This window comes from Pseudomonas sp. No.21 (assembly GCF_054558415.1).
Genome location: NZ_BAAJNO010000018.1, coordinates 1 through 97,001, shown reverse-complemented (window position 1 = coordinate 97,001; position 97,001 = coordinate 1). Strand labels below are relative to the sequence as shown.

Annotated in this window: 95 protein-coding genes; 44 read left to right on the top strand and 51 right to left on the bottom strand. The window is 66.7% G+C overall.

The annotated features are described in order from the left end of the window. Positions 1 to 387: 387 nt before the first annotated feature. The 5 genes from ACYJSS_RS27935 to ACYJSS_RS27915 all read right to left on the bottom strand — a co-directional run bounded on the left by ACYJSS_RS27935 (position 388) and on the right by ACYJSS_RS27915 (position 4,916). Positions 388 to 810, bottom strand: coding sequence for a hypothetical protein (locus ACYJSS_RS27935; protein WP_236206124.1), 423 nt, complete (start codon positions 808 to 810; stop codon positions 388 to 390). A gap of 137 nt (positions 811 to 947) precedes the next feature. After that, positions 948 to 1,325: a response regulator gene (locus ACYJSS_RS27930; RefSeq protein WP_236206083.1), complete on the bottom strand. Its 378-nt coding sequence runs from the start codon at positions 1,323 to 1,325 to the stop codon at positions 948 to 950. Between the two features lie 24 nt (positions 1,326 to 1,349). Next, positions 1,350 to 2,792, bottom strand: a complete 1,443-nt coding sequence (locus ACYJSS_RS27925; RefSeq protein WP_111264367.1) for an ATPase domain-containing protein — start codon at positions 2,790 to 2,792, stop codon at positions 1,350 to 1,352. A 193-nt stretch (positions 2,793 to 2,985) separates the two neighbouring features. Next, positions 2,986 to 4,128: a two-component system sensor histidine kinase NtrB gene (locus ACYJSS_RS27920; protein ID WP_459481014.1), complete on the bottom strand. Its 1,143-nt coding sequence runs from the start codon at positions 4,126 to 4,128 to the stop codon at positions 2,986 to 2,988. Between the two features lie 92 nt (positions 4,129 to 4,220). After that, a complete protein-coding gene (locus tag ACYJSS_RS27915) occupies positions 4,221 to 4,916 on the bottom strand; it encodes a glutathione S-transferase N-terminal domain-containing protein (RefSeq protein ID WP_236206084.1) in 696 nt (231 codons plus the stop codon). Positions 4,917 to 5,450: 534 nt separating this feature from the next. Between ACYJSS_RS27915 and ACYJSS_RS27910 the strand changes: the two genes are divergently transcribed. The 9 genes from ACYJSS_RS27910 (at position 5,451) to ACYJSS_RS27870 (ending at position 15,097) form a co-directional block, all read left to right on the top strand. Next, on the top strand, positions 5,451 to 5,969 hold the full coding sequence (locus ACYJSS_RS27910; protein WP_111264361.1) for a MarR family winged helix-turn-helix transcriptional regulator: 519 nt from the start codon (positions 5,451 to 5,453) through the stop codon (positions 5,967 to 5,969). A gap of 115 nt (positions 5,970 to 6,084) precedes the next feature. Continuing rightward, positions 6,085 to 7,272, top strand: a complete 1,188-nt coding sequence (locus ACYJSS_RS27905) for an MFS transporter (RefSeq protein WP_236206085.1) — start codon at positions 6,085 to 6,087, stop codon at positions 7,270 to 7,272. A 30-nt stretch (positions 7,273 to 7,302) separates the two neighbouring features. Next, complete coding sequence (locus ACYJSS_RS27900) at positions 7,303 to 8,145, top strand: AfsA-related hotdog domain-containing protein (protein ID WP_236206086.1); 843 nt, start codon at positions 7,303 to 7,305, stop codon at positions 8,143 to 8,145. Positions 8,146 to 8,216: 71 nt separating this feature from the next. Then, positions 8,217 to 8,909: an HAD family hydrolase gene (locus ACYJSS_RS27895; protein ID WP_111264358.1), complete on the top strand. Its 693-nt coding sequence runs from the start codon at positions 8,217 to 8,219 to the stop codon at positions 8,907 to 8,909. After that, the gene (locus ACYJSS_RS27890; RefSeq protein ID WP_236206087.1) at positions 8,881 to 9,453 is read left to right on the top strand and encodes a DUF2165 family protein; all 573 of its coding nucleotides are present in this window, start codon (positions 8,881 to 8,883) and stop codon (positions 9,451 to 9,453) included. Before ACYJSS_RS27895 ends, ACYJSS_RS27890 begins: the two co-directional genes overlap by 29 nt. 17 nt (positions 9,454 to 9,470) lie before the next feature. Further along, a complete protein-coding gene (locus ACYJSS_RS27885) occupies positions 9,471 to 10,130 on the top strand; it encodes a hypothetical protein (RefSeq protein ID WP_236206088.1) in 660 nt (219 codons plus the stop codon). Positions 10,131 to 10,186: 56 nt separating this feature from the next. Next, positions 10,187 to 11,425 carry an efflux RND transporter periplasmic adaptor subunit gene (locus ACYJSS_RS27880; protein ID WP_236206089.1) on the top strand — a complete coding sequence of 413 codons (1,239 nt, stop codon included), beginning with the start codon at positions 10,187 to 10,189 and terminating at the stop codon, positions 11,423 to 11,425. Between the two features lie 4 nt (positions 11,426 to 11,429). Then, positions 11,430 to 14,624: an efflux RND transporter permease subunit gene (locus ACYJSS_RS27875; protein WP_459481009.1), complete on the top strand. Its 3,195-nt coding sequence runs from the start codon at positions 11,430 to 11,432 to the stop codon at positions 14,622 to 14,624. Further along, positions 14,621 to 15,097, top strand: coding sequence for a RidA family protein (locus ACYJSS_RS27870; RefSeq protein WP_111264355.1), 477 nt, complete (start codon positions 14,621 to 14,623; stop codon positions 15,095 to 15,097). The genes ACYJSS_RS27875 and ACYJSS_RS27870 overlap by 4 nt, the downstream gene beginning before the upstream one ends. Positions 15,098 to 15,207: 110 nt before the next feature. Here ACYJSS_RS27870 and eutC read toward each other — a convergent pair whose 3' ends face one another. The 4 genes from eutC to exaC form a co-directional block, all read right to left on the bottom strand. Continuing rightward, positions 15,208 to 16,038 (bottom strand): ethanolamine ammonia-lyase subunit EutC, encoded by an 831-nt coding sequence (gene eutC / locus ACYJSS_RS27865; protein ID WP_236206091.1) that lies wholly within the window; start codon positions 16,036 to 16,038, stop codon positions 15,208 to 15,210. A 10-nt stretch (positions 16,039 to 16,048) separates the two neighbouring features. Next, positions 16,049 to 17,443 carry an ethanolamine ammonia-lyase subunit EutB gene (locus ACYJSS_RS27860; protein WP_236206092.1) on the bottom strand — a complete coding sequence of 465 codons (1,395 nt, stop codon included), beginning with the start codon at positions 17,441 to 17,443 and terminating at the stop codon, positions 16,049 to 16,051. Positions 17,444 to 17,499: 56 nt separating this feature from the next. Then, positions 17,500 to 18,870: an ethanolamine permease gene (gene eat, locus ACYJSS_RS27855; protein WP_236206093.1), complete on the bottom strand. Its 1,371-nt coding sequence runs from the start codon at positions 18,868 to 18,870 to the stop codon at positions 17,500 to 17,502. A gap of 263 nt (positions 18,871 to 19,133) precedes the next feature. Then, positions 19,134 to 20,654, bottom strand: a complete 1,521-nt coding sequence (exaC, locus tag ACYJSS_RS27850) for an acetaldehyde dehydrogenase ExaC (protein WP_236206094.1) — start codon at positions 20,652 to 20,654, stop codon at positions 19,134 to 19,136. Positions 20,655 to 20,971: 317 nt separating this feature from the next. On the opposite strand from exaC, the gene ACYJSS_RS27845 reads away from it, so the two are divergent. Then, the gene (locus tag ACYJSS_RS27845) at positions 20,972 to 22,873 is read left to right on the top strand and encodes a sigma-54-dependent Fis family transcriptional regulator (protein WP_236206095.1); all 1,902 of its coding nucleotides are present in this window, start codon (positions 20,972 to 20,974) and stop codon (positions 22,871 to 22,873) included. 434 nt (positions 22,874 to 23,307) lie between these two features. Here the strand turns inward: ACYJSS_RS27845 and phnX are convergent, their stop codons facing one another. From phnX to ACYJSS_RS27830, 3 genes are all read right to left on the bottom strand, one after another. Beyond that, complete coding sequence (gene phnX / locus ACYJSS_RS27840) at positions 23,308 to 24,135, bottom strand: phosphonoacetaldehyde hydrolase (protein ID WP_236206096.1); 828 nt, start codon at positions 24,133 to 24,135, stop codon at positions 23,308 to 23,310. Between the two features lie 22 nt (positions 24,136 to 24,157). After that, on the bottom strand, positions 24,158 to 25,504 hold the full coding sequence (locus ACYJSS_RS27835; RefSeq protein WP_236206097.1) for an MFS transporter: 1,347 nt from the start codon (positions 25,502 to 25,504) through the stop codon (positions 24,158 to 24,160). A 220-nt stretch (positions 25,505 to 25,724) separates the two neighbouring features. After that, a complete protein-coding gene (locus tag ACYJSS_RS27830; RefSeq protein WP_236206098.1) occupies positions 25,725 to 26,894 on the bottom strand; it encodes a 2-aminoethylphosphonate--pyruvate transaminase in 1,170 nt (389 codons plus the stop codon). 120 nt (positions 26,895 to 27,014) lie between these two features. On the opposite strand from ACYJSS_RS27830, the gene ACYJSS_RS27825 reads away from it, so the two are divergent. The 7 genes from ACYJSS_RS27825 (at position 27,015) to ACYJSS_RS27795 (ending at position 33,330) form a co-directional block, all read left to right on the top strand. Next, a complete protein-coding gene (locus tag ACYJSS_RS27825; protein ID WP_236206099.1) occupies positions 27,015 to 27,893 on the top strand; it encodes a LysR substrate-binding domain-containing protein in 879 nt (292 codons plus the stop codon). A 478-nt stretch (positions 27,894 to 28,371) separates the two neighbouring features. Beyond that, positions 28,372 to 28,608: a hypothetical protein gene (locus tag ACYJSS_RS27820; RefSeq protein ID WP_236206100.1), complete on the top strand. Its 237-nt coding sequence runs from the start codon at positions 28,372 to 28,374 to the stop codon at positions 28,606 to 28,608. 100 nt (positions 28,609 to 28,708) lie between these two features. Continuing rightward, the gene (locus ACYJSS_RS27815; RefSeq protein ID WP_236206101.1) at positions 28,709 to 29,170 is read left to right on the top strand and encodes a hypothetical protein; all 462 of its coding nucleotides are present in this window, start codon (positions 28,709 to 28,711) and stop codon (positions 29,168 to 29,170) included. A 482-nt stretch (positions 29,171 to 29,652) separates the two neighbouring features. Beyond that, positions 29,653 to 30,870, top strand: a complete 1,218-nt coding sequence (locus ACYJSS_RS27810) for a glycosyltransferase family 4 protein (RefSeq protein ID WP_236206102.1) — start codon at positions 29,653 to 29,655, stop codon at positions 30,868 to 30,870. A 172-nt stretch (positions 30,871 to 31,042) separates the two neighbouring features. After that, positions 31,043 to 32,395, top strand: a complete 1,353-nt coding sequence (mpl, locus tag ACYJSS_RS27805) for a UDP-N-acetylmuramate:L-alanyl-gamma-D-glutamyl-meso-diaminopimelate ligase (RefSeq protein ID WP_236206103.1) — start codon at positions 31,043 to 31,045, stop codon at positions 32,393 to 32,395. Between the two features lie 10 nt (positions 32,396 to 32,405). Further along, a complete protein-coding gene (gene ubiX, locus ACYJSS_RS27800) occupies positions 32,406 to 33,038 on the top strand; it encodes a flavin prenyltransferase UbiX (RefSeq protein WP_043245935.1) in 633 nt (210 codons plus the stop codon). Further along, complete coding sequence (locus ACYJSS_RS27795; RefSeq protein WP_111261530.1) at positions 33,031 to 33,330, top strand: YceK/YidQ family lipoprotein; 300 nt, start codon at positions 33,031 to 33,033, stop codon at positions 33,328 to 33,330. The genes ubiX and ACYJSS_RS27795 overlap by 8 nt, the downstream gene beginning before the upstream one ends. A gap of 365 nt (positions 33,331 to 33,695) precedes the next feature. Here the strand turns inward: ACYJSS_RS27795 and ACYJSS_RS27790 are convergent, their stop codons facing one another. The 7 genes from ACYJSS_RS27790 to ACYJSS_RS27760 all read right to left on the bottom strand — a co-directional run bounded on the left by ACYJSS_RS27790 (position 33,696) and on the right by ACYJSS_RS27760 (position 39,097). After that, positions 33,696 to 34,163 (bottom strand): YbaK/EbsC family protein, encoded by a 468-nt coding sequence (locus tag ACYJSS_RS27790; RefSeq protein ID WP_111261529.1) that lies wholly within the window; start codon positions 34,161 to 34,163, stop codon positions 33,696 to 33,698. A gap of 25 nt (positions 34,164 to 34,188) precedes the next feature. Then, positions 34,189 to 35,055 (bottom strand): MBL fold metallo-hydrolase, encoded by an 867-nt coding sequence (locus ACYJSS_RS27785; protein ID WP_236206104.1) that lies wholly within the window; start codon positions 35,053 to 35,055, stop codon positions 34,189 to 34,191. A 59-nt stretch (positions 35,056 to 35,114) separates the two neighbouring features. Further along, positions 35,115 to 35,726, bottom strand: coding sequence for a class I SAM-dependent methyltransferase (locus ACYJSS_RS27780; protein WP_236206105.1), 612 nt, complete (start codon positions 35,724 to 35,726; stop codon positions 35,115 to 35,117). A gap of 98 nt (positions 35,727 to 35,824) precedes the next feature. Next, positions 35,825 to 36,466: an oxidoreductase gene (locus tag ACYJSS_RS27775; RefSeq protein ID WP_111261526.1), complete on the bottom strand. Its 642-nt coding sequence runs from the start codon at positions 36,464 to 36,466 to the stop codon at positions 35,825 to 35,827. A gap of 28 nt (positions 36,467 to 36,494) precedes the next feature. Next, positions 36,495 to 38,222, bottom strand: a complete 1,728-nt coding sequence (locus ACYJSS_RS27770; RefSeq protein ID WP_236206106.1) for a C13 family peptidase — start codon at positions 38,220 to 38,222, stop codon at positions 36,495 to 36,497. A 91-nt stretch (positions 38,223 to 38,313) separates the two neighbouring features. After that, positions 38,314 to 38,526 carry a TM2 domain-containing protein gene (locus tag ACYJSS_RS27765; RefSeq protein ID WP_021221502.1) on the bottom strand — a complete coding sequence of 71 codons (213 nt, stop codon included), beginning with the start codon at positions 38,524 to 38,526 and terminating at the stop codon, positions 38,314 to 38,316. A 115-nt stretch (positions 38,527 to 38,641) separates the two neighbouring features. Continuing rightward, positions 38,642 to 39,097 carry a MaoC family dehydratase gene (locus ACYJSS_RS27760; protein WP_236206107.1) on the bottom strand — a complete coding sequence of 152 codons (456 nt, stop codon included), beginning with the start codon at positions 39,095 to 39,097 and terminating at the stop codon, positions 38,642 to 38,644. A gap of 245 nt (positions 39,098 to 39,342) precedes the next feature. On the opposite strand from ACYJSS_RS27760, the gene ACYJSS_RS27755 reads away from it, so the two are divergent. The 3 genes from ACYJSS_RS27755 to ACYJSS_RS27745 are packed head-to-tail and all read left to right on the top strand — an operon-like array spanning position 39,343 to position 41,019. After that, positions 39,343 to 39,705 carry a CidA/LrgA family protein gene (locus ACYJSS_RS27755; RefSeq protein ID WP_111261523.1) on the top strand — a complete coding sequence of 121 codons (363 nt, stop codon included), beginning with the start codon at positions 39,343 to 39,345 and terminating at the stop codon, positions 39,703 to 39,705. Between the two features lie 2 nt (positions 39,706 to 39,707). Beyond that, positions 39,708 to 40,418 (top strand): LrgB family protein, encoded by a 711-nt coding sequence (locus ACYJSS_RS27750; protein WP_236206125.1) that lies wholly within the window; start codon positions 39,708 to 39,710, stop codon positions 40,416 to 40,418. A gap of 10 nt (positions 40,419 to 40,428) precedes the next feature. After that, complete coding sequence (locus tag ACYJSS_RS27745) at positions 40,429 to 41,019, top strand: LON peptidase substrate-binding domain-containing protein (protein ID WP_111261522.1); 591 nt, start codon at positions 40,429 to 40,431, stop codon at positions 41,017 to 41,019. Positions 41,020 to 41,069: 50 nt separating this feature from the next. Here the strand turns inward: ACYJSS_RS27745 and ACYJSS_RS27740 are convergent, their stop codons facing one another. Together ACYJSS_RS27740 and ACYJSS_RS27735 are read right to left on the bottom strand one after the other, a co-directional pair. Further along, positions 41,070 to 42,389: a bifunctional DedA family/phosphatase PAP2 family protein gene (locus tag ACYJSS_RS27740; RefSeq protein ID WP_236206108.1), complete on the bottom strand. Its 1,320-nt coding sequence runs from the start codon at positions 42,387 to 42,389 to the stop codon at positions 41,070 to 41,072. Continuing rightward, on the bottom strand, positions 42,386 to 43,096 hold the full coding sequence (locus ACYJSS_RS27735) for a DNA-3-methyladenine glycosylase (protein WP_236206109.1): 711 nt from the start codon (positions 43,094 to 43,096) through the stop codon (positions 42,386 to 42,388). Before ACYJSS_RS27735 ends, ACYJSS_RS27740 begins: the two co-directional genes overlap by 4 nt. Before the next feature lie 114 nt (positions 43,097 to 43,210). Between ACYJSS_RS27735 and ACYJSS_RS27730 the strand changes: the two genes are divergently transcribed. After that, positions 43,211 to 44,062, top strand: coding sequence for a class I SAM-dependent methyltransferase (locus tag ACYJSS_RS27730; protein ID WP_236206110.1), 852 nt, complete (start codon positions 43,211 to 43,213; stop codon positions 44,060 to 44,062). A 216-nt stretch (positions 44,063 to 44,278) separates the two neighbouring features. On the opposite strand, the gene ACYJSS_RS27725 is transcribed toward ACYJSS_RS27730, so the two are convergent. After that, positions 44,279 to 45,505 carry an alpha/beta fold hydrolase gene (locus ACYJSS_RS27725; RefSeq protein ID WP_236206111.1) on the bottom strand — a complete coding sequence of 409 codons (1,227 nt, stop codon included), beginning with the start codon at positions 45,503 to 45,505 and terminating at the stop codon, positions 44,279 to 44,281. A gap of 299 nt (positions 45,506 to 45,804) precedes the next feature. Here ACYJSS_RS27725 and ACYJSS_RS27720 point away from each other — a divergent pair, with 299 nt between their 5' ends. The 11 genes from ACYJSS_RS27720 (at position 45,805) to lipB (ending at position 55,867) form a co-directional block, all read left to right on the top strand. Further along, positions 45,805 to 47,070: a glutamate-5-semialdehyde dehydrogenase gene (locus ACYJSS_RS27720; protein WP_111261517.1), complete on the top strand. Its 1,266-nt coding sequence runs from the start codon at positions 45,805 to 45,807 to the stop codon at positions 47,068 to 47,070. Next, positions 47,070 to 47,714, top strand: a complete 645-nt coding sequence (gene nadD / locus ACYJSS_RS27715; RefSeq protein WP_111261516.1) for a nicotinate-nucleotide adenylyltransferase — start codon at positions 47,070 to 47,072, stop codon at positions 47,712 to 47,714. The genes ACYJSS_RS27720 and nadD overlap by 1 nt, the downstream gene beginning before the upstream one ends. A gap of 21 nt (positions 47,715 to 47,735) precedes the next feature. Then, on the top strand, positions 47,736 to 48,089 hold the full coding sequence (gene rsfS, locus ACYJSS_RS27710) for a ribosome silencing factor (RefSeq protein ID WP_111261536.1): 354 nt from the start codon (positions 47,736 to 47,738) through the stop codon (positions 48,087 to 48,089). 12 nt (positions 48,090 to 48,101) lie between these two features. Further along, positions 48,102 to 48,569: a 23S rRNA (pseudouridine(1915)-N(3))-methyltransferase RlmH gene (gene rlmH / locus ACYJSS_RS27705; RefSeq protein WP_111261515.1), complete on the top strand. Its 468-nt coding sequence runs from the start codon at positions 48,102 to 48,104 to the stop codon at positions 48,567 to 48,569. A gap of 9 nt (positions 48,570 to 48,578) precedes the next feature. Continuing rightward, the gene (mrdA, locus tag ACYJSS_RS27700) at positions 48,579 to 50,480 is read left to right on the top strand and encodes a penicillin-binding protein 2 (RefSeq protein ID WP_111261514.1); all 1,902 of its coding nucleotides are present in this window, start codon (positions 48,579 to 48,581) and stop codon (positions 50,478 to 50,480) included. 38 nt (positions 50,481 to 50,518) lie between these two features. Further along, on the top strand, positions 50,519 to 51,622 hold the full coding sequence (rodA, locus tag ACYJSS_RS27695; protein ID WP_178082952.1) for a rod shape-determining protein RodA: 1,104 nt from the start codon (positions 50,519 to 50,521) through the stop codon (positions 51,620 to 51,622). Positions 51,623 to 51,636: 14 nt separating this feature from the next. Continuing rightward, a complete protein-coding gene (mltB, locus tag ACYJSS_RS27690) occupies positions 51,637 to 52,641 on the top strand; it encodes a lytic murein transglycosylase B (protein WP_371921690.1) in 1,005 nt (334 codons plus the stop codon). 12 nt (positions 52,642 to 52,653) lie between these two features. Further along, entirely contained in the window at positions 52,654 to 53,649 is a 996-nt protein-coding gene (locus ACYJSS_RS27685) for a septal ring lytic transglycosylase RlpA family protein (protein WP_371921689.1), read from the top strand. Between the two features lie 58 nt (positions 53,650 to 53,707). Further along, positions 53,708 to 54,871 carry a D-alanyl-D-alanine carboxypeptidase family protein gene (locus ACYJSS_RS27680; RefSeq protein ID WP_111261510.1) on the top strand — a complete coding sequence of 388 codons (1,164 nt, stop codon included), beginning with the start codon at positions 53,708 to 53,710 and terminating at the stop codon, positions 54,869 to 54,871. A gap of 94 nt (positions 54,872 to 54,965) precedes the next feature. Then, positions 54,966 to 55,247 carry a DUF493 domain-containing protein gene (locus ACYJSS_RS27675; RefSeq protein WP_111261509.1) on the top strand — a complete coding sequence of 94 codons (282 nt, stop codon included), beginning with the start codon at positions 54,966 to 54,968 and terminating at the stop codon, positions 55,245 to 55,247. After that, complete coding sequence (gene lipB, locus ACYJSS_RS27670; RefSeq protein WP_111261508.1) at positions 55,247 to 55,867, top strand: lipoyl(octanoyl) transferase LipB; 621 nt, start codon at positions 55,247 to 55,249, stop codon at positions 55,865 to 55,867. The genes ACYJSS_RS27675 and lipB overlap by 1 nt, the downstream gene beginning before the upstream one ends. Before the next feature lie 102 nt (positions 55,868 to 55,969). Here lipB and lipA read toward each other — a convergent pair whose 3' ends face one another. The 6 genes from lipA to leuS all read right to left on the bottom strand — a co-directional run bounded on the left by lipA (position 55,970) and on the right by leuS (position 63,161). Continuing rightward, positions 55,970 to 57,022: a lipoyl synthase gene (gene lipA, locus ACYJSS_RS27665; RefSeq protein WP_111261507.1), complete on the bottom strand. Its 1,053-nt coding sequence runs from the start codon at positions 57,020 to 57,022 to the stop codon at positions 55,970 to 55,972. A gap of 183 nt (positions 57,023 to 57,205) precedes the next feature. Continuing rightward, entirely contained in the window at positions 57,206 to 58,507 is a 1,302-nt protein-coding gene (locus tag ACYJSS_RS27660) for a lytic murein transglycosylase (protein ID WP_111261506.1), read from the bottom strand. Positions 58,508 to 58,563: 56 nt separating this feature from the next. Then, the gene (gene arfA / locus ACYJSS_RS27655) at positions 58,564 to 58,716 is read right to left on the bottom strand and encodes an alternative ribosome rescue factor ArfA (protein ID WP_044410741.1); all 153 of its coding nucleotides are present in this window, start codon (positions 58,714 to 58,716) and stop codon (positions 58,564 to 58,566) included. Between the two features lie 75 nt (positions 58,717 to 58,791). After that, entirely contained in the window at positions 58,792 to 59,829 is a 1,038-nt protein-coding gene (holA, locus tag ACYJSS_RS27650; protein WP_111261505.1) for a DNA polymerase III subunit delta, read from the bottom strand. Between the two features lie 44 nt (positions 59,830 to 59,873). Further along, on the bottom strand, positions 59,874 to 60,479 hold the full coding sequence (locus ACYJSS_RS27645; RefSeq protein ID WP_111261504.1) for an LPS-assembly lipoprotein LptE: 606 nt from the start codon (positions 60,477 to 60,479) through the stop codon (positions 59,874 to 59,876). Between the two features lie 60 nt (positions 60,480 to 60,539). Beyond that, positions 60,540 to 63,161 carry a leucine--tRNA ligase gene (gene leuS, locus ACYJSS_RS27640; RefSeq protein ID WP_111261503.1) on the bottom strand — a complete coding sequence of 874 codons (2,622 nt, stop codon included), beginning with the start codon at positions 63,159 to 63,161 and terminating at the stop codon, positions 60,540 to 60,542. Between the two features lie 241 nt (positions 63,162 to 63,402). On the opposite strand from leuS, the gene ACYJSS_RS27635 reads away from it, so the two are divergent. Together ACYJSS_RS27635 and ACYJSS_RS27630 are read left to right on the top strand one after the other, a co-directional pair. After that, a complete protein-coding gene (locus tag ACYJSS_RS27635; RefSeq protein ID WP_111261502.1) occupies positions 63,403 to 63,846 on the top strand; it encodes a hypothetical protein in 444 nt (147 codons plus the stop codon). 25 nt (positions 63,847 to 63,871) lie between these two features. Next, a complete protein-coding gene (locus tag ACYJSS_RS27630; protein ID WP_111261501.1) occupies positions 63,872 to 64,633 on the top strand; it encodes a YdcF family protein in 762 nt (253 codons plus the stop codon). 70 nt (positions 64,634 to 64,703) lie between these two features. On the opposite strand, the gene lnt is transcribed toward ACYJSS_RS27630, so the two are convergent. The 5 genes from lnt to miaB form a co-directional block, all read right to left on the bottom strand. Continuing rightward, complete coding sequence (gene lnt / locus ACYJSS_RS27625; protein ID WP_111261500.1) at positions 64,704 to 66,224, bottom strand: apolipoprotein N-acyltransferase; 1,521 nt, start codon at positions 66,222 to 66,224, stop codon at positions 64,704 to 64,706. Positions 66,225 to 66,326: 102 nt separating this feature from the next. Continuing rightward, positions 66,327 to 67,166 (bottom strand): HlyC/CorC family transporter, encoded by an 840-nt coding sequence (locus ACYJSS_RS27620; protein ID WP_111261499.1) that lies wholly within the window; start codon positions 67,164 to 67,166, stop codon positions 66,327 to 66,329. 22 nt (positions 67,167 to 67,188) lie between these two features. Beyond that, the gene (ybeY, locus tag ACYJSS_RS27615; protein WP_111261498.1) at positions 67,189 to 67,662 is read right to left on the bottom strand and encodes an rRNA maturation RNase YbeY; all 474 of its coding nucleotides are present in this window, start codon (positions 67,660 to 67,662) and stop codon (positions 67,189 to 67,191) included. Further along, positions 67,655 to 68,677, bottom strand: a complete 1,023-nt coding sequence (locus tag ACYJSS_RS27610; RefSeq protein WP_111261497.1) for a PhoH family protein — start codon at positions 68,675 to 68,677, stop codon at positions 67,655 to 67,657. The genes ybeY and ACYJSS_RS27610 overlap by 8 nt, the downstream gene beginning before the upstream one ends. Positions 68,678 to 68,767: 90 nt before the next feature. Continuing rightward, positions 68,768 to 70,108, bottom strand: a complete 1,341-nt coding sequence (gene miaB, locus ACYJSS_RS27605; protein WP_111261496.1) for a tRNA (N6-isopentenyl adenosine(37)-C2)-methylthiotransferase MiaB — start codon at positions 70,106 to 70,108, stop codon at positions 68,768 to 68,770. 128 nt (positions 70,109 to 70,236) lie between these two features. Here miaB and ACYJSS_RS27600 point away from each other — a divergent pair, with 128 nt between their 5' ends. Further along, positions 70,237 to 70,566 carry a DUF1820 family protein gene (locus ACYJSS_RS27600; RefSeq protein WP_111261495.1) on the top strand — a complete coding sequence of 110 codons (330 nt, stop codon included), beginning with the start codon at positions 70,237 to 70,239 and terminating at the stop codon, positions 70,564 to 70,566. Positions 70,567 to 70,850: 284 nt separating this feature from the next. Here ACYJSS_RS27600 and ACYJSS_RS27595 read toward each other — a convergent pair whose 3' ends face one another. The 4 genes from ACYJSS_RS27595 to ACYJSS_RS27580 form a co-directional block, all read right to left on the bottom strand. Continuing rightward, positions 70,851 to 71,399 (bottom strand): tetratricopeptide repeat protein, encoded by a 549-nt coding sequence (locus ACYJSS_RS27595; RefSeq protein WP_111261494.1) that lies wholly within the window; start codon positions 71,397 to 71,399, stop codon positions 70,851 to 70,853. Positions 71,400 to 71,575: 176 nt separating this feature from the next. Continuing rightward, positions 71,576 to 72,865, bottom strand: a complete 1,290-nt coding sequence (gene hemL / locus ACYJSS_RS27590; RefSeq protein WP_111261493.1) for a glutamate-1-semialdehyde 2,1-aminomutase — start codon at positions 72,863 to 72,865, stop codon at positions 71,576 to 71,578. A gap of 37 nt (positions 72,866 to 72,902) precedes the next feature. Then, positions 72,903 to 73,532: a thiamine phosphate synthase gene (thiE, locus tag ACYJSS_RS27585; protein WP_111261492.1), complete on the bottom strand. Its 630-nt coding sequence runs from the start codon at positions 73,530 to 73,532 to the stop codon at positions 72,903 to 72,905. Continuing rightward, positions 73,529 to 74,326 (bottom strand): hydroxymethylpyrimidine/phosphomethylpyrimidine kinase, encoded by a 798-nt coding sequence (locus ACYJSS_RS27580; protein ID WP_111261491.1) that lies wholly within the window; start codon positions 74,324 to 74,326, stop codon positions 73,529 to 73,531. Before ACYJSS_RS27580 ends, thiE begins: the two co-directional genes overlap by 4 nt. A 299-nt stretch (positions 74,327 to 74,625) precedes the next feature. Between ACYJSS_RS27580 and ACYJSS_RS27575 the strand changes: the two genes are divergently transcribed. The 3 genes from ACYJSS_RS27575 to ACYJSS_RS27565 all read left to right on the top strand — a co-directional run bounded on the left by ACYJSS_RS27575 (position 74,626) and on the right by ACYJSS_RS27565 (position 79,421). Beyond that, positions 74,626 to 77,019, top strand: a complete 2,394-nt coding sequence (locus ACYJSS_RS27575; protein ID WP_111261535.1) for a hybrid sensor histidine kinase/response regulator — start codon at positions 74,626 to 74,628, stop codon at positions 77,017 to 77,019. A gap of 106 nt (positions 77,020 to 77,125) precedes the next feature. Further along, positions 77,126 to 77,761, top strand: a complete 636-nt coding sequence (locus tag ACYJSS_RS27570; protein WP_111261490.1) for a TetR/AcrR family transcriptional regulator — start codon at positions 77,126 to 77,128, stop codon at positions 77,759 to 77,761. A gap of 10 nt (positions 77,762 to 77,771) precedes the next feature. Further along, the gene (locus ACYJSS_RS27565; protein ID WP_236206112.1) at positions 77,772 to 79,421 is read left to right on the top strand and encodes an acyl-CoA dehydrogenase family protein; all 1,650 of its coding nucleotides are present in this window, start codon (positions 77,772 to 77,774) and stop codon (positions 79,419 to 79,421) included. A 58-nt stretch (positions 79,422 to 79,479) separates the two neighbouring features. Here the strand turns inward: ACYJSS_RS27565 and ACYJSS_RS27560 are convergent, their stop codons facing one another. Next, positions 79,480 to 80,208 carry a hypothetical protein gene (locus ACYJSS_RS27560; protein WP_236206113.1) on the bottom strand — a complete coding sequence of 243 codons (729 nt, stop codon included), beginning with the start codon at positions 80,206 to 80,208 and terminating at the stop codon, positions 79,480 to 79,482. A gap of 144 nt (positions 80,209 to 80,352) precedes the next feature. On the opposite strand from ACYJSS_RS27560, the gene amn reads away from it, so the two are divergent. Next, entirely contained in the window at positions 80,353 to 81,834 is a 1,482-nt protein-coding gene (gene amn, locus ACYJSS_RS27555) for an AMP nucleosidase (RefSeq protein WP_111261487.1), read from the top strand. Between the two features lie 263 nt (positions 81,835 to 82,097). On the opposite strand, the gene ACYJSS_RS27550 is transcribed toward amn, so the two are convergent. After that, positions 82,098 to 83,153 (bottom strand): MBL fold metallo-hydrolase, encoded by a 1,056-nt coding sequence (locus ACYJSS_RS27550; RefSeq protein ID WP_236206114.1) that lies wholly within the window; start codon positions 83,151 to 83,153, stop codon positions 82,098 to 82,100. Between the two features lie 152 nt (positions 83,154 to 83,305). Between ACYJSS_RS27550 and ACYJSS_RS27545 the strand changes: the two genes are divergently transcribed. Then, positions 83,306 to 83,875, top strand: a complete 570-nt coding sequence (locus ACYJSS_RS27545) for a pseudouridine synthase (protein ID WP_236206126.1) — start codon at positions 83,306 to 83,308, stop codon at positions 83,873 to 83,875. A 26-nt stretch (positions 83,876 to 83,901) separates the two neighbouring features. Here the strand turns inward: ACYJSS_RS27545 and ACYJSS_RS27540 are convergent, their stop codons facing one another. The 7 genes from ACYJSS_RS27540 to ACYJSS_RS27510 all read right to left on the bottom strand — a co-directional run bounded on the left by ACYJSS_RS27540 (position 83,902) and on the right by ACYJSS_RS27510 (position 87,985). Next, positions 83,902 to 84,294 carry a globin gene (locus tag ACYJSS_RS27540; RefSeq protein WP_111261484.1) on the bottom strand — a complete coding sequence of 131 codons (393 nt, stop codon included), beginning with the start codon at positions 84,292 to 84,294 and terminating at the stop codon, positions 83,902 to 83,904. Positions 84,295 to 84,368: 74 nt separating this feature from the next. Continuing rightward, positions 84,369 to 84,572, bottom strand: a complete 204-nt coding sequence (locus tag ACYJSS_RS27535; RefSeq protein WP_021221994.1) for a DUF2788 domain-containing protein — start codon at positions 84,570 to 84,572, stop codon at positions 84,369 to 84,371. Between the two features lie 189 nt (positions 84,573 to 84,761). Beyond that, the gene (locus tag ACYJSS_RS27530) at positions 84,762 to 85,241 is read right to left on the bottom strand and encodes an Lrp/AsnC family transcriptional regulator (protein WP_111261483.1); all 480 of its coding nucleotides are present in this window, start codon (positions 85,239 to 85,241) and stop codon (positions 84,762 to 84,764) included. A gap of 414 nt (positions 85,242 to 85,655) precedes the next feature. Next, on the bottom strand, positions 85,656 to 86,075 hold the full coding sequence (locus tag ACYJSS_RS27525; protein WP_111261482.1) for an MAPEG family protein: 420 nt from the start codon (positions 86,073 to 86,075) through the stop codon (positions 85,656 to 85,658). Positions 86,076 to 86,172: 97 nt separating this feature from the next. Beyond that, positions 86,173 to 87,066: a cation diffusion facilitator family transporter gene (locus ACYJSS_RS27520; RefSeq protein WP_111261481.1), complete on the bottom strand. Its 894-nt coding sequence runs from the start codon at positions 87,064 to 87,066 to the stop codon at positions 86,173 to 86,175. Continuing rightward, the gene (locus ACYJSS_RS27515) at positions 87,063 to 87,566 is read right to left on the bottom strand and encodes a DinB family protein (protein ID WP_236206115.1); all 504 of its coding nucleotides are present in this window, start codon (positions 87,564 to 87,566) and stop codon (positions 87,063 to 87,065) included. Before ACYJSS_RS27515 ends, ACYJSS_RS27520 begins: the two co-directional genes overlap by 4 nt. After that, positions 87,566 to 87,985 (bottom strand): polyribonucleotide nucleotidyltransferase, encoded by a 420-nt coding sequence (locus ACYJSS_RS27510; protein ID WP_111261479.1) that lies wholly within the window; start codon positions 87,983 to 87,985, stop codon positions 87,566 to 87,568. Before ACYJSS_RS27510 ends, ACYJSS_RS27515 begins: the two co-directional genes overlap by 1 nt. A gap of 129 nt (positions 87,986 to 88,114) precedes the next feature. On the opposite strand from ACYJSS_RS27510, the gene hrpB reads away from it, so the two are divergent. Next, positions 88,115 to 90,646, top strand: coding sequence for an ATP-dependent helicase HrpB (gene hrpB / locus ACYJSS_RS27505; protein WP_236206116.1), 2,532 nt, complete (start codon positions 88,115 to 88,117; stop codon positions 90,644 to 90,646). Positions 90,647 to 90,655: 9 nt separating this feature from the next. Here hrpB and ACYJSS_RS27500 read toward each other — a convergent pair whose 3' ends face one another. Then, positions 90,656 to 91,096 carry a CopD family copper resistance protein gene (locus ACYJSS_RS27500; RefSeq protein ID WP_236206117.1) on the bottom strand — a complete coding sequence of 147 codons (441 nt, stop codon included), beginning with the start codon at positions 91,094 to 91,096 and terminating at the stop codon, positions 90,656 to 90,658. 612 nt (positions 91,097 to 91,708) lie between these two features. Continuing rightward, entirely contained in the window at positions 91,709 to 92,791 is a 1,083-nt protein-coding gene (locus tag ACYJSS_RS27495; RefSeq protein WP_236206118.1) for an endonuclease/exonuclease/phosphatase family protein, read from the bottom strand. Between the two features lie 252 nt (positions 92,792 to 93,043). Here ACYJSS_RS27495 and ACYJSS_RS27490 point away from each other — a divergent pair, with 252 nt between their 5' ends. Next, on the top strand, positions 93,044 to 93,847 hold the full coding sequence (locus tag ACYJSS_RS27490; protein WP_111261475.1) for a substrate-binding periplasmic protein: 804 nt from the start codon (positions 93,044 to 93,046) through the stop codon (positions 93,845 to 93,847). Here the strand turns inward: ACYJSS_RS27490 and ACYJSS_RS27485 are convergent. The 3 genes from ACYJSS_RS27485 to ACYJSS_RS27475 all read right to left on the bottom strand — a co-directional run bounded on the left by ACYJSS_RS27485 (position 93,841) and on the right by ACYJSS_RS27475 (position 95,636). Further along, positions 93,841 to 94,272 (bottom strand): VOC family protein, encoded by a 432-nt coding sequence (locus ACYJSS_RS27485; RefSeq protein ID WP_236206120.1) that lies wholly within the window; start codon positions 94,270 to 94,272, stop codon positions 93,841 to 93,843. The two genes, ACYJSS_RS27490 and ACYJSS_RS27485, sit on opposite strands and share 7 nt — an antisense overlap. A gap of 46 nt (positions 94,273 to 94,318) precedes the next feature. Continuing rightward, complete coding sequence (locus tag ACYJSS_RS27480; protein ID WP_111261473.1) at positions 94,319 to 94,981, bottom strand: hypothetical protein; 663 nt, start codon at positions 94,979 to 94,981, stop codon at positions 94,319 to 94,321. Between the two features lie 82 nt (positions 94,982 to 95,063). Then, entirely contained in the window at positions 95,064 to 95,636 is a 573-nt protein-coding gene (locus ACYJSS_RS27475) for a cysteine hydrolase family protein (RefSeq protein ID WP_236206121.1), read from the bottom strand. 219 nt (positions 95,637 to 95,855) lie between these two features. Between ACYJSS_RS27475 and ACYJSS_RS27470 the strand changes: the two genes are divergently transcribed. Together ACYJSS_RS27470 and ACYJSS_RS27465 are read left to right on the top strand one after the other, a co-directional pair. Continuing rightward, a complete protein-coding gene (locus ACYJSS_RS27470; protein ID WP_236206122.1) occupies positions 95,856 to 96,329 on the top strand; it encodes an NYN domain-containing protein in 474 nt (157 codons plus the stop codon). A gap of 34 nt (positions 96,330 to 96,363) precedes the next feature. Further along, on the top strand, positions 96,364 to 96,966 hold the full coding sequence (locus tag ACYJSS_RS27465; protein WP_236206123.1) for a 3'-5' exonuclease: 603 nt from the start codon (positions 96,364 to 96,366) through the stop codon (positions 96,964 to 96,966). The last annotated feature ends 35 nt before the right edge of the window (positions 96,967 to 97,001 follow it).

Sequence of the window (97,001 nt, the reverse complement as noted above, 5' to 3'; positions counted from 1 at the left end):
GGTGGCGGCGATCAGGTTGGTCTGCAGTTTCATGGCGGTGTCCTCGGGATTCTCTGATGGGTGTCGTGTCGGTTCGTTCGGGGGTGTTCGAAAGCACGACGCCATGATTGCCGTGAACCGCGGCCAGCGGAACGGACAGCCCTGCAAGGTCGCTTTGCAGTTCTGCAAGGGGAGCCGAAAATGCTCTGGGGCGGGCGTTTGGGGGGGGGCGGGGCGAGCGCCGCCCGGGCATCAACGGCTGCGAATGGCCTGGAGGCGATGCTCGGCTTCAGCCAGGAGCGAGTGGGGCCTGGCTCCGCCTTCTGGAGGTTACGAGACCTCCATCAGGCGCGTCGTGCCCACATGCTCTTGTGGTGCGCATGCCTTCGCGCAGAGGGGGCGGATGCCTCAGATGAAGGCTTCGGTGTCGCGGATCAGCACGGCGTGGTGGCCGTCTTCGTCTTCGAAGATTTCGTAGAGGTAGTACATCTGGATGGCGCCTTCGGCGGTGCTGACGGCGACCTGGTCACCGGCTTCGGCGCTGAAGTAGGCGCGGCTGGCGGGGGCGGCGATGCATTCGATCAGGGCGCTGAAGAACTCCTCGGGGTCGCTGCCGTCGTAGTAGTCGGCACGCTCCTCGGCGCTCCATTCGGCGGGCGGCTGGAAGGTGCCGGTGATCAGCACGCGGGCATCGCCCAGGTCTTCTTCCTCGGCGTCGGGGTCATCTTCGTCGCCGCGGTAGAGGGTGGCTTCGAGTGCGTCGGGGCTGGCCAGCACGGCCTGGCGGGAAACGAAGCGACGCTGCGGGTCGAGCGCGGCGGCCTGGCAGATCTGGACCCAGGTGGGGTCGCTGGCGAGTTCTTGAGTGGACACGGCGGTCTCCGCAGGGGCTGAAAGGCGGCAGTTTCCGGGAGGCGGGCGAGGCTTGCAATGGGCCGCCGATGAGCGCAGGCCGATGAGGCGGGGAGTCAGTCGGCCTGGCCGTCGCTGGGGCCGATCAGCTGCGCGACCATGGCGATCACGGCGTTGATGTCGAAGGGCTTGTCGAACACGGCGGCGAAGAGATCGCTCCGGTCACGGCCGACGCTGCCCTGGGCGCCGCTCATGAGGATGATCGGCAGGTCGGACGATTGCGCGCGGGCGCGTATCGCCTGGGCGAACTCGAGGCCATCCATGATCGGCATCATGAAGTCGGTGATGACCAGGGCCGGGCGCTCGCGGTCGAGCACTTCCAGGCCACGGCGGCCGTTGCCGGCCTTGACGACCATGTAGCCTTCGTCCTCCAGGGCGAAGGCCAGGATGTCCGCAATCAGATACTCGTCATCGACTACCAGAATCGTTGTCATTAAGCGCTGACCGATGGGCGGGTTTCAGATGCCGGCATTGGGTGTGGCAACCCCGGACATGACGGCGGTCGCGTTCTTGAAGGCCTTGTCGAGTGCGATGCCGTGGTCATGGATGAGGACTTCCAGCAAAGAAGGGTCGTAGCGGCTGTCCCTCATCTTCAGAATCGACAGCAGCCGTTTCAGTTCAGAGTTCATTTCCACGTAGCGCATCAGCACCAGGTTGTCGACGATGCTCGACAGCTCCGGCGCCGGGGCGTTGATGTCGGCGCTGTACAGGTCGCGCATTTCCCAGGTGGCGAAGACGGTGACGTCCAGTGCGCGCAATTCGTTCATCAGCGCGCTGAAGAATTCCACCAGGCGCGCCTGGCTGGTGGCGACGCGCGCCATGCCGCCGAGGCTGTCGATGTGCACACGCTTGATGCCCTTCTCGGTCACCGCCTTGATCAGGCGCGCGCCGAGACCATCGAGCAGGCCTTCGGTGGTGGGTTGCCACATCAGGTGCAGGGCGCCGGACTCTTCCAGGGCCTTGAGGTCGACGCCGATGCTGCGTGCCTTCAGGCGCAGGCGCTCGGGCGACTCGTAGAAGCCGAAGTGCAGGCCCGGCTCCTCCGGGGTGGACTGGGCGAGGAAGCTGATGCCGAGGCTGGTCTTGCCGACGCCGGCGGGGCCCATCACCAGGGTGGCCGAGGAGCGCGGCAGGCCGCCGTCGATCAGCGCGTCGAGGCCGCTGATGCCGCTGGATACACGGTGCAGGTCCGCGTTGTCGGTGCGTGAAGGGCGGCTGTAGAGGGTTTCCAGGCGCGGGTAGACGACCAGGCCGTCGTCGGTGATCTCGCATTCGTGCAGGCCGGACAGTGCGCCGCTGCCACGGGTCTTGCGCAGCTGGATGCGTCGTACCGAGCGGGCGCCGAACAGCTCTTCGCCCAGCTCGATCACGCCGTCGACCATGGTGTGCTCGGGGCTGCCGTCGTCGAGGCGTGCGCTGGTGAGGAACAACACGGTGCAGCCGGCGAACGCGGCGTGGCCCTGCAGCTCTCCGATGAATTTCTTGGTGTCCAGCGGTGTATCCGCCTTGGAGCGGGCATTGAGCAGGCCGTCGACGATCAGCACGGTGGCCTTCTGCCTGCTGATCTCGCGGCGCAGCAGCTTGACCACTTCGTCCAGGCCTTCGTTCTCCAGGGTGTCGAAGGCGCTGACGAACTGGATCTGCGCTCCGATCTGCGAGGCGTCGAAGAAGCTCAGGGTGGAGAGGAACTGGAAGAGCCGTTCATGGGTTTCGGCCAGCAGGGTGGCGACCAGCACCCGCCCGCCGTCGCGCACATGGTTGAAGGCGATCTGGTTGGCGAGGATGGTCTTTCCCGACCCGGGACGGCCCTGGACGATGTAGGACGCACCGGCAACCAAGCCACCCTTCAACAGGGCATCCAGCCCTTCGATGCCGCTCTGAAGGCGTTTTAGCTGTTCCAAGTTCTGGCCTGCCTCATCTGGAAGTTCGCTGGAAAGGGCCGACTGCATCTGCTCGGGAGCCCGGTCCGCCGGCGTTGCGCACTGCGTCCGGGTGTCGGGGTCGGCCTGAATCCCGGCGATTCTACGCTGCCGGGCTCCGGTCAGCGATAGAGTCGTGCGCCCCGAACTAGTTCCTGTGCGCTGCGCCTGCTTTTCAGTGGGCCTCGCGCGGGCGGGCGGGCAGGCACAGGGTCACGCTGGTGCCCGCGCCGGGCGTGCTGTCCACGCGGATGGTGCCGCCCTGCTGGCGGATGAAGCCGTAGGCCTGGCTCAGGCCCAGCCCGGTGCCCTTGCCGAGGCCCTTGGTGGTGAAGAAGGGCTCGAAGATGCGCGGCAGTATCTCGGGCGCGATGCCGACGCCGTCGTCACGCACGGTGAGCAGGACGAAGTCGCCGTGCAGGTTTTCCCACTCGCCCTGCAGGTGGCGGTTTTCGGCGCGCAGCACGATGGTGCCGCTCTCCTGCATGGCATCGCGGGCGTTGAAGATGAGGTTGAGCAGGGCCATTTCCAGCTGGCTCGGGTCCACCAGGATCGGGTGCAGCGGCGGGCATAGCTGCAGCTCCAGGCTCATGCCCTTGGGCAGCGCCTGGGTGAAGAACATCTGTGCCGAATGCAGGGTGTTCTCCAGCTCCACGAGCTGTTGCTGCTGGTCACGCTGACGGGCGAAGGAGAGCAGGTGCTGGGTCAGGTGGCTGCCGCGCAGGCCGGCTTCGTGGATGCTGCCCAGGAGTTCCTTGAGGCGCTTGGGGTCCTGGGTGCGGGCGGCCAGCGCCGAGGCGCCGATGATGACCGTGAGCAGGTTGTTGAAGTCATGGGCCATGCCGCCGGTGAGCTGGCCCAGGGCTTCGAGCTTCTGCGCCTGGAACAGCTGGGCACGCAGCTCCTGCAGCTGCAGTTCGGAGTCGTGGCGCTCGGTCATGTCGCGGGTGATCTTGGCCAGGCCGACCCTGCCCTCTTCGTCGTGCACCAGGTCCATAACCGCCAGGGCCCAGAAGCGCGTGCCGTCGCGGCGTACCCGCCAGCCCTCGTCCTGGGCGCGACCGGTGGCCAGCGCAGTGGCCAGAAGATGCGCCGGGCGGCCGGCGGCGCGGTCCTCTTCGGTGAAGAACATCGACAGGTGCTGGCCGATGGCCTGTTCGGCGCTGTAGCCCTTGATCCGCTCCGCGCCGGCGTTCCAACTGACGATGCGGCCCTCGACCGACACCATATAGATGGCGTAGTCGACCACCGCCTTGACCAGGAGCTCGTAGCCGCGTGCGCTCAGGTCTTCGCTGGGCTTGGGGGGGATGGGGTCCATGTACACCTGCTCGGGCTGGGAACCTGCGGATGCCGGGCCGTGCAAGTCCATCCGGCCATCGTGCGCCGGGCCGTCCGGCTCCTGCCTGGCGCTCATTCCGGAATCTTCAGGCCGCGTGCCACCGCCGGACGTGCGAGGAAGGCTTGCAGCGCGCGATTCACGTTGGAGAAGTCATCGAAGCCGACCAGCCCGCCCGCTTCGTAGAAACCGACCAGGTTGCGTATCCAGGGGAAGGTGGCGATGTCGGCGATGCCGTAGTCGTCCAGGAGCCAGTCGCGCCCCTGCAGCCGTCGGTCGAGCACCGCCAGCAGGCGCCTGGACTCGGCGACGTAACGGTCGCGCGGGCGCTTGTCCTCATAGTCCCTGCCGGCGAATTTGTTGAAGAAGCCGAGCTGGCCGAACATCGGGCCGATGCCGCCCATCTGGAACATCAGCCACTGGATCGCCTCGTAGCGCCCGGCGGCGTCGTCGGGGATCAGGCGGCCGCTCTTCTCCGCCAGGTAGAGCAGGATGGCACCGGACTCGAACAGCGCCAGCGGCCGGCCGCCGGGACCGTCCGGGTCGAGGATCGCGGGGATCTTGTTGTTCGGGTTGAGGGAGAGGAATTCGGGGGACAGCTGGTCATTGGTGTCGAAGCTGACCTTGTGCGCCTCGTAGGGCAGGCCGATTTCCTCGAGCATGATCGACACTTTCACCCCGTTGGGCGTGGGCAGCGAGTAGAGCTGCAGGCGGTCGGGATGCCGGGCGGGCCACTTGTGGGTGATGGGGAAGGCGGAAAGGTCGGTCATGGAGAGTACTGTCGAATGGCTGCGGGACGAGCAGACAGCATGGCTGGGCCGCGGCGCTTGTCCAGTGGCGAACGGTCGGGGCGTGTCCGATGTTCGACTTTCGACCTGTATGGAGGGAAAAAGATCGGCCTGCCCGATCCGCGCCTGCGGGATTGGAGCTTCGGTGCCGCTTCTGGCCCTTGGAAAATGACTTCAGCCCTGTAGGCCAGGGTTCGGTGGTGGGAGAGAAGAGCTGCGTTCTTGGGCCAGGCGGGGGACGAGCCGAGGTAGCCCCGAAGCCATGCCCGGAGTCGAAACACAGCGGGCCCCATGAGCTCTGGAATGTCTGTCCGGGTTTCTAGTCCGGGTCTTTCGACGGCAGGAGCAGGTACTACGCCGCCACGAGCCGGCTGCCTGTCGCTGCGCTGTTCCGGGCACCGGCAGGCGAGGCAACGCGCAGTGGCTGTGCTCGATCCGGCCCCCTGTCGATGGGTTGACGTGGCGGGAGTCGACTCTCAAGGTATGTAGCAAGCTACAAATCAGGACACAGGAAACATGTTCGAACTCAAGGACCTTCCATCCCGGGACACGCTGGCCCGATTTGCTGACGAGTATGGGAATCCGGATGTCGAAGGGCTGCACACCTGGCTCATCTGGGCCTCGGCCACCAACCAGATGCTGTCGGCATTCGATGAGAACCTGGCCAGGCACGGCCTGTCACAGACGAACTTCTTCGTGTTGCTGCTGCTCAAGCGCAACCCGGAAGGGCTGACGGTCGGCGCGCTCGCGGAAGGCGTCTCCGTTGCCTCGCAGACCATGACCCGCGCTGTCGCGAAGATGGAGGCAAATGGGCTGTGCAGCAAACACGAAGACCCCCTGGATGGCCGCTTGTGGATCGTTCGCCTGACGCCCGAGGGTGAAGCCGCCTTGGCGAGGGTCCTCCCCCGACATTACGAGTGGGTGGCCGAGCTGATGAGCACGTTCACCGAGAAGGAGCGTGCCAGCCTGGCCAAGCTCATGGTGAAGGTGGGCCCTGCGTTGGCGTTGCGCACCTCGGGCAACGGAACCGGCTGACCGCGTTTCATTCCTCTAGGCATGTAGCACGCTTCAAAAGTCCGTACGCCTTGCCAGGAGTCCGTGCGGCGAGGCCACCTGTACTGAAACTCCTGGCTCGAAGAGATATGTAGCAATGCACATAAATTCCAGTCATGCGACGGCTCCTGCCACCTTTTTGGTCGTGCAGATGATCCTCTGCGCCGTGGCGGTTGTATCACTGCTTTACGTCCCTGTACCGATCCTCGCGCGGTTGGCCCAGGACTACCAACTTCCGCTCGGAGGGGCTGGCCTCTCTTTGATGGTGTTCAGCGTCTGCTATGCGTGCGGCTTCTTGATCTTTGGGCCACTGTCCGACAGGTTGGGGCGCCGCGCTGTGCTGGTAACCGGCTTGGTGGTTCTGGCTGTCGCTTCTGCAGCCATGGTTTTTGTGTCGTCCTCGAAGGCTTTCCTGGCAATGCGTGCCCTTCAGGGATTCGCCGCCGCTTCATACCCACCTGTCGCCATCGCCTATCTGTCCGAACATGGCAGCCCCCGTCAGCGGGCATGGGGCGTCGCCTGGTTGAGTACGGCGTTCCTTACTGCCGGACTGCTGGGGCAGTTGTACGGAAGTCTCGTTGCTGCGGTCTGGGGGTTCGGCCTGGCAATGGTCCCGCTGGCAGTCGTCTACCTGATCACTGCCATAACGCTCCTGAGTTGTCGCAACGGTCTCCGGAAGGCCGGAGCCTCCGGGCACCTGTTGTCGATCTACCGGCCGCTCTTCCAACTCCTCTCGGACCCCCAGCTGCGCCGTGTATACGTCCCCGCCTTGCTGCTACTCATGGCGTTCGTGGCCTTCTATGTGGATCTGGACCGGCGATTGATCTCGGGCCTGGGGCAGGGAATCGATCCGCTGGTCGCGCGTGCGGTTGCCCTGCCAGGACTCTTTGCGCCCCTCGCTGTTGCGGGGGCTATCCAACGATGGGGCGCGAACCGCGTCGCCAGCTCAGGTCTGGCCGTTTCGGCCCTCGGCTTGTTCCTTGTGGCGGTGGTAGGGGAGCACAGCCTCTTCTGGTTGTTGTCATCCAGCGTGGTATTCGTCGCCGGCATCGGCATCAGCGTGCCCGGGCTAATTGCCTCTACCTCGACACGTGCTCCGGAAGCGGCGAGGGGGCTTGCCGTGGCTCTCTATACCTTTTTTCTGTTCCTGGGCGCGAGCATTGGGCCCTGGGTCGTACGCCTGGGTGAATCCTGGGAGGACTCGAGCCTGTTTCTGATACTGGCGTCATGCATAGCGGCTGCCGCCATGTACAGCGCCACCGAGGGTGGAAGGCGTGCGCGGTAATCGTTCAATGCTGCGCGCAGGTAGTTGCAGATGATCAAGGATGCCGACGGATCTGCAGTGGATAGTCTGACAAGGAGTTTCGATATGGGTGTTTATCTGGTTGTCGCTGATCGATTCGATGTGTTCTCGAAACAGCGCAATGTGCTTACCTGCAGCGCGCTCCGCCAATCGTTGGGTGGCAGGGGTGTTGTCCAGCTGAAAGGCTCGAGGTTTGTTGCTGGGCAAGGTCTTTCCTCCGAGCAGATCGATCAGTTCCATGACATGGCGCTGGAGCTGGGGTACGTAGAAGAATTTCGTCACTGGCGTACATGGGCCGATCAAGAGCCTGCAAGCGTCCGGCTTTCGCATAAGCGCAAAAAGCAGAACGTACTGATTTCGACACCCGAGCGACGTGGAGATGTCTTTGTCGCAGGCCTGCTGCTGGACGCAAACAATGAGCTGATGCTCGACCATCTCACTGGCCAGCACGTTCAGGGGATGGTGTTAACCGAAGCGTGTCGCCAGATGTTCCTGGCGGTAACCGAGAGGTTCCACCTCGCGGACTTCCAATCAGTTGAGCGCTATTTTGTGCTCAACGAAATGGCCATGCGTTTTTTGGCATTCGCCTTTCCCCTCCCGGCGGAAATCCGTTATCGACTTCTGGATATGAAACAGCCTCGACCCGATCGGGTGGACGTGCATGCCGACATGGAGGTCTGGCAAGGAGAACAACCGGTTGCTGGTATGACGGTTAGGTTCAGCGTCATGGATGCCGAGCTCATTGGTGTTCGAGAGTGCAGGCTCGCAGCCAGCGCTCTAGCTGCCCAGCTTCGGCGGCTACGTCGACGGCTGGGCATCGTGCCTGCCGAGAATGCGCTCGGCGTAAACCTTTAGCCAATCCCTTATCAGAGAGAGGGCCTGTTGCCGGCATTGACTAATGCGTCAGTGCCAGCAAGGACGCGACCATGACCTTACCTCGTCTCGCTTTTTTTGATGTAGATGAAACGCTTATCGACATCAAAAGCATGTTCAGCTTTCGAGCTTTCTACCTACTCCGCCAGCTGGGAGCCGCAAACGGCGCACAGGCTGAGCAGCAAGAGGTCGACCGCCTTGGGCAACTGATGAGCCAGGGCGCTGATCGAGCTGCTGTAAACCGTTCCTTCTATGAGGTCTTCCAGGGGCATGAGCGGTCACGGGTCATTGAGGCTGCCGATGCATGGTTCTCGATTGAAAAAGAAAGACCGGGATTCTTTGTCGACACAACGCTGAGGGCATTGAGGCAACACCAAGAAGATGGAGTGGGCATCGTGTTCGTGTCGGGCTCGCTTACGGAGATTCTCCGACCGTTGGCCGAATACCTGGGCGTGAGCGATGTGCTGGCAACCCGCCTTGAACTAGAAGCAGGCCGCTACACGGGGAGGCTGGCAGCTCCACAGACAATCGGTACTGGGAAATGGAAGGCGGCCAATCAGCTGATGCTGGAACGGGGAGCCAAGCCTGGCGATTGCTATGCCTACGGTGACCATCTTTCCGATCTTTCCCTTCTGGAGAGTGTTGGCCATCCACGGGTGGTCGCTGTCGATCCTGCTCTGGTCGAGATAGCCAGACTGCGGGCATGGCCGTTAATGCATGCGGCTTCTGATCGGCAAGGGGGCTGATATGTTCTTCCACTCGTTTATTTTCGGCCGCCTGGCCGTTCTCGTGGGTTTGGCCTCTTGGCTGAGTATCGCTGTGATCAATAACCTGTTCGATCCCGATACCAACATCCTGCACTTGGGCAACACCCTTTCCATGGCCTTGCTCAAGGAAGAGCAGGTGCTCGGCGGCGCTCTTCTATCGAGAGCGTGGCCGATCGAGTGGGCAGAGCCGTTGCTGATGGTCGTCGCGACCAGTCAGATGCTCATCGCGGTTTTTCTATGGGTTGCTGCGCTCGGGTATGTGCGGGCTTGGCGGCGACGTAGCCTTTCGAGTCTCGATCAGGCGCGCAACTTGGCATTGATCGCACTGACTTGCTTTCTCCTGCTTTGGCTTTTCTTCATCTGCGGTGGGCTGTGGTTCGGCTATTGGCTCAAACAAGGGGCCATACAGTCGGTACACATGACACTGATTCTCATAAGTCTCGGTGCCCTCCTGTGGGTGCAGAGCGAGCCTGCTCGCCTCTGCCACGAGCTTTCAAAGAAAGGCAGCCACGAGAACAACTAAATAGAAGGAGCTCCAACATGAACCAATGGAACCGTTGGGTATTCACCGCTTTCCTGACGACCCTGGTGGCGGCCAATTCCTTTGCTTCCGAGTCAGTGTCCAAGGAGATAAACGCAATGAAGTCCGATACGGATTCGATTTCCATCCCCAACTCGCATGCATACGTTTCTGCTCGCGAGGTCACCATGGATGGTGAGCGGGTTGTATTGACTCGTTATCAGCGCATGGATGGACGCAATGCCGAGTTGGGCGGCGAGCATTTCAGCACTGTTGTATCCGCGACCGGTGAGCTTAAGGGCTTCGCCAACATTTCTCTGGATTTGGCAGGAAAGCCCTTGCCCTCTCGTGAACGTTCGGAGCAGGTGGCGCGTGATTTTCTGCAGCGATCCGCCCCTGACTTGCTCGCCCGGATGAAGATCAGTTGGATAGATCCTCACGATGAGGCCATCGAGGTAGTTCGCGACGGCCAAAAGAAGACGGTCACGTTGACCGGAATGAAGGTGAAGGCCCGCAACCTGGCCGATGGTCGCTGGTTCTGGATCATCGTCGGCAGCGACGAGAAGCCGATGATCTTCGAGCGCGACATCGTGTGGATCACTTTTCCTGGAAAAAGGAAGACCGAGAAGTGGCTGCACGATAGCTGGCTGGCAGAGCAAACCGCTGACAGCAAGGGATAAGGCATCGAACGGAGTTCCCCCCTTTTTCGGTGCACCAACAGCTCAAGGAGTAATTCATGCGCTCGATCCGTTCGCACTCCGGGAGGTTCGCGCTCCTGGCGTTCCTGGTCACTCTGGTTGCCTGCGAGGCTAAGCAACAGGATGTGTCGCTTGGGCTCCCGGTGGTCGGTGTTGCTGAGGTAGTCACAAGAAAGGTCGACGACTGGGAGGAGTTTTCGGGGCGCCTCGAAGCCCCGGAGGTGGTTGAGCTGCGTCCACGAGTGTCTGGTCCTGTCGTGGACGTTTTGTTCCGGGATGGCGCTACCGTCAGGAAAGGCGAGGTGCTGTTCCGTATCGACCCTCGCCCGTTCGAAGTCGAGGTCCAGCGTCTCGAGGCGCGTCTCCGTCAAGCCGTTGCCATACGTACGCGTACCGAAAGCGAGGCTCGGCGTGGTGATCGTCTCAAGGCGAGGAGTGCCATGTCGACCGAGCTGGCCGAGGCTCGCCGAGCGGCTGCCGAGGAGGCTGGGGCGGAGGTGGCAGCGATTCAGGCCCAGGTCGAGGCGGCTCGTCTCAACTTGGGGTACACACGCATCACAGCCCCTATCGATGGGCGCCTCAGTACTGCGAACGTGACGGTCGGCAACCTTGTGAGTGCCGACTCCACCCTTCTCACGACGCTACTCGGAACCAGGAATCTTCATGCCTATTTCGATATGGACGAAGGCACCTATCTCAGGCTTTCCAGTGAACTGCTAAATGCAGGGGAGCCCGCTCTTGTACATGTTGAGCTGACTGGAAGAGCGGGAGAAGCGCATAGGGGGCATTTGGACTTTATCGACAATCAGGTGAGCCCTCTGACAGGAACTCTCAGGGCCCGTGCAGTCCTCGACAATGCGGCAGGAACGCTGATTCCGGGACTTTATGTGCGGCTGAAGTTGCAGGGGCTCGCATCCTATGAGGCAGCCATGATCAGGGATGAAGCCATTGGTGTCGATCTGGGCAAGCGCTATGTGCTGGTTCTGGGAGGGGACGGGGTCCTGAGCTACCGAGAGGTCGAACTGGGGCCCAAGCAGGAAGGGCTACGTATCGTACGTAGTGGCCTCAAGGGGGGGGATGTAGTCGTGGTCAGTGGACTGCAGCGTGCCAGACCCGGTGCGAAAGTCTCGCCCCGGACGATGATGATGGTGATCGATGACGTTCCAACGAGTGCCGAGATACGAGAACCGTCCGACTCGACCCGAACTGTTGCACAGGGCGTTGCTCAGGATGAGCGCACTGACAATGTGACGCTCATGTCTGCCTCGGAGAACTAGCAAGATGGCGTTCTCTCGCTTTTTCATTGGTCGGCCCATCTTCGCCGCTGTCTTGTCGATCCTCATGCTGATCGCCGGAGCCCTTTCGCTTTTCCAGTTGCCGGTCAGCGAGTACCCGGAGGTTGTTCCGCCCACTGTCGTGGTGCGCGCACAGTTTCCAGGTGCCAGTCCTGAAACTCTGGGAGCAACGGTGGCGTCACCCTTGGAGCAGGCACTGTCCGGTGTCAGGGGCATGCTGTACATGAGCTCTCAGTCGACAGCAGACGGGGTCATGACCTTGACGCTGACCTTCGCCCTGGGTACGGATCTCGATAGCGCGCTGGTTCAGGTTCAAAGTCGAGTCAGCCGTGCCTCGTCCCAGTTGCCCGTCGATGTCCAACGCCTCGGGATTACGGTCGACAAGACCTCGCCTGCGTTGGCTCAGGTGATTCATCTCTATTCCCCGTCGGGACAGTACGATCCGGTCTACCTCTCCAACTACATGACGATCCACATCATCGATGAGCTGTTCAAGATCGAGGGTGTAAGCGACATACGCCTGTTGGGCATGGGCGATTATTCGCTACGGGTCTGGCTGGACCCGGACAAGGTCGCGTCCTACGGACTCGGTTCGATGGATGTCGTTCAGGCGATACGTGACCAGAACCGGGAAGTTGCCATCGGTGCGCTTGGTGCTCCTCCTGCGGCGGATGGCTCGGCATTCCAACTGCAGATCCGTTCGCAGGGGCGCCTGGTGACAGAGGATGAGTTTGAGCGCATCGTCATCCGTTCCGCCGGCTCTGGGAATGTGGTTCACCTCAGGGATGTCGCTCGCATTGAACTCGGGGCGAACCAGTATTCACTGAGTGCGCATCTGGATGGCCAGCCATCGGCAGCTTTACAAGTTTTCCAGGAGGCCGACGCCAACTCGATCGAACTCTCGGACAAGCTCCGTAACCGCATGGACGAACTGGCCGAAGCGTTCCCTCCGGGCATCAAGCATTCCATTGGGTACGATCCGACCGTTTTCGTTCGAGGCTCGATAAAGGCCGTAGTCCTGACCCTGCTGGAAGCACTGGTACTGGTGGTGCTGGTGGTGGTGCTCTTCCTGCAGAACTGGCGTGCGTCCATCATCCCGCTGGCTGCCGTGCCCGTTTCGCTGATCGGCACCTTCGCCGTGATGCAATTGCTTGGTTTCTCGATAAACGCGCTTTCACTGTTCGGCCTGGTGCTGGCGATTGGCATCGTCGTCGACGATGCGATCGTTGTCGTGGAAAACGTTGAGCGTAACATCGCACTGGGCCTGGAGCCGAAGGCAGCCACCCAACGGGCGATGGAGGAGGTCATTGGCCCCATCATTGCGACCTCCCTGGTGCTGTGCGCGGTCTTCATTCCGACGGCTTTCATTTCCGGACTCACGGGGCAGTTCTACAAGCAGTTCGCCTTGACTATCGCTATCTCGACGGTCATCTCCGCGATCAATTCCCTGACATTGTCTCCCGCATTGGCCGCGATGTTGCTCAAGCCGCCTTCCGAGGGGCGCGATCCGCTGAGCCGGGGGATTTATCGTGCCTTTGGCGGATGGCTCTTCCGCCCCTTCAACCGTTTTTTCCAGCATGCAAGTGATGCTTACGTGAGCGGTATGGCACGGGTTCTTCGAGGAGGAAGCCTCGCACTGCTCCTGTACGTCGTGCTTGTCGGCCTTGGCTATCTGGGGTTCGAGCGGATTCCAATGGGGTTCATTCCCCAGCAGGACAAGCAGTATCTGGTCGCTTTCGCGCAACTTCCGGAGGGGGCGAGCCTGGAGCGCACGGAGCGGGTGATCCTGAAAATGTCCGAACTTGCCCTGGAACAACCCGGTGTGGCCAATACGGTGAGCTTCAGCGGCCTATCGATAAACGGCTTCGTCAACAGCTCTAGCGCAGGGTTGATGTTCATCCCGCTGAAATCCTTCGCTGAGCGTGGCGGCGACCTCTCCGATGTCTCCATCGCCCGATCCCTCAATGCGCGCTACGGGGACATCGAGGATGCGTTCGTCCTTGTGGTGCCTCCCCCTCCAGTGGAGAGCCTGGGGACCATAGGCGGGTTCAAGGTCCAGATCGAGGATCGGGCTGGCCTCGGACATGAGGCGCTTTATCGGCAGACACAGAGGCTTCTGGATAAGGCCCGACAGCTACCGGAACTGGAGGGCATGTTCTCCAGCTACCAGATCAGCGCACCGCAGATCGACGTCGTAGTTGATCGGGACAAGGCACGGACCCACGGTGTCGCGATAAGCGAGGTCTTCGACACGTTGCAGATCTACATGGGATCGGTCTACGCCAACGACTTCAACCGATTTGGCCGCACCTATCAGGTGCATGTGCAAGCGGAGCAAGGCTTCAGGGGAGAGCCAGGGCAGATCGGCCTCCTCAAGGTTCGCAATGAGCAGGGGGTGCTGGTCCCGCTTGCCTCTTTCGTCGATGTTCGGCTCGCAGCAGGACCCGACCGGGTGATGCATTACAACGGTTTCCTTTCGGCCGAGATCACAGGGGGCCCCGCCGCGGGCTACAGCACCGGCCAGGCGCAGGCTGCTTTCGAGGCGTTGCTGAAGACGGAGCTGGAGCAGGGCATGGCGTACGAGTGGACTGAGCTGACCTACCAGCAGATTCTCGCCGGCACCTCTACGAACCTGGTCTACCCACTGTGCGTTCTACTGGTCTTTCTCGTGCTGGCGGCCCTGTATGAGAGCTGGAGCCTGCCGTTGGCTGTCATTCTGATCGTGCCGATGACGCTGTTCTCGGCATTGGCGGGCGTTGTGGTCAGTGGTGGGGACAACAACATCTTCACGCAGATCGGTCTTATCGTACTGGTGGGGCTGGCCTGCAAGAACGCGATCCTCCTCATCGAGTTCGCCCGGGCCAGGCAGGCGTGTGGCGTGAACCGGCTAGAAGCGGTCCTGGAGGCTTGTCGCATGCGCCTTCGTCCAATCCTGATGACATCGTTCGCCTTCGTCATGGGGGTTGTTCCCCTTGTCCTGGCCACCGGCGCTGGAGCTGAAATGCGCAGGGCAATGGGGGTCACGGTCTTTTCCGGGATGCTTGGGGTCACTTTTTTCGGCCTCCTGTTCACCCCCCTTTTCTACGTACTGCTTCGCCGTACCGTAGAGGGGAGAAACCCACGCCCGCAAATCGCACAACCCGCCCCTGGCGGTACTTTCGACAAAGGAGTTGCCGAATGAATGGACTGATGCTCACTTGCCTGCTAGCAGGAATGAGCCTGCCGGCGCTTGTCAATGCGGCCACGGATCTTGCAAACAACGGAGAGTCCATCGAGACGCTGAGCCGAGCGAACTACGCCACGTTACCCGCCCCCGCAGGGCCTTACTCCGTTTCGGTAAGGCACGATCGGACGCTCTACCTTTCCGGAATGACGGCGTTTGGTACGCCGGCCCAGGGTGGGCCGATGGCGGAACAGGCGGAAGCAATCTTCGACCAGTTGGAGCGAGTCACGGAAGCCGAGGGAATTGGCATGAAGGAGCTGATCAAGATCACGATCTACGTGACGTCCCTGGAGGATGTTGCCGCTTTGCGAGACGTGTTGAGCCGTCGTTATGGAGATTCCCGTCCTGCAAGTTCCCTTGTGCGTGTCGCGGGGCTTTTCTCCTCTGAAGTCGGCATAGAGATCGAGGCCATCTTCGCTCTGCCCGGATAGCTTCCGACCCCGCACAGCCATTGCTTGGCTTCGGGGCTTTGACGATGAGATGCGGTAGCTCGGCCGGGGCTCAGCTTCACGGCCCACTGCCCCCCGACCTGCTAGCCGCCTCACCGCGCCGGGGGGCAGCTTTCCAGCAAGAAATTCCCCCGCACGGGTTGCTCGGTACCGTCGAGCATCGGCACCTGGGAGTCGTCCTTGAGGTTGACCCCGGAGAGCTGGCGGCGGCTGGCTTCGCGCATCAGGTAGAGGAGGCGGTGGGCGGCCAGGCCGTAGGAGAGGCCTTCCAGGCGGACGTTGGAGATGCAGTTGCGGCTGGCGTCGGTGAGGCCGACGCGGGGCGCCCAGGTGAAGTACAGGCCGAGGCTGTCGGGGGAGCTGAGGCCGGGGCGTTCGCCGATGAGGATCACCACCATCTTCGCCTCGAGCAATTGGGCCACTTCATCCGCCACCGCCACGCGGCCCTGTTCCACCAGGGCGATGGGGGCCGTGCGCCAGCCATCTTCCGCCGCCTGTTCCTCGAAACGCTGGAGGAAGGGCAGGGCGTGGCGTTGCACGGCGAGGGACGACAAGCCGTCGGCGATCACCAGCGCCAGGTCGTAGCCGTCGGGATTGGCCGCGGCATGCTGGCGCAGGCGCTGGGCCGAGTCCTCGTCCAGGCGCCGCCCCAGGTCGGGGCGTTGCAGGTAGGTGTGGCGGTCGCTGGCGGCGCTGTGCAGCAGCAGGCTGTCGCGGCCGCGCTCGGCCAGTTCGGCGGCCAGGGCGGCGCGGTCGAAGGGCAGGTGCACGGCGTCGCGGGCCTGGGCGTGGGCGAACTGGAAGTCCAGCTGGGCCTCGGTGGGCAGGCTGGTGCCGGCGCGGCCGAGGGCGATGCGCGCTGGGGTGAGGCGGCGCAGTTCGCGCCAGGGGTTGTCGAGGGCGGGGCGCTTGTCGTCGGTCATCGAGGGCTCCTCAGCTGAGCTGCGCCAGGGCCTGGCGGAAGGCGGGCGGCAGTTGCTCGCCCAGGCGCACATGGCCGTCCCGCTGGTTGGCGATGCCCATTCGTTCCAGCCAGGCCTCGAACTCGGGCGCAGGCTTGAGGCCCAGGCTCTGGCGGGCGTAGAGGGCGTCGTGGAAGGAGGTGGTCTGGTAGTTGAGCATCACGTCGTCGGAGCCGGGGATGCCCATGATGAAGTTGATGCCGGCGACGCCGAGCAGGGTCAGCAGCATGTCCATGTCGTCCTGGTCGGCCTCGGCGTGGTTGGTGTAGCAGATGTCGCAACCCATGGGCACGCCGAGGAGCTTGCCGCAGAAGTGGTCCTCCAGCCCGGCGCGGATGATCTGCTTGCCGTTGTAGAGGTACTCCGGGCCGATGAAGCCGACCACGGTGTTGACCAGGAAGGGGTCGAAGTGGCGCGCCACGGCATAGGCGCGTGCTTCGCAGGTCTGCTGGTCGACGCCGTGGTGGGCGTTGGCCGAGAGCGCGCTGCCCTGGCCGGTCTCGAAGTACATGAGGTTGTTGCCCAGGCTGCCGCGTTTCAGTGAGAGCCCGGCCTCGTGGCCTTCGCGGAGGATCTCCAGGCTGATGCCGAAGCTGGCGTTGGCCGCCTCGGTGCCGGCGATGGACTGGAACACCAGGTCCAGCGGTACGCCACGGTTGATGGCTTCGATCGAAGTGGTGACGTGGGTGAGCACGCAGGCCTGGGTGGGGATTTCGTAGCGCTGGATGATGGCGTCGAGCATCTCCAGCATCGCGCAGATGGACGACAGGCTGTCGGTGGCCGGGTTGATGCCGAGCATGGCGTCGCCGTTGCCGTAGAGCAGGCCGTCGAGAATGCTCGCAGCGATGCCGGCGGGCTCGTCGGTGGGGTGGTTGGGCTGCAGCCGCGTGGACATGCGCCCGCGCAGGCCCATGGTGTTGCGGAAGCGGGTGACGACGCGGATCTTCTGCGCCACCAGCACCAGGTCCTGCACGCGCATGATCTTCGACACCGCAGCGGCCATCTCCGGCGTCAGCCCGGGCGCCAGGGCGCGCAGCGAGGTCTCGTCGGCCATATCGCCGAGCAGCCAGTCGCGCAGCCCGCCGACGGTGAGGTGGCTGACCGGGGCGAAGGCGGCGCGGTCGTGGCCGTCGATGATCAGGCGGGTGACTTCGTCGTCTTCGTAGGGGATCAGCGCCTCGTCGAGGAAGTGCTTGAGCGGGATGTCGGCCAGGGCCATCTGCGCGGCCACGCGCTCGCCGTCGCTGCTGGCGGCGACGCCGGCGAGGAAGTCGCCGGAACGTGCCGGGCTGGCCTTGGCCATGACGTCCTTGAGGCTGTCGAAGCGCCAGGTCTGGCCGCCGACGCTATGGGAAAAAACTGCCATGTCGATCGTCCTGTCTGGGCCGGCCCCGCCGTCGCGGCGGGGCCGGCCTGGGGGGCTCAGATGCGGGTCAGCATCGCGTCGGCTGGGGCGCTGGCGCGGTGGTGGGCGGTGAACTGGAACCAGACGAAGCCCGCGGCCATGATGCCGAGGAAGATCAGCCCGATCAGGGTGTTGAACCAGGCCATGGCCACCAGGCAGACCACCGCCAGGATCAGCGCGATGGCCGGCACCACCGGGTAGCCCGGGGCGCGGAAGGTGCGCTCCAGGTTCGGCTCGCTGGCGCGCAGCTTGAACAGCGCGAGCATGCTGATGATGTACATGACGATGGCGCCGAACACGCTCATGGTGATCATCGCGGCGGTCAGGCTCATGCCCTGCAGGTTGATCAGGCCGTCGCTGTAGATGGCGGCGATGCCGATCACGCCGCCGGCGATGATGGCGCGGTGCGGGGTCTGGAAGCGCGACAGCTTGGCCAGGCCGCGGGGCAGGTAGCCGGCGCGGGCGAGGGCGAAGAACTGCCGCGAGTAGCCGAGGATGATGCCGTGGAAGCTGGCCACCAGGCCGAACAGGCCGATCCACACCAGCATGTGCATCCAGCCGGAGTTCTCGCCGACCACGGCCTTCATGGCCTGGGGCAGCGGGTCGTTGATCCCCGACAGCTGGCGCCAGTCGCCGACGCCGCCGGCCATGATCATCACGCCGATGGCGAGGAACACCAGGGTGAGGATGCCGGCCACGTAGGCGCGCGGGATGGTGCGTTTCGGGTCCTTGGCTTCCTCGGCGGCCATGGCTGCGCCCTCGATGGCGAGGAAGAACCAGATGGCGAAGGGAATGGCGGCGAAGATGCCGGAGATCGAGGCGCTGCTGAAGGTATCCGAGCCGGCCCAGCCGTTGAGCACGAAGTTGCTGAAGCTGAAGCCGGGTGCCACCACGCCCATGAACACCAGCAGCTCCGCCACGGCGAGCACGGTGACCACCAGCTCGAAGGTGGCGGCGATGCTGACGCCGAGGATGTTCAGGGTCATGAACACGAAGTAGGCACCGACCGCCGCGTGCTTGGGATCGAGTTCGGGGAACTGCACGTTGAGGTAGGCGCCGATGGCCATGGCGATGGCCGGGGGGGCGAAGACGAACTCGATCAGCGTGGCGATGCCGGCGATCAGGCCGCCGCGTTCGCCGAAGGCACGGCTGCTGTAGGCGAAGGGGCCGCCGGCGTGGGGGATGGCGGTGGTCAGCTCGGTGAAGCTGAAGATGAAGCAGGTGTACATGGTCGCCACCAGCAGCGTGGTGACCAGGAAGCCGAGGGTGCCGGCGGCGCCCCAGCCGTAGCTCCAGCCGAAGTATTCGCCGGAAATCACCAGGCCGACGGCGATGCCCCAGAGGTGCAGGGTGCCGAGGGTGGGCTTGAGTTGGTTAGTGGTTGTCATGCGCGTCTCCGAAGGTTGCCTTGAGGGAAATGGGGCGACGGAACGGAGCGGCGGGAGGCGGCGCGTGGCCCGAGCGGGCACGGACCACCGACTGCGGGCAGCAGCGAGGCGTGATGCACATGGTGTTCACCGTTTCTTGTTGTTGTAGTCGGATGGAGCCGGGGTGGAGCGGAGCGGGCGCCGCCTGACTGGCGCCCGTTCCCGGTTTTACAAGGGGCCTCTCCTGGCCATGCGGGGTTCGCAGCTGGCCAGGGGAGCTTTCCTCAGAAGAAGCCCAGGGGGTTGATGTCGTAGCTCACCAGCAGGTTCTTGGTCTGCTGGTAGTGGTCGAGCATCATCTTGTGGGTCTCGCGGCCGACGCCGGACTTCTTGTAGCCACCGAAGGCGGCGTGGGCCGGGTACAGGTGGTAGCAGTTGGTCCACACGCGGCCGGCCTTGATGCCACGGCCCATGCGGTAGGCGCGGTTGATGTCGCGGGTCCACAGGCCGGCGCCGAGGCCGAACTCGGTGTCGTTGGCAATCGCCAGGGCCTCCGCCTCGTCCTTGAAGGTGGTGACGCCCACCACCGGGCCGAAGATCTCTTCCTGGAACACGCGCATCTTGTTGTTGCCCTTGAGCAGCGTCGGCTGGATGTAGTAGCCGGTCGCCAGGTTGCCTTCGAGCTTCTCGACGCCGCCGCCGGTGAGCACTTCCGCCCCTTCCTGCTGGGCGATCTCGAGGTAGCTGAGGATCTTGTCGTACTGCTGCTCGGAGGCCTGGGCGCCGACCATGGTGTCGGTGTCCAGCGGGTCCCCACGCTTGATGGCCTTCACTTTCTTCATCACCTCGGCCATGAACGCCGGGTAGATGGATTCCTGCACCAGGGCGCGGGACGGGCAGGTGCACACCTCGCCCTGGTTGAAGAAGGCCAGCACCAGGCCCTCGGCGGCCTTCTCGATGAAGGCCGGCTCGGCCTGCATGATGTCCTCGAAGTAGATGTTCGGGCTCTTGCCGCCCAGCTCCACGGTGGAGGGGATGATGTTGGCGGCGGCGCACTTGAGGATGTGCGAGCCCACCGGGGTGGAGCCGGTGAAGGCGATCTTGGCGATGCGCTTGCTGGTGGCCAGCGCTTCGCCCGCTTCCTTGCCGAAACCCTGCACCACGTTGAGCACGCCGGCCGGCAGCAGGTCGCCGACCAGCTCCATCAGCACGCTGATGCCCAGCGGGGTCTGCTCGGCGGGCTTGAGCACCACGCAGTTGCCGGCGGCCAGGGCCGGGGCCAGCTTCCAGGCGGCCATCAGCAGCGGGAAGTTCCACGGGATGATCTGGCCGACCACGCCCAGTGGCTCGTGGATGTGATAGGCGACGGTATTCTCGTTGATCTCGGCGGCGCCGCCTTCCTGGGCACGGATGCAGCCGGCGAAATAGCGGAAGTGGTCGGCGGCCAGGGGGATGTCGGCGTTCAGTGTCTCGCGCACGGCCTTGCCGTTGTCCCAGGTCTCGGTGACGGCGAGCAGTTCCAGGTTGGCTTCGATGCGGTCGGCGATCTTCAGCAGGATCAGCGAGCGCTCCTGCACCGAGGTCTTGCCCCAGGCATCGGCGGCGGCGTGGGCGGCGTCCAGCGCCTTGTCGATGTCGGCGGCGTCGGAGCGGGGGAATTCGGCGATGGGCTGGCCGTTCACCGGCGAGGTGTTGGTGAAGTACTGGCCATTGACCGGCGGGACGAACTCGCCACCGATGTAGTTGCCGTAGCGGGCCTTGAAGGAAACGATGGCGCCGGGGGTTCCGGGTTGTGCGTAACGCATGGTCTATCTCCTGGCTCTTGTGCTTATTGGGGAGTTGGCGCCGAAGCGCTTTGATCAGCATAGAGCAAGGGCCGGGCCAGGCCGGTGGAAGCCGCGTGGGACAAGGCTCCCGGCGTCGTGGGCAGCGGCTGGCCGGAGGGCGCTGTCGCATGCCTGGTACGGGGCGGGTGACAGTCTGTCACGCATCCGGTACAGCCATTGACCGGTGGGTCATCCGGCGATTGCAAAGCCGCCTGCGCTGGTGGATGCTGCGGCGATGCGGGTGCCCACCAGGGCACGGGCTGCCTCCCGCAAGCCCGCAATGGAGAACGACAAGAATGCACGACCACCTGAGCCGCCACGCTCGGCAAGTGCTGACCGTGGCGCAAGGCAAGGCCCAGTCCAGCGGGCCCGCCGCCGATCCTTCCATCGCTCGCTCCTGGCTGCGTTGCCTGGAGGACTACCACCTCGACCCGGCCCTGCCCATGGCGCCGACCGTGCTGGAGCATGCGCGCATGCTCGAATGCCGCGAAGGCATGCAGCAGGTGCTGGAGATCGCCAGTGGCGAGATGAGCAGCCTCTATCACCAGCTCTCCGGTGCCGGCCATGCGGTGCTGCTCACCGACGCCCGTGGCGTGATCCTCAACTGCGTGACCGCCGCTGCCGAGCGCCAGGCCTTCGAGCGTGCCGGCCTGTGGCTGGGCGCCGACTGGAGCGAGGCCCGCGAGGGCACCAACGGCATCGGCACCTGCGTGATCGAGCGCCAGGCGCTGACCATCCACCAGGACGAGCATTTCCGCAGCCGCCACACCGGCCTCACCTGCTCCGCCAGCCCGGTGTTCGACCCGCAGGGCGACCTGCTGGCGGTGCTCGACGTGTCCTCCGCGCGCCACGCCGTATCGCGGCAGAGCCAGTTCCACACCATGGCGCTGGTCAACCTCTCGGCGAAGATGATCGAGAGCTGCTACTTCCTGCGTCGCTTCGAGGGCGAATGGCTGCTGCGCTTCCACCTCCAGGCCGAGTACGTCGGGCTGTTCAGCGAGGGATTGATGGCCTTCGATGGCGAAGGGCGCATCCGCGCTGTGAACCAGAGCGCCATCAACCTGCTCGACAGCTCCCGCGAGCGCCTGCTGGGGCAGAGCGTGGAAGCCTTCTTCGACTGCCGCCTGGACGACCTGCTCGGCCGTGCCCAGGCGCAGCCCGCCGCCAGCTGGCCGCTGCGTGCACGCAATGGCCGCGCGCTGCATGCCGTGCTGCGTGGCCAGCCCCGCGTGTTGCCGCAGGTGGTGCCGCCCCGGGCCAAGCCCGCCGTGCCTGGCCTGTGCCTGGGCGACCCGGCGCTGGCCGCCGACTTTCGTCGTGCACTCAAGGTGTACGAGCGCGATGTGCCGCTGCTGGTCAATGGCGAGACCGGCTCCGGCAAGGAGGCCTTCGCCAAGGCCGTGCACCTGGCCAGCTCACGCGCCGAGCGGCCCTTCGTCGCGCTCAACTGCGCGGCCATCCCCGAATCCTTGATCGAGAGCGAGCTGTTCGGCTACCGCGGCGGCAGCTTCACCGGTGCGCGCAAGGAAGGCATGCGCGGCAAGCTGCAGCAGGCCGACGGCGGCACCCTGTTCCTCGATGAAATCGGCGACATGCCCCTGGCCCTGCAAACCCGGCTGCTGCGCGTGCTGGAGGAGCGCCAGGTGGTGCCCATCGGCGGCGAGGCCCAGGCCGTGGACGTGCGCATCATCAGCGCCACCCACCGCGAGCTGGGCGCTCGCGTGGCCGATGGCAGCTTCCGCGAAGACCTCTATTACCGCCTCAATGGCCTGGTGATCGACCTGCCGCCCCTGCGCGAGCGCAGCGACCGCCCCGAACTGCTCGACCACCTGCTGAGCGAAGAAGCGCGTGGGCAGGCCATCCGCCTGGAGCAGGACGCCCGCCAGGCGCTGCTCGACTACGCCTGGCCCGGCAACGTGCGCCAGTTGCGCAACGTGCTGCGCACCCTGGCGGCGCTGTGCGAGGACGGCCGCATCCGCCTTGGCGACCTGCCGTCCGACCTGCGCCGTGCGGCGGCACCGCCCCCCATCACCGATTGCGTGGCGCACCCGCTGGAGGACGCCGAGCGCAGCGCCCTGCTCGCCGCCCTGGAAAGCCAGCGCTGGCACATGACCCGCACCGCCGAGCAGCTCGGCATCAGCCGCAACACCCTGTACCGCAAGCTGCGCAAGCACTCGATCGAGACGCGCAGCCTTTAGCCGGGCTCGGATGCAGCCCGGGCTTCAGCCCGGGAATCTTCGTCGGGTTCAGGCCTGTTGATGATGGGTTTCGCTGCGCTCTACGCCATCCTACGGTTCGTGCCTTGCGCTTGGCGCAGGCACCGAGCTGACCGGGGAGTAGGGTGGATGGCGCTCTTCTCATCCACCAAGCGGTGCTACTGGGGAGCACTCTGTGATGGCGACCCTGCGGCCTGTCTGGGGCTCGCTGGTGATGGGTTTCGCTGCGCTCTGCGCCATCCTGCGGTTGGTGCCTGCGGTTGGTTCAGGCACTGGGCTTACTGGGGTGAAGGGTGGATGGCGCTCTTTCCATCCACCAGGCGACGCTGTCTGTGGCACCGAGTCGGGGCAGCCCTGCGGTCTGCTTGGCGACTGAAGTCGCCCCTACAGCCCTACAGGGTGCCCTTCGGGTTTCGTCATGCGCCCTGGGGCATTTCCCCGCGCTTGAGGCGCGCGTTGATGTCGTCGATCACCTGCGGCAGGTCGGCGATGGTGTCGATCAGGTAGTGCGGGCGCGCGCCTTCGAACTGCTGGGCGATGCGCGCGCGTGCCTGGTCCAGCTCGCCGGCGGGCAGGGCCTTGAACTGCTCCCAGGTCAGGCCCAGGGCGTTGCCGGAGCAGGTCAGGGCGACCGTCCACATGCCGGCGCTGCGGCCTTCTAGGATGCCCGGCCAGGCGTCGTCCACCTTCACGCAGGCGGCCACGTCGCTGATGCCCAGGGCGATGACGTTGGCCAGTGCCTGGGCCGGGTGCGGGCGACCGTTGGGCACTTCGTCCGTGGCCACCACATGGTCGGCGACGTAGCCGTTCTTCTCCGCCAGCTCCACCACCTTGGCCATCACCGCCGCCGGATAGCCGGAGCAGGAGCCGATCTTCAGCCCCTTGCCGCGCAGGCTGGCGATGGCCTCCAGGGCACCGGGGATCAGCGCCGAGTGCAGGGCGATCTTCTCGATCTGCAGGGGCATGAAGCGTTCGTAGATCGCAGTGACGTCGTCGTCCGTGGGCAGGCGGCCGAAGGCGGCGCGGTAGCGCTCGGCGATGTCGGGGATATCACACAGGGTGCGGATGTGATCCCACTTGCCCATGCCCATCGGGCCACGCGCTTCCTCCAGGCTCACGGCGACACCGAACTCGGCGAAGGCCTCGACGAAGATCTGCGTCGGCGCGAAGGAGCCGAAGTCGACCACGGTGCCGGCCCAGTCGAGGATGGCGGCTTGCAGTTGGGTGGGGTGCTGGTAGTTCATGGGTGTCTCCTTGGGGGCGAAGTCAGGTGCGGGTGCCGAGGGGCTGGCCGCCATGGGTGGGGGAGGGGATGAGCCCGTCGAGGACCTTCAGGGTCTTGGGCCGGCTGTTCCAGAACGGCACCAGCATCAGGCTGGCGAGCAGGGCCGCGACGGTGAAGCCGATGAATACGGTGGTGGTGTCGAAGTAGCCGGGCAGCAGGCCGCCGAGGATGGCGCCGACCGAGCCGCAGCCGTTGACGAAGCCGGCGGCGGTGCCGGCCGCTTCGGTGGTGCCGAAGTCGATGGCGGCGGAGCTGCTGATCATCGAGTCGGGGCCGTAGAGGGTCAGGCCCAGCATGAACAGCAGGCCGACCACCAGGTACAGGCTGCCGCTCTGCATGGCCGGCACGAACAGGCCCAGGCACAGGGTCAGCGCCACCAGGCTGATGACGCAGGCGGGCATGCGCCGCGCGCCGAACCAGCGGTCGGAGGCGATGCCGATGAGGATCGGCCCCACCAGCCCGGCCACCTCGAAGGCGGTGGGCACGATGGCCGAGGCGACCTTGCCCACGGCGGGCATGCGCTCGTAGACCATCATCGGGCCCCACAGCAGGATCGCGTAGCGCGCCGGCTTGAGCAGGAAGTAGGCGAGGCCGAGGACCAGCACCGTGCGGTTGCCCATGATCTTGCGCAGCGAGACCCAGTGGCTGTCGCGCTCGATCTTCAGCTCGCGGGAGGTCTTCACTTCCACCTCGACCGGCTCCAGGCCGACGTCCTCGGGGCGGTTGCGCTGCAGCAGCCAGAACAGCACCGCCACCACCAGCACCACCGCGGCGCTGGAGACGAAGGCCGCACGCCAGTCGCCGAGCACCTGGTAGGCCCACCAGCCGGCGAAGGGCGTGGAGACCAGGCCGCCGAAGGCGTAGCAGGTGCTCCAGTAGCCCAGCACCCGGCCACGCTCGCGGGTGGCGAAGAAACAGCCGATGTTCTTGCACAGCCCGCTCCAGCCGGTGGACTGCGCCAGGCCCTGGATCACCATGCAGGTGGCGAAGATCGGCAGGGTGGCGAAGGTGCCCATGGCCAGCGCGGCGAGGGCGGAGACCAGCAGGCCGCCGAAGACGATCACGCGGGGGCCGAAGCGGTCGGCGAAGATGCCCCAGGTGAACTGGCCGATGGCGTAGGCGGTGAGATAGAGGGCATCGAGGTTGGCCATCGCCGATTTGTCGAGCTCGAAATCGACGTCCTCGCCGATGCCCAGCTTGGCCACCGAGAAGGCCTTGCGGGTGAAGTAGAAGGCGGCATAGGCCAGCCAGGTGATGAGGAAGATCTGTACACGCCAGCGGTGGATGGATTTCCACCCGTGCTGGAAGACACCTGCAGCGTTGTTCATGGTTCTGACCCCTGTGGGTTGGCGACAGTGCGTGAGGGAGGCTGTTGTTGTTCTTGGTACTTCCTGGCTGTCTAAACGCCTGGCCTGGTCAGAAGGGCAGAGGCCGTGCGTCAGGCATGGTGCTGATCGTCTCGGGTGGGCGGGCTCCTCGCCGGCGCGGCCGGCTGACGCGGAAAAAGAGGCCGCCCGCTCGGGGTGGCGGGCGGCCCAAGGGGGCGGGTCAGGCCGCCGTTTTCTCGAGGGTCACGCCCATCGCCTGCAGGGACTCGGCGATGGCGCGCAGCAGCTGGCGGACGATGGGCTCGTCGATCTGGCCGATGCAGCCGATGCGGAAGCTCTCGGCCTGGGTCAGCTTGCCGGGGTAGATGACGAACTGGCGGGCCTTGAGCTCGTCGTAGAAACGCTTGAACTCGAAGGCCGGGTGCGCAGGGCTGAAGAAGGTGGTGATGATCGGCGACAGCCAGCGGTCCTCCAGCAGCGTCTCGAAGCCCAGCTCGCGCATCCCGGCCACCAGCACGTCGCGGTTGCGCGTGTAGCGCGCCAGGCGGCCCTGCACGCCACCCTCGGCCGCGTGCTGTTCCAGCGCCGCATGGAAGGCCACCACGCTGTGGGTGGGCGGGGTGAAGCGCCACTGGCCGGTGCGCTCCATGTAGCGCCACTGCTCCAGCAGGTCGAGGCTCAGGGAGTGGGCGCGGCCGGCGGACTCCTCCAGCAGGTCGCGACGGATGATCACGAAACCGAAGCCGGGGATGCCCTCGATGCACTTGTTGGCCGAGGACACCAGGACATCGAAGGGCACCTCGTCGACCGACAACGGCACCGCGCCGAAGGAGCTCATGGCGTCGACGATCAGGCGCTTGCCATGGGCCTTCACCACGGCCGCCAGCTCGCGCAGCGGGTTGAGGATGCCGGAGCTGGTCTCGCAGTGGACCAGGAACACGGTGGTGACTTCGGGGTGGGCGCGGAGCAGGGCGTCCACCTCCTCGGGCTGCGGCGGCAGGTAGTCGCCCTTGTCCAGCGCGATATGGGCGCGGCCCAGGTAGTCGAGGGTCTTGGCGGCGCGCTGGCCGTAGGCGCCGTTCATCAGGATCAGCGCCTTGCCGTCGCGGGGGATGGCGGTGGCCAGGGCCGCTTCCACCGAGAAGGTGCCGCTGCCTTGCAGGGGCACGCAGGCGTAGCTGTCGTCGTGCACGCCGGCCATGGCCAGCAGCTGCTGGCGGATCTCGGCGGTGACGCGGTTGAAGTCGGCGTCCCACGAGCCCCAGTCACGCAGCATGGCTTCCTTGGTGGCACGCGAGGTGGTCAGCGGGCCGGGGGTCAGCAGGTAGGGCTCGCCCTGGACCGGCGCGGCGAGGGGCGTATGCGATGCGGGGAATTCGGCGTGGCTCATGATCGTCTCCAGCGGATGCGGGTGGGCGGGGCTGGCGCTGATCAAAGCAATTGGCTAGAAATAAATGAAATCGATTTATGGTATTTCACAAACAAGCTGAGCTTATTAATAGGGGCGGTGATGTCGGTTTCCCAGGCGCAACTCAAGGCCTTTCACGCCGTGGCGGTGCACGGCAACTTCACCCGCGCGGCGGAGCAGCTGTTCCTCAGCCAGCCGGCGGTCTCCGACCAGGTGCGCAAGCTGGAGGAGCGCTTCGGCGTGCTGCTGTTCAACCGCAACAAGCGCTCGGTGCAGCTCACCGAACTGGGTGAGCGCCTGCTGGCCATCACCCTGCGCCTGTTCGCCGCCGAGAACGAGGCCGAGGAATTGCTCACCAGTTCCCGCGCCCTGCAAAGCGGCAGCCTCACCCTGGCAGTGGACGCGCCCATGCACCTGCTGCCCTGCATCGCGCGCTTCTGCGAGCGCTACCCCGGCATCCGCGTGCGCCTGGTGACCGGCAACAGCGACGAATCCCTGCGTCGGCTGTTCGACTACCAGGCCGACTTCGCCGTGCTCGGCCGCCCGGTGGACGACGACCGCCTGATCGCCCATGTGCTCAGCAGCGGCCCGCTGGTGGCCTTCGTCGCCGAAGACCACCCCTGGGCACGGCGCGACGCCATCCACCTCGCCGACCTGCACCGCACCCCGCTGGTGCTGCGCGAACAGGGCTCCATGACCCGGCAGATGCTGGAAGACGAAATGCGCCGCCTGGGCCTCGACACCCACACCGCCATCGAAGTGGAAGGCCGCGAAGCGGTGTTCGAGATGGTCGTCGCCGGCCTCGGCGTCGGCATCGTCTCCGCCGCCGAACTCGGCTCCAGCCGCGGCGTGCACGTACTGCCCATCCTCGACTTCGAACCGCGCATGACCGAGACGCTGGTGTGCCTGAAGGAGCAGGGGGCGAGGCGGGTGATCGGGGCGTTTTTGGAGGTGGTGGACTCCAGAGCGGCTTGTATTTGACAGGCTGGAGCGAACGCCCAAATGTTGGAGTAGTTTTACGGTGGACAGATGAGATGCACTCGCTGACAAATCGACATAGGTGCAGGAACCATGACTGTTTCTAGAGAACGGGCTAAGGAATTGGCAGTTTCCTATGTGGATAGTCTTGATTTACGTGGCTATCGATATGAATTTGCTGGAATCAGTTTCAATGAAAAGTCGCCAGACGAGTGGAGTGCTGTTTTTGACGTCTACTCGCCGAGTGGGAGTCTCGTGGACGGTCCCGCTGTTTTCGTGGTGGAGAAGGACTCAGGACGAGTAAGGGGCTACGAGCCTCGCGAGAAGCGAAAGGCACGATAAGGATTAGCGTTCGTAGTTGGGGAGATCGCTGGGTAGTGCTGATCTCTTGGTATATATAGTTAGCGAGCGGTTCCAAGATGATGGTCACAGAGTTTGGTGCGAACGGAATGCCGTTATTAAAGATCAAGGATTGTTGAAGATGACTGCTGATAAGCCTGTTTTTACTGATGATTTTGTGGATGATTTTTTGTTTAGGAATGGCATGGTGGTAGATGATTATTTTATATACAGGACGCCGAATTCGGAGTTAATTTGTTATAAAGAGATTGGTGGGCAAAAATTTCATTTGTTGATTAGTAATGATGAGCTTTTTAAGGCTGCTCTTGCGAGGCTGATCGCACTTGGGGTCACAATAGATACTCTTTCAGTTAATTGATTTAAGTGGTGCGCCATAATGCGCTGATCCAGTTGCATAGGCTGCAGGCAGGTTTAAAAATTCCAGATGTTAATGTGTCTATTTTTTTGAGTAATAATTAATGAAGAATACAGAGGTCTTGCTTGCCAGGCTCAAAAAAGTTGAATGGATGAGCAGGAACGAGGCGAGCAGGGAAGATGAAGACAAAATATATGAATTTCTCAAGCAAGCTGCTCGCATTGTTTCGGCACACGCTAGGCAGCAGGGCGTCCATCCGTTCTCTAATTTTCGACAAGCAATCAACAGGAACGCCCCGCTCGTCAGTACACTGGAAGTGGAGGAAGTTGTAAGCATAGACAACGGAGCCGGGGCTTATGAGAGGGTGCTTTGCATGAGCGCTTTCCATTGGGCAAACGGATGCGACGAGGGCGATGAAGTTTGCCTGTCCGTCTCAGATCTGTATGAGCCAATAATAAGCATCATTGAGAGTAGGGTCTTTTTTAACCTGCGCCGCGGCGAACTGTGCATCGGAAAGTCCTCATTCCCTCTTCGCGACTGGTTGGTGACTTACTACACTGCATAGGCTCTATAAATACAGAGACCTCCCGCTAAAAAAACAGAGGGTTCATGGTTTGTCAGCCTTTATAAAAGCAATTTTCTTATTTTTTCAATGCCCCGCATATAATTGCGAAACTCGGGGTCTAGATACGGGCTAACGCTCATTTCTTTGAGTGGATATCTCGCGATTACCTGCCACTGGCCGGAATAGATCAGTCTTTTCAGGCCACGTCCATTGAGGCAGCGCGGGTGGCGCGCGGCGCATTCCTGGCCAAACAACCTGTCCCGGTATTTCGGCCCGCATCAGCATCGGCTCTTGCACTTCCCTCTGCCGCCGGACTATCGCTCCCCCATTCGTGAGCCGCATCACGCGGCCCGCTTTCCTTGCTCCCCCGTCCCGGTTCATCCTTCGCCTGTGGCGTAGTGCCATGATTTTCTGCCGCTTCTCGCCTGGGCAAACCCGAGGTGTGGCAGCCATGGAAGACCTGCAAAAGGAGTTGCGGCGGGATGCGTGTGCTGTTCATTCACCAGAATTTCCCTGGCCAGTTCCGTCATCTCGCGGCCCATCTGGCGAAGCGGGACGATGTCGAGGTCCTGGCCATCGGCCGCGAGCAGGCGCCTGGGCTGCCGGGCGTGCGGTTATTGCGCTACAAGCCCCATCGCAAGGCGAGTGCGCAGACGCACCCTTATGTGCGCACCTTCGAGGATGGCGTGCTGCATGGCCAGCAGGTGCTGCGCCTGTTGCTGGACCTGAAGGGCAAGGGCTACCGGCCGGATGTGGTGGTCGCCCATCCCGGCTGGGGAGAGAGCCTGTATGTGAAGGAGGCTTTCCCGTCGGCGCGGCTGATCCACTTCTGCGAGTACTACTACCAGGCCCGTGGTGCCGATGCCGGCTTCGACCCGGAGTTCCCGCTCGATACCAACGGCGCCGCGAGCATCCGCAGCCGCAATGCGCTGCATTTGCTGAACCTGGAGAACTGCGACCTCGCCATCACTCCGACCCAGTGGCAGCGCAGCGTGCACCCGGCGGCCTACCGTGACGCCATGCAGGTGATCCATGAAGGCATCGATATCGCTGGGCTAGGTCCTGATCCCGAGGCCAGCCTGGAATTGCCCGATGGCCGGGTGCTGAAGGCCGGGCAGCCGATCCTTACCTATGTGGCGCGCAACCTGGAGCCCTACCGGGGCTTTCACAGCTTCATGCGGGCCTTGCCGCGCATCCTCGCAGCGCACCCGACCTGCCAGGTGGTGGTGGTCGGGGGTGATGAGGTGAGTTATGGCAGCCGCCCCAAGGGCGCTGCCAACTGGCGCAGCAAGCTGCTGGCGGAGAACCCCATCGACCTGCAGCGGGTGCACTTCCTCGGCAAGGTGCCCTATGCCACCTACAAGCGAGTGCTGCAGGTTTCCGCCGCGCATATCTACCTGACCTACCCCTTCGTCCTGTCCTGGTCCCTGCTGGAGGCCATGGCCAGCGGCTGCCTGGTCATCGGTTCGGACACGGCGCCGGTGCGCGAGGTGATCGAGGATGGCCGCAACGGGCTGCTGGTGGACTTCTTCGATACCGAGCGGATCGCCGAGAAGGCCTTGCAGGCCCTGGCCGAGCCCGAGCGCTTCCAGGCCTTGAGGCGGCAGGCGGTGGTCACCGCACGGGGCTATTCGAGGGATAGCGGGGTCGCTGGATATCTGAAGGCGCTGGGTATTGACCAGGCGTTGCCGGTGGCCTGAGCGAGGGGGGCCGTCTGCACGGCATTGCTTCAAAATTCGCTGTGCATCCATGGAATGAAACCGTCCTCCGGCCCTCTACATAGGCCGCAGGGCCGGGCTCCGGGCGGGGCCGCTGTGCTAACCTGCGACAAGTTTTTTTCGGGCTCCTCCAGCCCGTTTCCAGAGGTCATCCATGCATATCCATATTCTCGGCATCTGCGGCACCTTCATGGGGTCGCTCGCGGTGCTGGCCAAGGAGCTCGGCCATCGCGTCACCGGCTCCGACGCCAACGTCTACCCGCCCATGAGCACCCAGCTGGAGGCCCAGGGCATCGAGCTGATGCAGGGCTACGACCCCGCGCACCTGGACCCGGCGCCGGACTTGGTGGTGGTGGGCAATGCGCTGTCGCGGGGCAACCCGGCGGTGGAGCATGTGCTGAACAAGGGGCTGCCCTATGTCTCCGGCCCGCAGTGGCTGGCGGACCACGTGCTGCAGGGCCGCTGGGTGATGGCGGTGGCCGGTACCCACGGCAAGACCACCACCAGCAGCATGCTCGCCTGGGTGCTGGAGCATGCGGGCATGAGCCCGGGCTTTCTCATCGGCGGGGTGCCGCAGAATTTCGGCATCTCGGCGCGCCTCGGCGGCACGCCGTTCTTCGTGGTGGAGGCGGACGAGTACGACAGCGCCTTCTTCGACAAGCGCTCGAAGTTCGTCCACTACCGCCCGCGCACGGCGATCCTCAATAACCTGGAATTCGACCACGCGGACATCTTCCCCGACCTCGCGGCCATCGAGCGGCAGTTCCACCACCTGGTACGGACCATCCCCGGCGAGGGGCTGATCATCCACCCCACCACCGAGCCGGCCCTGGTGCGCGTGCTGGAGATGGGCTGCTGGACGAAGGTCGAGACCACCGGTGAAGGCGGCCAGTGGCAGGTGCGCCTGCTCAGCGAGGACGGTTCGCGCTTCGAGGTGCAGTTCGACGGCAAGGTGCAGGGCACCGTGGAGTGGAGCCTGACCGGCCAGCACAACGTGGCCAACGCCCTGGCGACCCTCGCCGCCGCGCGCCATGTGGGCGTGGTGCCGGAGCTGGGCATCGCTGCCCTGAGCGCCTTCCGCAACGTGAAGCGGCGCATGGAGAAGGTCGCCGAGGTCAACGGCGTGACCCTCTACGACGACTTCGCCCACCACCCCACCGCCATCGCCACCACCCTCGACGGCCTGCGCAAGCGCGTGGGCGAGGCGCCGGTGATCGCCATCATCGAGCCGCGCTCCAACTCCATGAAGCTCGGCGCCCACCGCGACGGCCTGCCGGAGAGCGTGGCGCAGGCCGACCAGGTGATCTGGTACGCGCCGCCGAACCTGGGCTGGGACCTGGCCGCCACGGCCGCCGCCTGCCCGGTGCCGGCGGTGGTCTGCGATTCGCTGGAGGCGATCATCGAGCGGGTCAAGGGCCAGGCGCGCCCGGGTACCGAGGTGGTGATCATGAGCAACGGCGGTTTCGGCGGCCTGCATGGCAAGCTGGCCAAGGCGCTGGAAGGCTGAGGACGACGACATGAGCGGACCCGAACGCGTCACCCTGGCGATGACCGGCGCTTCCGGCGCCCAGTACGGCCTGCGCCTGCTGGACTGCCTGGTGCAGGAAGACCGCGAGGTGCACTTCCTCATCTCCAAGGCCGCGCAGCTGGTGATGGCCACCGAGACCGAGGTCACCCTGCCGCCCAAGCCGCAGTCGATGCAGGCCTTCCTCAGCGAGTACACCGGCGCGGCGCCGGGGCAGATCCGCGTCTACGGCAAGGAGGACTGGATGGCCCCCGCGGCTTCCGGGTCCGGCGCGCCGGGGGCGATGGTGGTGGTGCCTTGCTCCACCGGCACCCTCTCGGCCATCGCCACCGGTGCCTGCAACAACCTGATCGAGCGCGCGGCGGACGTGGCGTTGAAGGAGCGGCGCAAGCTGATCCTGGTGCCGCGCGAGGCGCCGTATTCCAGCATCCACCTGGAGAACATGCTCAAGCTCTCCAACCTCGGCGCGATCATCCTGCCGGCATCCCCGGGCTTCTATCACCAGCCGCAGACCATCGATGACCTGGTGGACTTCGTGGTGGCGCGCATCCTCAACCTGCTGGAAATCCCCCAGGACATGCTGCCGCGCTGGGGCGAGCATCACCTGCAGAGCAGCGATGACTGAGCGCCGGCCCCTGCGCCTCGGCCTCATCGCGTTGCTGCTGGCGCTCCAGGGCTGCGCCGCCGTGCGCACCCTGGACGCGGCCAAGCCCGGCGCGCCCATCATCTACTCCGGCACCCGGCTGGACTGGTACTCCCTCAATGGCGGCTGCTGCCCCATGGACCGCTTCGGCGCCGAGGCGCCGGGCTGGGCGGCGTTCGACCTGCCGTTCAGCGCGCTGCTGGAGACGCTGTTGCTGCCTTTCGCGGTGGCGGCGGAACTGGGTGTCGGGTTGGGCGTGACCGGCGGCAATTGAGGTAGCGCCTTAGGGGCTGCGCGGTGATGGGTTTCGTGCCTCTACCCATCCTACGGAGGAGCTCCGTGTGAACGGTGGGTTTCCAGGCGGCTGTGAGCGCTTTCTGTAGGGGCGAATTCATTCGCCCAAGGATGCGCAGCGTCCGCAACACACAGGTCCGCAGGTCGACCCTTCGGACCAAGAATAAATGGGCTCTGTCTGCGTCAATTGCGCTTGGCCTCCTGAACGGGGCGTTTGGCCGCTGCTCCCACGTCTTCGCCAGAACCTTCATCGATGTGCGCATCACGCTCAGGGCGGATTGGCTTCCGTAGGGTGGCGTAGAGCGAAGCGAAACCCACGCGGTGGGCGTGACAGGGCGCTCGGTTTCAGGCTGGTTCCTGGCAGACGTCCACCCATTGCGCGGCGACCAGTTCGGCCATGTGCTGCGGGGCGATGCGCACGGCGCTGTGGATGGCGCCGGCGGCAGGGACCACTTCATCGAAGGCCTGCAGCGACAGGTCGCAATAGACCGGCAGCGGGGTGGCCAGGCCGAAGGGGCAGACGCCGCCGACGGGGTGGCTGGTCAGCGCCTGCACGGTTTCGGCGTCGAGCATCTTGGCCTTGGCGCCGAAGGCTTCCTTGAACTTGCGGTTGTCGATACGCGCATCGCCGCGGGCGACCACCAGCAGGTTCTGCTCGCCGACGCGGAAGGCCAGGGTCTTGGCGATGCGCCCCGGTTCGACACCGTGGGCTTCGGCGGCCAGGGCGACGGTGGCGGTGCTGGTTTCCAGTTCGATGATGGCGAGTTCGGGGGCCTTCTCGGCGAGGAAGGCGCGTACGGATTCGAGGCTCATGAAGGCTCCTTGGTTTTCTATCGGCTCAGGTGGCCAACTGGTGCACGGCGGCGAGGCTGTCGTGGAGGCCGTAACGGCCCTTGCCGTCGCGGGTCACGCGGCCCATGGCGACGTCCGGGTCGTGGGTGAAGAGCAGCCGGCCATTGCGTTCCAGCAGGCTGGCGAGCAGGGCTTCCTTCTCTTCGATCAGGCCTTCGGGGAAGCGGTCGTAGCCCATGGTGATGGGCAGGTGCACCCAGGGCGCGCCGGGGATCAGGTCGCCGCTGAACACCACCGGGCCGTCGGGCATGGCGATCTCCGGCAGCAGTTGTCCGGGGGTGTGGCCGTCGCTCCAGTGCAGGCGCCAGTTGGGGCCGAGGATCTCGGCGCCGGGCTGCTCGTCGATCAGCACCAGGCGGCCGCTGGCTTCCAGCAGTTCGAGCATTTCCGGGATGTAGGAGGCGCGGTCACGCGGGTGCGGGTTGCAGGCGCGCTGCCATTGGCGACGGCCGGTGACGAAGCGTGCGTTGGGGAACAGCAGGCGTGCGGGCTGGCCTTCTTCCCAGGCGGCGAGCAGGCCGCCGGCGTGGTCGAAGTGCAGGTGGGTGAGCAGCACGATGTCGATATCGGCATCGGCCAGGCCGGCCTCGGCGAGGCTGTCGAGCAGCACGTGGCGGTCTTCCTGCACGCCGAAGCGGTGCTTGAGCTCGGGCGGGAAGAAGGCGCCGATGCCGGTCTCGACGAGGATGTTGCGCTCGTCTTCCTGCACCAGCAGCGCGCGGCAGCCGAGGTCGATGCGGTTTTGCGCGTCCGGTTGCATCCAGCGTTCCCAGAGGGCGCGCGGGGCGTTGCCGAACATGGCGCCGCCGTCGAGTTTCTGGCTGTTGCCGGTGAGCGAGGTGAGGGTGCGCATGGTGCGGGTCCGGGCTGGCTTTCAAGCGCCCAAGGCTAACCCGGTTGCGGGGGCTGTGGTCAATCCGCCCAGCCGCGATAGACGAAGGTCATGGGGCGCGGGCCCTGCAGGTAGCCGGTGTGCAGCTCGCGGATGGCGAAGCCGCCGGCCTCGATCAGGCGCGGGATGTCGCGGTTGAGGTGGCAGCCGCCGGCGAAGGGTTTCCACAGCGGCGTGAGGCGGTGCTGCCAGCGCGCCACCGCAGCGTCCGGTGCCAGGCCGTGTTCGGCGAACAGCAGGCGCCCGCCGGGTTTCAGCACGCGGCGCATTTCCTTCAGCGCCGCGGCGGCGTCGGGGATGGTGCAGAGGGTGAAGGTGCAGACGATGCTGTCGAAGCTGGCATCGCCGGCCTGGATCTCGCCCAGCTCCAGGGCGATGGTCTCCACCGCAATGGCGATGGCGTCGGCGCGCTGGCGGGCCAGGGCCTGCATCTGTGCGGCGGGGTCGACGCCGATCACCACCTGCACCTTGGCCGGGTCGTAGAAGCCGAGGTTGAGGCCGGTGCCGATGCCGATCTCCAGCACCCGGCCTTCGGCCTGGGGCACGATCTTCGAGCGGGTCTTCATCACTTCGCCCATGCCACAGGCGTAGTCGATCAGGCGGGGCAGGACGTGGCGATCGTAGAAACCCATGGCGGCGGCCCGTGGTGGTGGCGAGGCGTCCAAGGTAGCAGGGGCATCCCCGCGCGGCGCGGGGATTTCGGCCAATGGCGGGAGGATTCCCGCCCGGGTCAGCGGCCCAGGCGGCGCAGTTCGTCCGACTCCACGACGCGCGTGCCCTGGTCGGTCTCCAGGGCCAGGCGCCACAGTGCGCGGGCCAGGGTGCAGGCGCCGATGCCGCGGTACTTGCCCGGCAGCCAGCGCATGAAGGGCGCGGCCAGGCGCTCGCCGAGGCGGAATTCGCTGCGCGGGCCGAGCAGCAGGGACGGGCGCACCAGGGTCAGCTGCGGCCAGTCCTGGGCCTTGAGCGCTGCCTCCATCTCGCCCTTGGTGCGGTTGTAGAACACCGAGGAGTTGGCGTCCGCGCCCAGGGCGCTGATCACCAGGTAGTGGCGGGCGCCGAGTTCGCGGGCGCGGGCGCCAACGGCGAGCACCAGGTCGAGGTCGACGGCGCGGAAGGCTTCCTGGGAGCCGGCCTGGCGAATGGTGCTGCCGAGGCAGCAGAAGGCGGTGTCCACCGGCCCCTGGAGCTGCGGCAGGAGCGCGGCGAGCTCGCCCACCGGGTTGTCCAGGCGTGGGTGGTCGGCCAGGGGGCGACGGGTCGGTGCGAGCACCCGCTCCACCGTGGGTTCGTTGAGCAGTCGGTCGAGCAGGTGTTCACCGGTCAGGCCCGTGGCGCCGGCGAGCAGGATGTGCTGGGGCGTCAGATGCATGCTGTTTCTCCGCTGTTACAGCTTGAGCTTAGTGGCTGGCGGCGGTTTTGCCGTCGGCCGTTGCAGGTTGCGCGGCGAGCGCTTGCCGGGCCTGTCCGGCGCGCAGCTTGCTCCAGTGGGCGAGCACCGGTTTGGGGGCCCAGATCTGGGGTTCGGAAGGTTCGAAACCGTCGGCCTTCTCCCATTCGGCAACCTCGGTGCGGGCGAGTTCGAAAGCACGTTCCAGGTCGTCGGTCTGGTTCAGTGCGTCGGCCAGCAGGGCGCGACCGAAGTAGGTGAACTCGTTGTCGTCGGAGCAGCCGAAGGACACCCGGTCGGCCCGCGCGGCGGTCATCACCAGGGTCTTGTCGTCCTTGAGCGCGGGGATGAAACCGCCGGAATAGCAGGCGGAGATCACCACCACCTTGTGGCGATCCTTCAGCGGGGCCAGCACCGAGGCCAGCTCGCTGGCGGGCAGGTCGGCGAGCTGCAGGCCGGGTTGCTCAAGGGCGAGCTGGTGGTCGGCGGAGCCGTGGCTGGTGAGGTAGATGAACACCAGGTCCTCCGGCCCGCTGCGCCGGGCGATGCCCTGGATCGCCCGGGCCAGGCTCTCGCGGGTGGCCAGGGGGCGATCGGCCATGTGGTCGCGGTGGTTGATCAGGGTGATGTGGCCATGGGCGCCGAAGCGCTGGTCGAGCAGCGTGGCGACGTAGTCGGCCTCGCGCAGGAATACGCCCTGGCGGCCGTCGCCCCCCAGGCTCAGGGAATACAGCTCCACCGCCGGGGTGGAGGCGGGCAGGGCATCGATGGCGGCGTCGAGCAGGCGGCCCTGTTCCAGCAGGCCGACTTCCAGCGGGTTGGGCAGTGTCTTGCCGGCTTCGTCACGCACGCGCCGGCCGCCGCGCCAGGTGCCCTTCTCCTGGCTTCCGTCGGCCAGGGCGAGGGTGCCTTCACCACTGTAGCGGCCGCCCGTGAAGCCGCCCTGGTAGCGGCTGCCATCGGCAAGGGTCAGGGTGCCGTCGCCCTGGTAGCGCCAGTTGCGGAAGGCACCGACGTAGCGCTCGCCGTCCGCGCCCTTGTACTCACCCTTGCCGGTCAGGGCGCCGCTCTTGAAGTCACCGCTCCACACCGAGCCCTCGGCGTTCTGGTAGCGGCCCTTGCCATCGAACAGGCCATTCTTGAATCCGCCGCTGTAGAAGCCGCCGTCGGCGCCCTGGTAGTCGCCTTCGCCCTCGAGCTGGCCCTGCTTGAAGGTGCCGGAATAGCGCGAGCCGTCGGCGTCGGTGCGTACGCCCCGGCCGGTCTGCTCGCCGCGCTTGAACTGGCCCTGGTAGCTGCTGCCGTCCGGCAGTTCGAGCTTGCCCTGGCCGTGGTAGCGGTCGTCGCGGAAGGTGCCGCTGTAGACCATGCCTTCCCGGCTGAGCGTGCCTTCGCCGCTGAACTGGTTGGCCTTGAACGCGCCGTCGTAGGAGGTGCCATCGCTGTAGGTGAGGCGGCCATTGCCTTCGAACAGCCCGTTGCGGAACTCGCCCTGGTAGTCGACGCCATTGGGCGCGTGCCAGGTGCCATGGCCGTTGGGCTGGCCGTCCTTGAAGTCGCCTTCGAACCAGGTGCCGTTGCTGTAGTCCAGGCGCCCCGGGCCTTGCAGCAGGCCGTCGACCACGGCGCCCCGGTAGCGCGAGCCATCGGGCAGGCGGGCGTCCGGCGGGGTGAGGGGTTCTCCATCTCCGCAGGCCGAGAGGAGCAGGGCGAGCGCGAGGGGCAGCAGCGGTTTCATCGACAGTCCCTTGAAGGTGGATACGGCTGTTGCAAGTGTGGCGTAAAAAAGCCCGCTATCGCGGGCTTTTCTTTTCCATCCGTGCCGGGGCTCAGGTCCACTGGGTGATCTTGTTGCCCTGTTTGTCGGTGAAGGCGCCGACGATGATCATGATGAAGTCGATCAGGGTCCAGATGCCCAGGCCGCCGAGGGTGAGGATCTGCAGGATGGCGGTGCCGATCTTGCCGGCGTAGAAGCGGTGCGCGCCGAAGGTGCCCAGGAAGAAGCACAGCAGGAAGGCCGGGAGGATGCGTTTTTCGGTCATGAAACTGTCCTTGTTGAGAGAAGAGGGTGCCGATTGGCGGGCGGCATTCTAGCGAACGCGGCGCTGCCTAGGCGAGTGGCGGGAGTGAGGCCGGCGGCGTGCCGCCGGCAGGGTTTCAGACGAAGCAGAGGCTCAGGGATTCGGCGATGTAGGCGGGCTTGGCCTGGCCTTCGATCTCCAGGGTGGCGCGGGCCTTGATCAGCCACTGGCCGGGGTTCTTTTCGGTGACGTCCATGATGGTGAGCGCCAGGCGGACGCGGGAGTCCACCTTCACCGGCTGGATGAAGCGTACGGTGTCCAGGCCGTAGTTGATGCCCATCTTCATGCCTTCGGGCAATACCAGCAGCCCTTCGGTGAGGACCGGGATCAGCGACAGGGTGAGGAAGCCGTGGGCGATGGTGGTGCCGAAGGGCGTGTGCTTGGCCTTCTCCGGGTCGACATGGATGAACTGGTGGTCGCCGGTGCATTCGGCGAACTGGTTGATGCGTTGCTGGTCGATGGTCAGCCACTCGGAGTGGCCCAGGTCCTTGCCTATGTAGTTCTTCAGTTCGGATACAGGTACGAACGGCATGCTTCATCCTCCGTGGACGTGGTTTGTTGTTCTTCTTGCCGGGTCTTTGGCCGACCCTGGGTTCATCGCCGCCTAGATCAGCATGGGCACGGGGCGGGGGTCAAGCAGGCATGCCCCCTGCGAATGGCGGGTTATAGCGAGGGTGGCGAGCGGGCCTATAATGGCGCGATCCTGGCAACGACCGCTCTGCAGCGGGCCTTGCACGCGTCTCGCCCAGGGCTTACTCGACCTATCCGGAGATTTTCATGCTTTTGCGCGGCCTGACCTGGCTGGTGCTGTTCCAGTTGCTCGGCACCGGGATCAACGCCCTTTTCCTGCACATGCTGCCCGGGCCCATCATCGGCCTGGTGCTGCTGTTCCTGTTCCTCGTTGCCCGGGGCGAGGTGGGCGAGCCGCTGTCGGTGGCCTCCAGCAGCCTGCTGCGCTACCTGCCGTTGCTGCTGGTGCCGCCGGCGGTGGGGGTGATGGTGTACGCCCAGGCGATCTGGGCGGACTTCTGGGCGGTGGTCGGCGCGCTGGCGCTGTCGGTGTTCTTCTCGATGCTGTTCGTGGGCTGGCTGATGCAGCACCTGATCGACCGCAAGGCTCGCCAGGAGGATCGCCCATGAGCATCGATTGGCACGGCGCCTGGCAGGCCATTGCCCACCATCCGCTGTTCGGCGTCGGCCTGACGCTGGCGGCCTACCAGCTGTCCATCTCCCTGTACGAGAAGACCCGCCTGATGTTCCTGCAGCCGGTGCTGGTGTCCATGGCCCTGGTGATCGCGGTGCTGGTGCCCCTGGGCATCGGCTACGAGGAGTACCGCCAGAGCACCACGCTGCTGACGCTGTTGCTCGGGCCGGCGACCGTGGCGCTGGCGGTGCCGTTGTTCCTCAACCTCAAGCGCATCCGCCAGTTGTTCTGGCCGACGCTGATCACCCTGTCCATCGGTGGCCTGGTTGCTACGGTTATGGGTGTGGGCCTGGCCTGGGCCTTTGGTGCCGAGCACATGATGCTGATGACCATGGCGCCGAAGTCGGTGACCTCGCCCATCGCCATGCTGGTGGCCGAGCAGATCGGCGGCGTGGCGGCGCTGGCGGCGGTGTTCGTGCTGATCACCGGCGTCATCGGCGCGACCCTGGGGCCGGAGCTGCTGCGTCGTGTCGGCGTGCGCCATCCGGCGGCGCAGGGCATGACGCTGGGCATCACCGCCCACGCCGTGGGGACGGCGCGGGCGTTGCAGGAAGGCGAGGAATGCGGCGCCTTCGCGGCGCTGGCGATGAGCCTGATGGGTGTGGCCACTGCGGTGCTGTTGCCGCTGGCCGTTGCGATGGTCGTGTGAGGTCGTGTCGATGAATCTGCCGCTGTTTCCGCTCAATACCGTGCTCTTCCCCGGCTGCGCGCTCGACCTGCAGCTGTTCGAGGCGCGCTACCTGGACATGATCGGCCGCTGCATGAAGCAGGGCACCGGTTTCGGCGTGGTCTGCATCCTCGAGGGCGATGAGGTGGGCGAGGCGGCGAGCCGTTTCGCCGGCACGGGGTGCGAGGCGGTCATCCGTGATTTCCAGCAACTGCCCAACAGCCTGCTGGGTATCCGCGTGGAAGGCGGGCGCCGCTTCAGGGTGACCCGCGCCGAAGTCCGGCCGGACCAGCTCACGGTCGCCGACGTCGAATGGCTGGACGAGGCCGAGGAGCGCCCGCTGCTGCCCGAGCACGCCGACCTCGCCGCGTTGCTCAACGCCCTGGCCGAGCACCCGCTGGTGCAGGGGCTGGGCATGGGCGGGCTGTCCAATGGGCAGCAGGAGCTGGCCAACCAGTTGGCCTACCTGCTGCCGTTTTCCCTCAAGGAGAAGCTGGAGCTGCTCACGCTGGGCGACCCCGAGCAGCGACTGAGCCACCTGCAGGGGCTGCTGGACAAGCTGCAGGGCGACATGATCGCCTGAGCCGCCCGCCTCTCCTTTCCCGGGCTGAAGCCCAGGCTACCGGCTCCCGGTCACTTGTAGCGGTACATGGCCAGGGCTTCGGGCAGCGCCCAGGTGGCGATGCCGCCGAGCAGGGCGATGCAGGCCGGCAACACCAGCCACCAGACCCGCGCGCTCATCGCCGGCATCGGCTGGTCACGCTGCAGGATGGCCAGCCAGGCGGCGCAGATGCAGCCGGCCAGCAGGGCGCCGGCGAGGATGTCGGTGGGCCAGTGCACCCCCAGGTAGACCCGCGACAGGGCGATCGCCAGCGCCGGCAGGCACGCCAGCAGCAGCCAGGTCAGGCGCATGCGCGCGGGTTGCGAGCGCCCGGCCAGCACGCCCAGTACCAGGAAGAAGGCGAAGGCCGCCGAGCTGTGGCCGCTGGGGAAGCTGAAGGTGCTCAGTGGCTCGGCCAGCACCTCGGGGCGGGCGCGGGCGAAGAGTTGCTTGAGGCCTCCGTTGGCCAGTGCGGTGCACAGCAGGGTGGCGCCGGCGAACACCGCGTGGCGCCATTGCCGGGCCACCAGCAGCACGCCGGTGAGCAGTGCGCCGACGATCAGCTGGGTGCGGAAGTCGCCGAGGCGGGTGACCAGCACCATTAAACTGTCGAGGGTGTCGTTGCGCTGCTCCTGCACCAGCGCCATCAGGCCCTGGTCGAAGTCGTGCAGGTACGACCAGCCGAAGAACAGCCCCGCCAGCAGCACCAGGCTGAGGCCGGCGGCCAGGGGCGTCGCCCAGCGCTTCTCGCGCAGGCTGCCCTGCAGGATCAGCAGCAGCATCCCCAGCACCGCGACCACCACCACCCCGGCTTCTTTCCAGAAACCTTCCGGCAACGGCAGGCGGAAGGCGGCGCCGGTGGCCCAGCCGGGGAGCAGGTAGGCCACCGACCAGCCCGCCGCAGCGACCAGGCTCACCGCGATGAAGCGTGGCAACGGCATGTCGAGCATGCCGGCGACCATGGGCAGCATCGGCCGCAGCGGGCCGATATAGCGGCCCACCAGCAGGCTGGCGACGCCGTAGCGGTTGAAGTAGTTCTCCGCGCCCGCCAGCCATTCCGGGTGGTGGCGCAGGCCCGGCAGGCGGCGGATGTTCTGGTGGAAGCGGCGGCCCAGCCCATAGGAGATGGCATCGCCCAGCAGGCCGCCGAAGTAGCCCAGCAGCAGCGTTTCCCAGAGCCCCAGCGCGCCGCTGCCGGCCAGGGCGGCCACGGCGAACAGCAGCACGGTGCCGGGCACGATGATCCCGGCGATGGCCAGGCATTCGACGCAGGCGATGATGAAGATGGCCAGGCCCAGCCACTGGGGGTGGGCGCCGAGCCAGGTGGTGACGGCGTCGAGCCATTCGCTCATGGGGTCGTTCCTTCGATCAGGTGATAGTGCTGCCCTTCGACCTGCCCACGGCGCAAAGGGTTGCGTGTGCAGTGCCGTGCATAGCCGGCGTCGACGAAGCGGTAGGGCAGGTGCTCGTCGCGGCCGTGGGGAATGCCCAGGCGGGTGGTCTGGATGATCTGTGCGGGGCGCTCGCCAACGTCCTCGACGAACAGCCGCGCCAGGTCGAAGCGCTGTGCGTCCCACTCCTTGACGCGCAGGGCGAGCGCCTTGCACAGCAGGGTCTGGCCGGCGCAGAGGCGCTCCGGCGGGCGGGGGATACCGTTGGCGTCGGGGTTGTTGCGCTGCATGGCGAGCAGCGCCTCGGGGCCGCAGATCGCGTCCTGCCAGGGATGGGCGGACTTGATCAGCACGGCGTTGCCGGGGCCCTGGGCGCTGAAGTTCAGCGAGTCGCCGCCGCGTGCGTAGTACATATAGATGTGGCCGCCATCGAGGAACAGCGCCCGGCGCTTCTCGGTGTAGCCGAGGGAAGCGTGGCTGCCCTTTTCGGCGCAGTAATAGGCTTCCGTCTCGATGATGCGGGCCGACAGCCAGTGCCCGTCGACCCGGTGGCGGATCACCTTGCCGAGCAGTTCGCGGGCCAGCAGTTGGGCGTCACGATCGAAGAAACCATCGCCCAGCGGGCGGGCGCCCGGCCAGGGCAAACTTAGGGTGGGAACGGTCGGCATGGGCTGTCTTGGGCGTCCTCGGCGGCTTAGGCTGGCGATTATACGTAAGCCTCGCCGGCCGGCAGCTGAACGGCTGGATGGGAAATACCAAGAAAAACAATAACGAGTCCTGCCATGTCCAGAGCCGCCCGGGCCGACAGCGCCCACATCACGCCGAGCGCCCACTACACCGGCTACGTCTGGTACCGCCACCGCCTGGCCGATCCGGCGTTCGCCACTTCCTTCGGGCGCTGGGTGCATGGCTTGCTCAGCCCCATCACCTGGGGTGCGCGCGTGGGCTTCGGCCTGGACATCGAGAGTTTCCTGCTGCAACGCCATTTGCTGATCGACGCCCGCCTCGACGCGGCCATCGGCAACGGTACACCGCAGGTGGTGGAGATCGCCTGCGGCCTGTCGCCCCGGGGGCGGCGCTTCTGCGAGCGTTACCCGGAGCTGCGCTACCTGGAGGCCGACCTGCCACCCATGGCCGCGCGCAAGCGCTTGCTGCTGCACAGCGAGGGCTGGCTCAACAGCCGCCATCAGGTGCGCGCGGTGGACATCCTCGCGGGTGAGGGTGGGCAGGGGCTGGAGGCGTTGTTCGCCGGGCTGGACCGGCAGCGACCGGTGGTGGTGATCACCGAGGGGCTGGTGAACTACTTCGAACTACCGGTGATCGAGGACTTCTGGCGGCGCCTGGCCGACCAGCTGCGCGCCTTTCCCGTCGCCACCTACCTCACCGACCTCTATCCCGACCTGCGCGAGCATCCGCGCTACCGCCAGCTGCGCTGGGGCGTGGACCTGGTCGGCCGCTTCACCCGCGGCAACTACCCGCTGCACTACCGCGACAGCGCCGCCATCATCGAGGGCTTCAACCGCTGCGGCTTCCCCCGGGTGCAGGTGCTGGATCCGCAGGTGGACGGCGCCGACCTGGGGTTGCGCATGGGGCGCTGGCCCACCCTGGTCCGCGTCGTCGAAGCTTCCATATGAAACTACCTGCGTTGCCATCGCGGCGTTAAAAACAGGCTCGAGGTGCTCATTTACAGCACGTAAACTCCGCCCTCTCGCCTGTTTTTGCCTTGCGCTGGCTGCCTCGCCTACGTTTCAGGGCTTGAGTGGCAAGGGGCAAGGGGCAAGCCACAAGTGACAAGCCAGAAGCCAAAGCCAAAAGCTTCAAGAAAACTCCTGACTTCCAGCTTCCAGCTTTCAGGCCGCTGCCGCCGCCATCTGCCAGGGCCCGACCTGGGCGGCGAGGGCGGTGCTGGCCTGGGCGTCGACATGGGTGAAGACCAGCGACAGCGTGTCGCCCTGGCGGCGCAGGGGCAGCAGATCCAGCGCTGGCAGGTCGCCGGCGCGCAGGCTCCAGCCCCGGGTGGGGAGGGTGGCCGGCAGATTGCCGTGCAGCAGGCCGCCGAAGAAGCCCAGCTCGCTCACTTCCACGCTTAGCTCTCCCAGTTCCGGGTGGAACAGGTGGCCGTTGCGGTCGAGCGGGGCGAGGCGGGGTTCCTGGCGCTTTTCCAGGCTGCCGAGCATGCCGCGCGCCAGGCGGGCGGAGCCGGGGGCCAGTTGCGGCAGTGGGCGGCCCTCGAAGAAGGGGACGTAGAGGCGCGAGCAGGCGTCGCGGCGTTCGAACTGGGCCAGGTGATCGCCGTTCTCGATCAGTGCGCAGTCGGCGTCGGCGCAGGCGGCAGCGAACTGCGCGTGCTCCCAGGGTTGGGTGAAGTGGTCGTATTCGCCGGCCAGCACCAGGGTCGGGCAGGCCGGGTGCCGGGCGAAGCCGCCGAAGTCCAGCAGCCGCCGGCTGTTCTGCCGGTAGCGCTCCTGCTCCACCGGTGACAGGCGCTGCAACTGGCGCAGCATGGCCTTGCGGAAGCCCGGGGTGATGCCGGTGGCACCCAGGCGCAGGGGGTTGATCAGGCCGATCAGCACGCCCTGGGCGAAGGCCGCGAGGTTGCCTTCGGCGAGCATCAGCAGGCCTTCCTCCAGCAACGCGCGGGCGCCGTCGCGGCCGAAGGCGGTGATGCCGGCCAGCAGCAGGCGCTCGCAACGGTGCGGGTGGCGGCTGGCGAACAGCGCGGCCAGGGCCGAGCCGTAGGACAGGCCGATGGGCATCAGGGGGGGCAGGGCCAGCTCCTCGGCGAAGTCGGCGATCAGGTCGGCGAGCTGCTCCAGCCCCAACTCGGGAGCCAGCTGCAGGTTGCCGCCCTGGCCTGGCAGGTCGAGGAGGATCACCGGGTGTTCGTCCAGCAGCTCCTCCACCTCGGCGGCGAAGGAGCGGAAGCTCTGGAACGCACCGCCGAGCATGAGCACGGGTGGGCGGGTGTCCTCGGGGTGGCGGGACCAGGCCTGGTAGTGCAGGCACCAGGGGCCGATGTGGAGCCTCTCGGGGGGCGAGGCGAGCAGGTCTGCGCTGTATCCGGTGCGATAGTGCATGGCGATCCTCCGGCGCTCGGGCGCCTTCTTGTTGTTCTCGCCGCGAGTCGGGGCGCGGTGGCACGAGCTCAAGGTAAACATCGGTGACGATTTTGTTTACCCAACCTTCGGGCGGCACAAGGCCAGTATTTTCCGCCGGGTGTCACCGTATCCCCTGCAAGCGCGGGCCCTGGCGGCTGCGGCGGTGCCGCGCCGGCACCGCGTGACGTGCTGTCTACCATCCGCCCGGCGCCGCTGGGCGTGGCGGGGCGCGCGGGCTATAATCGCCCACTTTTCCCAACTGCCAGACCGCCGAGACCATGACCGAGTCCGTTCTCGATTACATGACCCGCCTGGGCCGCGCCGCGCGCGCCGCCTCGCGCGTGGCCGCCCGTGCCAGCACCGCGCAGAAGAACCGCGCCCTGCTGGCCGCCGCCGATGCACTGGACGCCGCTCGCGCCGAGCTGTCCGCCGCCAACGAGCAGGACCTGGCCAATGGCCGGGCCAACGGCCTGGAGCCCGCCATGCTGGATCGCCTGGCGCTCACCCCGGCACGCATCGACGACATGATCGAGGGCCTGCGCCAGGTGGCCACCCTGCCGGACCCGATCGGCGAGATCCGCGACATGCGCTACCTGCCTTCGGGCATCCAGGTGGGCAAGATGCGCGTGCCGCTGGGCGTGATCGGCATCATCTACGAGTCGCGCCCGAACGTGACCATAGACGCCGCCAGCCTGTGCCTGAAGTCCGGCAACGCCACCATCCTGCGGGGCGGCTCGGAGGCCATCCATTCCAACCAGGCCATCGCCGCCTGCATCCAGAAGGGCCTGGCCGACGCCGGCCTGCCGGCCGAACTGGTGCAGGTGGTCGAGACCACCGACCGCGCCGCCGTGGGCGCGCTGATCAGCATGCCGGAGTTCGTCGACGTGATAGTCCCGCGCGGCGGCAAGGGCCTGATCGAACGCATCAGCCGCGAGGCCAAGGTGCCGGTGATCAAGCACCTGGACGGTATCTGCCATGTCTACATCGACATCGCCGCCGACCTGGACAAGGCGATCCGCGTCGCCGACAACGCCAAGACCCAGCGCTACGCACCCTGCAACACCATGGAGACGCTGCTGGTGCATGCCGGCATCGCCGAGCGCGTGCTGCCGCCGCTGGCCGCCATCTACCGCGACAAGCAGGTGGAGCTGCGTGGCGATGCCGCCACCCGCGCGCTGCTGGGCGGCGACGTGCTGGAGGCGACCGAGGAAGACTGGCGCACCGAGTACAACGCGCCGATCCTGTCGATCCGCATCGTCGCGGGCCTGGATGAGGCGATCGAGCACATCAACGCCTACGGCTCGCAGCACACCGACGCGATCATCACCGAGAACTTCAGCGACGCCCGCCGTTTCCTCACCGAGGTGGATTCCGCCTCGGTGATGGTCAATGCCTCGACGCGCTTCGCCGATGGCTTCGAGTACGGCCTGGGCGCGGAGATCGGCATCTCCACCGACAAGCTGCACGCCCGCGGGCCGGTCGGCCTGGAGGGCCTGACCAGCGAGAAATACGTGGTCTTCGGCGACGGTCACGTGCGCACCTGATGGGCAAACGCATCGGTCTGTTCGGCGGTACCTTCGATCCTGTGCACATCGGCCACTTACGTGGTGCGCTGGAGGTCGCCGAGCTGATGGGGTTCGACGAGTTGCGCCTGATCCCCAGCGCCAGGCCGCCGCACCGCGAGACGCCGCAGGTGTCCGCGGCCGATCGCCTGGAAATGGTCCAGCGCGCGGTGGCGGACCTGCCGCCGCTGGTGGTGGACGATCGTGAGCTCAAGCGCGACCGGCCGTCCTGGACCATCGACACCCTGGAGTCGCTGCACGCCGAACTCGGCGCCGACGACTCGCTGTACCTGCTGCTGGGCTGGGATGCCTTCTGCGGCCTGCCGGGCTGGCACCGTTGGGAGGAGCTGCTGGAGCACTGCCACATCCTGGTGCTGCAACGGCCGGACGCCGACAGTGAACCACCGGAAGCCCTGCGCGACCTGCTGGCGGCGCGCAGCATCGCCGATCCCCTGGCCCTGGCCGGGCGGGGCGGACAGATTTCCTTTGTATGGCAGGCGCCGCTGGCGGTTTCCGCCACGCAGATCCGCCAGCTGCTGGCCACCGGGCGCTCGGTACGCTTCCTCGTACCCGACGCGGTGCTGGCCTATATCCATGAGCACGGCCTGTACCGTGCGACGAACTGATTGATCGAGGTAGAAGAACCGATGCAAAACGAAGAACTGGTCAAGGTCGCCATCGCGGCCCTGGAAGACATGAAGGCCCAGGACATCACCACCATCGATGTGCGCGGCAAGACCAGCGTCACCGACTTCATGGTGATCGCCAGCGGCACCTCCAGCCGCCACGTCAAGTCGATCGCCGACAACGTGCTGGAGAAGGTCAAGGAACAGGGCCAGCGCCCGCTGGGCAGCGAAGGCCTGGACAGCGGCGAGTGGGCCCTGCTGGACCTGGGCGATGTGGTCGTGCACGTGATGCAGGTCGCCACCCGCCAGTTCTACGACCTCGAGCGCCTGTGGCAGGGTGCCGAGCAGAGCCGCGCCCAGCATCCCCAGGAATAACGGAGCACCGCTTTGCGTCTGCGTCTGATCGCCGTCGGCTCGCGCATGCCCCGCTGGGTGGAGGAGGGCTGGCACGAGTACGCCAAGCGCCTGCCTGCCGAGCTTTCCCTGGAGCTGGTGGAGATACCCCTGACCACGCGCGGCAAGAATGCCGACGTGGCACGGATGATCCGCCAGGAAGGGGAGGCGATGCTGGCCAAGGTGCAGCCCGGGGAACGCATCGTCACCCTGGAAGTCGAAGGCCGCGCCTGGAGCACCGAGCAACTGGCAGTGGAACTGGACCGCTGGCGCCTCGACGCGCGCACCGTGAACCTCATGGTCGGCGGCCCGGAAGGGCTGGCACCGGAGGTCTGCGCGCGCAGCGAACAGCGCTGGTCGCTGTCGCCGCTGACCCTGCCGCACCCGCTGGTGCGGATCCTGGTGGGCGAACAGATCTATCGAGCCTGGACCGTGCTGTCCGGCCACCCCTATCACAAGTAAGCCGTACCGATGCCGCAGCCGATCCGCCTGAAAGACCACGAGAAGGATGCCCGCCTGGTGCGTCGTCGCGTCGTCGTCGGCGCGGTGCTGGTGCTGTTGCTGACCTGCGTGCTGATCGCCCGCCTCTATTACCTGCAGGTGATCCAGTACGAGTACCACTCGACGCTTTCCGAGAACAACCGCGTCCACGTCCAGCCGATCCCGCCGACCCGTGGCCTGATCTACGACCGCAACGGGCTGATCATCGCCGACAACCGCCCGAGCTTCAGCCTGACGGTGACCCGTGAGCGCGCCGGCGACTGGGAGCAGACGCTGGATGTGATAGTCGAAGCGCTGCAGTTGACGCCGGATGACCGCGCGCTGTTCGAAAAGCGCATGAAGCAGGGGCGCCGCCCGTTCGAGCCGGTGCCCATCCTCTTCGAGCTGTCGGAGGAGCAGATCGCCCGCGTGGCGGTGAACCAGTTCCGCCTGCCGGGCGTGGAGGTGGTCGCGCAACTGGTGCGCCACTACCCGCAGGGTGCGCACTTCGCCCATTCGGTGGGCTACGTCGGGCGCATCAACGAGAAGGAGCTCAAGGAGCTCGACCCGATCAACTACAGCGGCACCCACCACATCGGCAAGACCGGCATCGAGCGCTTCTACGAGGACACGCTGCACGGCGAGGTGGGTTACGAGGAAGTCGAGACCAACGCCCGTGGCCGTGTGCTGCGGGTGCTCAAGCGCACCGATCCGAAGCCGGGCAAGGACCTGGTGCTGACCATCGATACGCGCCTGCAGGAGGCGGCGGAAGCGGCCCTTGGCGGGCGCCGGGGCGCCATCGTGGCCATCGAGCCGTCCAGCGGCGATGTGCTGGCGATGGTCAGCCAGCCGAGCTTCGATCCCAACCCCTTCGTCACCGGCATCAGCTTCAAGCAGTACGCCGAGCTGCGCGACTCCATCGACCGGCCGCTGTACAACCGCGTGCTGCGCGGGCTCTATCCGCCGGGGTCGACGGTCAAGCCGATGGTGGCGGTCTCCGGGCTGGAGGCCGGCGTGGTCACCCCCGAGTCGCGGGTGTTCGACCCGGGCTTCTACCAACTGCCCAACTACGATCACAAGTACCGCAACTGGAACCGCACCGGTGATGGCTGGGTGAGCCTGGAGACCGCGATCATGCGGTCCAACGACACCTACTTCTACGACCTTGCCCACAAGATGGGCATCGACCGCCTGCATGCTTCCATGAGCCGCTTCGGCTTCGGCCAGAAGGTGGCCCTGGACATGTTCGAGGAGACCACCGGGCTGATGCCGTCGCGCGACTGGAAGCGCGCCCGCTACCGCCAGGCCTGGTACCCGGGCGAGACGCTGATCCTCGGCATCGGCCAGGGCTACATGCAGGCCACGCCGCTGCAACTGGCCCAGGCCACCGCGCTGATGGCGAGCCGGGGCAAGTGGATCCGCCCGCACCTGGCCAAGACCATCGAGGGCAAGGCTCCTGAAGATCCGAACCCGATGCCGGACATCACGCTGCGCGACCCGAAGTTCTGGGACTACGCGCGCTCCGGCATGGAGCAGGTGATGCACGGCGCGCGGGGCACCGCTCGCAAGGTCGGCGATACCTCGGTCTACCGCATCGCCGGCAAGTCCGGTACCGCGCAGGTGGTGGCGATCAAGCAGGGCGAGAAGTACGACCGCTCGAAGGTCCAGGAACGCCACCGCGACCACGCGCTGTTCATCGGCTTCGCCCCGGCCGACAACCCGAAGATCGCCGTCGCGGTGATGGTGGAGAACGGTGAATCCGGCTCCGGTGTCGCCGCGCCCGTGGTCAAGCAGGTGATGGACGCCTGGCTGCTGGGCCCCGATGGGCAGCTCAAGCCCGAGTTCCAGTCGCCGCAGGCGCCCCTGACCGCCGAGAAGAGCCCGAGCCGATGAACAGCAACTTCGACCGCACCCTGTCCAACGAGGACGTGATGCGCCGCCGCGCCAGCCTGCTGCAGCGCCTGCACATCGATGGCCAGTTGCTGCTGCTCCTGCTGGTGCTGGCCGCCGGCAGCCTGTTCGTCCTCTATTCGGCCAGTGGCAAGCACTGGGACCTGCTGATGAAGCAGGCGTCGTCCTTCGGCCTGGGGCTGGTGGCGATGGTGGTGATCGCCCAGTTCGAACCGCGCTTCCTCGCCCGCTGGGTGCCCCTGGGCTACGTCGGCGGCGTGGCGCTGCTGATCGTGGTCGACATCATGGGCCACAACGCCATGGGCGCCACCCGCTGGATCAATATCCCCGGGGTGATCCGCTTCCAGCCCGCGGAGTTCATGAAGATCCTCATGCCGGCGACCATCGCCTGGTACCTGTCCAAGCGAACGCTGCCCCCCAAGCTCAAGCATGTGGTGGTGAGCCTGGCGCTGATCGTGGTGCCCTTCATCCTGGTGGTGCGCCAGCCGGACCTCGGCACCGCGCTGCTGATCCTCGCCTCGGGGGCGTTCGTGCTGTTCATGGCCGGGCTGCAGTGGCGCTGGATACTCGGCGCGGTCACGGCGGTGGTGCCGATCGCGGTGGGGATGTGGTTCTTCGTCATGCACGACTACCAGAAGCAGCGCGTGCTGACCTTCCTCGACCCGGAAAGCGACCCGCTGGGCACCGGCTGGAACATCATCCAGTCGAAGGCGGCGATCGGCTCGGGCGGGGTATTCGGCAAGGGCTGGCTGCTGGGCACCCAGTCGCACCTGGATTTTTTGCCCGAAAGCCACACGGACTTTATCATTGCCGTCCTCGGCGAAGAGTTCGGCCTGGTCGGCGTGTGCATCCTGCTGCTGGTCTACATGCTGCTGATCGGTCGCGGCCTGGTCATCACCGCCCAGGCACAGACCCTGTTCGGCAAGTTGCTGGCGGGCAGCCTGACCATGACCTTCTTCGTCTACGTGTTCGTCAACATCGGCATGGTCAGTGGCCTGCTGCCGGTGGTGGGAGTGCCCCTTCCCTTCATTAGCTACGGCGGAACTTCGCTGGTTACGCTGCTGTCAGGGTTTGGGGTTTTGATGGCCATCCATACCCATCGCAAGTGGATCGCCCAGGTTTGATACGAGTGAATAATTTGAAAAGACTGCGCAGCTGGATGGTGCGGGGGACCCTGGGTCTCGGCGGCGTGCTGGGAGCCGCCGCGCCGGCCCTGGCGGGGGACTACGAAGGCAGCCCGCAGGTCGCCGAGTTCGTTGCGGAGATGACCCGCGACTACGGCTTCGCCGGGGAGCAGCTGGTCAGCCTGTTCCGCGAGGTGGAACGCAAGCAGGCGATCCTCGACGCGATTTCGCGGCCGGCCGAACGGGTCAAGCCGTGGAAGGAATACCGCCCGATCTTCATCACCGATGCGCGCATCCAGAAAGGCGTGGCGTTCTGGAACCAGCACGCCGACGCCCTGGCCCGTGCCGAGAAAGAGTACGGCGTGCCGGCCCAGGTGATAGTCGCCATCATCGGCGTCGAGACGTTCTATGGCGGCAACACCGGCAGCTACCGGGTGATCGATGCCCTGTCGACCCTGGGCTTCGACTACCCGCCACGTGCCGAATTCTTCCGCAAGCAGTTGAAGGAGTTCCTCCTGCTGGCACGCGAGGAGCAGGTCGACCCGCTCACCCTGAAGGGCTCCTACGCCGGCGCCATGGGGCTGCCGCAGTTCATGCCCAGCAGCTTCCGCGCCTATGCGGTGGACTTCGACGGCGACGGCCACATCGATATCTGGACCAACCCGGTGGACGCCATCGGCAGCGTCGCCAGCTACTTCAAGCGTCATGGCTGGGTGGCCGGCGAGCCGGTGGTCAGCCGCGCCCAGGTACGTGGCGAGAATGCCGAGCAGGGCCTCACCGAAGGCCTGGACCCGGTGAAGAATGTCGGCGAACTGCGTGCCCTGGGCTGGGCAAGCGGGGATGCCTTGCGCGATGATCTCGCCGTCACGGCCTTCAGGCTGGATGGTGCGGACGGCATGGAGTACTGGATGGGCCTGCCCAACTTCTACGTGATCACCCGCTACAATCGCAGCGTGATGTATTCCATGGCGGTGCATCAGCTTTCAGAATCCTTGGTCAATGCGCGGGGCGGGCGTTAACACATGCGGCAGATGCCGATCAGATTCGCTGCTTACGGTGCCCTGGTGCTGCTGCTTGCCAGCTGCTCCAGCAGCCGTTCCCCGCAGCCGGTACAACAAGGCGGGCCGATCTCCGGTCCTGGCGACTACTCGCGTCCGCACAAGGACGGCGCGCCCTGGTGGGACGTCGACGTCTCGCGGATCCCCGACGCGGTGCCGATGCCGCACTACGGCTCGATCAAGGCCAACCCCTATACGGTGCTGGGCAAGACCTACTACCCGATGAGCGATGCGCGCCGCTACCAGGCCACCGGCACCGCCTCCTGGTACGGCACCAAGTTCCACGGGCAGGCCACCGCCAACGGCGAGGCCTACGACCTCTACGGCATGACCGCCGCGCACAAGACCCTGCCGCTGCCGAGCTACGTCAAGGTGACCAACCTGGACAACGGCCGCACGGTGATCCTGCGCGTGAACGACCGTGGCCCGTTCTACTCCGACCGCATCATCGACCTGTCCTTCGCCGCCGCGAAGAAGCTCGGCTACGCCGAGACCGGCACCGCGCGGGTCAAGGTCGAGGGCATCGACCCCAACGAGTGGTGGGCCGCCCAGGGCCGCCCGGTGCCGATGGTGCTGGCGCAGCCGCAGCAGGTGGCCAAGCCCCAGCCGGCGCCCGCGCCCGTGCAGGTCGCCAGCGCACCGGTCGAGCAGTACACCCCGCCGCCCGCGCAGCACGCGGCCGCCGTGCTGCCCGTGCAGATCGACGCAAAAAAAAACGGTTCACTCGGAGCCTCTGGCCTGTATCTCCAGGTGGGCGCCTTCGCCAATCCGGACGCTGCGGAGCTCCTCAAGGACAAGCTGAGCGGGATGGTGAGTGCCCCGGTATTCATCAGCTCGGTCGTGCGCAATCAGCAGATCCTGCACCGGGTTCGCCTGGGGCCGATCGACACGCAGGGTGAAGCGCAGCAATTGCAGGACAGCGTTCGCCTGGCCAACCTCGGCCAGCCGACCCTGGTGAAGCCGGACTGACGGCTTCGTTCTTAGCCCGCGAGGGCCTGTTAGACCATTAGCAACTTCAGAGAGACGGATGAACATCATCAGCTTTGCGAAACGCCTTCTACTGCCAGCAGTCCTGATCATCGCCTCGCCGGTCGCCCTGGCCGCCGAGCAGATCGTCCCGTCGCCGCCGCAACTGGCTGCCAAGGCCTATGTGCTGATGGATGCCGCCAGTGGCCAGGTCCTGGTCGAGAACAATGGTGACGAGCGCCTGCCGCCCGCGAGCCTGACCAAGCTGATGACCGCGTACATCGCCACCCTGGAGATCCGCAAGGGCCAGATCGGCGAGAACGACCCGGTGACCATCAGCGAGCACGCCTGGCGCACCGGCGGTTCGCGCATGTTCGTCCAGGTCAACACCCAGGTGTCCCTGAGCGACCTGCTGCACGGCATCATCATCCAGTCCGGCAACGATGCCAGCGTCGCCGTGGCCGAGCACATCGCCGGCAGCGAAGATGCCTTCGCCGACATGATGAACACCACTGCCGAGAAGCTCGGCATGACCGGCAGCCACTTCATGAACGCCACCGGCCTGCCCAACCCGGAGCACTACTCCACCGCGCACGACATGGCCCGCCTGGCCCGCGCGATCATCTACGAGGACCCGGCGCACTACGCCATCTACTCGCAGAAGGAGTTCTTCTGGAACAACATCAAGCAGCCCAACCGCAACCTGCTGCTGTGGCGCGACAAGACCGTCGACGGCCTGAAGACCGGTCACACCGAGGAAGCCGGCTTCTGCCTGGTGGCCTCCGCCGTGCGTGACAACCAGCGTCTGATCGCCGTGGTGTTCGGCACCAACAGCGAGCAGGCCCGTGCCGCCGAGACCCAGAAGCTGCTGACCTACGGTTTCCGTTTCTTCGAGACCAAGACCTTCTACCAGAAGGGCGCCGAGCTGGCCAAAGCCCAGGTCTGGAAGGGCGCGTCCCGCGAAGTGAAGGCCGGCCTGGCCAGCGACCTGACCATGACCCTGCCCAAGGGCCAGCTGCAGAAACTGCAGGCGGCCATGACCCTGTCCCCGCAGCTGGTCGCGCCCATCAAGCAGGGCGATGTGATCGGCAAGGTCGAGGTCAAGCTGGACGACAAGGTGGTGCACAGCGCCGACCTGGTCGCCCTGGAGGCCGTCGAAGAAGGTGGCTTCTTCCGCCGCCTGTGGGATAGCATCCGCCTGTTCTTCTTCGGCCTGTTCAACTGAGCCGAGCCGTACCAACCGACCTACTGAGCCGACGCCCCGCACCCCACCCGGGTGGCGGGGCGTCCGCATCGCGGGCCACGAGTCCGCCGCCGCCATGACCGACGAAACCGACGTACAAGCCCCGAAAATCGAATTCCCCTGCGAGCGCTACCCGATCAAGGTGATCGGCGATGCCGGCGAGGGCTTCTCCGACCTGGTCGTCGAGATCATCCAGCGCCATGCGCCGGACCTCGACGTCACCACCCTGGTGGCACGCGACAGCCGCAACGGCCGCTTCCTCTCCGTGCAGGTACTGATCACCGCCACCAGCGTCGACCAGTTGCAGGCGATTCACGTCGACCTGCGTGCTACCGGCCGCGTGCACATGGTGCTCTAGTGGCGCCCGAGCTCATCGTCCGTCACCTGGGGTTGGCCGAATACCTGCCGACCCTGGAGGCGATGCGCCGGCTCACCGCCGAGCGCGACGACAGCACCCCCGATGAAATCTGGCTGCTGCAGCACCCCCGGGTATTCACCCAGGGGCAGGCCGGCAAGGCCGAGCACCTGCTGGCGCCGGGTGACATCCCGGTGGTGCAGGTCGATCGTGGCGGCCAGGTGACCTACCACGGCCCCGGCCAGCTGGTGGGCTACCTGATGCTCGACCTGCGCCGCCTGGGCCTGGGTGTGCGTGAGCTGGTAACCACCATGGAGCAGAGCCTGGTCGATGTGCTGGCCGGTTATGGCATCGAGGCCGCGCCCAAGGCGGATGCCCCCGGCGTCTATGTCGCGGGCGACAAGATCGCCTCGCTGGGGCTGCGGGTCAGCCGCGGCTGCTCCTTCCATGGCCTGGCACTCAACGTGGACATGGACATGTCGCCCTTCCAGCGCATCAATCCCTGCGGCTACGCTGGGCTGAAGATGGTGCAGCTCCGTGAGCTGCTCGATTCGCCGCCGTCGTTCGACGAGGTGGCGCAGCGGCTGGAGCGCGTCCTGCGCGACCGGCTCTACCCGCGCTAGGCAGATACGAAAAAGGCGCCCGGTGGGCGCCTTTTTTCGAAGTCCTGATTTCCCTTCATCGCACTCCACCCCGGTTTCCCGGGGCGGCCTTGCCGTGGCCGTTCAACCCAGGTTGAGGGCGGGAATGAGGCTGGTGTCCTGGGGCTGGCCCGGCACCGGGACCGGCGCGGCGAGGCCCAGGTTGTTCTTCTCGAACACGCGGTCGGCGCGGTAGCTGGAACGTACCAGCGGGCCGGCGGCGACTTCCATGAAGCCCTTCTCCAGGCCGATGTCGCGGAAACGGTTGAACTCCTCGGGGCTGACCCAGCGCTGGACCTTGAGGTGGTTGCGGGTCGGTTGCAGGTACTGGCCGAGGGTGAGGATGTCGACGCCGATGGCGCGCAGGTCGTCCATGGCCTCGATGACTTCCTCGTCGGTCTCGCCCAGGCCGAGCATCAGGCTGGTCTTGGTCAGCACGGACGGGCGGTGGCGCTTGGCGTGCGCCAGGGCGTTCAGGGTCTTCTCGTAGCCGGCGCGGGGGTCGCGTACCTCATGGGTCAGGCGCTTGACCGTCTCGACGTTCTGCGCAAACACCTCGAGGCCCGAGTCGACCACGCGCTCGATGGCCTGGAGGTCGCCGTCGAAATCGGGCGTCAGGGCCTCCACCACCACATTGGGGGTACGTTCCTTGATGGCGCGCACGCAGGCCGCGTAGTGGCTGGCGCCCCCGTCGTCCAGGTCGTCGCGGTCCACCGAGGTCAGCACGATGTAGCGCAGCGCCATCAGCTCGACGGACTTGGCGGTGTTCTGCGGCTCTTCCTGGTCCAGCCAGCCATTGGGGTTGCCGGTGTCCACGGCGCAGAAGCGGCAGGCGCGGGTGCACACCGAGCCCATCAACATGATGGTGGCGGTGCCGTTGGACCAGCACTCGCCCATGTTCGGGCAATGGGATTCCTGGCACACGGTGCTCAGGCGGTGCTCGCCGACGTTGCGCTTGACCGCCTCGAAACGGCTGCCGCCGGGAGCCTTCACCCGCAGCCAGCTGGGCTTGGGTTCGAATACCTGGGGTTCGGCCGAGGCGCGGCGCTTCTGGCCATCCTTGATCGCCGTGATGCCCTGGGCATTACGGAACTTCTCGCCACTGGCGACGGGTTTGGACGGGGCTGAATCGGACATCGGAACTGGCTCCGCTAGAGGCTCAGTTGGCTGCCACGGGGGCAAAAAAGGGGTGGCGCAGTGTAACACAGCGGCCGGTCTCGGCTGGAGCGAAATGACCGGATGGTCAACTGCCCGCCTGTACGGTCTGCGGGGCTCCCGGCCGGGGCCGGGCGGCCCGTTGCGCCGTTCAGGCGGGGCGCTTCAGCGCGCGCTGCGCAACTGCTCGAGCAACTGCTGGTTGGGGTAGCCGTCGGCCGGCCAGCCGAGCTGCTGCTGGTAGCCACGGATTGCCTTGCGGGTGTTGGCACCGATGATGCCGTCGGCGGCACCGGGGTTGTAGCCGCCGCTGGCCAGGGCCTCCTGCAGTTCGATGCGCTCGGTGCGGCTCAGGGGTTTGTCGCCCTTGGGCCAGGTACCGGCGATCAGCCCCTGGCCGTCGAAACGCTGGGACAGCAGGCCGATGGCCAGGGCATAGGAAGACGAGTTGTTGTACTTGAGGATGGCGCGGAAGTTGTCCAGTACCAGGAAGGCCGGGCCACGGTAGCCGGCGGGCAGCAGCAGGTAGCCGCGCTCCTGGGCCAGGTGCGCGGGCAGCGGTACGCGTACGCCCAGCGCCTGCCACTCGGCCACGGTCTTGCGGGTGTCGGTGTCGGCCTGGGCATAGTCGAAGCCGGCTGGCAGCTTCACCTCGGCGCCCCAGGGCTTGCCCTTCTGCCAGCCCGAGGCCTGCAGGTAGTGGGCGGTGGAGGCCAGGGCGTCGGCGGTGGAGTTCCAGATGTCGCGGCGGCCGTCGCCGTCGAAGTCCACCGCATGGGTGTTGTAGGTGGTGGGGATGAACTGGGTCTGGCCCATGGCGCCGGCCCAGGAGCCACGCATGCCGGCAGGCTTGATGTCGCCGTGCTGGATGATCTCCAGGGCGGCGATCAGCTGGGCGTGGGCGAAGGCCGGGCGGCGGCCTTCGTAGGCCAGGGTGGCGAGGGAGCGGATCACCGACTTGTCGCCCATGAACTGGCCGAAGCTGCTTTCCATGCCCCAGACGGCCACCAGGGTCTGGCGGTCGACGGCGTAGCGCTGCTCGATGGCGTCGAGTATCCGCGCGTGTTCCGCCAGCAGGGCCTGGCCCTTGCGGACGCGGTATGGCGACATGGCCCCTTCGAGGTATTCCCAGACCGGCCGGGTGAATTCGGGCTGGCTCTGGTCGGCGCTGACCACGGCGGGGTCCGGTTCTACGCCCTGGAAGGCCTGGTCGAAAATGGTGGCGCGGATGCCGGCGGCCAGTGCTTCCTGGCGGAAGCGGGCGCGCCATTGCTCGAAGGTCTCCTCGGGCAGCACTTCGGGTGCGACCGGCGGCTGGGCGGGAGAGGCTTGGGCGGCGGATTGCGCCGGGGCAGCGGCCAGGGGAGCGGAGCTATTCGGGGTATCGGCGCAGGCGCTGAGGACTGCGAGGGTGGTGGCCACTGCCAGGCTGCGGAGAATCAGGCCGGGTACGGGGGCGAGGAGCATGGGGCGGTCTCGACAGCTGCAAAAACAAGCCGCGACCTTAACACGGATGACCCTTTTCAGGCGGCCAGAAGCGAAGAAGCCTCCCAGTTACGGGAGGCTTCGCGGCGGTAGCTGCCTTTGCCTTTCAGTGGCTGTTCCTGGCGGCTGCGGAACAGGGGCTGGGCGACGATGCTCTTCGCCTTGTTGGGTTTCTTGCGTTGCTTGGCCATGGCCGACTCTCCACTGGGCGCCTGCGGGGTTGCAGGCGCGCGCATCTTGCTCCCGCGTGCGGGCGATGTCCAGTGTCAGGCGGCGGGGATGGGCAGGCGCTGGCCGGCGAGGCTGAGCGCGAGGTGTGCGAGGCCGATCCAGGGGTCGCCGGGGGCCTGGCCCTTGATCTGCGCGTCGATGCGCTGGGCATCGCTGAGCAGTTGGTTCCAGCGCGAGGCAGGGTGGCGTTGCAGGGCACGGCTGACCAGGGGGCGGCGCTTGTCCCACACCGGCGGGCGGGCGGAGGCGAAGGCTTTCTCCAGCGGCACGCCCTGGGCGTACTGCTGGGCGATGCCGGCCAGCTGGCGCAGTTCTCGGGCCAGGGCCCAGAGGATCACCGGGGTTTCCACGCCTTCGCCGCGCAGGCCTTCGAGGGTGCGCAGGGTGTGCGCGGCCTCGCCGTTGAGCGCGGCGTCGATCAGGCCGAAGACGTCGAAGCGGGCACTGTCGGCCACTGCGGCCTGCACGGTGGCGGCGTCGATCTGGCCGCCTTCGGCGAGCAGCTTGAGCTTCTCGATCTCCTGGGCGGCGGCCAGCAGGTTGCCTTCGACCCGGGCAGCGATCAGGTCGACCGCCTCCTGGTTGGCGGCGAGGCCGGCCTGGGACAGGCGCTGGCGTATCCATTGCGGCAACTGGTGGGCGTCCACCGGCCAGATCTGCAGGAACTGGGCGTTGGGGCCGTCGATCAGGGCCTTGGCCCATTTGGTCTTCTGGGTGCTGCCGTCCAGCTTGGGCAGGCTCACCAGCAGCAGGGTGTCTTCCGGCGGGCGCGAGAGGTACTCGAGCAGGGCGGCGGCGCCCTTGTCCCCGGGCTTGCCATTGGGGATGCGCAATTCGATCAGGCGCTTGTCGGCGAACAGCGAGAGGCTGGCCCCGGCTTCATGCAGCTGCCCCCAGTCGAAGCTGGCCTCGACGTTGAAGACCTGGCGCTCGTTGAAATCGCGCTCGCGGCAGGCCGTGCGGATGGCGTCGCAGGCTTCCTGGCACAGCAGCGGCTCGTCGCCGCTGACGATGTAGACAGGCGCGAGGGTGCCTTGCAGGTGCTTGCTGAGTTGGGCGGCGTTGAGCTTCATGGGCAGGGGAAATGACCGGGGCCGCAATAGCGGCCCCGTGCACCTTACTGGACGGGCAGTTGCAGCGGGGATTGCTGCGGCTTGGCTTCTTCGGCGCGACGCTCGGCTTCCAGGGCGTCGGCTTCGGCCTTGGCCTTGGCTTCGGCTTCGGTCTGCAGCTGATCCAGGCGCTCGGGCGTGATCAGTTGCAGGCGCATGGCCAGTTGCTGAACCAGCTCGCGGCGCATTTCCTCGCGCAGCTGGCTGGACTCCTGGTCGGAGCCGATCAGGTTGTTGCTGTCGTGGGTGTAGTAGCGCTGCACGTCCATGCGGTCGCTGAGCAGCAGCAGGTCCTTGTTGCCACGGATCTCGTAGTCGAGGGTGACGTTCAGCTCGTACTCGGCGCTGCGCGCGGAGCCGGTGTAGGTGGCGGTGCGCTGGTCTTCCTTCTCGCGGGTGAGGACCAGGGTGTAGGGCGCGCCGGCGTGGACGTTGACGTCGCTGTTCTCCAGCAGCTCGCGGACCTGCTTGACGGTCTCGCCGTAGCTGTTGCGGCCGGTGACGTCGATTTCCTTCAGGGCGAACCGGGTGTCGCCGGTGCCGCGCAGTTGAAAGCCGCAGGCGCTGAGCATCACGGCCAGACCCACGACCAGCAGATTCCGTTTCTTCATTTCTGTTTTCCCCTTGGCGAACGTACCGGGGCCGCGCTCCACACGCGGCCCCGGGCTCAATCAGTTGGCGACGATGTTGACCAGCTTGCCGGGCACCACGATGACCTTGCGGATGGTCAGGCCTTCGGTGAAGCGCAGCACGTTCTCGTTCTCCCGCGCGCTGGCCTCGACGGCTTCGCGGCTGGCGTCGGCCGGTACGTCGATGTGCCCGCGCAGCTTGCCGTTGACCTGTACCACCAGTTGCAGGCTGTCCTGCACCAGGGCGTCGGCATCGACCTTGGGCCAGTTGGCGTCGATCACCGGGTCGGCATGGCCGAGCTCGCGCCACAGTTCGTGGCTGATGTGCGGGGTGATGGGCGCCAGCAGCAGGGCCACGGTCTCCAGGCCTTCGTGCAGCAGGGCGCGGTCCTGGTCGGTGTCCTGGGCGGCTTTCTCGAGCACGTTCATCAGCGTCATCACGGCGGCGATGGCGGTGTTGAACTTGTGGTGCTGGCCGACATCCTGGCTGGCCTGCTTGATGGCCAGGTGGATGGCGCGGCGCACCTCTTTCTGGGCGTCGTTCAGGCTGGCCTTGTCCAGGCTGCCCGGCAGGCCGGCGTTGACGTGGGCCTGGCCCAGGCGCCAGACGCGGCGCAGGAAGCGGCTGGCCCCTTCGACGCCGGAGTCGGACCATTCCAGGCTCATGTCCGGCGGCGAGGCGAACATCATGAACAGGCGGCAGGTGTCGGCGCCGTAGGCGTCGATCATGGCCTGCGGGTCCACGCCATTGTTCTTCGACTTGGACATCTTCTCGGTGCCGCCGATTTCCACCGGCTGGCCGTCGCTCTTCAGGCGTGCACCGATGACCTTGGCCTTGGCGTCGCGCTCGACCTCGACATCGGCCGGGTTGAACCAGTCCTTGCCGCCGTTGGCGGTGGTGCGGTAGTAGGTCTCGGCGACCACCATGCCCTGGGTCAGCAGGTTCTTGAACGGCTCGTCGGAGCTGACCAGGCCTTCGTCACGCATCAGCTTGTGGAAGAAGCGCGCGTAGAGCAGGTGCAGGATGGCGTGCTCGATGCCGCCGATGTACTGGTCCACCGGCAGCCAGTGGTTGGCGGCGGCGGGGTCGACCATGCCCTTGTCGTAGGTGGGCGAGGCGTAGCGGGCGAAGTACCAGGAGCTCTCCACGAAGGTGTCCATGGTGTCGGTTTCGCGCTTGGCCGCGGCGCCGCATTTCGGGCAGCTGCATTCGTAGAACTCGGGCATCTTGGCCAGCGGCGAACCGGCGCCGTCCGGCACCACGTCTTCGGGCAGCACGACGGGCAGCTGGTCCTCGGGGACCGGTACGTCGCCGCAGCTCGGGCAGTGGATGATCGGGATCGGGCAGCCCCAGTAGCGCTGGCGGCTGATGCCCCAGTCGCGCAGGCGGAACTGGGTGCGGGCCTGGCCGAGGGATTTCTTCTGCAGGGCCACTTCGATGGCATCGAAGGCACCGGGGAAGTCCAGGCCGTCGAATTCGCCGGAGTTGATCAACTGGCCATGCTCGCCATAGGCGGGCTGCCAGGGGGCGGGGGTTTCGTCGCCGGCGCTGGTGCGCACCACCGGCTTGACCGGCAGGCCGTACTTGGCGGCGAACTCGAAGTCGCGCTCGTCATGGGCGGGCACGGCCATCACGGCGCCTTCGCCGTAGTTCATCAGTACGTAGTTGGCGACCCACACCGGCAGCTTCTCGCCGGTCAGCGGGTGCTCGACGAACAGCGTCGTCGGCAGGCCCTTCTTTTCCTGGGTGGCAATGTCGGCTTCGGCGACGCCGCCGCGCTTGCACTCGTCGATGAAGGCCTGCAGTTCGGCGGCCTTGTCGGCCGGCAGCTTCTGCAGGGCGATCGCCGCCAGCGGGTGCTCGGCGGCCACGGCCACGTAGGTCGCGCCCATCAGGGTGTCCGGACGGGTGGTGAAGACCTTCATCGCCCCGGCCTGGCCGATGCTGGCTGCATCGTAGGGGAAGCTGACTTCCATGCCGCGGGACTTGCCGATCCAGTTGCGCTGCATGGTCTTGACCTGCTCGGGCCAGCCCGGCAGGTCGTCGAGGCTGGAGAGCAGCTCATCGGCGTAGGCGGTGATCTTGAAGTAGTACATCGGGATTTCGCGCTTCTCGATCAGCGCGCCCGAACGCCAGCCACGGCCGTCGATGACCTGCTCGTTGGCCAGTACGGTCTGGTCCACCGGGTCCCAGTTCACGGTGCCGTTCTTGCGGTAGATCACGCCCTTCTCGAACAGGCGGGTGAACAGCCACTGCTCCCAGCGGTAGTAGTCCGGCTTGCAGGTGGTGACTTCGCGGGACCAGTCGATCGCCAGGCCCAGGCTTTTCAGCTGGGACTTCATGTAGGCGATGTTCTCGTAGGTCCACTTGGCGGGGGCGACGTTGTTCTTCATCGCCGCGTTTTCCGCCGGCATGCCGAAGGCGTCCCAGCCCATGGGCTGCAGCACGTTCTTGCCCTGCATGCGCTGGTAGCGGGCGATCACGTCGCCGATGGTGTAGTTGCGCACGTGCCCCATGTGCAGCTTGCCGCTCGGGTAGGGGAACATCGACAGGCAATAGAAGGTGTCCTTGCCGGGCTGTTCGCTGACTACAAAGGATTTCTGCGAATCCCAGTGGGATTGCGCGGCGGCTTCGATTTCGCGGGGCTGGTAGTTTTCGTGCATGGCTACTTGCGCTGAGAAATGGGCATTCAGAAGGGTCGCTGTCCGGGGACCGGTAGGCCTGATCTGAAAAGGAAATTCAAGCGGCTTAGCATACATGACCCCCCTTGGCTGAGGGAAACCCTGATTGACCGCCGCCAGGCCCCGGCCCACCGTTTGTCGCGGCACCCTGTAGGTTCGACGCCTGGCGCTAAGCTATTCATTAGCTTTGCAAAAATCGGATGCGGTAACGAGGTGTCGTTGGATGGGCGAGATGCGGCGAGCGGAATCGGCGAGCGGGCTCTACGAGCGGCTGCTGCATCGCCTGGCGCTCGCGCTGGACGAAGCCGATACCGCCATCCGCCTGCGTGACGAGGACCCCCGCGAGCTGGAGCTGAAAGGGCTCAGCCCCGCCGAACTCGAGCTGATCCGTGCCTACCTCGACAACGACCTGCACTGGCTGCGTGGATGGCACGCGGCCGCCGAAGAGCTGGCGTTGATCGAGCAGCAGCCGGCCAAGTCCAAGCTCACGCGTACCGCCGCCAAGACCCCTGCGGCCTCGCCACGTGTCGCCAAGCCCCTGTTCAAGCGGCGCCAGCAACTGGTCTGCGCGCTTTGCGGCGCGGCCGCCAGCTGGCAGCGTGGCCAGGGTGTGCAGGCCTGCCCGGCCTGTGGTTCGCAGCTTTTCCGTACCGGTAATCCCCGTTAGGCTTCGCGCACCTTGGAGGTGCTCGATGCCCATTCGCTATTTCTTCAAACAATTGCTGCTGCCGCCGGGTGGCCTGCTGCTGCTCCTGCTGGCCGGCTGGTGGCTGCGCCGGCGCAGCCCGCGCCTGGCGCTGTGCTGCTTCGTGCTGGGCTTCGGCGGCTTGTTGGCGATGAGCCTGCCGGTGGTGGTCGAGTGGTCGGCACGGGCGCTGGAAACCGAACCCCACTTGACCCGGGACGAGTGGAGCGGCCTGGCGTCCCGCGCCCAGGCTATCGTCGTGCTCGGCGCCGGGCGCATGCGTGGCGACCCCGCCTGGGGCGAGGACCAGCCCAGCCTGCTGGCCACCGAGCGTGTGCGCTATGCGGCGCGCCTGGCCAAGGCCAGCGGCCTGCCGGTGCTGACCTCCGGCGGGCTGCATTACGGCACCCCGCCCAGCGAGGCGGCGATCATGGCGCGGACCCTGGAGTCGGAGCTGTCGGTGCCGGTTCGCTGGCAGGAAGGCAGCAGCCGCACCACCTGGGAGAACGCCGTGGAGAGCGCACGCATCCTCAAGGCGGAGGGGATCGACAGGGTCGTATTGGTGACCCAGGCCTTCCACATGCGACGGGCGCGCTGGTGCTTCGAGAAAGTCGGCCTGGAGGTGGTGACGGCGCCCATGGGCGCCTACGGGGTTCCCCCCGGCGACCCGTTCGGCGGCTGGCTGCCCGAGGCGCCAGCAGTGTGGAAGAACGGCATGCTGCTCAACGAGTGGATAGGGCTGCTCGCCTATCCGCTGGCCTATCGCTGACCCTCCGCGCGCCCCGGGCTGAAGCCCGCGCTACGGTGGAGCGGCCCCGGTGACGGTCCGGGGCGTGGAGTCAGACAGTCTTGGCGATGCGGCTGGCCAGCAGGGCCCAGCCGAACAGCAGGCCGCAAAGAATGACCAAGGGCCAGGCGCGCCATTTTAGGTAGGGCGTCAGCTCCTGCATCGGCACCACTTCACCGTAGAGGGTGGCTTTCTCGAACTGCGGGATGCGTTCGGTGATCTGGCCGAAGGGGTCGATCAGCGCGGTGACGCCGTTGTTGGTGGCGCGGATCATCCAGCGGCCGGCTTCCAGGGCGCGCATCTGCGCCATCTGCAGGTGTTGCAGCGGGCCGATGGAGGTGCCGAACCAGGTGTCGTTGCTCACCGTCAGCAGCAGCTCGCTGTTGGCGGAGAGCCCCGCGGCGAATTCGGGGTAGACCACCTCGTAGCAGATGAAGGGCGCGATGCGGTAACCCTTGGCCAGCAGCGGTTGCTGGTCGGTCGGGCCGCGTGCGAAGTCGGACATGGGCAGGTCGAAGAAGGCGATCAGGCCGCGCAGCACGTCCTGCAGGGGCACGTATTCGCCGAAGGGCACCAGCTTCTGCTTGAGGTAGGTGCCTTCGCCTTCGCCGATCACGGTGATGCCGTTGTAGTAGCGCTTCTCGCCGCGCTCGTTGGCCTGGCGGATCGGCACGCCGGTGATCAGGGTGGCCTTGCGCTCGAGGGCGAAGCGGTTCATCACCGACAGGTAGCCCTCGGCGTATTCCTTGAGCACCGGTACGGCGGTTTCCGGCCAGATGATCAGGTCGGCCTGCTCGGCGTTGAAGGTCATGTCGCGGTACAGCGCAAGCTGGGCGTTGAGCTGGGCCGGGTCCCATTTCATGTTCTGTTCGACGTTGCCCTGCAGGGCTGCGACTTTCAGCGGCTCGCCGGCGGGCCTGGTCCAGGCGTGGCCCTTCAGGGACTGGCCGGCGATCCAGGGGCCGACCAGCAGCACCACCCCGGCGGCGAGGAAGGCCGGGCGCGCGCGCAGGCGCACGAGGTTGACCAGCAAGGCGGCGGTCAGCGCCAGGACGAAGGACACCAGCCACATGCCGCCCACCGGGGCGAGCCCGGCCAGGGGGGCGTCGAGTTGGCTGTAGCCGGCGTAGAGCCAGGGGAAGCCGGTGAGGAACCAGCCGCGGAATGCTTCCTGGGCCAGCCACAGGGCGGCGAAGGCCAGGGCATCGGCCAGGGGCGCTTCGCTGCGGCGGAACCAGCGCGCCCAGACGATGGCGGGCAGGGCGAAGAACAGCGCCACGCCGGCGCTGAAGCCGCCGGTGAGGAAGGCCGCCAGCGGCACCGAGGCGGCGCCGTAGTCGTGGATGCTGACGTAGATCCAGCTGGTGCCGGCGATGAACAGGCCGAAGCCGTAGCACCAGCCGCGGACGAAGGCCGCCTTGGGCGCCAGGTCGCGCAGGCCCAGGTAGAACAGCGCCAGGGACAGCAACGAGATGGGCCAGATATCGAAGGGCGCGAGGGCCAGCGGGGTGAGCGCGCCGGCCGCCAGGGCCAGCAGGTTGCCCGGCCAGCCGGGGCGGGTGATCCAGTTCATGCACAGTCCTTGGGCTTGGTGGCGCGGGGCGCCCGGGAGTTCGTCGCGGCGCAGTCTAGCCGGGCCACGCCCGCGCCGGGAAGCGGCGGGCGTGGTGGCGCATCAGCGGGACAGCGGGGTGAGGCGCAGCAGGTGCAGGCGGCGGCTGTCGGCGTTGAGCACGCGGAAGCGGAAGCCACCGATCTCGGTGATCTCGTTGCGCTTGGGCAGGTGGCCGAAGGCGCCCATCACCAGGCCGCCGACGGTGTCGAACTCGTCTTCGGAGAAGTCGGTCTCGAAGAACTCGTTGAAGGCGTCAACCGGGGTCAGCGCCTTGACGATGAAGTCACCGCTGGGCAGCGGCTTGATGTAGCTGTCTTCCTCGACGTCGTGCTCGTCCTCGATGTCGCCGACGATCTGCTCCAGCACGTCCTCGATGGTCACAAGGCCCGCCACGCCGCCGTATTCGTCGATGACCACGGCCATGTGGTTGTGGTTGGCGCGGAACTCCTTGAGCAGGACGTTGAGGCGCTTGGACTCGGGGACGAAGGTCGCCGGGCGCAGCATGTCCTTGATGTTGAAGGGGCGCTCCGGGGCCTGGAGGATCAGCGGCAGCAGGTCCTTGGCCAGGAGGATGCCCATCACGTCGTCCAGGCCTTCGCCGATCACCGGGTAGCGCGAGTGCGCGGCGTCGATGATCGCGGGGAGGAACTCCTTCGGGCTCTGGTTGGCCTTGATGCTGATCATCTGCGAGCGCGGCACCATGATGTCGCGTACCTGGAGGTCGGCGACCTGGATCGCACCTTCGACGATCGACAGGGCTTCGCTGTCCAGCAGCTTGTTCTGATGCGCTTCGCGCAGGAGCTCCAGCAGCTCCTGGCGGTTCTTCGGCTCATGGGCAAAGGCCTGGGTCAGCTTTTCCAGCCAGGACCTGTGCCCGTTGCTCGATCGATCTTCGCTCATATGTCCTTGCTCGGTGCCTTTCTCATTCGTCATCGCGATAGGGGTCGGGGTGGCCCAGTTCAGCCAGCAAATCCCGTTCCAGTGCTTCCATTTCCTCGGCTTCCTCGTCCTCGATGTGGTCGTAGCCGAGGAGATGCAGGCAGCCGTGGATGACCAGGTGCGCCCAGTGGGCCTCAGGCGACTTGCCCTGCTCGGCGGCTTCGCGTGCCACCACGGGGGCGCAGATCACCAGGTCGCCGAGCAGCGGGATGTCCAGCAGCGGTTCGCCGCCCGGCCCGTCCGGTACGTCGGCGGGGAAGGACAGCACGTTGGTGGCGTAGTCCTTGTGTCGCCAGGTGTGGTTCAGTTCGCGGCCCTCGGGCTCGTCCACCAGGCGGATGGTCAGCTCCGAGTCGGCGCTGCGCTGGCGCAGGGCCAGTTCGCACCAGCGGCGGAAGTCGGCTTCAGCGGGAAGCGCGGGGGCTTCGCTGGCCAGTTGCAGGTCGAGTTCAAGCATCGGCGTCGATCGCACCCGGGTCGTTGTCGGCAGGCTTGGGCTTGGGCTGGTTGCGATTGTCGTAACGGTCGTAGGCTTCGACGATGCGCTGCACCAGCGGGTGGCGCACCACGTCCTGGGACTTGAAGTGGGTGAAGGCGATGCCCGGCACGTCCCGCAGCACGTCTATCACGTGGGTCAGGCCGGAGCGGGTGCCGCGCGGCAGGTCGACCTGGGTGATGTCGCCGGTAATCACGGCCGTGGAGCCGAAACCGATGCGGGTGAGGAACATCTTCATCTGCTCGAGGGTGGTGTTCTGACTCTCGTCGAGAATGATGAAGCTGTTGTTAAGGGTGCGGCCGCGCATGTAGGCGAGCGGCGCCACTTCGATCACCTGCTTCTCGATCAGCTTGGCCACCTGCTCGAAGCCGAGCATCTCGTACAGGGCGTCGTAGAGCGGGCGCAGGTAGGGATCGATCTTCTGCGACAGGTCGCCGGGCAGGAAGCCGAGCTTCTCGCCCGCCTCGACCGCCGGGCGCACCAGCAGGATGCGGCGCACCTGCTCGCGCTCCAGCGCATCCACGGCGCAGGCGACGGCGAGGTACGTCTTGCCGGTGCCGGCCGGGCCGATGCCGAAGTTGATGTCGTGGTCGAGGATCGACTTCACGTAGCGCTGCTGGTTGGCACCGCGCGGGCGGATCATGCCCTTGCGGGTGCGCAGGGCGACACTGGTGTCGGCCTTGGCGGGGGTGGCCAGCTGCTCCATGCCGGTTTCCTGGAGGAACAGGTGGACCATGTCCGGTGACAGCTCGGTGGCTTCGGTTTCGCGGTAGAGACGGCGCAGGAGGTTTTCCGTGGCCTGGGTACGCTGCGGCTCGCCGACCAGTTCGAACTGGTTGCCGCGGTTGCGTATCTCGATGGCCATGCGCTGTTCGATCAGCCGCAGGTGCTCGTCGAATTGGCCGCACAGGTTGGCGAAGCGACGGGCTTCAAAGGGGTCCAGGGTGAAGCGGTGCAAATCCAGGGGTGCGTTCAATGTCGTCTGTATGTGGCCGCCGAACGGCAGGGATAGGAAAGGAAGAATAAACCCAGGTGCCCGACTGTGAAAGCTCGGGCACCTCGGAATTCAGTGCAGGGTCTCGTCGATCAGGGTGCCGCGCAGCGAGTGGGGCAGGGCGTCGTCGATATGGACGTCGACGAACTGGCCGATCAGGCGCGGGTTGGCGCTGCGGAAGTTGACGATGCGATTGTTCTCGGTGCGGCCCTGGAGCATGCCCGGGTCCTTCTTGGAGAAGTCGCTCACCAGGATGCGCTGGGTGCTGCCGACCATCCGTCGGCTGATCTCGAAGCCCTGCTGGTGGATGCGGCCCTGGAGAATCTGCAGGCGCTGCTTCTTCACGTCGTCCGGCGTGTCGTCCACCAGATCGGCGGCCGGGGTGCCGGGGCGCGAGCTGTAGATGAAGGAGAAGGAGAAGTCGAAGCCGACGTCTTCCACCAGTTTCATCGTCGCTTCGAAGTCCTTCTCGGTCTCGCCGGGGAAGCCGACGATGAAGTCGGAGCTGATGCAGATGTCCGGCACCGCGGCCTTGAGCTTGCGGATGCGGGATTTGTACTCGAGTGCGGTGTGGTTGCGCTTCATCGCCGCGAGGATGCGGTCGGAGCCCGCCTGTACCGGCAGGTGGACGAACTTCACCAGTTCCGGAACCTCGGCGTGGGCCTGGATCAGCGCGTCGGAGAACTCCAGCGGGTGCGAAGTGGTGTAGCGGATGCGCTCGATGCCGTCGACGGCGGCGACCACGCGGATCAGCTCGGCGAAGTCAGCGATGCGCCCGTCATGGGTGGTGCCGCGGTAGCCGTTGACGTTCTGGCCGAGCAGGGTGACCTCGCGCACGCCGTTGTCGGCGAGGTGGATGACCTCGGCCAGCACGTCGTCGAAGGGGCGGCTGACTTCCTCGCCCCGGGTGTAGGGCACGACGCAGAAGGTGCAGTACTTGCTGCAGCCCTCCATCACCGAGACGAAGGCGCTGGGGCCGTCCACACGCGGTTCCGGCAGGCGGTCGAACTTCTCGATCTCGGGGAAGCTGATGTCCACCTGGGGCGTGCGGGTGCTGCGTGCAGCGTCGATCATCTCCGGCAGGCGGTGCAGGGTCTGCGGGCCGAAGACCACGTCGACATAGGGCGCGCGATCACGGATGGCCGCGCCTTCCTGGCTGGCGACGCAGCCGCCGACACCGATCACCAGGTGCGGGTTCTGCTGCTTCAGGTCACGCCAGCGGCCGAGCTGCGAGAACACCTTGTCCTGCGCCTTCTCGCGGATGGAGCAGGTGTTGAGCAGGATGACATCGGCGTCTTCGGCGCGCTCGGTCACTTCCAGCGCCTGGTGTTCGCCCAGCAGGTCGACCATGCGCGAGGAGTCGTACTCGTTCATCTGGCAACCGTGGGTCTCGATGTAAAGCTTCTTGGCCATGCACGTTCGTCGGGTGGTTCGAAGAACCGCGCATTATAGTCGGCAGGGCCCCGGCTTCCTAGCGTTGACCGTCCGGAGCCGTGCTATGCTTCGCGCCCCTCGAACTTCCCCCTCCTGCCGCCTCCTCCATGACCAAGCGCGAACCCATCTACAAGGTGATCTTCCTCAACCAGGGCCAGGTGTACGAGATGTACGCCAAGCAGATCTACCAGAGCGATCTGTGGGGTTTCCTGGAGGTGGAGGAATTCGTCTTCGGCGAACGCACCCAGGTGGTGGTCGACCCCAGCGAAGAAAAGCTCAAGGCCCAGTTCGAAGGCGTGGTCCGCAGCTTCGTGCCCATGCACGCGATCATCCGCATCGACGAAGTCGAGCGCCTGGGTACGCCGAAGATCAGCGAAGCCAAGGTCACCGGCAACGTCATGCCGTTCCCCATGCCGATGCCGGATAAGAGCAGCTGAAAGCCTGAAGCCTGAAGCCTGAAGCTGGAAGTGTCGTGTGTAGGGTGGGGCGGGCGGCGTTCCGCTAGCGTAGCGAAACCCATGCGGAGCGGTGTTCGGCATGACTCCGAGCGGTGGACCGATAAAGCGTGGTCCACCCTACGTCCAGGTTGCGAAAACAAGAAAGCCTGGAGTTGACGACCATCGTCGATCCCCCAGGCTCTTCCAGCTTCCAGCTTCCAGCTTCCAGCTTCCAGCTTCCAGCTTCCAGCTTCCAGCTTCCAGCTTCCAGCTTCCAGCTGCTCCTAAGGCAACGGCGCGAAAGGCGAGCCGCCGTCGGCGGTCTGCAGCTCGATCAGGTAGTTGCGGAAGATCTGGCCCAGCACCTGGGTGGCGATCTCCAGTTCGTCGGCACGCATCTGGCCGGAGACCATGTCGGCGGTGTCCATCGCTTCGTCCGAACCGTTCACCGCAGCCATCTTCAGCACGATATAGGCCTGCACATTGCTGGCCGGCACGCCTTCGCCACGGAAGAACATGTTGCCGAGACGGAACTGCGCCTGGGCGTTGCCTTTCAGGGAGGCCTGCTCGAACCAGTTCAGTGCCTGGTGCAGGTCGCGGGGGGTGCGCTTGCCGTCGTAGTAGAACTCGCCCAGCTCGTACTGCGCCTCGGTGTCGCCGGCTTTGGCGGCCTGCTGGCAGTTGGAGAGGGCTTCCTGCTGGTCTTCGGGTTGCGTATTCAGGCTGCAGCGCCCGGTGGCCGGGATCAGCAGGGAGTTGCCGCCGGCTTCGGCCAGCAGCGGGGAGAGGAGCAACAGGCTGCCCAGGGTCAGGATGCGGCCGGTGCGGTTCATGAAATCACAACGCCTCGAAAAGCAGTGCGGGCGACGGGCCCGGCCGGCGAAACGCGCCGACCGTCACATTATGAAATAAGCAAGGCGCTTCTTACAAAGTCTTTGCGCGGATTTCCTTGCATCCGGGCGCCGGCCACTGGGCCGGGCTCCCGGATGTAACGGCCGCGTAAAGGCGGTCAGGCCTTTTTAAGCTCGGCGAACGCGCGCTCTGCAGCGTCCAGGGTGATGGCCAGCTCGGCGTTGCCGTGGGCGATCGAGGTGAAGCCCGCTTCGAAGGCGCTGGGCGCCAGGTACACGCCGCCCTGCAGCATCAGGTGGAAGAAGCGCTTGAAGCGTTCGGCGTCGCTGGCCATCACGTCGTCGAAGGTGACGATGTCGTCGGCGCCACTGAAGTACAGCCCGAACATGCCGCCCGCCTGGGTGGTGACGAAGGGGATGCCGGCGGCATCGGCGCGTTGCTGCAGGCCGTCGAGCATGCGGCTGGTGTAGTCGCTCAGCTCGGCGTGGAAGCCAGGCCGGCTGATCAGCTTGAGGGTGGTCAGGCCGGCGGCCATGGCCAGCGGGTTACCCGACAGGGTGCCGGCCTGGTAGACCGGGCCCAGCGGGGCGATCTGCGACATGATTTCGCGCTTGCCGCCGAAGCAGCCCACGGGCATGCCGCCACCGACGATCTTGCCGAAGGTGGAGAGGTCCGGCGTCACGCCGTAGTGGGCCTGGGCGCCGCCGAGGGCGACGCGGAAGCCGGTCATCACCTCGTCGAAGATCAGCACCACGCCGTGCTGGTCGCAGAGGCGGCGCAGGCCTTCGAGGAAACCGGGAGCGGGCGGTACGCAGTTCATGTTGCCGGCGACCGGCTCGACGATGATGCAGGCCACGTCGGCGCCGGCTTCGGCGAGCATCTTCTCGACGGCGCCGATGTCATTGAAGGGCAGCGTCAGGGTGTGCTTGGCGAAGTCCGCCGGCACGCCGGCCGAGCTGGGCACGCCCTGGGTCAGCAGGCCGGAACCGGCCTTGACCAGCAGGCTGTCGGAGTGGCCGTGGTAGCAGCCCTCGAACTTGATGATCGCATCGCGACCGGTATAGCCACGGGCCAGGCGGATGGCGCTCATGGTGGCCTCGGTGCCGGAACTGACCATGCGCACCATCTCCATGGACGGCACCAGGGAGCAGACCAGGTCGGCCATCTCGGTTTCCATGGCGGTCGGTGCGCCGTAGGAGAGGCCGTGCTGCAGCTGGCGGCGCACGGCGTCGAGCACGTCCGGGTGGCCGTGGCCGAGGATCATCGGGCCCCAGGAGCCGACATAGTCCACATAGCGCTTGTCGTCCTCGTCCGTCACGTAGGCGCCTTCCGCGTGCTTGAAGAACAGCGGTGTGCCGCCGACGCTCCGGAAGGCGCGGACCGGCGAGTTGACGCCGCCGGGGATGTGTTTCTGGGCGTTGGCGAACAGGGTTTCGGAACGGGACATGTCGGGCTCTCTCTGGAAACGGGTGTACGTACGGGGCTCAGGCCGGGTTGAACAGCGCGCTGAAGGCGCGCGCGCGGCGCTCGACTTCGGCGGGGCTGTCGGCCGCGAACAGGGCGTGGATCACGGCGACCAGGTCGGCACCACGGGCGATCAGCTCCGGGGCGTTGTCCTGGGTCACGCCGCCGATGGCCACCAGCGGCAGGTTGAAGCGGCGCCGTGCTTCCTCCAGCAGGTCGGGCGTGGCGGCAGGGGCGCCGGGCTTGGTCTGGGAGTTGAAGAAGCGGCCGAAGGCGATGTAGCTGGCGCCTTCGCCGCTGGCGGCTGCGGCGAGGTCGAGGCTGGCGTGGCAGGTGCCGCCGATGATGGCGTTGCGGCCGAGCAGGGCGCGGGCGGCGGCGAGGGAGCCGTCGGTCTGGCCCAGGTGCACGCCGACGCTCAGGCGTGCGGCCAGCTCGGCGTCGTCGTTGATGATCAACTGCGCGCCGTGGCGTGCGCAGAGTTCGCGCAGGGCTTCGGCCTCACGCAGGCGACGGGCTTCGTCGGCGGACTTGTCGCGGTATTGCAGCAGTCTCGCGCCGCCCTTGAGCGCCGCCTCGACGTAGGGCAGCAGGCGACCATCGGCGAGCAGGGCGCTGTCGGTGATGGCGTAGAGGCCGCGCAGTTTCATGAGCAGAAATCCAGGGGCAGGCGACGCGGCACGAACTGGCCGTGACCGGGTTGCTCGGCGTCACGCAGGGTGCGCCAGGTGTAGTCCAGGGCCGTTTCCACCGCACTGACCAGGTCCTGGCCCAGTGCCAGGCGACCGGCCAGGGTGCTGGCCAGGGTGCAGCCGGAGCCGTGGTAGCTGCCCGGCAGGCGCTGGCAGGTGAAGGTGTGCTGGGCGCCGTCGCGGGAGTAGAGGCGGTTGTGCACGTCGGTCTCGTCGCCGTGGCCGCCGGTGATCAGCAGGTGCTGGACGAACGGCAGCAGCTTCTCGGCGCACTGGTCGGCGCTGCCTTCGGGCAGCTCGGCGAGGATGCGCGCCTCCGGCAGGTTCGGGGTGGCCAGGGTGGCGACGGGCAGCAGGCGCTCGCGCATGGCGAAGCCGACCTCGTCCTTGCCCAGGGCACCGCCGCCGCCGGCACGCAGCACCGGGTCGCAGACCAGCGGTACGCCCGGCAGGGCCTGCATGATCTCCAGCACGGTCTCGACCATCTCCACCGAGCCGAGCATGCCCAGCTTGACGGCCGAGACGGGCAGGTCGGCGATCACGGCACGGGCCTGGGCCAGCACCCATTCGCGATCGAGCACGCGGAAGTCGGAGACGTTGACGGTGTCCTGAACGGTGAGGGCGGTCACGGCGGGAGCCGCGTGGCAACCTTGGGCGATCAGGGCTTCGATGTCCGCCTGGAGACCGGCGCCGCCACTGGGGTCGTGGCCGGAAAGACAGAGGACGATGGGGCGGGAGATGGGCTTTTTCATGGTGCGCGAGCTTATCACTTTTCCCGCTGCCGGAGCCCGCCCGGGCGCCGCGCATTGTCGGACAAATCGCCTCAGCGGCGACGTGCCCCGGCAGCGCCTGCCCAAGTGCCGTTCCGTCGGTCTCGTAGTTTGCCTGTAATAGCCGTTCTAGAGCGGCTCGTTCGATATGGCAGAGTGCCTCTTCGTCAGGCCTTTGGCTGTGCTAGAGTGAGCGAATTCGAACAACCAGGCCCCGCGTGGCGCGTCATCCCGGGAAGAAGGGACTTCCCGACGCGCGCGACAGGCCTTTGCGGGGCCTCATGCGGCGCGTCTTCCTTCTCTTTCTCCTCCTGTTTTCCACGTCCGTGCTGGCGGTCGAATTCGACGAGCACACCCGCCAGCTGCCTCTCGGCCGGCACATGGACGTGTTCGAGGACGTACGCGGCGACGCCAGCCTGGCCGATATCACCTCGCCCGCCCTGGAAGACAGCTTCCGTCGCCATGACAAGCCCGTGCTCAATGCCGGCTATTCGCGTTCGGTGTTCTGGCTGCGGGTCGACCTGGACTACCGGCCGCGCTCGCTGGGCGGCCAGCAGCCCTGGCTGCTGGAGCTGGCCTATCCGCCGCTGGACCACCTCGAGCTCTACCTGCCCGACGGCCAGGGCGGCTATCGCCTGGCCCAGCGCACCGGTGATGCGCTGCCCTTCGCCAGCCGCGAGATCAAGCAGAACAACTACCTGTTCAGCCTCAACCTGCAGCCCAACCAGCCCCAGCGCCTGTACCTGAGGCTGCAGAGCCAGGGCTCGATCCAGGCGCCGCTGGCCCTGTGGTCGCCGCAGGCCTACCTGGAGGAGCAGCCCGGGCGCATCTACGTCCTCGGCATCATCTATGGCGTGTTGCTGGTGATGCTGATCTACAACCTGTTCATCTTCCTCAGCGTCCGCGACACCAGCTACCTCTACTACATCCTCTACATCGCCTCGTTCGGGCTCTACCAGATCTCGGTGAACGGTGCCGGCATCGAGTTCTTCTGGCCCGACAGCCCCTGGTGGGCCAACGCCGCGACCCCCTTCCTGATCGGCTCGGCGGCGCTGTTCGGCTGCCAGTTCGCCCGCAGCTTCCTGCACACCGCCGAGCACAGCCCGTGGATGGACCGGACCCTGCTCGGCCTGATGGCCATGGGCGGCCTGGTGATGGTCCTGTCGCTGGCGGCCAGCTACGGCGTCGCCCTGCGCCTGGCCACCTCGCTGGCGCTGATCTTCACCGTGGTCATCTTCACCGCCGGTGTCCTCGCCTGGCTGCGCGGCATGCGCGTGGCGCGCTACTTCATCTTCGCCTGGACCACCTTCCTCATCGGTGGCGCCATCAACACCCTGATGGTGCTGGGCTACCTGCCCAACATCTTCCTCACCATGTACGCCAGCCAGATCGGCTCCGCGCTGGAGGTCGGGCTGCTGTCCCTGGCCCTGGCCGACCGCATCAACGCCATGAAGGAGGAGCGCACACGCATCCTCCAGGAAGCCGGGCGCAAGCTGGAGGCGCTCAACCAGGAACTGGCCAACAGCAACCGCCTCAAGGACGAATTCCTCGCCACCGTGACCCACGAGCTGCGCACCCCCATGAACGGCGTGATCGGTTCCCTGGAGCTGATGCAGACGGTCAGGCTCGATGTCGAACTGGAGCAGTACCAGAAGACTGCGGCCAGCTCGGCGCGGGACATGATGCGCCTGGTCAACGACATCCTCGCCATGACCGAGCTCCAGGCCGGCAAGCTCTACCCCCGCCGCGAGACCTTCAGCCTGCGCGGCCTGTTCGACAGCCTGCGCGCCCAGTTCGCCCCGCGCGCCGAGGAGAAGGGCCTGAGCTTCACCCTGGAGCTGGACGAGAGCCTCCCCGACATGCTCGAAGGCGATGCCGGCAAGCTCGCCCAGGCACTCGGCTACCTGCTGGACAACGCCATCAAGTTCACCCATCACGGCGGCGTGACATTGCGTGTGGCCCGCGAGAACGCCAGCGGCGACGACCTGGCGTTGCGCATCGAGGTGGAAGACACCGGCATCGGCTTCCAGACCCCGGCCGACGGCTCTCTCTACCGTCGCTTCCGCCAGATCGATGGCTCGATGACCCGCGAATATGGCGGCCTGGGCATCGGCCTGGCCCTTGCCCGGCAACTGGTCGAGCTGCTGGGGGGCGAGCTTTCCCATGAATCCGAGCCTGGCCAGGGCAGCCGCTTCCGCCTGGACGTGCAACTGACCCGCCCGGCCCAGCCGCCATTGCAGGTGGCCCCGCCACGTCGCGCTGCCGGCCAGGCCCAGCGCCGGCCCGAGCAATGCACCGTGCTGGTGGTGGAGGACAACGCCATCAACCAGTTGGTGACCCGCGGCATGCTGCTCAAGCTCGGCTACCGCGTGCGCACGGCCGACAACGGCGCCGAGGCGCTGGAGCTGCTGCGGCGCGAATCCGTGGACGGTGTGCTGATGGACTGCCAGATGCCCGTGATGGACGGCTTCGCCACCTGCCGGGCCCTGCGCGGCATGCCCACCTGCGCCGACCTGCCGGTGCTGGCGATCACCGCCCACAGCCACACCGGCGACCGCGAGCGCTGCCTCGCGGCAGGGATGAGCGACTACCTGGCCAAGCCGGTGAAGTTCGAAGAGCTGCGCACCCTGCTGCACGACTGGCTGCTCTGCCGTCCGGTGGAAACCAACGCCTGATGCCCACTCGACTGCGGCGTTTTTCCCCTTTTTCTCGGCGTTAATCCCGCTTCCGGCAAAAACTGAATCCTGATTCACTGGAAAGAGATGAATCAGGATTCAGACCATGTACCGAGTCACCGCCTCCCGTATCGACCGTGATCAGGAACTGCGCCGGCGCATTCTCGATTGCGCCCTGGCGCGCGTCGTCGAAGGCGGCTTCGCCGCCCTGACCATGCAGGCCCTTGCCGAGGACGCGGGGGTCGCCACCGGCAGCCTGTACCGGCATTTCCGCAACAAGGGCGAGCTGGCCGCCGAAGTCTTCTCCCTTGCCAGCCAGATCGAAGTGGACACCCTGGCCCAGCTGCTGCGGGGCCCCGGCACCGCCACCTGGCGCCTTGCCGAGGGCCTTCGCCAGTTCGCCGCGCGTGCCTGGAACAGCCGGCGCCTGGCCTTCGCCCTGATCGCCGAGCCGGTCGACCAGGAAGTGGACGAGCAGCGCCTGCTCTACCGCGAGTCCTACGCCGAACTCTTCATCGAGCTGCTGGAGGAGGGCCGTGCCAGCGGCGAGTTCGACCTCCTGTCCACTCCCCTAACCGCCGCCTGCCTGGTGGGCGCCATCGCCGAGGCCCTGGTCGGCCCGCTGTCACCGCCCGCCCGGGCCGCCCGCGAGCCCGGACAGTCCCAGGCCGACCTCGACCTGGTCAGCCGCAACCTCGTCTTCTTCTGCCTGCGCGCCGTGGGCGCCGCCACCCCTGCCTAGGAGAATCGCCATGAACCTGCACCCGTTCGCCGAAACCCATGAGGTGTTCAACCAGGTGCCGTCCCTCGACGGCGCCAACCTCTACCGCCTCGACCTGCCCCTGCAGGAGTGGACCCGCCGCTACGATGGCGGCTGGGCCGAGGCGCAACTCGATCGCTATGGCGCTGCCGCCGGCGGCGCTCTGATGGCGGCGGGCTTCCTGGCCAACGAAAACAAGCCGGTGTTCAAGAGCCACGACCGCTACGGCAACCGCGTCGACCTGGTTGAGTTCCACCCCGCCTACCACGAGCTGATGGCCTCGGCCATCGCCGCCGGCATCCCCTCGTTGCCCTGGACCGACCCGCGCCCTGGCGCCCAGGTGGCGCGCGCCGCCCTCAATTACCTGCACAACCAGCCCGAGGCCGGCAACGCCTGCCCGCTGACCATGACCTACGCCAGCGTCCCGGCCCTGAAGCTGCAGCCCGACATCGCCGAGAAATGGCTGCCGAAGATCCTTTCCACCCAGTACGACCCGCGCAACCTGCCCATGGAGCAGAAGAGCGGCGTCACCATCGGCATGGCCATGACCGAGAAGCAGGGCGGCACCGACGTGCGCGCCAACACCACCCGCGCCCACCCCGTCGGCATTCCCGGGCCGGGCCAGGCCTACGAGCTGGTCGGGCACAAGTGGTTCTGCTCGGCGCCCATGTGCGACGCCTTCCTCACCCTGGCCTACACCGACAAGGGCCTGTCCTGCTTCCTGCTGCCGCGCCACCGCCCGGACGGCACCCGCAACCAGTTCTACATCCAGCGCCTGAAGAACAAGCTGGGCAACTGGGCCAATGCCTCCAGCGAGGTGGAATACCGCGGAGCGCTGGCCTGGATGATCGGCGAGGAAGGGCGCGGCGTGCCCACCATCATCGAGATGGTCTCCCTGACCCGCTTCGACTGCATGATCGGCTCCAGCTCGCTGATGCGTCAGGCCCTCACCCAGGCCGCGCACCACTGCGCCCACCGCAAGGTCGGCGGCCGCGTGCTGGCCGAGCAGCCACTGATGCAGAACGTACTCGCCGACCTGGCCCTGGAAAGCGAAGCCGCGCTGGCCCTGACCATGCGCATGGGCCGCGCCCTGGACCACGCCCACGACGAGCAGGAAGACAAGTTCGCCCGCCTGGTCACCGCCGTGGGCAAGTACTGGATCTGCAAGCGTGCCCCCGCAATGATCAACGAAGCCCAGGAATGCATGGGCGGCGCGGGCTATGTCGAGGAAACCATCCTCCCGCGCCTCTACCGCGAGGCGCCGGTGAACTCCATCTGGGAAGGCTCCGGCAACGTCCAGTGCCTGGACGTGCTGCGCGCCCTGTCCAAGGAGCCCGGCGTGCTCGACGCCCTGTTCACCGAACTGGGCGACGGCCACGGCGACGCCCGCCTGGCCGCCCACATCGGCAACCTCAAGGCTGCCTTCCATGACACTGCCGACATCCAGTACCGCGCCCGCCAGCTCACCGAAGACGTCGCCGTGGGCCTGCAGGCCAAGCTGTTGCTGGAAGCCGGCAACGCCACCGTCTCCGACGCCTTCATCGCCAGCCGCCTCGGCCACGGCGGCCGCGTCTACGGCACCCTGCCGCGCGGCGTGGATGTCGAGGCGCTGCTGGCGCGCAGCACGCCGCATCTGGTGTAACGCTCGGCCTGTGGCGTCGCAGGTCGGGTGAAGCCCGGCGATCTTTCTGATCAGCGGTTCAACGCCGCTGCCAGATCATCTTCCCGCCCGTGCCCTCGGTGACCAGGTAGGGGTCGCTGAAGCGGTAGCGGGCGGCGGGCTGGAAGTCGGCGGCGCCTTGCTGGCGCACCAGCAGCACGCCGTTGTCGCTGCGCCATTGGCCGCTGTACTGGAGTTCGCCGGGGCTGTCGTAGCTCCAGTCGCCGCCACCGCCGGTGGAGCGGGCCCATTGCGCCACGCTGCCGTCGGCGCCCAGGCGCAGGGTCATCACGGTGTTGAAGGACGCGAAGCCGCTACCGCCGCCGCTGTTGATGATCTTCTCGTGCACCCAGTTGCCCACCAGGGCCGGGTCGAGGTCGCCGGCGCTCGCTTGTGCCTGGCTATTCGCCTGGCTGGCGCGGCGGAACAGCGCCTCCCGCTCCAGCACCTGGCCGCTGCGTGGGTCGCGGGCGGCGATGCGGGTGGCGAGCTGGGCGTCGGCGTAGCGGGCGGCGAGGGTGGCGACCACCTGGCCGGATTGCGGCACGCTGATTTCCGCCCGCAGCACCTGGCCGTCGAAGCTGCCTGCAAGGTCCAGTTGCAGGCTGCCGTTCTCCACGTACAGCCCTTGCACCGCCTGGCCGTCCTGGCGCAGCACCAACTCGGTGGGCTGGCCGTCGAGGTTGGCCTGGTAGCGGCCATCCAGTTCGCCGGCCGCCAGGGCGGTGCAATACAGGGCGGGCAGCAGCAGGGCGATAGAAGGGCGCATGGCGGTGACTCGTCGGGTGGGTGGCTCAAGCCTAGTTGCAGGGCCGCGTCGGTGCCACGGGAGGGCAATCGTCGTGCAATGCGTAGAAGGCTCTATGCCGCGGGCCCGGACACCGGCAAGATAGAACCTGTTCGCACAGACAGGATGCCGATCGTGACCCAGGATTCCGCCGAGTTTCTCATCGCCAGTACCGCCGAAGAGGCCGTCGACCGTCTGGCCGAACTGCATGGCCGCGCCACCTCCGCGCTGAGCCAGGCCCTCAAGCTCTACCTCAAGGAGCGGGTCGAGCCGGACGCCAGCCAGCGCGCGCAGTTCCGCTACCCGGAGCTGCGCATCACCTACCGCTGCCAGGGCGAGGTGCCCTCCACCGTCCGTGCCTACGCCAAGATGCAGGTGCCGGGCACCTACAGCGTCACCGTCACCCACCCCGCGGCCTTCCGCAAATACCTGCTGGAGCAGTTGCGCCCGCTGATGAGCGACTTCACCGTGCAGGTGGAAGTGGGCGTGAGCCAGCAGAACATCCCCTACCCCTATGTGGTGGAGCAGGGCGATGAGCTGGCCGGCACCGACGTGACCGCCGCCGCCCTGGCGCGGGTGTTCCCCAGCACCGACCTGTCCGCCGCGACCGACGGCGTCGCCGACGGGCTCTACGATTGGGAGCAGGCCGACCCGCTGCCCCTGGCGCTGTTCGACGCCGCGCGGGTGGATTTCTCCCTGCGCCGCCTGGTGCACTACACCGGCAGCGACTGGCGTCATGTCCAGCCCTGGATCCTCCTGACCAACTACCACCGCTACGTCGACCAGTTCATCCAGCACGGGGTGACCCAGCTGCGCGAGGACCCGCGCTTCGTGCGCATGGTGCTGCCCGGCAACGTGCTGGTGGAGCGGGACATGAACGAGGAGACCATGCAGGCGGTGATCGACAGCGTGGTCTGGCACCGCTACCAGATGCCGGCCTACCACCTGATCGCCGCCGACGGCCACGGCGTGACCCTGGTGAACATCGGCGTCGGCCCCTCCAACGCCAAGAACATCACCGACCACCTGGCGGTGCTGCGTCCGCACTGCTGGCTGATGATCGGCCACTGCGGCGGGTTGCGGCAGTCGCAGACCATCGGCGACTACGTGCTGGCCCATGCCTACATGCGCCGCGACGGCATCCTCGACCGGGTGCTGCCGCCGCACATCCCGCTGCCGGCCCTGGCCGAGGTGCAGCAGGCGCTGCAGGACGCCGCGGCGCTGGTCACCGGCGAGCGCGGCGAAGACCTCAAGCGGCGCCTGCGCACCGGCACCGTGCTCACCTACGACGACCGCAACTGGGAACTGCGCTGGGCCCAGGAGCGCCCGCTGATCAACCTCTCGCGCGCGGTGGCGGTGGACATGGAAAGCGGCACCATCGCCGCCCAGGGCTATCGCCTGCGGGTGCCCTACGGGACGCTGCTGTGCGTCTCCGACAAGCCCCTGCACAGCGAGATCAAGCTGCCGGGCTCGGCCAGCGCCTTCTACCAGCGTGCCGTCAGCCAGCACCTGCGCATCGGCATCGCCGCGCTGGACCTGCTGCGCAACCAGCTCAACTCGCTGCACTCGCGCAAGCTGCGCAGCTTCGACGAGCCGCCGTTCCGTTGATGGGGTGTGGATAACGACAAGGGCCGCATGATGCGGCCCTTTTCTTTCATGGGCGCAGGTCGACTGGTCCCAGCCGTTCGGTACAGGTCGCGGGATGCCTTGGTGGCCGGACTCGATTCCGCTTGGTGGAGATAAGAAGCGACCTCCACCCTACGCAGCGGTCACCTCCGTGAGTGGGCCCGCTTTTGCAGGGGCGGACTTCAGTCGCCAAGCGGCGCGCAGCACCGCCGCCCCCGTAGGAGCGAATTGATTCGCGATGGGCTTCACTCCGCCCCTGCCGGCGCCATCACCGGCACCAGCCATTGGTAGCCCGGCTTCGGCACGCGGAAGTTGTCGGCGTCGACGTTCCAGTCCGCCAGCGCCTTGGCCAGGTCCCGGGGCGGGGCGTACTGGCCTTCGTCGGTGAGGTTGAAGGTGCCGAAGTGGATGGCCAGGCTGTTGCGCGAATCCAGCTGCTTGTGGGCCTGCACCGCATCGTCCGGGTTCATGTGGTTGTCGCGCATGAACCAGCGCGGCGCGTAGGCGCCGATGGGCAGGGCGGCGAAGCGCATGGGCCCGAAGCGCTCGCGGATCAGGCGGAACTCCGGCCCCAGCCCGGTATCGCCGGGGAACAGCAGCGGGCCGTCCGGAGAAGTCACCACGAAGCCCATCCACAGGGTCCGGTTGGTGTCGCTGCGGGTGCGTGCCGACCAGTGCTGCACCGGTACCGAATGCAGGGTGAGCGCGTCGTTCAGCGGCAGTTCCTGCCACCAGTCCAGTTCCACCACGCGGGCGAAGCCGGTCTCGCGGATCAGCGGGCCGTTGCCCAGCCCGGTGGCGACGGTGGCCAGGGGGAAGCGCTCGGCCAGGCCGCGCAGGCTTTCCAGGTCCAGGTGATCGTAGTGGTTGTGGCTGACCAGGATCAGGTCGATGGGCGGCAGCTGGTCGAGGCTCAGCCCCGGCTGCTGGTGGCGGCGCGGGCCGATGAAGCTGAAGGGGCTGACGCGTTGCGACCACACCGGGTCGGTGACGATGTTGAGCCCGCGGTGCTGGATCAGCACGGTGGCGTGGTTGATGTAGGTGACCCGCAGTTCGTCGCCCTGCACCCGCTCGACCACCTCGGGCGTCTCGGCGATGGGTTCTTCCACCCAGGGCGCCTGTTTCTCGCGGTTGAACTGCCACTTCAGCACCGCCCACAGGTCCTTGTGCGGCTTGGGCTCGATGTTGTGGAAGCGCTGGCCATCGAAGTGGTCCGTGGCCGGCCCCTGGTAGGGTGCGCCCGCGCAGCCGGCCAGGGTCATCAGGCTGATCAGCCAGGTGGGGCGTAACGCACGGGGCATGGCGGTCCTCGCTCTTGCGGTGGGGGGGCGCTCAACCTAGCATGCGCTTCCGATACCCTGTCCACTGCCGCTCGTAACCAGCCATGTCGTCCCGCCCGCCGCGCTCTCCTCGCCCTTCCTCCCGTCGCCCCCAGCCCGCTGCTCCCCGCCGCGTGGCCAAGGCGCCGCCGGCCGAGCCGCGCCTGGTGCTGTTCAACAAGCCGTTCGATGTGCTCACCCAGTTCAGCGATGGGGAAGGGCGCGCCACCCTCAAGGACTTCATCGACATCCCTGGCATCTACCCCGCCGGGCGCCTGGACCGCGACAGCGAGGGCCTGCTGCTGCTGACCAACGACGGCCGCCTGCAGGCGCGCATCGCCGACCCCAGGCACAAGCTGGCCAAGACCTACTGGGTGCAGGTGGAAGGGGAGCCCAACGTAGAACAGCTGCAGCGCCTGCGTGACGGCGTCGAACTCAACGACGGCCCGACCCTGCCGGCCGAGGCGCGCCTGCTGGAGGCGCCGCAACTGTGGGAACGCGACCCGCCCGTGCGCTTCCGAAAGAGCGTACCCACGGCCTGGCTGGAGCTGGTGATCCGCGAGGGGCGCAACCGCCAGGTGCGGCGCATGACGGCGGCCGTCGGCTTGCCGACCCTGCGCCTGGTGCGCGTGCGCATCGGCCCCTTCGCCCTGGATGGGCTGGGGCTCGGGCAATGGAAGGAAGTGCCGGCGCGTCTGGACTGAGCGCCGGCGGCTGGATCAGGGGCTGATCAGTAGAAGGACTTGATCACTTCGATGCCCTTGTTCAGCACCTCGCGCCAGGCGCTGCGTACCTCGTTGCTGTGTTCCTTGTCGTGCTCGGCGATGGTCAGCAGCAACGACTCCACCCACAGGTCGTACATCTCGGGGCGGATGTCGAAGCCCTCGCGGGAGTGCGTGGCGCCGAGGGCGCGCAGCTTGGTGTCGGGCATGCCGCGCGCGAACATCACCAGGTTGAGGATGCCCTGGCGCAGCAGCGCCTTCTGTGCCGGCATGTCGGTCTCGGTGAACTTGGCGCGGATCTGCGGCGAGCTGTCGAGGAAGCGCCGGTAGAAGGCATCGAAGAAGTCGGGGTTGGCACAGCAGCGTCCATAGCTCTGCATGACGCGATCGGTGGCGTTCATGTTGTCTCCAGGCAGGAAAAACGAAGCCGCCCGCGCAGGCGACCTTGCCGGCACGGGAGGCGCGGGTGAGGTTTTTACATGCCTTCGAGGCCGCCGATCACCAGGGACTTGATGACGAAGCCGAGTACACCGAGACCCAGGGCGAGAAACAGGATGAAGGTGCCGAAGCGGCCGGCCTTGGACTTCTTGGCGAGGTCCCAGACGATGAACGCCATGAACAGCACGAGGCCGGCGATCATTGCGGTCATCATCCACTCTTCGAATTTCTCGGGGCTCATTCTCAACCTCTAGCAGCGAAACGAATCAGGCCTGGCGCGAGAGGGCGCCGGGCAGTGATGCCGTGAGGGCGGGGGCTGCGGTTGTTGTTCTGCGAGCCTGAGGCTCTTTATTGGCGAAACCACGCGGGGCACAGCAAAGGCGCGGCGATTATACGCCGCGCCCCGGGCCTCGCCACTACCACCTCCGTATTAGCCGCGCAGATGGGTCAGCGGCAGTTCCGTGGTGCTCAGCACCTGGTTGAGCACGAAGCTCGAACGCACGCTGGTGACGCCTTCGATGCGGGTCAGCTGACCCAGCAGGAACTGCTGGTAGTGGTCCATGTCCGGCACCACCACCTTGAGCTGGTAGTCCGCCTCCATGCCGGTGACCAGGCAGCACTCCAGCACCTCCGGGCACTGGCCGATCACCGACTGGAAATGTTCGAAGCGCTCGGGGGTATGGCGATCCATGCCGATCAGCACGTAGGCGGTCAGGCTCAGGCCCAGCTTCTTGCGATCGAGCAGCGCCACCTGGCGCACGATGTAGCCGTCGTCCTCCAACTGCTTCACCCGCCGCGAACAGGGCGAAGGCGACAGGCCGATGCGCTCGGCCAGTTCCTGGTTGGAGATGCGCGCATCGCGCTGCAGCTCGGCGAGGATCTTCAGGTCGTAGCGGTCGAGTCTTTCCATCTTTTCACCTGGATTCCGTTTGGATTGCCAGGAATGATGTTTGATTAGTTAAAAATTGCGCAAGTGGCAATCTGAAGAGCAATCTTTGCAATCATCTGTCGTGCCTGTCGACTTAAGATTGTTTCCAGTTTCACGGCCCGGACAGCAAGTCCAACCGACCCGCCCAATCAGGCGCGTCGGCGCCGCCGAACCCACCGGTTCGAGCAGGCACCCGGGTCCGCGCTGCCCAATCAGGCAGGCGATGAAAGCGGCGACACGATTGCCAGCACCGGACAGATTCCCCGAAGGGGGGCCCGAAATAGGGGCCCCCCTTTTTTATTGCTCGTAAGAAATTGTGATGCCCGTAGGATGGGTAGAGCTCGGCGAAACCCATCAAGACCGCGCGCGGAACACCATGGATGCTTGTGAGAGGCCTCAGACGAGGCCGGCCAGGCGCAGCAGCCACCAGGCCAGCACGGCCAGCTGCACGAAGAAGCCGGCGAAGCGCAGCCAGACGAACAGTGCGCTGGTACTGATCAGGTGCACCAGGCTCTGGACGATGCGCGCGCCCAGCAGCACCAGGGCCAGCGGGTCGGTGATCGCGGTCTGCGCGGTGGCCAGGGCGAACAGCAGCACCGCCGCCTGCATCGGCAGGTTCTCCAGGCAGTTGGCATGGGCACGGACCAGGCGCTGGCCGAGAGCCCCGGGCATGTTGCTGCCGTCGGGCGCGAAGGCGTTGACCTTCATGCGCCCGGCCATCACCAGCAGGCCGCGCTGGTTCACCAGCAGGAAGACCAGCAGCAGGCTCCAGGCGACGAGCCCGAGCAGGGCGATGGCAGTGGGGGATTGCGACATGGACAGGCTCCTCGAATTGTTGTTGTGGGATGGCGCGCGGCGATTCTAGAGCAATTGCTCTATTTCGCGAAGCCAACCGACAAGGAGGGGAGGAACCTCAGTGGCGCGCTGCCTGGACGACCTCGACGGGGTCGGCGTGGACCAGCACCTCGGCCCGTGGGTAGGCCTCGATGATCGCCTGTTCCACACGCACGCAGAGGGCGTGGGCCTGGGACAGCGGCAACGCGCCGGGCAACTCCAGGTGCAACTGCACGTACCAGTGGCTGCCGGAGATGCGGGTGCGCAGGTCGTGGGCACCCAGCACCCCGGGCACGGCACAGGCGAGCTGGTGCATGTGCTCGCCCACCTGCGGCGACACTTCCTGGTCCATCAGCACCGCCACCGACTCGCGGGCGATGCTGACGGCGCTCCACAGGATGTAGAGGGCGATGCCCAGGCCGAAGAAGCCGTCCACGCGTTCCCAACCCTGGCTGGCCAGCGCCAGGGCCACGAGGATGCTGCCGTTGAGCAGCAGGTCGGAGCGGTAGTGCAGCGAATCGGCGCGCACCGCCGTGGAGTGGGTGACCTTCACCACATGGTTCTGCAGCGCCAGCAGGGCCAGGGTCAGCGCCAGCGACAGGACCATCACCGCGATCCCCAGCCCCTGGGCACCCAGTGGGTGTGGCTGGCGCAGGTGCTCGACGGCCTGCACCCCCACCAGCACGGCGCTGGCGCCGATGAACATGGCTTGCGCCAGCCCGGCGAGGGACTCCGCCTTGCCGTGGCCGAAGCGATGGTCATCGTCCGCCGGCTTCAGCGCGAAGCGCACCGCCAGCAGGTTGAGCAGAGACGCGGCGCTGTCCAGCAGCGAGTCGGTGAGCCCCGCCAGCAGGCTGACCGAGCCGCTCAGCCACCAGGCCACGGCCTTGGCCAGCACCAGCGTGAGGGCGACGGACAGTGATGCGTTGGTGGCCAGCCGCAGCAGGCGCGCATGGCGTTCCGAAGTGCTCACGGGCGACTCGGCTGGTAGTAGATGAAGTCCAGTGCCGGGCTTTCCAGGCCCATCGCGGTCATCGCCGCGGTCACCTGGCCCCGGTGGTGGGTGCCATGGTTCACCAGGTGGGTGAGGATCTCGCCATGGGGGCGGCGGAAGGCGTCGCCGCGCATGTTCTGGTACTCCAGCGGGGCGGCCAGGGCGTTGTCGTCCTGCCCGGCCAGCCAGGCGCGCCACAGGCCGATGCCCTCGGCCAGCACGGCGGCCAGGGCGGCACGGTCGGGGGCCGCCTCGGCGTCCAGCTTCTCGAAGGGGCGGGGCAGGTGCAGGAACCGCGAGAACCAGATGCGATCCACCACCGCCAGGTGGTTCAGGGTGCCGTGGATGGAACCGAAGTAGAGGCCGCGATCGGCCCGGTAGCGGGTCTCGTCGAGCGAGGCGAGGCTCGCCAGCAATTGCCGGTAGGCCCAGCCGTGGTAGGCCAGAAGCCTGTCGAAATGGCTGGCGAGCGCGCTCATCAGGCGGCGGGCTTCAGGCCGTAGGCGGCCAGTTGTTCGGCGCTGCCGCTGTGCTGGATCAGGCGCGGGTCGTCCAGCGGCAGGTTGCGGCCGGTTTCACGCTCGATGATCGCCTTCAGGCGGGCGTTGTCGACCTTGCCGTCGGCGTCGATCGCGTCCTTGAGCAGTGCCGGGTCGACCTGGGCGGTCTCGTTGTCCGGCAGGTAGATGGCCCCGGTGGCGAAGTCGATGCCGAAGGCGATCAGGCCGGGGATCACGTAGAAGAGGATGCCGACGGCGTTGAGCGCGGCCACCACGGGGTCGATCTTGCCTTCGATCTGGCCGCGACGGTCGGGGAAGAACAGCGTGCCGCAAGCGGTCAGCTGGGTGAGCAGGGCGGCGGCGACGGCGCCACCGATCAAACGGGAAGACATGCGCATATGCGGCTCCAGGCGGGAAAATGGCGTCACTATACCAAGGCGTTCATTGCAAAACGCACGGCAGTGTTGAGACCACACGAAAGGGCTGGCAGTTCGCCGCTATAATCGCCACCCCGCGTTGGAGCCACCATGAATCCGCTACCCATCGATGCCGTCCTGCCCGCGCTGCGCGAAGCCCTCGCGCGGCGCCATGAAGCGGTGCTCGAAGCGCCCCCCGGCGCCGGCAAGACCACCCGCGTACCCCTGGCGCTGCTGGACGAGCCCTGGCTCGCCGGGCAGACCATCCTCATGCTCGAACCCCGCCGCCTGGCCGCCCGCGCCGCAGCCGAACGGCTGGCCGCCGAGCTGGGCGAGAAGGTCGGCGACACCGTGGGCTATCGCATCCGCCTGGAGTCGAAGGTCGGCCCGCGCACGCGCATCGAGGTGGTGACCGAGGGCATCCTCGCCCGCCGCCTGCAGGACGACCCGGCGCTGGACGGCGTCGGCCTGGTGATCTTCGACGAATTCCACGAGCGCAGCCTGGATGCCGACCTGGCCCTGGCACTGACCCTCAACGGTCGCGCGCTTTTGCGTGACGAGCCGCCGCTGAAGGTGTTGCTGATGTCCGCCACGCTGGAGGGCGAGCGCCTTTCCAGCCTGCTCGACGCGGCACCGGTGGTGCGCAGCGAAGGGCGCATGTTCCCTGTGGATATCCACTGGGGGCGGCCTCACCAGAGCGGCGAGTACATCGAGCCACGGGTGCTGCAGACGGTGCTCCAGGCCCTTGCCGAACAGCCCGGCAGCCTGCTCGTGTTCCTCCCCGGGCAGGCCGAGATCCGTCGCGTCGCCGAACAGCTTGGCGAGCAGTTGCAGGGGCGCGACGACGTCCTGCTCTGCCCGCTGCATGGTGAGCTCGACCTCGCCGCCCAGCGCGCCGCCATCGAGCCCGCGCCGGCCGGCAAGCGCAAGGTGGTGCTGGCCACCAACATCGCCGAGACCAGCCTGACCATCGACGGCGTGCGCGTTGTGGTGGATGCGGGCCTCGAGCGCGTACCCCGTTTCGACCCCGCCAGCGGCATGACCCGCCTCGACACCCAGCGCATCTCCCGGGCCTCCGCCACCCAGCGCGCCGGCCGCGCCGGGCGCCTGGAGGCCGGCGTCTGCTACCGCCTGTGGTCCGAGGCGCAGCACCAGCAGCTCGCCGCCCACGGCAGCGCCGAGATCCTCCAGGCCGACCTCGCCGGCCTGGCCCTGCAGCTGGCGCGCTGGGGCGTGGAGCCTGGCGAGCTGGCCTGGCTCGACCCGCCGCCCGCCGCCGCCCATGCCCAGGCGCGCGACCTGCTGCGTCGCCTGGGGGCCCTGGCCCCCCGTGGCGACGGCGGCCTGGCGCTTACCGCCCATGGCCAGGCCATGGCCGAGCTGCCGGCGCACCCGCGCATCGCCCACCTGCTGCTGCGCGGGCAGGCGCTCGGGCTCGGTGTCCTGGCTTGCGACCTTGCCGCGTTGCTCGGCGAGCGCGACATCCTCCGTGGCGGCGGCGCCGACCTGCACGGCCGCATCGCCCTGCTCGCCGGCGAGGCCGGCGCCGCCCGTGGCGCCAGGGGCGGAGTGCAACGGGCCCGCCAGCTGGCCCGGCAGTTCCGTTCCTACCTGCGCGGCGGCGCCACCGAAGCGGTGGCCGACCCGGATCACCCGCGCTGGCTCGGCTGCCTGCTGGCCTTTGCCTACCCCGACCGCATCGCCCAGCAGCGCCGCCCCGGTGGCGCCGAATACCGCCTGGCCAACGGCCGCGCGGCGCTGTTCGCCGAGCCCGATGCATTGATGAAGGAGCCCTGGCTGGTGATCGCCGACCTGGGCAGCCGCCAGGGCCAGCGCGAGGAGCGCATCTACCTGGCCGCCGACCTCGACCCGACGCTGTTCGACGGCCCCCTCGCCGAACAGCTCAGCGTGCTGGAGCTGCTGGACTGGGACGAACGCGAAGGCTTGCTGCGGGCCGAGCGCCAGCGGCGCATCGGCGAGCTGGTGCTGGACCGCGAGCCCCTGGCCAGCCTGGACGAAGACGCCCGCACCCGCGCACTGGTCGCCCTGGTGCGGCGCAAGGGCCTGCAATTGCTGAACTGGACGCCTGAGCTGCGCCAGTGGCAGGCCCGCGTGGCGCTGCTGCGGCGCCTCGACCTGGCGCGACAGGGCAGCAGCAACTGGCCGGACCTGTCCGACGCCGCGCTGCTCGACTCCCTGGAAGACTGGCTCGCGCCCTGGCTGGGCAAGGTCAGCCGCCTCAGCCATTTCTCCGCCCTGGACCTGCCGGGCATCCTCACCGGCCTGCTGCCCTGGCCGCTGCCCCAGCGCCTCGACGAACTGGCGCCGCGCGCGATCACCGTGCCGTCGGGGTCGGCCATCCGCCTCGACTACGGCGAAGACACGCCCGTGCTCGCGGTACGCCTGCAGGAACTCTTCGGCCTGGCCGACACGCCGCGCATCGCCGAGGGCCGCCAGGTGGTCAAGCTGCACCTGCTGTCCCCCGCGCGCCGCCCGGTGCAGGTGACCCAGGACCTGGCCAGCTTCTGGGCCAATACCTATGTCGAGGTGAAGAAGGACCTCAAGGGCCGTTACCCGAAGCACTACTGGCCGGACGACCCGCTGATCGCCGAGCCCACCGCCCGGGCCAAGCCGCGTCGCTGAGCGCCGGGCTCACCAACTGATCAGGAACATCGCCTTGGCGAGGAAGATCACGCCGAGCATGTGCAGCAGCACGCTGATGTGGATGCGCCGCGAGCGCTGCGGCGTCATCCGGTCGCTGCGCATCAGCACCACCACCAGCAGGAAGTGCCCGAGGATGCTCAGCGCCAGGATGATCTTCAGCATCAGCAAGGTGCCGAAGCTGCTGGCCAGCGGCGCGTGCAGCGCCGCGCGGTAGTGCCAGGCCAGCCCCAGCCCGGCGCCGAACAGCGCCAGTACCACCCAGTGCATCACCTTGCGTGCGCGTTGCCCCAGGGCCTTGGAGAAGCGCTCGCGGGGCTCGGCCTCCAGCACCGGGGTGGCGCGGCTGAGGATCATCACCTCGAAGAACACCCCGCCGATGAAGAAGGCGGCGGCGGTCAGGTGGATGAACTTGAGCAGCAGGAAATGCATGGCGGGCTCCCGAACGGCGGATGGCGGCGGGCACTGAGCCCGTTGCCGATCATGCCGCTTGCCGCCAAGCGCGCCCTGACCTGGGTCAGCCGTGGGTGAGGTGGGGTGGCCAATGAATTGGCTCTGTCTGCGTTAAGTGTTGCTAGAAGAACCGAGCCCAGCTGGTTGCCGGGTTTTGCTGATATTTCTGGTTTCGCCCCCCCGGGCGAGTCCCCTTTTAACAATCGTCGGAATGCCGAACCAATTAAAAGGAACCAAAAGCGCTCGCCCCTGCATACGGGTCTGGCTTCGCCAGACTTCCCTCGCTCCTGAAAGGGGCATTTAGCGGCTGCTTCAACTTCTGCGCCAGAATCTTCAGAGATGTACGCATCACCACCGGGTGAACGCCGCGGCGGGCGGCTTTCGTAGGATGGTGTAGAGCGAAGCGAAACCCATGCGGCGGAGGTGGCACGAACCCTTTGGCGCCCGGAAAGAGCCGTGCTTGAGCGCCTGCATTAAAACCACAACAGCTAACGCAGACAGAGCCAATGAATTCCACGGCAGAGGGGCGGCGCTGCGCGCCGCTTGGCGACTGAAGTCGCCCTTACAGGGCTTGCAGCGTGCCGCCCGGTTTCAATGCACCGGCGGCAGCAGGAAGCGTGCGATCAGGGGCAGGTGGTCGGAGATGCGCAGGGTATCGAGCTGGCGCACGCGTGCGTCGATGCGGGTCAGGCGGGGGCTGTGGAAAACATAGTCGACGGTGCGATCCGGCCCCGACACCCGTGGGTCGTTGGGAAACTGGGTGAACCAGCGCGCGCGCTCGGCGCCGTCGGTTTCCTCGGCGGCGGGCACCCTCGGGTAGGTCGCCAGCGCCTCCAGCGCGCTGTCGCGGGCGAAGCGGCTGCGCTGCACGGCGTCCAGGCGCAGGTACTGGCCGGGCGGCAACTGGTTGAAGTCGCCACCCAGCACCCAGGGCGTGCGGTCGCGTTCCAGCTCGTCGAGCAGGCTGCGGGTCATCGCCAGCTGGCGCTGCGCGGTGTCCTGGCCGGGCGTCCAGGGATCGAGGTGGGTGTTGATCGCCGCCAGGCGGCCGCCGTCGCGCACCGGCAGGTAGCTCACCAGCAGCGCCGGCTTGCGTTCGAAGGGGCGGTGCAGCAGGTCACCCGCCGCCAGGGGCAGTTGCAGGCGCTCGGCACTGTCGATGCGCACGCGGCTGAGGGTGCCCAGCTTCATGCCGACGCTGCCGAGGATGTGCGTTTGCGGCACGAAGGCGGCCTTCCAGTAGAAGGCCTGGGTGCTGCACGGGTACACATCGGCGAGACGCTCGCGCAGCAGCGCCAGCTGGTCCTGGTAGTCGGTGGCGCGGGCGCCTTCGTCCAGCTCCTGGAGGAACACCAGGTCCGGCTGCTCGTCGCGCAGCACACGCACCACCTCGTCGAGGCTGTAGGCGATGTCCGCCGGCGTCGGGCGTTCGTCCGGGCCTTCGCGGTCGGGCAGGTCGTAGTAGAAGACGTAGCGCTTGCCGGCCAGGTACTGCACGTTCCAGGTCATCACCTTCAGCGCCTGGCCGGGTTGCAGCAGGGGCGCCTCGGCGACGCAGGCCACAGGCGCCTCCTCGCGCGGGGCGGGGTGCCAGGTCAGGCTGTAGACCAGCGCGACCAGGGCGACGGCGACGATCAGCAGGCAGAGCAGGAGGCGGCGCAGTAGAAGGGGCATCGGCTGGAACGGTGCGTGGCTGGGTCAGGGAATGGGCGAGCATACCTGAGCGCGCGGCCCGGCCCAAACGCGTGCGCAAGCGAGGCGGCTGGATGCCGCCGGCGACGCTATTCTTGTTCTGTCGCGACGGATCGCAATGCGGGGCGGGCACCCTGGTTTGCGCATCCTTCGGGTTGCCCTAACATGCCCGGCACCCAGATCGGCAAGGGTCTTGCAGGATCAACCCCTCAGTCCCGACTTCCAGGAGCAGGCATGCATCGCCAGTCGTTAGCGAGTCCCGCCGCATCGCCCGGCCGTGGCCGTGCCGGCGCGTTGCTGTGCGGGCTTCTGTGGCTGCTGCTCGGCATCACCTGCGCCAGCGCCGAGGAGCGGCCGCCGCTGCGGGTGATGACCGACTACTGGCCGCCGTTCCGCATGGAAGGCGAGGGGGGGGCGCTGCACGGGCTGGACATCGACCTGCTGAACGAGATCGCACGGCGCACGGGCCTGCGTTTCGACGTGCAGCGGGCGCCCTGGGCGCGCGGGCTGGCCGCACTGCAGAGCGGCTCGGCGGACCTGATGACCGGCCTCGCGCGCACCCCCGAACGCGAGCGCTACATCGACTACCTGGCCACTCCCTACTACGCCTGCGCGCCACGGCTGTACGGCACCCCGGAACTGGCCAGGCGCATCACCCGCTACGAGCAGTTGCGCGGGCCCACCATCGGCTACGTGCTGGAGTCGGCCTACTTCCAGCCCTTCGATTCCGATGCCGGCCTGCACAAGTCCGGGGTCAGCAACGAGCAGCAACTGCTGGAGATGCTCCTGCGCGGGCGCCTGCAACTGGTGATCGGCACCGATTGCCAGGTGGATTACGAGCTGCGCGATCCGCGCCTGGCCGGACGCATCGTCAGGACCGGCTACCAGCCCGATACCCGCACCGAGCTGTACATCGGCTTCACCCACCGGCACGCGCTGGCCGAGGAGAAGGACAGGATCGCCACCGCCCTGCAGCAGATGCTCGACGAGGGCTGGGTGGCCGAGGCCGCCAAGCGCTACCAGCCTGCCACTCAGTGAGCGTGGGGTTCGACCACCAGTTCGTATTCCAGGCTGGAGTCCCAGAACGCCGCCTCGATCTTGTGCCCGTCCGGGTCCCGCACGAAGCAGCCGAAGTAGGGCGCGCCATAATCCGCGCGGGGCCCCGGTTCGCCATCGGAACTGCCGCCACTGGCCAGGGCCGCCTGGTAGAACGCCTGCACCGCGTCCTTGTCCGCCGCGAAGAAACCGACGTGGGTGCCGTTGCCGGTGCTCGCGGGCCTGCCGTCGATGGGTTCCTGCACCCAGAACTCCGGGTACAGGCGGCCATAGGCCACAGCGCCGGGGTGCTCCATGATGCGCCGGCAACCCAGGGTTGCCAGGACCTTGTCATAGAAGGCCACGGCCCGTTCGAAGTGGTTGGTGCCGAGCGAGATGTGGGACAGGATGCTGGGGTTTTCGGCCATGGAATGGATCTCCCTGTGCGATGGCCCCGACAAGACTAGCCGGCTTTCAGCGCTCCGCTGCAGGCTCCCCGAGCAGGCTGAACAGGCGGAAGATCAGCACGCAGGTGAACAGTTGCAGGAAGCCGTCCAGGCAGTCGACGAAGACGCTGGCGACGCTGTCCGGGCGCTCGCCCAGTTCGCCATAGGCCCACCACTCGAAGGCCCACACCGGCCCCATCGCCAGCAGGATGCAGCAGAGGATGGTGAGGAAATGGCCATCGCTCATGCGGAAGCTCTCCTTCATCGCGTCCATCGGCGACAGGCCGTCCAGTACCAGCAGGTACTCGGCGAACACCAGCCGGCTCATGATCCACAGTCCCGGCAGGATCAGCAGCGAAGCCCCGAGCATGATCAGCAGCGTGCTGAAGGCCGCGAGCACCGCGAAGGACGGCCAGCGCAGCAATGCCAGGCTCCAGATCTGCTTCTTCTTCAGGTTGACGCGGCTGCTGCGGCTGTCGAGGAAGACGATCAGCGCGCCGGTATAGAGGGGGTAGAACACCAGGCGGATGAGCAGGTCGGAAGCCGACGACGAGGCCTCGCCCAGCCAGGCCGAGGCCACCTGCAGGGCCAGTGCCTCGAGCAGGATCACCGGCAGGCAGAGCGAGGCGATCGGGCCGAAGTGGCGGCTGAAGAAATACCAGGAGTCGCGCAGCAGGAGCAGGGGATTCATTGACGGCGCCATAGGAATGCAGGGCTGTGAAGCAACTCTAGTCGATGCCGCGTGCCCTCTCCAAGGCGCCGCCGGGCGACGATCACGACGCCAGCCCGGCCAGCAGGGCCTCGCTCTCCAGCACCTCGGCGTATTCGCCGGCGAGGTTGGCCATGGCCATGTCGTGCACCTCCTCGGCGCTGCGCGGGCGGCCCGACCAGTCGGCCTTGGCGAAGGTGTAGCAGGCGTCGGCCACCACGGTGGTGACGAAGCCCAGGTTGCTGGCGCTGCGCGCGGTGGCTTCCACCGAGTTCTCGCTGGCGACCCCGGTGATCACCACGCGGCGGATGCCGCGCACGTGCAGCCAGCGCTCCAGGGCACTGTGGGTGAAGGCGTCGGTGACGTTCTTCTCCAGCACCTGCTCGCCCGGCCCGGGTGCCAGCTCCGGCTGGAACAGCGCGCCGTCCTGCCCCGGGGCGAACACCGAGCCCGGCTCGCGGGACATGTGGCGCACATGCACCAGCGGCCAGCCGCGCTGGCGCCAGTGGGCGAGCAGGGCGGCGATGCGCCCTTCGGCCTGGGGGTTGTTACGCGGCGTGGTGACGCGGGCGATGCCCTGCTGCATATCGATGATGATCAGGGCGGGAGGCGAATGGAGAGGGTCGTTCAGCGGCATGTCGGGTGTCCTTTCCTCGAGGCTGGCATACTGTGCGCCGACTCTAGCAGACCTTCGAAAAACTACCTGCGTTGCCATCGCTGCGTTGGGAGCCGGCTCAAAAATGCTCATCTACAGCGTGTAGACTCCGCTTTTTTCGCCTGTTCCTGCCTTGCGCTGGCGGCCTCGCCTACGTTTTTTCGCAGCCTGAAACCCACGCCCGCCACCCGAGGAAAACCGGTGAAGAAGATCGCAGTGTTCGCCGATGTCCAGAACCTCTACTACACGGTGCGCCAGGCCTATGGCTGTCACTTCAACTACACCGCGCTGTGGAAGGACATCGCCAGCCGTGGCGAGATCGTCGAAGCCTATGCCTACGCCATCGACCGGGGCGACGCCCGCCAGCAGCAGTTCCAGCAGATCCTGCGCAACCTCGGCTTCACCGTGAAGCTCAAGCCCTTCATCCAGCGCGCCGATGGCTCGGCCAAGGGCGACTGGGACGTGGGCATCACCATCGACATCCTCGACGCCGCCGCGCGGGTGGACGAGATCGTCCTGGCCTCCGGCGATGGCGACTTCGACCTGCTGCTCGACCGCGTCCGCGACCGTGGCGTCGAAGCCGTCGCCTATGGCGTGCCGGGCCTCACCGCTCAATCGCTGGTGCGTGCCGCCAGCCGCTATGTGCCCATCGAGGGCGGCCTGCTGCTCAAGTGACAGCCCGGCGCCCCTGCCAAACAGTGGAAACCCCGTGGACCCCATCGCCGTCATCGACTTCGAAACCACCGGCGTCACGCCGGGGGACAACTGCCGCGCCACCGAGATAGGCGTCGTCATCCTCGACCAGGGCCGCATCGTCGGGCGCTACCAGAGCCTGATGAACGCCGGCGTCTGGGTGCCGCCCTTCATCGAGAGCCTCACCGGCATCAGCAACGCCATGGTCCGCGCCGCACCGCCGGCGGCCCAGGTGATGGGGGAGGTGGCGGACTTCGTCGGCGACATCCCCTTGCTGGCGCACAACGCCTCCTTCGACCAGAAATTCTGGGACGCCGAGCTGGCGCGCCTCGGCCGCCGTCGCCGGCAGGCCTTCGCCTGCTCCCTGCTGCTGTCGCGCCGCCTGCTGCCGGAGGCGCCCAACCACAAGCTCGGCACCCTCAACCGCTGGGCGCGCCTGCCCGACACCGGCCAGGCCCACCGCGCCATGGCCGATGCCGAGATGGCGGCCAACCTCACCCTGCACATCGCCGAGCGCCTGCGCGAACGCCACGGCGTGCGCCAGGTGAGCCACGAGCTGTTCTGCCGCCTGCAGAAAGTCCCCGCCGCCAAGATCCTCGATGCGCTGAAGCGCTTGTAGATGCGCTCGGCGCCGCGCACGGCGAGGGGCTTTGC

What these genes read in the sequence shown, in the direction of transcription:
- ACYJSS_RS27930 (WP_236206083.1), bottom strand. Translation starts at nt 1,325, where the DNA reads ATGACAACGATTCTGGTAGTCGATGACGAGTATCTGATTGCGGACATC.
- ACYJSS_RS27920 (WP_459481014.1), bottom strand. Translation starts at nt 4,128, where the DNA reads ATGGACCCCATCCCCCCCAAGCCCAGCGAAGACCTGAGCGCACGCGGC.
- ACYJSS_RS27915 (WP_236206084.1), bottom strand. Translation starts at nt 4,916, where the DNA reads ATGACCGACCTTTCCGCCTTCCCCATCACCCACAAGTGGCCCGCCCGG.
- ACYJSS_RS27910 (WP_111264361.1), top strand. Translation starts at nt 5,451, where the DNA reads ATGTTCGAACTCAAGGACCTTCCATCCCGGGACACGCTGGCCCGATTT.
- ACYJSS_RS27905 (WP_236206085.1), top strand. Translation starts at nt 6,085, where the DNA reads ATGCACATAAATTCCAGTCATGCGACGGCTCCTGCCACCTTTTTGGTC.
- ACYJSS_RS27900 (WP_236206086.1), top strand. Translation starts at nt 7,303, where the DNA reads ATGATCAAGGATGCCGACGGATCTGCAGTGGATAGTCTGACAAGGAGT.
- ACYJSS_RS27895 (WP_111264358.1), top strand. Translation starts at nt 8,217, where the DNA reads ATGACCTTACCTCGTCTCGCTTTTTTTGATGTAGATGAAACGCTTATC.
- ACYJSS_RS27890 (WP_236206087.1), top strand. Translation starts at nt 8,881, where the DNA reads ATGCGGCTTCTGATCGGCAAGGGGGCTGATATGTTCTTCCACTCGTTT.
- ACYJSS_RS27885 (WP_236206088.1), top strand. Translation starts at nt 9,471, where the DNA reads ATGAACCAATGGAACCGTTGGGTATTCACCGCTTTCCTGACGACCCTG.
- ACYJSS_RS27880 (WP_236206089.1), top strand. Translation starts at nt 10,187, where the DNA reads ATGCGCTCGATCCGTTCGCACTCCGGGAGGTTCGCGCTCCTGGCGTTC.
- ACYJSS_RS27875 (WP_459481009.1), top strand. Translation starts at nt 11,430, where the DNA reads ATGGCGTTCTCTCGCTTTTTCATTGGTCGGCCCATCTTCGCCGCTGTC.
- ACYJSS_RS27870 (WP_111264355.1), top strand. Translation starts at nt 14,621, where the DNA reads ATGAATGGACTGATGCTCACTTGCCTGCTAGCAGGAATGAGCCTGCCG.
- eutC (WP_236206091.1), bottom strand. Translation starts at nt 16,038, where the DNA reads ATGACCGACGACAAGCGCCCCGCCCTCGACAACCCCTGGCGCGAACTG.
- ACYJSS_RS27860 (WP_236206092.1), bottom strand. Translation starts at nt 17,443, where the DNA reads ATGGCAGTTTTTTCCCATAGCGTCGGCGGCCAGACCTGGCGCTTCGAC.
- eat (WP_236206093.1), bottom strand. Translation starts at nt 18,870, where the DNA reads ATGACAACCACTAACCAACTCAAGCCCACCCTCGGCACCCTGCACCTC.
- exaC (WP_236206094.1), bottom strand. Translation starts at nt 20,654, where the DNA reads ATGCGTTACGCACAACCCGGAACCCCCGGCGCCATCGTTTCCTTCAAG.
- ACYJSS_RS27845 (WP_236206095.1), top strand. Translation starts at nt 20,972, where the DNA reads ATGCACGACCACCTGAGCCGCCACGCTCGGCAAGTGCTGACCGTGGCG.
- phnX (WP_236206096.1), bottom strand. Translation starts at nt 24,135, where the DNA reads ATGAACTACCAGCACCCCACCCAACTGCAAGCCGCCATCCTCGACTGG.
- ACYJSS_RS27835 (WP_236206097.1), bottom strand. Translation starts at nt 25,504, where the DNA reads ATGAACAACGCTGCAGGTGTCTTCCAGCACGGGTGGAAATCCATCCAC.
- ACYJSS_RS27830 (WP_236206098.1), bottom strand. Translation starts at nt 26,894, where the DNA reads ATGAGCCACGCCGAATTCCCCGCATCGCATACGCCCCTCGCCGCGCCG.
- ACYJSS_RS27825 (WP_236206099.1), top strand. Translation starts at nt 27,015, where the DNA reads ATGTCGGTTTCCCAGGCGCAACTCAAGGCCTTTCACGCCGTGGCGGTG.
- ACYJSS_RS27820 (WP_236206100.1), top strand. Translation starts at nt 28,372, where the DNA reads ATGACTGCTGATAAGCCTGTTTTTACTGATGATTTTGTGGATGATTTT.
- ACYJSS_RS27815 (WP_236206101.1), top strand. Translation starts at nt 28,709, where the DNA reads ATGAAGAATACAGAGGTCTTGCTTGCCAGGCTCAAAAAAGTTGAATGG.
- ACYJSS_RS27810 (WP_236206102.1), top strand. Translation starts at nt 29,653, where the DNA reads ATGCGTGTGCTGTTCATTCACCAGAATTTCCCTGGCCAGTTCCGTCAT.
- mpl (WP_236206103.1), top strand. Translation starts at nt 31,043, where the DNA reads ATGCATATCCATATTCTCGGCATCTGCGGCACCTTCATGGGGTCGCTC.
- ubiX (WP_043245935.1), top strand. Translation starts at nt 32,406, where the DNA reads ATGAGCGGACCCGAACGCGTCACCCTGGCGATGACCGGCGCTTCCGGC.
- ACYJSS_RS27795 (WP_111261530.1), top strand. Translation starts at nt 33,031, where the DNA reads ATGACTGAGCGCCGGCCCCTGCGCCTCGGCCTCATCGCGTTGCTGCTG.
- ACYJSS_RS27790 (WP_111261529.1), bottom strand. Translation starts at nt 34,163, where the DNA reads ATGAGCCTCGAATCCGTACGCGCCTTCCTCGCCGAGAAGGCCCCCGAA.
- ACYJSS_RS27785 (WP_236206104.1), bottom strand. Translation starts at nt 35,055, where the DNA reads ATGCGCACCCTCACCTCGCTCACCGGCAACAGCCAGAAACTCGACGGC.
- ACYJSS_RS27780 (WP_236206105.1), bottom strand. Translation starts at nt 35,726, where the DNA reads ATGGGTTTCTACGATCGCCACGTCCTGCCCCGCCTGATCGACTACGCC.
- ACYJSS_RS27775 (WP_111261526.1), bottom strand. Translation starts at nt 36,466, where the DNA reads ATGCATCTGACGCCCCAGCACATCCTGCTCGCCGGCGCCACGGGCCTG.
- ACYJSS_RS27770 (WP_236206106.1), bottom strand. Translation starts at nt 38,222, where the DNA reads ATGAAACCGCTGCTGCCCCTCGCGCTCGCCCTGCTCCTCTCGGCCTGC.
- ACYJSS_RS27765 (WP_021221502.1), bottom strand. Translation starts at nt 38,526, where the DNA reads ATGACCGAAAAACGCATCCTCCCGGCCTTCCTGCTGTGCTTCTTCCTG.
- ACYJSS_RS27760 (WP_236206107.1), bottom strand. Translation starts at nt 39,097, where the DNA reads ATGCCGTTCGTACCTGTATCCGAACTGAAGAACTACATAGGCAAGGAC.
- ACYJSS_RS27755 (WP_111261523.1), top strand. Translation starts at nt 39,343, where the DNA reads ATGCTTTTGCGCGGCCTGACCTGGCTGGTGCTGTTCCAGTTGCTCGGC.
- ACYJSS_RS27745 (WP_111261522.1), top strand. Translation starts at nt 40,429, where the DNA reads ATGAATCTGCCGCTGTTTCCGCTCAATACCGTGCTCTTCCCCGGCTGC.
- ACYJSS_RS27740 (WP_236206108.1), bottom strand. Translation starts at nt 42,389, where the DNA reads ATGAGCGAATGGCTCGACGCCGTCACCACCTGGCTCGGCGCCCACCCC.
- ACYJSS_RS27735 (WP_236206109.1), bottom strand. Translation starts at nt 43,096, where the DNA reads ATGCCGACCGTTCCCACCCTAAGTTTGCCCTGGCCGGGCGCCCGCCCG.
- ACYJSS_RS27730 (WP_236206110.1), top strand. Translation starts at nt 43,211, where the DNA reads ATGTCCAGAGCCGCCCGGGCCGACAGCGCCCACATCACGCCGAGCGCC.
- ACYJSS_RS27725 (WP_236206111.1), bottom strand. Translation starts at nt 45,505, where the DNA reads ATGCACTATCGCACCGGATACAGCGCAGACCTGCTCGCCTCGCCCCCC.
- ACYJSS_RS27720 (WP_111261517.1), top strand. Translation starts at nt 45,805, where the DNA reads ATGACCGAGTCCGTTCTCGATTACATGACCCGCCTGGGCCGCGCCGCG.
- nadD (WP_111261516.1), top strand. Translation starts at nt 47,070, where the DNA reads ATGGGCAAACGCATCGGTCTGTTCGGCGGTACCTTCGATCCTGTGCAC.
- rsfS (WP_111261536.1), top strand. Translation starts at nt 47,736, where the DNA reads ATGCAAAACGAAGAACTGGTCAAGGTCGCCATCGCGGCCCTGGAAGAC.
- mrdA (WP_111261514.1), top strand. Translation starts at nt 48,579, where the DNA reads ATGCCGCAGCCGATCCGCCTGAAAGACCACGAGAAGGATGCCCGCCTG.
- rodA (WP_178082952.1), top strand. Translation starts at nt 50,519, where the DNA reads ATGCGCCGCCGCGCCAGCCTGCTGCAGCGCCTGCACATCGATGGCCAG.
- ACYJSS_RS27685 (WP_371921689.1), top strand. Translation starts at nt 52,654, where the DNA reads ATGCCGATCAGATTCGCTGCTTACGGTGCCCTGGTGCTGCTGCTTGCC.
- ACYJSS_RS27680 (WP_111261510.1), top strand. Translation starts at nt 53,708, where the DNA reads ATGAACATCATCAGCTTTGCGAAACGCCTTCTACTGCCAGCAGTCCTG.
- ACYJSS_RS27675 (WP_111261509.1), top strand. Translation starts at nt 54,966, where the DNA reads ATGACCGACGAAACCGACGTACAAGCCCCGAAAATCGAATTCCCCTGC.
- lipA (WP_111261507.1), bottom strand. Translation starts at nt 57,022, where the DNA reads ATGTCCGATTCAGCCCCGTCCAAACCCGTCGCCAGTGGCGAGAAGTTC.
- ACYJSS_RS27660 (WP_111261506.1), bottom strand. Translation starts at nt 58,507, where the DNA reads ATGCTCCTCGCCCCCGTACCCGGCCTGATTCTCCGCAGCCTGGCAGTG.
- arfA (WP_044410741.1), bottom strand. Translation starts at nt 58,716, where the DNA reads ATGGCCAAGCAACGCAAGAAACCCAACAAGGCGAAGAGCATCGTCGCC.
- holA (WP_111261505.1), bottom strand. Translation starts at nt 59,829, where the DNA reads ATGAAGCTCAACGCCGCCCAACTCAGCAAGCACCTGCAAGGCACCCTC.
- ACYJSS_RS27645 (WP_111261504.1), bottom strand. Translation starts at nt 60,479, where the DNA reads ATGAAGAAACGGAATCTGCTGGTCGTGGGTCTGGCCGTGATGCTCAGC.
- leuS (WP_111261503.1), bottom strand. Translation starts at nt 63,161, where the DNA reads ATGCACGAAAACTACCAGCCCCGCGAAATCGAAGCCGCCGCGCAATCC.
- ACYJSS_RS27635 (WP_111261502.1), top strand. Translation starts at nt 63,403, where the DNA reads ATGGGCGAGATGCGGCGAGCGGAATCGGCGAGCGGGCTCTACGAGCGG.
- ACYJSS_RS27630 (WP_111261501.1), top strand. Translation starts at nt 63,872, where the DNA reads ATGCCCATTCGCTATTTCTTCAAACAATTGCTGCTGCCGCCGGGTGGC.
- lnt (WP_111261500.1), bottom strand. Translation starts at nt 66,224, where the DNA reads ATGAACTGGATCACCCGCCCCGGCTGGCCGGGCAACCTGCTGGCCCTG.
- ACYJSS_RS27620 (WP_111261499.1), bottom strand. Translation starts at nt 67,166, where the DNA reads ATGAGCGAAGATCGATCGAGCAACGGGCACAGGTCCTGGCTGGAAAAG.
- ybeY (WP_111261498.1), bottom strand. Translation starts at nt 67,662, where the DNA reads ATGCTTGAACTCGACCTGCAACTGGCCAGCGAAGCCCCCGCGCTTCCC.
- miaB (WP_111261496.1), bottom strand. Translation starts at nt 70,108, where the DNA reads ATGGCCAAGAAGCTTTACATCGAGACCCACGGTTGCCAGATGAACGAG.
- ACYJSS_RS27600 (WP_111261495.1), top strand. Translation starts at nt 70,237, where the DNA reads ATGACCAAGCGCGAACCCATCTACAAGGTGATCTTCCTCAACCAGGGC.
- ACYJSS_RS27595 (WP_111261494.1), bottom strand. Translation starts at nt 71,399, where the DNA reads ATGAACCGCACCGGCCGCATCCTGACCCTGGGCAGCCTGTTGCTCCTC.
- hemL (WP_111261493.1), bottom strand. Translation starts at nt 72,865, where the DNA reads ATGTCCCGTTCCGAAACCCTGTTCGCCAACGCCCAGAAACACATCCCC.
- thiE (WP_111261492.1), bottom strand. Translation starts at nt 73,532, where the DNA reads ATGAAACTGCGCGGCCTCTACGCCATCACCGACAGCGCCCTGCTCGCC.
- ACYJSS_RS27580 (WP_111261491.1), bottom strand. Translation starts at nt 74,326, where the DNA reads ATGAAAAAGCCCATCTCCCGCCCCATCGTCCTCTGTCTTTCCGGCCAC.
- ACYJSS_RS27575 (WP_111261535.1), top strand. Translation starts at nt 74,626, where the DNA reads ATGCGGCGCGTCTTCCTTCTCTTTCTCCTCCTGTTTTCCACGTCCGTG.
- ACYJSS_RS27570 (WP_111261490.1), top strand. Translation starts at nt 77,126, where the DNA reads ATGTACCGAGTCACCGCCTCCCGTATCGACCGTGATCAGGAACTGCGC.
- ACYJSS_RS27565 (WP_236206112.1), top strand. Translation starts at nt 77,772, where the DNA reads ATGAACCTGCACCCGTTCGCCGAAACCCATGAGGTGTTCAACCAGGTG.
- ACYJSS_RS27560 (WP_236206113.1), bottom strand. Translation starts at nt 80,208, where the DNA reads ATGCGCCCTTCTATCGCCCTGCTGCTGCCCGCCCTGTATTGCACCGCC.
- amn (WP_111261487.1), top strand. Translation starts at nt 80,353, where the DNA reads ATGCCGATCGTGACCCAGGATTCCGCCGAGTTTCTCATCGCCAGTACC.
- ACYJSS_RS27550 (WP_236206114.1), bottom strand. Translation starts at nt 83,153, where the DNA reads ATGCCCCGTGCGTTACGCCCCACCTGGCTGATCAGCCTGATGACCCTG.
- ACYJSS_RS27540 (WP_111261484.1), bottom strand. Translation starts at nt 84,294, where the DNA reads ATGAACGCCACCGATCGCGTCATGCAGAGCTATGGACGCTGCTGTGCC.
- ACYJSS_RS27535 (WP_021221994.1), bottom strand. Translation starts at nt 84,572, where the DNA reads ATGAGCCCCGAGAAATTCGAAGAGTGGATGATGACCGCAATGATCGCC.
- ACYJSS_RS27530 (WP_111261483.1), bottom strand. Translation starts at nt 85,241, where the DNA reads ATGGAAAGACTCGACCGCTACGACCTGAAGATCCTCGCCGAGCTGCAG.
- ACYJSS_RS27525 (WP_111261482.1), bottom strand. Translation starts at nt 86,075, where the DNA reads ATGTCGCAATCCCCCACTGCCATCGCCCTGCTCGGGCTCGTCGCCTGG.
- ACYJSS_RS27515 (WP_236206115.1), bottom strand. Translation starts at nt 87,566, where the DNA reads ATGAGCGCGCTCGCCAGCCATTTCGACAGGCTTCTGGCCTACCACGGC.
- ACYJSS_RS27510 (WP_111261479.1), bottom strand. Translation starts at nt 87,985, where the DNA reads ATGCGCATGTCTTCCCGTTTGATCGGTGGCGCCGTCGCCGCCGCCCTG.
- hrpB (WP_236206116.1), top strand. Translation starts at nt 88,115, where the DNA reads ATGAATCCGCTACCCATCGATGCCGTCCTGCCCGCGCTGCGCGAAGCC.
- ACYJSS_RS27500 (WP_236206117.1), bottom strand. Translation starts at nt 91,096, where the DNA reads ATGCATTTCCTGCTGCTCAAGTTCATCCACCTGACCGCCGCCGCCTTC.
- ACYJSS_RS27495 (WP_236206118.1), bottom strand. Translation starts at nt 92,791, where the DNA reads ATGCCCCTTCTACTGCGCCGCCTCCTGCTCTGCCTGCTGATCGTCGCC.
- ACYJSS_RS27490 (WP_111261475.1), top strand. Translation starts at nt 93,044, where the DNA reads ATGCATCGCCAGTCGTTAGCGAGTCCCGCCGCATCGCCCGGCCGTGGC.
- ACYJSS_RS27485 (WP_236206120.1), bottom strand. Translation starts at nt 94,272, where the DNA reads ATGGCCGAAAACCCCAGCATCCTGTCCCACATCTCGCTCGGCACCAAC.
- ACYJSS_RS27480 (WP_111261473.1), bottom strand. Translation starts at nt 94,981, where the DNA reads ATGAATCCCCTGCTCCTGCTGCGCGACTCCTGGTATTTCTTCAGCCGC.
- ACYJSS_RS27475 (WP_236206121.1), bottom strand. Translation starts at nt 95,636, where the DNA reads ATGCCGCTGAACGACCCTCTCCATTCGCCTCCCGCCCTGATCATCATC.